89 protein-coding genes are annotated in these 90,982 nt (G+C 68.6%); 61 read left to right on the plus strand and 28 right to left on the minus strand.

Features of this window, described 5'->3' with window-relative positions; genetic code table 11:
* On the minus strand, nt 1-1,569 hold a 1,569-nt coding region (locus ACTHNC_RS12380), incomplete at its 3' end, for a histidine kinase (protein WP_440294910.1).
* A 147-nt stretch (nt 1,570-1,716) separates the two neighbouring features.
* On the opposite strand from ACTHNC_RS12380, the gene ACTHNC_RS12385 reads away from it, so the two are divergent.
* The gene (locus ACTHNC_RS12385; protein ID WP_440294911.1) at nt 1,717-2,445 is read left to right on the plus strand and encodes a hypothetical protein; all 729 of its coding nucleotides are present in this window, start codon (nt 1,717-1,719) and stop codon (nt 2,443-2,445) included.
* 50 nt (nt 2,446-2,495) lie between these two features.
* On the opposite strand, the gene ACTHNC_RS12390 is transcribed toward ACTHNC_RS12385, so the two are convergent.
* On the minus strand, nt 2,496-3,395 hold the full coding sequence (locus ACTHNC_RS12390; protein WP_440294912.1) for a DUF1206 domain-containing protein: 900 nt from the start codon (nt 3,393-3,395) through the stop codon (nt 2,496-2,498).
* A gap of 196 nt (nt 3,396-3,591) precedes the next feature.
* On the opposite strand from ACTHNC_RS12390, the gene nusA reads away from it, so the two are divergent.
* From nusA to rbfA, 4 genes are all read left to right on the plus strand, one after another.
* Nucleotides 3,592-4,596 carry a transcription termination factor NusA gene (gene nusA / locus ACTHNC_RS12395; RefSeq protein WP_440294913.1) on the plus strand — a complete coding sequence of 335 codons (1,005 nt, stop codon included), beginning with the start codon at nt 3,592-3,594 and terminating at the stop codon, nt 4,594-4,596.
* Between the two features lie 211 nt (nt 4,597-4,807).
* The gene (locus ACTHNC_RS12400; protein ID WP_440294914.1) at nt 4,808-5,053 is read left to right on the plus strand and encodes a YlxR family protein; all 246 of its coding nucleotides are present in this window, start codon (nt 4,808-4,810) and stop codon (nt 5,051-5,053) included.
* 84 nt (nt 5,054-5,137) lie between these two features.
* Entirely contained in the window at nt 5,138-7,846 is a 2,709-nt protein-coding gene (gene infB, locus ACTHNC_RS12405; protein ID WP_440294915.1) for a translation initiation factor IF-2, read from the plus strand.
* Nucleotides 7,847-7,982: 136 nt separating this feature from the next.
* Nucleotides 7,983-8,420, plus strand: a complete 438-nt coding sequence (rbfA, locus tag ACTHNC_RS12410; RefSeq protein ID WP_440294916.1) for a 30S ribosome-binding factor RbfA — start codon at nt 7,983-7,985, stop codon at nt 8,418-8,420.
* A gap of 5 nt (nt 8,421-8,425) precedes the next feature.
* Here rbfA and ACTHNC_RS12415 read toward each other — a convergent pair whose 3' ends face one another.
* Both ACTHNC_RS12415 and ACTHNC_RS12420 read right to left on the minus strand, forming a co-directional pair.
* The gene (locus ACTHNC_RS12415) at nt 8,426-9,370 is read right to left on the minus strand and encodes a J domain-containing protein (protein WP_440294917.1); all 945 of its coding nucleotides are present in this window, start codon (nt 9,368-9,370) and stop codon (nt 8,426-8,428) included.
* 25 nt (nt 9,371-9,395) lie between these two features.
* Nucleotides 9,396-10,430, minus strand: coding sequence for a helix-turn-helix domain-containing protein (locus ACTHNC_RS12420; RefSeq protein WP_440294918.1), 1,035 nt, complete (start codon nt 10,428-10,430; stop codon nt 9,396-9,398).
* A gap of 85 nt (nt 10,431-10,515) precedes the next feature.
* Here ACTHNC_RS12420 and ACTHNC_RS12425 point away from each other — a divergent pair, with 85 nt between their 5' ends.
* Both ACTHNC_RS12425 and ACTHNC_RS12430 read left to right on the plus strand, forming a co-directional pair.
* The gene (locus ACTHNC_RS12425; protein ID WP_440294919.1) at nt 10,516-10,746 is read left to right on the plus strand and encodes a hypothetical protein; all 231 of its coding nucleotides are present in this window, start codon (nt 10,516-10,518) and stop codon (nt 10,744-10,746) included.
* On the plus strand, nt 10,743-11,699 hold the full coding sequence (locus ACTHNC_RS12430) for a DMT family transporter (protein WP_440294920.1): 957 nt from the start codon (nt 10,743-10,745) through the stop codon (nt 11,697-11,699). Before ACTHNC_RS12425 ends, ACTHNC_RS12430 begins: the two co-directional genes overlap by 4 nt.
* On the opposite strand, the gene ACTHNC_RS12435 is transcribed toward ACTHNC_RS12430, so the two are convergent.
* A complete protein-coding gene (locus ACTHNC_RS12435; protein ID WP_440294995.1) occupies nt 11,681-12,529 on the minus strand; it encodes an A/G-specific adenine glycosylase in 849 nt (282 codons plus the stop codon). The two genes, ACTHNC_RS12430 and ACTHNC_RS12435, sit on opposite strands and share 19 nt — an antisense overlap.
* A gap of 138 nt (nt 12,530-12,667) precedes the next feature.
* Nucleotides 12,668-13,090 (minus strand): NAD(+)--rifampin ADP-ribosyltransferase, encoded by a 423-nt coding sequence (arr, locus tag ACTHNC_RS12440; RefSeq protein ID WP_440294921.1) that lies wholly within the window; start codon nt 13,088-13,090, stop codon nt 12,668-12,670.
* Nucleotides 13,091-13,359: 269 nt separating this feature from the next.
* Between arr and ACTHNC_RS12445 the strand changes: the two genes are divergently transcribed.
* A complete protein-coding gene (locus ACTHNC_RS12445; RefSeq protein ID WP_440294922.1) occupies nt 13,360-14,046 on the plus strand; it encodes a uridine kinase in 687 nt (228 codons plus the stop codon).
* Between the two features lies 1 nt (nt 14,047).
* Here the strand turns inward: ACTHNC_RS12445 and ACTHNC_RS12450 are convergent, their stop codons facing one another.
* Both ACTHNC_RS12450 and ACTHNC_RS12455 read right to left on the minus strand, forming a co-directional pair.
* Nucleotides 14,048-15,043, minus strand: coding sequence for a ketopantoate reductase family protein (locus ACTHNC_RS12450; RefSeq protein WP_440294923.1), 996 nt, complete (start codon nt 15,041-15,043; stop codon nt 14,048-14,050).
* Nucleotides 15,044-15,060: 17 nt separating this feature from the next.
* On the minus strand, nt 15,061-16,533 hold the full coding sequence (locus ACTHNC_RS12455; protein ID WP_440294924.1) for a DHA2 family efflux MFS transporter permease subunit: 1,473 nt from the start codon (nt 16,531-16,533) through the stop codon (nt 15,061-15,063).
* A 104-nt stretch (nt 16,534-16,637) separates the two neighbouring features.
* Here ACTHNC_RS12455 and ACTHNC_RS12460 point away from each other — a divergent pair, with 104 nt between their 5' ends.
* Genes ACTHNC_RS12460 through ACTHNC_RS12480 form a run of 5 tightly spaced genes read left to right on the plus strand, consistent with a single transcriptional unit; the run spans nt 16,638 to nt 20,154 of the window.
* On the plus strand, nt 16,638-17,357 hold the full coding sequence (locus ACTHNC_RS12460; protein WP_440294925.1) for a TetR/AcrR family transcriptional regulator: 720 nt from the start codon (nt 16,638-16,640) through the stop codon (nt 17,355-17,357).
* A complete protein-coding gene (gene truB / locus ACTHNC_RS12465; protein ID WP_440294926.1) occupies nt 17,354-18,289 on the plus strand; it encodes a tRNA pseudouridine(55) synthase TruB in 936 nt (311 codons plus the stop codon). The genes ACTHNC_RS12460 and truB overlap by 4 nt, the downstream gene beginning before the upstream one ends.
* Nucleotides 18,286-18,657 (plus strand): hypothetical protein, encoded by a 372-nt coding sequence (locus tag ACTHNC_RS12470; protein ID WP_440294927.1) that lies wholly within the window; start codon nt 18,286-18,288, stop codon nt 18,655-18,657. The genes truB and ACTHNC_RS12470 overlap by 4 nt, the downstream gene beginning before the upstream one ends.
* Nucleotides 18,658-18,679: 22 nt before the next feature.
* On the plus strand, nt 18,680-19,192 hold the full coding sequence (locus tag ACTHNC_RS12475; RefSeq protein ID WP_440294928.1) for a hypothetical protein: 513 nt from the start codon (nt 18,680-18,682) through the stop codon (nt 19,190-19,192).
* Between the two features lie 29 nt (nt 19,193-19,221).
* The gene (locus ACTHNC_RS12480; RefSeq protein WP_440294996.1) at nt 19,222-20,154 is read left to right on the plus strand and encodes a bifunctional riboflavin kinase/FAD synthetase; all 933 of its coding nucleotides are present in this window, start codon (nt 19,222-19,224) and stop codon (nt 20,152-20,154) included.
* Here ACTHNC_RS12480 and ACTHNC_RS12485 read toward each other — a convergent pair whose 3' ends face one another.
* Nucleotides 20,155-20,772, minus strand: a complete 618-nt coding sequence (locus tag ACTHNC_RS12485; RefSeq protein ID WP_440294929.1) for a maleylpyruvate isomerase family mycothiol-dependent enzyme — start codon at nt 20,770-20,772, stop codon at nt 20,155-20,157. It abuts the gene before it with no gap.
* Between the two features lie 176 nt (nt 20,773-20,948).
* On the opposite strand from ACTHNC_RS12485, the gene ACTHNC_RS12490 reads away from it, so the two are divergent.
* Nucleotides 20,949-22,010 (plus strand): class I mannose-6-phosphate isomerase, encoded by a 1,062-nt coding sequence (locus ACTHNC_RS12490; RefSeq protein WP_440294930.1) that lies wholly within the window; start codon nt 20,949-20,951, stop codon nt 22,008-22,010.
* Nucleotides 22,011-22,110: 100 nt separating this feature from the next.
* Nucleotides 22,111-23,289, plus strand: a complete 1,179-nt coding sequence (locus ACTHNC_RS12495) for a CynX/NimT family MFS transporter (protein WP_440294931.1) — start codon at nt 22,111-22,113, stop codon at nt 23,287-23,289.
* A 13-nt stretch (nt 23,290-23,302) separates the two neighbouring features.
* Here the strand turns inward: ACTHNC_RS12495 and ACTHNC_RS12500 are convergent, their stop codons facing one another.
* Nucleotides 23,303-24,247 carry an ROK family protein gene (locus tag ACTHNC_RS12500; RefSeq protein ID WP_440294932.1) on the minus strand — a complete coding sequence of 315 codons (945 nt, stop codon included), beginning with the start codon at nt 24,245-24,247 and terminating at the stop codon, nt 23,303-23,305.
* A 40-nt stretch (nt 24,248-24,287) separates the two neighbouring features.
* Nucleotides 24,288-25,628 (minus strand): MFS transporter, encoded by a 1,341-nt coding sequence (locus ACTHNC_RS12505; RefSeq protein WP_440294933.1) that lies wholly within the window; start codon nt 25,626-25,628, stop codon nt 24,288-24,290.
* A gap of 120 nt (nt 25,629-25,748) precedes the next feature.
* On the opposite strand from ACTHNC_RS12505, the gene ACTHNC_RS12510 reads away from it, so the two are divergent.
* From ACTHNC_RS12510 to ACTHNC_RS12535, 6 genes are all read left to right on the plus strand, one after another.
* On the plus strand, nt 25,749-26,594 hold the full coding sequence (locus ACTHNC_RS12510) for a LysR family transcriptional regulator (protein WP_440294934.1): 846 nt from the start codon (nt 25,749-25,751) through the stop codon (nt 26,592-26,594).
* 239 nt (nt 26,595-26,833) lie between these two features.
* Nucleotides 26,834-27,850 carry a sugar-binding transcriptional regulator gene (locus ACTHNC_RS12515; RefSeq protein ID WP_440294935.1) on the plus strand — a complete coding sequence of 339 codons (1,017 nt, stop codon included), beginning with the start codon at nt 26,834-26,836 and terminating at the stop codon, nt 27,848-27,850.
* Nucleotides 27,847-28,830, plus strand: coding sequence for a deoxyribose-phosphate aldolase (deoC, locus tag ACTHNC_RS12520; protein ID WP_440294936.1), 984 nt, complete (start codon nt 27,847-27,849; stop codon nt 28,828-28,830). The genes ACTHNC_RS12515 and deoC overlap by 4 nt, the downstream gene beginning before the upstream one ends.
* Nucleotides 28,831-28,860: 30 nt before the next feature.
* Complete coding sequence (locus ACTHNC_RS12525; protein ID WP_440294937.1) at nt 28,861-30,357, plus strand: aldehyde dehydrogenase family protein; 1,497 nt, start codon at nt 28,861-28,863, stop codon at nt 30,355-30,357.
* Nucleotides 30,354-31,214, plus strand: coding sequence for an aldehyde dehydrogenase family protein (locus ACTHNC_RS12530; RefSeq protein WP_440294938.1), 861 nt, complete (start codon nt 30,354-30,356; stop codon nt 31,212-31,214). Before ACTHNC_RS12525 ends, ACTHNC_RS12530 begins: the two co-directional genes overlap by 4 nt.
* Before the next feature lie 104 nt (nt 31,215-31,318).
* Nucleotides 31,319-31,903: a GDSL-type esterase/lipase family protein gene (locus tag ACTHNC_RS12535; RefSeq protein ID WP_440294939.1), complete on the plus strand. Its 585-nt coding sequence runs from the start codon at nt 31,319-31,321 to the stop codon at nt 31,901-31,903.
* Nucleotides 31,904-31,924: 21 nt separating this feature from the next.
* Here the strand turns inward: ACTHNC_RS12535 and ACTHNC_RS12540 are convergent, their stop codons facing one another.
* Together ACTHNC_RS12540 and ACTHNC_RS12545 are read right to left on the minus strand one after the other, a co-directional pair.
* Nucleotides 31,925-32,500, minus strand: a complete 576-nt coding sequence (locus ACTHNC_RS12540) for an O-acetyl-ADP-ribose deacetylase (RefSeq protein ID WP_440294940.1) — start codon at nt 32,498-32,500, stop codon at nt 31,925-31,927.
* On the minus strand, nt 32,497-32,775 hold the full coding sequence (locus ACTHNC_RS12545) for a metal-sensitive transcriptional regulator (protein ID WP_440294941.1): 279 nt from the start codon (nt 32,773-32,775) through the stop codon (nt 32,497-32,499). The genes ACTHNC_RS12540 and ACTHNC_RS12545 overlap by 4 nt, the downstream gene beginning before the upstream one ends.
* Nucleotides 32,776-32,970: 195 nt before the next feature.
* Here ACTHNC_RS12545 and ACTHNC_RS12550 point away from each other — a divergent pair, with 195 nt between their 5' ends.
* The 3 genes from ACTHNC_RS12550 to ACTHNC_RS12560 all read left to right on the plus strand — a co-directional run bounded on the left by ACTHNC_RS12550 (nt 32,971) and on the right by ACTHNC_RS12560 (nt 36,391).
* Nucleotides 32,971-33,363 (plus strand): RbsD/FucU domain-containing protein, encoded by a 393-nt coding sequence (locus tag ACTHNC_RS12550; RefSeq protein WP_440294942.1) that lies wholly within the window; start codon nt 32,971-32,973, stop codon nt 33,361-33,363.
* Nucleotides 33,364-33,555: 192 nt separating this feature from the next.
* Entirely contained in the window at nt 33,556-33,966 is a 411-nt protein-coding gene (locus ACTHNC_RS12555; RefSeq protein WP_440294943.1) for a DUF6804 family protein, read from the plus strand.
* 265 nt (nt 33,967-34,231) lie between these two features.
* The gene (locus ACTHNC_RS12560; RefSeq protein WP_440294944.1) at nt 34,232-36,391 is read left to right on the plus strand and encodes a DEAD/DEAH box helicase; all 2,160 of its coding nucleotides are present in this window, start codon (nt 34,232-34,234) and stop codon (nt 36,389-36,391) included.
* Nucleotides 36,392-36,394: 3 nt separating this feature from the next.
* Here ACTHNC_RS12560 and ACTHNC_RS12565 read toward each other — a convergent pair whose 3' ends face one another.
* Nucleotides 36,395-36,607, minus strand: coding sequence for a hypothetical protein (locus tag ACTHNC_RS12565; RefSeq protein ID WP_440294945.1), 213 nt, complete (start codon nt 36,605-36,607; stop codon nt 36,395-36,397).
* 101 nt (nt 36,608-36,708) lie between these two features.
* On the opposite strand from ACTHNC_RS12565, the gene ACTHNC_RS12570 reads away from it, so the two are divergent.
* The 3 genes from ACTHNC_RS12570 (at nt 36,709) to ACTHNC_RS12580 (ending at nt 40,464) form a co-directional block, all read left to right on the plus strand.
* Complete coding sequence (locus ACTHNC_RS12570) at nt 36,709-37,386, plus strand: CYTH domain-containing protein (protein WP_440294946.1); 678 nt, start codon at nt 36,709-36,711, stop codon at nt 37,384-37,386.
* 137 nt (nt 37,387-37,523) lie between these two features.
* The gene (locus ACTHNC_RS12575; protein ID WP_440294947.1) at nt 37,524-38,555 is read left to right on the plus strand and encodes a 6-phosphofructokinase; all 1,032 of its coding nucleotides are present in this window, start codon (nt 37,524-37,526) and stop codon (nt 38,553-38,555) included.
* 220 nt (nt 38,556-38,775) lie between these two features.
* The gene (locus ACTHNC_RS12580; protein WP_440294948.1) at nt 38,776-40,464 is read left to right on the plus strand and encodes a VWA domain-containing protein; all 1,689 of its coding nucleotides are present in this window, start codon (nt 38,776-38,778) and stop codon (nt 40,462-40,464) included.
* Here the strand turns inward: ACTHNC_RS12580 and ACTHNC_RS12585 are convergent.
* Nucleotides 40,452-42,599 carry a S9 family peptidase gene (locus tag ACTHNC_RS12585; protein WP_440294949.1) on the minus strand — a complete coding sequence of 716 codons (2,148 nt, stop codon included), beginning with the start codon at nt 42,597-42,599 and terminating at the stop codon, nt 40,452-40,454. The genes ACTHNC_RS12580 and ACTHNC_RS12585 overlap by 13 nt on opposite strands.
* 94 nt (nt 42,600-42,693) lie before the next feature.
* Here ACTHNC_RS12585 and ACTHNC_RS12590 point away from each other — a divergent pair, with 94 nt between their 5' ends.
* Complete coding sequence (locus tag ACTHNC_RS12590) at nt 42,694-43,530, plus strand: aldo/keto reductase (protein WP_440294950.1); 837 nt, start codon at nt 42,694-42,696, stop codon at nt 43,528-43,530.
* Between the two features lie 90 nt (nt 43,531-43,620).
* Here the strand turns inward: ACTHNC_RS12590 and ACTHNC_RS12595 are convergent, their stop codons facing one another.
* Nucleotides 43,621-44,082 carry an Hsp20/alpha crystallin family protein gene (locus tag ACTHNC_RS12595; protein WP_440294951.1) on the minus strand — a complete coding sequence of 154 codons (462 nt, stop codon included), beginning with the start codon at nt 44,080-44,082 and terminating at the stop codon, nt 43,621-43,623.
* Between the two features lie 165 nt (nt 44,083-44,247).
* Here ACTHNC_RS12595 and ACTHNC_RS12600 point away from each other — a divergent pair, with 165 nt between their 5' ends.
* Together ACTHNC_RS12600 and ACTHNC_RS12605 are read left to right on the plus strand one after the other, a co-directional pair.
* Nucleotides 44,248-44,901: a class I SAM-dependent methyltransferase gene (locus tag ACTHNC_RS12600; protein ID WP_440294952.1), complete on the plus strand. Its 654-nt coding sequence runs from the start codon at nt 44,248-44,250 to the stop codon at nt 44,899-44,901.
* Nucleotides 44,902-44,929: 28 nt separating this feature from the next.
* Nucleotides 44,930-45,352: a hypothetical protein gene (locus ACTHNC_RS12605; protein WP_440294953.1), complete on the plus strand. Its 423-nt coding sequence runs from the start codon at nt 44,930-44,932 to the stop codon at nt 45,350-45,352.
* 8 nt (nt 45,353-45,360) lie between these two features.
* On the opposite strand, the gene ACTHNC_RS12610 is transcribed toward ACTHNC_RS12605, so the two are convergent.
* Nucleotides 45,361-46,656, minus strand: a complete 1,296-nt coding sequence (locus tag ACTHNC_RS12610; RefSeq protein ID WP_440294954.1) for an alpha-hydroxy-acid oxidizing protein — start codon at nt 46,654-46,656, stop codon at nt 45,361-45,363.
* A gap of 197 nt (nt 46,657-46,853) precedes the next feature.
* Between ACTHNC_RS12610 and ACTHNC_RS12615 the strand changes: the two genes are divergently transcribed.
* Nucleotides 46,854-48,044 carry an anion permease gene (locus tag ACTHNC_RS12615; protein WP_440294955.1) on the plus strand — a complete coding sequence of 397 codons (1,191 nt, stop codon included), beginning with the start codon at nt 46,854-46,856 and terminating at the stop codon, nt 48,042-48,044.
* A complete protein-coding gene (locus tag ACTHNC_RS12620) occupies nt 48,041-48,373 on the plus strand; it encodes a peptidase (protein ID WP_440294956.1) in 333 nt (110 codons plus the stop codon). The genes ACTHNC_RS12615 and ACTHNC_RS12620 overlap by 4 nt, the downstream gene beginning before the upstream one ends.
* A 12-nt stretch (nt 48,374-48,385) precedes the next feature.
* Here the strand turns inward: ACTHNC_RS12620 and ACTHNC_RS12625 are convergent, their stop codons facing one another.
* Nucleotides 48,386-49,672, minus strand: coding sequence for a uracil-xanthine permease family protein (locus tag ACTHNC_RS12625; protein ID WP_440294957.1), 1,287 nt, complete (start codon nt 49,670-49,672; stop codon nt 48,386-48,388).
* Between the two features lie 271 nt (nt 49,673-49,943).
* Between ACTHNC_RS12625 and ACTHNC_RS12630 the strand changes: the two genes are divergently transcribed.
* The 4 genes from ACTHNC_RS12630 (at nt 49,944) to ACTHNC_RS12645 (ending at nt 55,469) form a co-directional block, all read left to right on the plus strand.
* Nucleotides 49,944-51,380: an NCS2 family permease gene (locus ACTHNC_RS12630; RefSeq protein WP_440294958.1), complete on the plus strand. Its 1,437-nt coding sequence runs from the start codon at nt 49,944-49,946 to the stop codon at nt 51,378-51,380.
* Between the two features lie 40 nt (nt 51,381-51,420).
* Nucleotides 51,421-52,812 (plus strand): aldehyde dehydrogenase family protein, encoded by a 1,392-nt coding sequence (locus ACTHNC_RS12635; RefSeq protein ID WP_440294959.1) that lies wholly within the window; start codon nt 51,421-51,423, stop codon nt 52,810-52,812.
* A gap of 215 nt (nt 52,813-53,027) precedes the next feature.
* Entirely contained in the window at nt 53,028-54,512 is a 1,485-nt protein-coding gene (locus ACTHNC_RS12640; RefSeq protein ID WP_440294997.1) for an aspartate ammonia-lyase, read from the plus strand.
* Between the two features lie 36 nt (nt 54,513-54,548).
* Nucleotides 54,549-55,469 carry an alpha/beta fold hydrolase gene (locus tag ACTHNC_RS12645; protein WP_440294960.1) on the plus strand — a complete coding sequence of 307 codons (921 nt, stop codon included), beginning with the start codon at nt 54,549-54,551 and terminating at the stop codon, nt 55,467-55,469.
* A 12-nt stretch (nt 55,470-55,481) separates the two neighbouring features.
* Here the strand turns inward: ACTHNC_RS12645 and ACTHNC_RS12650 are convergent, their stop codons facing one another.
* Nucleotides 55,482-56,264 (minus strand): glycosyltransferase family 2 protein, encoded by a 783-nt coding sequence (locus tag ACTHNC_RS12650; protein ID WP_440294961.1) that lies wholly within the window; start codon nt 56,262-56,264, stop codon nt 55,482-55,484.
* Nucleotides 56,265-56,515: 251 nt separating this feature from the next.
* Between ACTHNC_RS12650 and ACTHNC_RS12655 the strand changes: the two genes are divergently transcribed.
* Complete coding sequence (locus ACTHNC_RS12655; RefSeq protein WP_440294962.1) at nt 56,516-57,568, plus strand: PrsW family intramembrane metalloprotease; 1,053 nt, start codon at nt 56,516-56,518, stop codon at nt 57,566-57,568.
* Between the two features lie 228 nt (nt 57,569-57,796).
* On the plus strand, nt 57,797-58,171 hold the full coding sequence (locus ACTHNC_RS12660; RefSeq protein ID WP_440294963.1) for an FKBP-type peptidyl-prolyl cis-trans isomerase: 375 nt from the start codon (nt 57,797-57,799) through the stop codon (nt 58,169-58,171).
* 33 nt (nt 58,172-58,204) lie between these two features.
* Here ACTHNC_RS12660 and ACTHNC_RS12665 read toward each other — a convergent pair whose 3' ends face one another.
* Nucleotides 58,205-59,560, minus strand: a complete 1,356-nt coding sequence (locus ACTHNC_RS12665; RefSeq protein WP_440294964.1) for an MFS transporter — start codon at nt 59,558-59,560, stop codon at nt 58,205-58,207.
* A gap of 167 nt (nt 59,561-59,727) precedes the next feature.
* Here ACTHNC_RS12665 and ACTHNC_RS12670 point away from each other — a divergent pair, with 167 nt between their 5' ends.
* Nucleotides 59,728-60,252 (plus strand): adenine phosphoribosyltransferase, encoded by a 525-nt coding sequence (locus ACTHNC_RS12670; protein WP_440294965.1) that lies wholly within the window; start codon nt 59,728-59,730, stop codon nt 60,250-60,252.
* Between the two features lie 65 nt (nt 60,253-60,317).
* Nucleotides 60,318-61,853: a carboxylesterase/lipase family protein gene (locus ACTHNC_RS12675; RefSeq protein ID WP_440294966.1), complete on the plus strand. Its 1,536-nt coding sequence runs from the start codon at nt 60,318-60,320 to the stop codon at nt 61,851-61,853.
* A 47-nt stretch (nt 61,854-61,900) separates the two neighbouring features.
* Here the strand turns inward: ACTHNC_RS12675 and ACTHNC_RS12680 are convergent, their stop codons facing one another.
* Nucleotides 61,901-62,629 carry an esterase/lipase family protein gene (locus ACTHNC_RS12680; RefSeq protein WP_440294967.1) on the minus strand — a complete coding sequence of 243 codons (729 nt, stop codon included), beginning with the start codon at nt 62,627-62,629 and terminating at the stop codon, nt 61,901-61,903.
* 157 nt (nt 62,630-62,786) lie between these two features.
* On the opposite strand from ACTHNC_RS12680, the gene ACTHNC_RS12685 reads away from it, so the two are divergent.
* Complete coding sequence (locus ACTHNC_RS12685) at nt 62,787-63,716, plus strand: hypothetical protein (protein WP_440294968.1); 930 nt, start codon at nt 62,787-62,789, stop codon at nt 63,714-63,716.
* Between the two features lie 261 nt (nt 63,717-63,977).
* Nucleotides 63,978-64,247 (plus strand): 30S ribosomal protein S15, encoded by a 270-nt coding sequence (gene rpsO / locus ACTHNC_RS12690; protein ID WP_146317451.1) that lies wholly within the window; start codon nt 63,978-63,980, stop codon nt 64,245-64,247.
* A gap of 126 nt (nt 64,248-64,373) precedes the next feature.
* On the opposite strand, the gene ACTHNC_RS12695 is transcribed toward rpsO, so the two are convergent.
* Complete coding sequence (locus ACTHNC_RS12695) at nt 64,374-65,090, minus strand: MBL fold metallo-hydrolase (RefSeq protein WP_440294969.1); 717 nt, start codon at nt 65,088-65,090, stop codon at nt 64,374-64,376.
* A 128-nt stretch (nt 65,091-65,218) separates the two neighbouring features.
* Between ACTHNC_RS12695 and ACTHNC_RS12700 the strand changes: the two genes are divergently transcribed.
* From ACTHNC_RS12700 to ACTHNC_RS12715, 4 genes are all read left to right on the plus strand, one after another.
* Nucleotides 65,219-65,806, plus strand: a complete 588-nt coding sequence (locus ACTHNC_RS12700) for a TetR/AcrR family transcriptional regulator (protein WP_440294970.1) — start codon at nt 65,219-65,221, stop codon at nt 65,804-65,806.
* A 117-nt stretch (nt 65,807-65,923) separates the two neighbouring features.
* Nucleotides 65,924-67,060 carry a pyruvate dehydrogenase (acetyl-transferring) E1 component subunit alpha gene (gene pdhA, locus ACTHNC_RS12705; RefSeq protein WP_440294971.1) on the plus strand — a complete coding sequence of 379 codons (1,137 nt, stop codon included), beginning with the start codon at nt 65,924-65,926 and terminating at the stop codon, nt 67,058-67,060.
* Nucleotides 67,057-68,040 carry an alpha-ketoacid dehydrogenase subunit beta gene (locus tag ACTHNC_RS12710; RefSeq protein WP_440294972.1) on the plus strand — a complete coding sequence of 328 codons (984 nt, stop codon included), beginning with the start codon at nt 67,057-67,059 and terminating at the stop codon, nt 68,038-68,040. Before pdhA ends, ACTHNC_RS12710 begins: the two co-directional genes overlap by 4 nt.
* Nucleotides 68,037-69,467, plus strand: a complete 1,431-nt coding sequence (locus ACTHNC_RS12715) for a dihydrolipoamide acetyltransferase family protein (RefSeq protein WP_440294973.1) — start codon at nt 68,037-68,039, stop codon at nt 69,465-69,467. The genes ACTHNC_RS12710 and ACTHNC_RS12715 overlap by 4 nt, the downstream gene beginning before the upstream one ends.
* Nucleotides 69,468-69,629: 162 nt before the next feature.
* Here the strand turns inward: ACTHNC_RS12715 and ACTHNC_RS12720 are convergent, their stop codons facing one another.
* Nucleotides 69,630-70,751, minus strand: coding sequence for an epoxide hydrolase family protein (locus tag ACTHNC_RS12720; RefSeq protein ID WP_440294974.1), 1,122 nt, complete (start codon nt 70,749-70,751; stop codon nt 69,630-69,632).
* A gap of 111 nt (nt 70,752-70,862) precedes the next feature.
* Here ACTHNC_RS12720 and ACTHNC_RS12725 point away from each other — a divergent pair, with 111 nt between their 5' ends.
* The 6 genes from ACTHNC_RS12725 to ACTHNC_RS12750 all read left to right on the plus strand — a co-directional run bounded on the left by ACTHNC_RS12725 (nt 70,863) and on the right by ACTHNC_RS12750 (nt 77,852).
* Nucleotides 70,863-71,873 (plus strand): helix-turn-helix transcriptional regulator, encoded by a 1,011-nt coding sequence (locus ACTHNC_RS12725; RefSeq protein ID WP_440294975.1) that lies wholly within the window; start codon nt 70,863-70,865, stop codon nt 71,871-71,873.
* Between the two features lie 50 nt (nt 71,874-71,923).
* A complete protein-coding gene (locus tag ACTHNC_RS12730) occupies nt 71,924-72,562 on the plus strand; it encodes a hypothetical protein (protein WP_440294976.1) in 639 nt (212 codons plus the stop codon).
* A gap of 51 nt (nt 72,563-72,613) precedes the next feature.
* A complete protein-coding gene (locus ACTHNC_RS12735) occupies nt 72,614-73,096 on the plus strand; it encodes a VanZ family protein (RefSeq protein WP_440294977.1) in 483 nt (160 codons plus the stop codon).
* A gap of 25 nt (nt 73,097-73,121) precedes the next feature.
* Nucleotides 73,122-73,895, plus strand: coding sequence for a fructosamine kinase family protein (locus tag ACTHNC_RS12740; protein WP_440294978.1), 774 nt, complete (start codon nt 73,122-73,124; stop codon nt 73,893-73,895).
* A 290-nt stretch (nt 73,896-74,185) separates the two neighbouring features.
* On the plus strand, nt 74,186-76,501 hold the full coding sequence (locus ACTHNC_RS12745; RefSeq protein WP_440294979.1) for a polyribonucleotide nucleotidyltransferase: 2,316 nt from the start codon (nt 74,186-74,188) through the stop codon (nt 76,499-76,501).
* Nucleotides 76,502-76,805: 304 nt separating this feature from the next.
* Nucleotides 76,806-77,852: an aldo/keto reductase gene (locus tag ACTHNC_RS12750; RefSeq protein WP_440294980.1), complete on the plus strand. Its 1,047-nt coding sequence runs from the start codon at nt 76,806-76,808 to the stop codon at nt 77,850-77,852.
* Nucleotides 77,853-77,919: 67 nt separating this feature from the next.
* Here the strand turns inward: ACTHNC_RS12750 and ACTHNC_RS12755 are convergent, their stop codons facing one another.
* The gene (locus ACTHNC_RS12755; RefSeq protein ID WP_440294981.1) at nt 77,920-78,498 is read right to left on the minus strand and encodes a TetR/AcrR family transcriptional regulator; all 579 of its coding nucleotides are present in this window, start codon (nt 78,496-78,498) and stop codon (nt 77,920-77,922) included.
* 180 nt (nt 78,499-78,678) lie between these two features.
* Between ACTHNC_RS12755 and ACTHNC_RS12760 the strand changes: the two genes are divergently transcribed.
* Together ACTHNC_RS12760 and ACTHNC_RS12765 are read left to right on the plus strand one after the other, a co-directional pair.
* The gene (locus ACTHNC_RS12760; protein ID WP_440294982.1) at nt 78,679-80,043 is read left to right on the plus strand and encodes a M16 family metallopeptidase; all 1,365 of its coding nucleotides are present in this window, start codon (nt 78,679-78,681) and stop codon (nt 80,041-80,043) included.
* Nucleotides 80,044-80,072: 29 nt separating this feature from the next.
* A complete protein-coding gene (locus ACTHNC_RS12765; protein ID WP_440294983.1) occupies nt 80,073-80,675 on the plus strand; it encodes a histidine phosphatase family protein in 603 nt (200 codons plus the stop codon).
* A 14-nt stretch (nt 80,676-80,689) separates the two neighbouring features.
* Here ACTHNC_RS12765 and ACTHNC_RS12770 read toward each other — a convergent pair whose 3' ends face one another.
* Complete coding sequence (locus ACTHNC_RS12770) at nt 80,690-81,187, minus strand: GNAT family N-acetyltransferase (protein ID WP_440294984.1); 498 nt, start codon at nt 81,185-81,187, stop codon at nt 80,690-80,692.
* 24 nt (nt 81,188-81,211) lie between these two features.
* On the opposite strand from ACTHNC_RS12770, the gene dapB reads away from it, so the two are divergent.
* Together dapB and ACTHNC_RS12780 are read left to right on the plus strand one after the other, a co-directional pair.
* Nucleotides 81,212-81,955, plus strand: coding sequence for a 4-hydroxy-tetrahydrodipicolinate reductase (gene dapB / locus ACTHNC_RS12775; RefSeq protein ID WP_440294985.1), 744 nt, complete (start codon nt 81,212-81,214; stop codon nt 81,953-81,955).
* Nucleotides 81,956-81,965: 10 nt separating this feature from the next.
* Complete coding sequence (locus ACTHNC_RS12780; RefSeq protein ID WP_440294986.1) at nt 81,966-82,421, plus strand: hypothetical protein; 456 nt, start codon at nt 81,966-81,968, stop codon at nt 82,419-82,421.
* Between the two features lie 55 nt (nt 82,422-82,476).
* Here ACTHNC_RS12780 and ACTHNC_RS12785 read toward each other — a convergent pair whose 3' ends face one another.
* The 3 genes from ACTHNC_RS12785 to ACTHNC_RS12795 form a co-directional block, all read right to left on the minus strand.
* The gene (locus tag ACTHNC_RS12785; RefSeq protein WP_440294987.1) at nt 82,477-82,905 is read right to left on the minus strand and encodes an OsmC family peroxiredoxin; all 429 of its coding nucleotides are present in this window, start codon (nt 82,903-82,905) and stop codon (nt 82,477-82,479) included.
* A gap of 89 nt (nt 82,906-82,994) precedes the next feature.
* The gene (locus ACTHNC_RS12790; protein WP_440294988.1) at nt 82,995-83,483 is read right to left on the minus strand and encodes a DUF4395 domain-containing protein; all 489 of its coding nucleotides are present in this window, start codon (nt 83,481-83,483) and stop codon (nt 82,995-82,997) included.
* Nucleotides 83,467-83,910 (minus strand): TlpA family protein disulfide reductase, encoded by a 444-nt coding sequence (locus ACTHNC_RS12795; RefSeq protein ID WP_440294989.1) that lies wholly within the window; start codon nt 83,908-83,910, stop codon nt 83,467-83,469. The genes ACTHNC_RS12790 and ACTHNC_RS12795 overlap by 17 nt, the downstream gene beginning before the upstream one ends.
* Before the next feature lie 97 nt (nt 83,911-84,007).
* Between ACTHNC_RS12795 and dapA the strand changes: the two genes are divergently transcribed.
* The 5 genes from dapA to ACTHNC_RS12820 form a co-directional block, all read left to right on the plus strand.
* Nucleotides 84,008-84,985, plus strand: a complete 978-nt coding sequence (dapA, locus tag ACTHNC_RS12800) for a 4-hydroxy-tetrahydrodipicolinate synthase (protein ID WP_440294990.1) — start codon at nt 84,008-84,010, stop codon at nt 84,983-84,985.
* A 92-nt stretch (nt 84,986-85,077) separates the two neighbouring features.
* On the plus strand, nt 85,078-86,754 hold the full coding sequence (locus tag ACTHNC_RS12805; RefSeq protein WP_440294991.1) for a ribonuclease J: 1,677 nt from the start codon (nt 85,078-85,080) through the stop codon (nt 86,752-86,754).
* A 156-nt stretch (nt 86,755-86,910) separates the two neighbouring features.
* Nucleotides 86,911-89,565 (plus strand): DNA translocase FtsK 4TM domain-containing protein, encoded by a 2,655-nt coding sequence (locus tag ACTHNC_RS12810; protein ID WP_440294992.1) that lies wholly within the window; start codon nt 86,911-86,913, stop codon nt 89,563-89,565.
* 128 nt (nt 89,566-89,693) lie between these two features.
* Nucleotides 89,694-90,428 carry a FadR/GntR family transcriptional regulator gene (locus ACTHNC_RS12815; RefSeq protein ID WP_440294993.1) on the plus strand — a complete coding sequence of 245 codons (735 nt, stop codon included), beginning with the start codon at nt 89,694-89,696 and terminating at the stop codon, nt 90,426-90,428.
* 68 nt (nt 90,429-90,496) lie between these two features.
* Nucleotides 90,497-90,982: sterol desaturase family protein (locus ACTHNC_RS12820; RefSeq protein ID WP_440294994.1), on the plus strand; the 486-nt coding region annotated here is incomplete at its 3' end.

Here is a 90,982-nt window from a genome sequence, read left to right on the forward strand (position 1 = left end):
CGCGAGCCGGTAGTCGAGCGCGATGGTTCTAACGCTGTGCGCCTTTTTTCGCTGTTCGGATAGGGGGGTGCCGTGCTGCGCGACGGCCTCGTCGAGGGATGCCGCGATCGGGTCGTCAGCACCGGCGCCGCGCTGCAGCACCCGCAGCTGCATTCCGAGTGCGACAAGACGTTGCTGCGCGCCGTCGTGCAGGTCGCGCTCCAGCCGGCGGCGTTCCTCGTACCCCGCGCGGAGCATCCGCTCCCTGGATGCCTCCACCTCGGCGGCCGCGACCGTCAGCTCCGACCGCAGCCGCACCGCATCGAGCAGCGGGGCCGTCGCACGGGCGATCGCCGCGGCGGGCCGCTTGGCCCGCGCGGCGGACGGCACGATCGCCCCGATCTCCTCACCACGGGAACGCACGGTCGTGGCCGTGGCATCGGCGGTCACACGCTTCCCATCGAGTCCGACGAGGGCGCGATCGGCGAACCGTCGGTAGGCGACGACGAGTCCTGGGTCGCGCAGGCTCTCGCGTAGCGCGCGCTGAACATCCTCGGGTTGTTCCAGCCCTGCGTCGACGCGCGAGGACAGCCGCCGCAGCAAGGCGACACTGCGTGCTCGCTCCGGGTACAACAGGCGGTCGAATCCTCGCCGCGCGAACGGGAAGGCGATCACGCCAGCGAGCGCCGCCGACGCCGATACCGTCGCGGCGACCACGGCCGGCCACTCGTCCATGCCGGTGCCTGCCGCAGCGCTCGCGATGCTCAGCCCGAGAAGTGCGGCCGCGATCAGCGCCAGCGCCGTGACGGTGGAGACGGCCGCTCTGTCGACGTCGAAAAGCTGCGGTCGGGTGAGCGCGATCGTCGCCCCGGTCGGGATCGCGATGAACATGACCAGCAGACCGGCTCCGACGAGATCGGGCGTACCGAACGCGAGATAGCTCGCCCAGCACAGCAGCAGGGTGAGCGGAAGCGAGAGGCCGGCGACGAGCACCCAGCGCAGTCGGATCCGCTCCAGTTCCCCAGCACGTCGATAGCGGGCGAACGGTGCGACCGTGCACGCGACGAGGAGCACGAAGAACAGTGCGAGGAGCACGAAGCCCACGACGGTCAGCTCGTCCGACTCCGGGGCGACCGTCGACCGAACGGCGTTTCCGACGACGAACGCTCCGACGACGCCGGAGAGCACGGAGGCGACCGCTCGCCAGGCAGCGGATGCCGGCCGCCCGGCAGGCACGACCAGCAGAACCAGAGCGAGCGGCAGGTAGAGCAGCATCCAGGCGCCCTCGAACAGGCCGAACGCATCGGTGCGCACGCAGTTCGTGAGCACCAAGACGAGTGCAAGCGAAGCCAGCAGGGGAGCCGTCACATCGCTCGGCGCTCCCTTCGCGACGATGCCTGCGAGCGCCAGCTGCAGCGCTGCCACGACGATCACCACCGCCACCTGGCCGGGCGACTCAAGCCAGGGCCCGGCGTAAGCGATGAGCAGCACCGCTGAGACGAGTGCGGCCGCACCCAGGAGTGCCACCGCGACCGTCGTCCACGGCACGCGCGTCCGCTGCGCAGCGGGCAACCCCGGTGCCTGCCCCATGACAGAACCATAGGACCGGCCGGTGGCCAGAGGCATCCGTGCCAGCACGTAGCCGGTCCCGGTGCCTGCACCGATCCGAAGCGTGCGGCGCCCGGCGAGAGTGGGAGCGAGCGGATGCACCGGCATCCGAGACACAAGGAGGTAGTCATGACCGCGGTGACCTCGCGTCCTGCGACGAACGTCGGCGTCGACCCGACCATCGGCTTCCGGCGGGTGGCAGGCGCCGTGGCGCTGCCCGTCGCCTTCGCCTGCCAGTTGGTCTGCAATGCGACGTACGCACTGGCATCCACCGGCAACGCCGGAGACGGCGGAACGGGTGAGCAATCGCTCGAGTTCTACGCCTCGCACACGTCGGCGATGGTGTTCGCCACGGTGTTCGCGCTGGTCGGATGCCTGCTGGCAGTCCCGGGAATCCTCGCGGCACTGCGCGTGCTGCGGCCGTCGAAGCCGAGGCTCGGGCTGTGGGCGGCCGTGCTCATGGTCGCCGGGTACATCGCGTACTTCGGCCTCAACGTCACGAACTTCGACTCCCTAGCGCTGGCCCAGTCCAACCTGCCGAGGGCAGGTGCAGGAGCGGTGCTGGACGCCGCACAGGGGAGCCCCGCGGCGATGCCCGTGTTCCTCCTGTTCGTCGTCGGCAACCTGGTCGGCACCCTGCTGCTGGGCCTCGCCATCGTGCTCGGCGGCCGGCGCGTCGGAGTGCCATGGTGGGCGGGCCTTCTCGTGCTGGGGTGGACCGTCGGGCACGTCATCAACATCCTCGGCGGCGGAGAGTGGTTCGCCGTGGCGGGCGGCGCTCTGGAGGTGATCGGCCTGGTCATCCTCGCCGCAGCGGCGGTGCGCACGTCGAACGCCGAGTGGTCGGTGCGGGGCTGAGTCGAAGCGTCAGCGGTTGCCCGCGCCGGGGTCATCCGGCGCGGGCTACGTCACAGCTTGGCGAGGAGGGCTCGGATGCCGCAGTAGAGGCCGTAGACGATGAGGCCGAGCCCCACCACCCAGAGCAGAACCTCGCCGAAAGTGAGCCCGCGCAGCAGCTTCAGCGCGGCGTCCAGTCCGCCGGCGTCCCGGGCATCCCCGGTGACCGCCGCCACTGCGAAGAAGACGCCCACGATGCCGAGTGCGACGCCCTTCGCCACGTAGCCGACCAGACCGACCGACGTCACCGCGACCGCCCAGCCCGTTGCGGGCATCCTCAGCTGCTTGCGAAAGGTGCGCCTCGCGCCGATGACCGCGAAGCCGATGCCGATGCCGAATATCGTGGCGCCGGCGAGCACGACCACCAGGCCGCCGGCGGGAGTCTGAAGCAGCCCGGCGCTCAGCGTCTCGACCGTGTGGTGCGAGTTCGCCCGGCCACCGAGCGCGAAGATCAGCGCAGAAACACCGATTACGGCGTACGCGACCCCTTTGGCAGCCTCCGAGCCCCGTTTGCCCCATCGTTTCGCGGCTCCGTCCCTCCAGACGAGCACGGTCTGGGCCACCTGCCACAGAGTGAGTGATCCGAGGCCGGCGACCATCATCCAGAGCAGCACCGCCCCGCCCGACGTGTGAGCGATCTGCGACATCGCACCGGACTGGTCCGCCACACCGCCGGACCCGACGGCGAGCGAGATGGCGCTCGCTCCGACCAGGATGTGCACCACGCCGAGCACTGCGAAGCCCGCACGCGTGAGAAGACGGAGGACCGTGGAGTCCTCGGCGGTGGCCGCAGCCGTCTTGACGCCCTCTTCGGCTGCTTCGGCCGCGTCGGCCGCATCTGAGCGACCGCCCTGCTCACCTGCGTTGTCACCATCGGACGAATCGAAAGCGTGCGATTCGCCGTGGACCATGCGGTCACAGTAGCGGGCTCACACGGGCGTCGAACAACCGCGCTCGCGAGGAGGCATCGACCGTGACGCGAGGGGCATCGATCCGGTAGTCTGAATGGTCAGCCCTTGCGAGGGTGACGGTGTGATGCCCGCAGGTCCTACGGACTGCGGGCGTTCAAGTGAAAACGGACGACGAACTGAATAAAGGGGGCCGAAGGTGGACATCGACCTCAGCGTCTTGCGCCTGATGGAGCGCGAACGGGAGATCCCGTTCGACGAGCTCGTGGAGATCATCGAGCAGGCGATCTTGACGGCGTACCTGAAGCACACCGATCAGGCGTCCCACCGGCACAGCCAGGGACACAGCGAGGAGTCGCCGGCGGCCCGCGTCCACCTCGACCGAAAGACCGGCCACGTCACGGTCTACGTGCCCGAGTTCGACGATGAGGGCAACGTGATCGGGGAGTCCGAGGACAGCCCGAGCGATTTCGGTCGCATCGCGGCGTTCGCAGCGAAACAGGTGATCAACCAGCGGTTGCGTGACATCCAGGATGACGCGGTGCTCGGCGAGTTCAAAGGCCGCGAGGGCGACGTCGTCGCCGGGGTCATCCAGCAGGGGCCGAATCCGCGGATGATCCACGTCGACCTGGGTGCGGTCGAGGCGATCCTGCCTCCTGAAGAGCAGGTGCCGGGCGAGGAGTACTCACACGGGTCACGCATCCGCGTGTACGTGACGAGCGTGTCGAAGGGGCCGAAGGGACCGTCGATCACCGTGTCGCGCACGCATCCGGCGCTCGTGCGCAAGCTGTTCGCGCTCGAGGTGCCCGAGATCGCGCACGGCGTCGTGGAGATCGTGTCGCTCGCCCGCGAGGCAGGTCACCGCACGAAGATCGCGGTTCGGGCCAACCAGCCCGGCGTGAACGCGAAGGGTGCGTGCATCGGCGAGCTGGGGCAGCGGGTGCGCGCCGTCACTGCTGAGCTGAACAACGAGAAGATCGACATCGTCGACTACTCGCCCGACCTGGCCACATTCGTGGCCAGCGCGCTATCGCCCGCGAAGGTGACCAAGGCGTTCGTCGTGGACGAGTCGCTGAAGGCCGTTCGCGCACTCGTGCCGGACTACCAGCTGTCGCTCGCGATCGGCAAGGAGGGCCAGAACGCCCGCCTGGCCGCAAAGCTGACGGGCGCGAAGATCGATATCCAGCCGGACACGGCTGGATAGCGATCTTCGCGAAAGGCGGCAGCCAGGCGATGCCGGTGGCATCGCCGATCCGGCAGACCGCGAAGCCGGCGCGGCAGCGTCACCCGCAACGCCGCCAACATGACAGATCGCGCTCTCCTGCCCAGAACAGGCCGATCTGGCATGGTTCCGGCCGGATGTCATGTTGAACGGTGCACGGCTCGGTCCGAGCCGCGCCGACCAAGGGGGTAGAATGGAATCCGTGAGAACGTGCGTCGGATGCCGTTCTCGCGCTTCTCGATCCTCTCTTCTGAGGGTTGTCGCCCGGAATTCGCAGCTTGTGGCGGACGAGTCCGCCCGGATGCCCGGCAGGGGCGCGTGGCTGCATCCGACTTCCGAGTGTCTCGACAAAGCGATCCGGCGACGCGCCTTCGGGCGTGCGCTCCGGGTCGAAGGACCTCTGGACACCCGGCCACTAGAGAACAGGCTGAACGGCTAATGGACAACTGATGAGCGGCTCGAAATGAGACCCGTCCACCACTAAGGCTTGCCCCTGCTCGGGCAAGTCCCGAACAGGAGAATTGTGGCTGCAAAACCACGCGTACATGAGATCGCGAGCGAGCTCGGTGTCGACAGCAAAGTCGCGCTCGCGAAGCTCAAGGAGCTCGGCGAATTCGTCAAGGGACCGTCGTCGAGCATCGAACCCCCGGTCGCCCGCAAGCTGAGGGCGGCGCTGGAGGCGGACGGCGCTAAGCCGTCGACGCCCGCGCCGTCGAAGCCGGTCGCGACCCCCGCATCCAAGCAGGCGGGTACCCCGGCGACCGTTCCGGCCGGCGCCGCGCCCAAGCCGGGCGCTCCGAGGCCGGCACCGACTCCGAAGGCCGAGCCGAAGCCCGCAGAGGCCAAGGCGCCGGAGGCGAAGCCCGCCGACACCAAGCCGGCGTCCAAGCCGGGCGACGGATCCGCTGCCCGCCCGGGTGCGCCGCGTCCGAGCGGCCCGCGGCCCGGCAACAACCCGTTCGCGAGCTCGCAGGGCATGGGCCAGCGCCCGGCCGGCACCCCGCGTCCCGGCAACAACCCGTTCGCCAGCTCCCAGGGCATGGGCCAGCGGCCCACGCCTGGGAACATCCCGCGGCCGCAGGCTCCGCGTCCCGGTTCGCCGCGTCCCGGCGGCCCGCGTCCGGCAGGTGCCGGTCGTCCAGGCGGCGGTCGCCCAGGTGGCGGCGGTGGTCGTCCGGGCGGATTCCAGCGCCCAGGCGCCGCCGGTGCAGGCGCTGGCGGCTTCAACCGTCCGGGCGGCGGTTTCGGCGGTCCACGTCCCGCCGGCGGTGGCGGTCGCGGTCGCGGCCCGGGCGGCGGCACCGCTGGTGCATTCGGTCGTGGCGGCGGCAAGAGCAAGGCCCGCAAGTCGAAGCGCACGAAGCGGCAGGAATTCGAGATGCGGGAGGCTCCGTCGCTCGGCGGCGTGAGCGTTCCCCGCGGCGACGGCAACACCGTCATCCGTCTGCGCCGTGGCGCATCCATCAGCGACTTCGCCGACAAGATCGACGCCAGCCCGGGCAACCTCGTGACGGTGCTGTTCCACCTCGGTGAGATGGCCACCGCCACGGAGTCGCTCGACGAGGCGACGTTCGAGGTGCTCGGCGCCGAGCTGGGCTACAAGATCCAGGTCGTCTCGCCCGAAGACGAGGACAAGGAGCTCCTCGAGGGCTTCGACATCGACCTGGATGCCGAGCTCGAAGAGGAGTCCGAAGAGGACCTGGTGGCACGGCCGCCTGTGGTCACCGTCGTCGGCCACGTCGACCACGGTAAGACGCGTCTGCTCGATGCGATCCGTCAGAGCAACGTCATCGCCGGCGAGGCGGGCGGCATCACGCAGCACATCGGTGCTTATCAGGTGTGGACGGAGCACGAGAACTCCGAGCGTGCGATCACCTTCATCGACACCCCGGGTCACGAGGCGTTCACCGCCATGCGTGCCCGTGGTGCGCAGGTGTCCGACATCGCGATCCTCGTGGTCGCCGCTGACGACGGCATCATGCCGCAGACGATCGAGGCACTGAACCACATGCAGGCGGCCGACGTGCCGATCGTGGTCGCGGTGAACAAGATCGACAAGCCGGATGCCAACCCCGCCAAGGTGCGCCAGCAGCTGACCGAGTTCGGCCTGGTCGCCGAGGAGTACGGCGGCGACACCATGTTCGTGGATGTCTCCGCTCGCGAGAACATCGGCATCACCGACCTGCTCGACGCCGTGCTGCTCACCGCCGATGCGGGTCTCGACCTGCGCGCGAACCCCGACAAGGATGCTCGTGGCGTGGCCATCGAGGCCAAGCTGGACAAGGGCCGTGGCGCCGTGGCGACCGTGCTCATCCAGTCCGGAACGCTCCGCGTCGGCGACTCGATCGTCGCCGGCACGGCCTACGGACGCGTGCGTGCCATGCAGGACGAGAACGGCGACGCGGTCGAAGAGGCCTTCCCGTCGCGTCCCGTGCAGGTGCAGGGTCTCTCGAGCGTTCCGCGCGCAGGTGACACGTTCATCGTCACCGAGGAGGACCGCACGGCCCGCCAGATCGCCGAGAAGCGCGAGGCGGCCGAGCGCAACGCTCAGCTGGCGAAGGCGCGCAAGCGCATCAGCCTGGAGGACTTCACGCGAGCCCTCGAGGAGGGCAAGGTCGAGTCCCTCAACCTCATCATCAAGGGCGACGTCTCCGGTGCCGTCGAGGCGCTGGAGGAGTCCCTGATGAAGATCGAGGTGGACGAGAGCGTTCAGCTGCGCATCCTGCACCGCGGCGTCGGCGCGATCACCGAGAGCGACATCGACCTGGCAACGATCGACAACGCGATCGTCATCGGGTTCAACGTGCGCCCCGACGTCAAGGCCCGCGAGCGTGCTGCGCGCGAGGGCATCGACGTGCGGTTCTACTCGGTCATCTACAACGCCATCGACGACATCGAGAACTCGCTCAAGGGCATGCTCAAGCCCGAGTTCGAAGAGGTGCAGTCCGGTGTCGCCGAGATCCGCGAGGTGTTCCGCTCCTCCAAGTTCGGCAACATCGCCGGTGTCTACGTGCGAAGCGGAACCATCACCCGCAACGCCAAGGCCCGCGTCATCCGCGACGGCGTCGTGGTGGGGGACAACCTCGCCATCGAGTCGCTGCGTCGCTTCAAGGATGACGTCACCGAGGTTCGCACCGACTTCGAAGCCGGTATCGGCCTCGGCAGGTACAACGACATCCAGGTCGGCGACGAGATCGAGACGATCGAGATGCGAGAGAAGCCGCGGTCCTAGTCGGTAACGGGGTTCCCGCTCGACTTTCCCCTTCGGGGAAGAGAGCGGGGACCCCTACCCCGATTCCCCGAAGGGGAAAGTCGAGCGGCAACCCCTTCGGCAGCAACACGGCCGGGGGAGAGAAAGAGGTAGAGAGATGGCTGACGAAGCACGGGCCAGAAAGCTCGCTGACCGCATCAAGGAGATCGTCGCCAGGAGGCTCGACAAGGGTCTGCGCGACCCGAGACTCGGGTTCGTGACGATCACGGATGTGCGCGTCACCGGCGACCTTCAGCACGCCAGCATCTTCTACACCGTGTACGGCACCGACCAGGAGCGCGCCGATTCCGCGGCTGCACTGAAGGCGGCGACCGGGATGCTGCGCACCGAGGTGGGCAGGAACATCCAGGTGAGGCTCACACCGTCGCTGGAGTTCATCCCCGACGCGATCCCGGAGAACGCGGCCCACATCGAGGACCTGCTCCGCACCGCGCAGGAGCGCGATGCGGAGGTCGCCGGGCTGGCGGCATCCGCCCAGTACGCCGGCGACGAAGATCCCTACGTGAAGCCGCGCGAACTCGACGAGGACGAGTAGCGGCGTCAGACGAAGCGGATGCTCTGCTGCAGCCGCGTGCGAAGCTCGAAGAGCGTGGTGCCGTCGGGCCGCGGCGTATCGGCCACGCCGGTTCGCAGTAGGTGCGCGAGCACCGACGACTGTGCGGCGACGAGCGTGATCCCGCGTGAGCGGCCGACCACGGTCACCGACTGGTCGAGGTCGGCATCCGGCAGCACCACGACGGCGATCGTGAACTTCACGCCCGCCGCTCTGCCCAGAGTGCGGGCACGGGCGGCGAGTTCGTGCAGCGGCTGCCTCTCATAACCGGATGCCTCGCCCTCCGGCACGAGGTCCCCGCGTCGAACGAGCGCCCTTGTGGCCCAGTCCTCCGACTGCACGGCGAACAGTCCGGTCGGTCCGAGCACCACATGGTCGATCTTCTCGACCCGTCCGTCGGCGACGGCGGAGCGGCCGGTCGCATCCACGTCGTGCCACACCGTATAGCCGATACCGAGTGTCGTGAGCGCGCGGGCCGTGTTCTCCTCGGCGACGGCATCCGCGAGCGCATGGCGGATCTCGCGAGGCGCTGAGCGCACTAGAGCCGGGTCGTACGGGTCTGCGATCGGCTCGCCCAGTCCGACCCATTCGCGCATCATGGCGAGATAGCGCTCGCGGGAGAAACCGCCGGGATGCCCGTAAGCCCTGGTCTGCGGACGCGACTGCTGCCGCGGAGCCCTCGGCGGCTGGGGAGCCCAGGTGCGCGGCGCCTCGCGTGGTCCATTGCCCCGGTCATATGCGGCGCGCGCCTCTGGTGTGCCGATGACTGCCCACGCGTGCTGCACGGCGACGAAGAGGGCATCCGACCCGCCGGTGTCCGGATGCGCCTGCCGCAGCATCCTGCGATAGGCGACGCGCAGCTCGTCCTGACTGGCCGAAACGGGCACGCCGAGCACCTCGTAGGGCGAAGCGGAGAGCGGGCTGTCAGGCATCGAACACTCAGATTAGAGGTTCCGATCAGGCAAGTGCTGAGACGCGCTCGGGAGCGCGCTGAAGGAGCTCCGAGTCGAGCTTCGTCTCCATCGGCGCTGCATCGTCGCACGCGAACGACCGACGGTACGCGCTCGGCGCCACGCCCACCTCTCGGGTGAAGTGGTGGCGGAAGAGGGTCGCGCTGCCGAAACCGCAGGATGCCGCGATCTCGTCGATGGAGGCATCCGTCGTCTCCAGCAGCAGGCGGGCGTGCAGCACCCGCTGTGCGGTGAGCCACTGCATCGGCGTCACGCCGGTCTCGGCCACGAAGCGACGTGCGAATGTGCGCGTCGACATGTGTGCGAGCTTCGCCAGCGACGCCACCGAGTGCTGCCGGGCGAGATTGGCGTTCATGAATTCGAGCGCGTCGACGAGCGCGTCGCACTCCGCCTCCGGCACCGGCCGGCTGATGTACTGCCGCTGGCCGCCGTCGCGCTGTGGCGGCACCACCATGTTGCGGGCGATCACGGTCGCCACCGCGCTGCCCAGCTCACGCCGCACAAGATGCAGGCTCGCATCGATGCCCGCGGCCGTGCCGGCGCTCGTGATGATGTCCCCGTCGTCGACGAAGAGCACGTCCGCGTCCACGCGGGCGCTCGGATGCCTGCGCTGCAGCTCGTCCGCGTACCTCCAGTGCGTCGTGCACGGGCGTCCGTCGAGCAGTCCGGCCGCACCCAGCACGAACGCGCCGGAGCAGGCGCTGAGCATGATGGCACCCCGAGCGGATGCGCGGCGCAGCGCGTCCAGCAGCTCAGCCGGGTACTCGTCGTCGGGCCGGATGATGGCGGCAGGCACCGCGATGACGTCGGCATCCTCCATCGCCTCGAGGCCGAGCGGGGGAGTGATCGGCACACCCACCTGCGTCGTGACCGGGCGCCCCGGCTCGATCCCGCACACCCGGAAGTCGAGCCGTGGAACGTCGGAGTACACGCTCCGGTCGAGTCCGAACACCTCGGCGAGAAGGCCGAATTCGAACACCGCGAGATCGTCAATCACCGGCACTGCAACGCTGCGCAACATGCAGCCAGTGTAGTGGCGGAATCTTTATGAAGGTAGTCTCTCCGCCATCTGGTGGCAGTATTTAGGCGATCGTAATGTCAGTGACATGACTCAGCACATCGCATCCGGCCACTCGTTCACCGCTCCCGTACCCCGTCACGTGGCGCTGCAGGGCATCGACCACGGATACGTGGAGAAGCCCGCTGGGCGCAAGGAGTTCGCACTCTGGAAGTGGTTCCCGAAGGCGATTCTGCAGCACGGCGGCTCGGTCACGCGGGACGACGAGCGCGCCTACCGCGACCTGCAGGCAGTGCGTGACCGCAACGAATGGGCGTGATCGTGGCCGCGCTGAAGTCCAGGATGACGCTGTGGGCGTTCCTCGCGCTCTCCCTGGTGTGGGGCGCGAGCTTCCTCTTCATCAAGGTGGGACTGCAGGGACTCTCGCCGGCGCAAGTAGTGCTCGGGCGCATCCTTCTCGGTGCTGTCGCGCTCGCCGTCATCATGACGGTGACCCGGCGTCGCTGGCCGCGAGAGCTGCGGGTCTGGGGACACATGCTCGTCGTCGGGATCTTCTTCTGCGCTGTGCCGTTCACGCTGTTCGCGTGGGCCGAGCAGTACGTGCCGAGCAGCCTCGCGAGCATCTACAACGCCGCAACGCCGATCATGACCCTGCTTCTCACGCCGCTGATTCTGCGTTCCGAGCGTCTGGGGCCCGCGCGAACCGCGGGACTGGTGATCGGCATCCTTGGTGTCGTCGTGCTGACCGGGCCGTGGCAACTGATCGGATCGAGCGACCTGCGGTCGACGATTCCGGCCCAACTGGCGTGCCTCGGGGCGACGGCGAGCTACGGGTTCGCGGGCCTCTACCTGCGGCGGTTCGTGAGCGGTTTGCCGTACGACTCGGTGACCATCTCGTCGGTGCAGCTCGCCATGGCGAGCCTCGTGGTGCTGCTCGCAGCGCCGTTCGTCGCCCGGGGACCTGTGACGCTGAACGGTCCGGTCGTTCTCAGCATCGTCGTGCTCGGTGTCGTCGGCACCGGCGTCGCGTACGTCTGGTACACGCGGATCATGCGCGAGTGGGGTGCGGCGCGAGCCTCGACCGTCACTTACCTCACGCCCGTCGTCGGGGTGGTTCTCGGTGTGCTCCTGCTCGGTGAGAGCGTGCACTGGTACGAGCCGGTGGGCGGCGCCATCGTCGTGGCCGGCATCCTGGTGAGCCAGGGCGTTTCATCCGCGCGACTGGCGCGGACCCGGCGTCCCGCGGCATCCGGCTATTCCGGCAGCGCGTAGCCGTCGTCGACCGCGGCGGCGAGCCCGTCGGCGACCAGTCCGGCGAGCGCGCGGTCGCGCTGCTCGGCGTGCGGCCACAGAGCGCCCAATTCGTCGCCCGTGACGGGCCTGTGCGCCGAACGCAGCTCGCGCAGAAGGATGCCCCGCACCTGCCGGTCGCTTCCCTCGTACCTCTTCTGCACGGCACGCCGCGCACCGAGGTACGGCGGACGGCCGGCGACGCGCCAGGCGCAGGCATCCGCCACCGGGCAGGCGTCGCATCGCGGGGACCGCGCTGTGCAGACCACGGCCCCGAGCTCCATGGTCGCGGCGTTGAAGACACGGGCCTCCGCCTCGTCGGTCGGCAGCACGGACTCCATGGCGGCCAGGTCGCGGCGCACGTTCGGCGGCGCCGGCTCGCCCTGTCCGTCGAGGCACCTGGCCAGCACCCTTCGCACGTTCGTGTCGACGACCGGATGCCGCTTGCCGTACGCGAACGCGGCGACCGCTCGAGCCGTGTAGTCGCCGATGCCGGGCAGGGCGAGCAGTTCGTCGACGTCGCTCGGTACGACCCCGTCGTGCCGCTCGGTGATCGCGACCGCGCAGGCGTGCAGCCGAAGCGCCCGCCGCGGGTACCCGAGCCCTTGCCATGCCCTGATCGCCTCGGCCGGAGGCGATGAAGCGAGGTCGGCCGGCGTCGGCCAGCGGTCCAGCCACTCCTCCAGGCGGGGGATGACGCGCACGACGGGCGTCTGCTGCAGCATCACCTCGCTGACGAGGATTCCCCAGGCACCGAAGCCGGCACGCCGCCACGGCAGGTCCCTGGCTTCGCGACGGAACCAGCCGTTCAGCGCACGCGCGAGGTCGCCGGCGCGGGAGGGTGCGGCATCCGTCTCGACGTCGTTCACGGCACCCACCGCTCCAGCGTACGAGTTCGCAGGCAGTGGGAAGTGGCGAGGCGAGTCCGCCGGTTCACTTCGCTGCCTAGCTCAGTTGATGATCTCGGCGTTCTCGTTCGAGAGAAGCGCCGAGAGCCGCTCCCGCCAGGTCTGCAGCTGTTCCGGTGTCAGCCTGGTCCACTCGGTCACCTCGCCGATGATCCGCAGCGGCTCGGTACTTCGGTACGACTTCGTGGGGTTGCCGGGGAACTTCTTGTCGGTCACATTCGGGTCGTCTTCGAACGATCCGGTGGGCTCGACCACATACAGATGGGGAACCGCGCCGCCTCCCGCGAGTTCCGCCGCGACCTCCGCAGCCAGACCGGCTCCATCGACGAGCGCCGTGAAGTAGATGTGATTCATCACGATCTCGGGTCGGTAGTTCGAAGGATGACCGGCCGTGAGGAGGTCACCCACCTCGAGGTCTGCCACGGTGCCGTGGAAGAACGGACCATCATCGACCGGTTGCGACATCTGAACTCCTTCCCTCGTGAACCAAAGACCCAAGCGGCGACTCGTGTTCATAACTCAGGAAGACCTGCCGTACCTTGAGCCGGAAGCCGCACGATTCCGCGGTCGTGGTGAGGTCGCAAGACCATCCTGCCTGAGTTATGAACCGGGAAGCGGCCGCATCCGGCCTGTGCCCACGCCCTATCGCGGCTGCGCCGCTCAAAGGCTCCATCGGCTCGGCCCTGCGAGCAAGCTCGCAGCGCTCTCGCCTCAGTCGCCTCTATGCTGTCGGCATGCAGCTGGCGACGACACCGCGCACGGCCTTCCTGCGCGAGTTGAAGGCGGAGATCGCGCACAACTATCCCGCCGGACGCGTCATCATCGCCGTCGACGGCGCCGAGGGCTCCGGCACCGCGGAGTTCGCGGACGACCTCGCTGCCGTGTACCGCGAAGCGGGAACAGCCACGGCTCGCGCGTCGATGCGCGACTTCCACCTGCCGAGGGAGATCCGCCACCTGCACGGCAGAGCGGATGCCGGCGACTACTACCAACGCTCGTTCGACTACGAGACGCTGCGGAGGGTGCTGATCGACCCGTTCCGACTCGGCGGATCGACCGGATTCCAGACCCGCGCGTTCGATGTGCGTCGCAACGCTCCGGTCCTCTCGGAATGGCAGACCGGACCGGCCGACATGGCTCTCATCATCGACGGCCCGTTCCTGCTGCGGTCCGAGGTCCGTGGCGCATGGCACTTCTCGGTGCTTCTCGACGTTCCGCTCACCGAGGTGTACGCGCGGCTGGCCGCGTCCGATGGCAGGGATCCCGATCCGGATGCCCCGGCGAACGCTCGATACGTCGGCGGCTGGCGACGGTACGGCACTGAGGTCGAGCCGCAGTACCTCGCCTCCGCTGTGGTGGATGTCAGCGACCCTGAGCATCCTCGCCGCGAGTACCCCGACACCGGGTGCGCCTGCTTCTGAGTCAGCGCACCGGGAGCCGGCCCGCGTCGTCGCGCTCGAGGAACGTGCCGTTCTGCTCCAGCCGGTGCATCGCCTCGACGATCGCCGCGTTCACCGGCGCCTGCCGTCCGATCGCGGCTGCCGCCCGCACGACCGCACCGTTCAGGTAGTCGATCTCGGTGGTGCGTCCCCGCCGCCTGCTCTGCAGCGTCGAGCCGAGGTTCGGCACCGGCCCCATTCGCCGAGCCATCAGCCCAGGCAACGATCGTGCTGCCCACTGCGGCAGTACCGAGAACACACGCAGCATCGGATGGCTGAGACCCTGCACGTTCGCGAACGTCACGCCCGAGGCCAGTCCGATCCGCACCGTCTCCCGCATCGACGCCGTGACCACCCGCCCGAGCCGGGCATCCCGGATCGTCTCCTGCACGCTCAGTCCGGTCAGCGCAGGCATCGCGTTCACCATGTTGATCACGAGCTTCGACCACTGCGCGCCGACGAAGTTGCGGGTGGCGACGGCCGGCATCACGGAGCCGAGCAGTGCGGCCGCGCGGCGGGCGGCATCCGTCGGTTCCCCCGGCCCGTCGCCGAGGTACGTGCTGCCGTCAGCCGTCACGGTGACGTGTCCCGGCTCGACGTACTGCGAGGCGTACAGTGCGAGCCCGCCGACCAGCTCCGAATCGGGGAGGATGCCCGCCGCGATATCCAGTGCCTCCAGCCCGTTCTGCACGACCACCACGGTGATGCCGCGCAGCCGCTCAGCGTTCTCGCGCAGGGCGGATGCCGCATCCTGCGCCTTCGTACACACGAACGCAAGCTCTGGCCCGGCCTCGAGTCGTTCGGATGCCGGCACGCGAGCGACATGCTCGCCCCAAGCCCCGTCGAGATGCAGGCCGTGCTCGCGGATGGCTGCGAGGCCGTCGCCACGCGCGGTGACGGCGACCTCGTGGCCGGCTCGGTCCAGAAGCGCGGCGATCGTCCCGCCGACGGCCCCTGCCCCGATGATGCCGATGCGCACCCGGAAAGCTTAGGCGGTCAGCCGATCGCGGCGCCCGCGGTGACCTCGTCCGCCTCCAGGACCTCCGACGTCAGCTCCTCCGCCACATCCTTGGCCCGCGGCTCCCTACCGATCGGCAGGAACAGTGCGATCACGGCGGCTCCGGCCAACACCGATGCGCCGACGATCACGGCCGGGATCGCGGCGGAGACGTAACCGGTCGGCGTGAGCGTGCCGCCGGCACCGATGAACACGGCGGTGAGCACGGCCACGCCGAGCGCGACGCCGACCTCACGCAGCGTGGCGTTGGTGCCGGATGCCTTCGCGTGATCCTTCTCTCCGAACCCCGCCAGCACCGCTGTCGAGCTCGGTGCGAACACGAGCCCCATGCCGATCCCGGCAAGGAGGAACGGAGGAACCATCGCGGCGAACGCGGTGTCGGTCGCCAGAATCGAAGCCACCCAGAACATCGCGACGGACTGCAGCACGAGCCCGACGACGATCGGTAGACGGGTGCCGAACCGCGGCACGATGACGGCCCCGGTCAGCGGTGCGACGACCATCGGAGCGAGGGTCCATGGCATGGTCATGAGGCCGGCCTCGAGTGCCGTGTGGCCCTGAACGACCTGCAGGAACTGGATCAGGATGAACACGCTTCCGAAGATGCCGAAGCTGAAGGTGACGCCCACCAGGTTCGCCACGGAGAAGCTGCGATTGCGGAACAGGATCAGCGGAAGCAGTGGAGCACTCGCCCTGGTCTCCCAGACGATGAAGGCCAGCAGTAGCACGCCGCCGCCGATCAGCGCCGTGAGCACCTCGCCGCTGTCCCACCCGGCATCGTTGCCCCGCACGATGCCGTAGACCACGGCGAAGACACCGACGCCGACGAGCAGCACGCCGAGCACGTCGGCCCGCAGCTTCGCCCCGAATGAGTTCGGCAGCGCGAGCAGCAGGAGCGGAAGCGCGACCACGCCGACCGGAACGTTCAGCCAGAAGATCGCCTGCCAGTTCCAGCCCTGCACGATGGCGCCGCCGATGAGCGGGCCGAGGGCGACCCCCAGTCCGGAGACGCCGCCCCAGATGCCGATCGCGGCAGGCCGCATCCGTTCGTTCACCGAGCCGACGAGCAGCGTGAGCGACAGCGGCATGACGGCAGCGGCACCGGCGCCCTGGACCGCGCGGAACAGGATGAGTTCGGCGGGCGACGTGGCCAGCGCCGATGCGGCGCTCGCCAGCGTGAACACGCTCACCCCGATCGCGAACACCGTGCGACGGCCGAAACGGTCGCCGAGTGCGACGGACAGCAGGATAAACGTGGCGAAGGCCAGGCTGTACGCGTTCACGACCCACTGCAGCTCCTCGATCGAGGCCTTCAGGTCGATGCCGATGCGGGGGAGGGCGTTGGTCACGACGAGGTTGTCGAGCGTCGCCATGAACATGGGAACGGATGCCGCCACGATGGCGAGCCAGGTCGGAACGCGTCTGCGCGGCGTCGTGAGGAGTGCGGTCATGAGGGTCTCATCTCGCTGGAGGAATGTGTGAAGCGTCGGCCGGCGCAGATGTAATCGAATGATTACAAGATGGACTGTAGTAATCGACTGATAACATGTCAAGCATGAGCAGCGAATCCGATCGCGAGACCCTCGCGCAGGCGCGTGCCGGCGCTCCCGACGGGGCCGTCGAACAGCCGAAGCAGGAGCGCGTGTCGTCGGCGGTGCGCCGCGAGCAGATCCTCGCGGCGGCCAGCAGCGTGTTCGGTGAACGGGGTTACATCGGGGCGACGACCGACCAGGTGGCCAGGGCGGCCGGCATCAGCCAGCCGTACGTGGTGCGGATGTTCGGCAGCAAGGAGAACCTCTTCGTCGCCGTTCTCGACAGGGCGCTGGCGAAGCTGATCGACGCGTTCGAGGGTGCGATCGCGGATGCCCGCGAGCTCGGCGAGGACCACGACGCGACGGTGACGAGGCTCGGCCTGGCCTACGCCGACCTGATCAGGGACCGCGGCATCCTGCTCTCACTCATGCAGTCCTTCATCTCCGGGCACGAGCCGGTCATCGGTGAGAGGGCCAGGCAGGGGTTTCTCGCGATCTACCGGCTGCTGCGCAACGACGTGGGAATGCAGCCGGAGGAGATCGTCGGATTCCTCGCGCACGGCATGCTCTTCAACGTGCTGATCGCGATGCACATGGTGGATCAGCACGACTCCGACGACCCGTGCATCCCGGAGTTGCTCGAGCACACGTTCCGCACCAAGCTGGACATCGTGGTGAACACGGTCACGGGCACAGCTGCAGGCGCAGACGACGCGCAGCCGCCCGCGCGGGCGACCGCGTGAGCGGGCCGAACGGCATCCTGCTCGTCGACAAGCCAGCGGACTGGACCAGTCATGACGTCGTCGCACGAGTGCGCAGAATCGCCGGAACCCGCAAGGTCGGGCACGCCGGCACGCTCGATCCCATGGCGACGGGCGTGCTCGTGCTGGGGCTCGGGCCGTCGACGCGGCTGCTGACGTATGTCGTCGGCTCGGACAAGGAGTACCTCGCAACGATCCGGCTCGGGGTGTCGACGACGACCGATGACGCGGAAGGGGAGACGCTCGGCTGGGCACCGGCCGAGCGGGTGCGTGCCATAACGCCTGCGCGGCTGGCGGATGCCGTCACCCACCTCACCGGCGAGCTCGATCAGGTGCCCTCCAGCGTCTCCGCCGTGAAGGTGGACGGCAAGCGTTCCTACGCACGGGTGCGCGCGGGGGAGCAGGTGGAATTGAAGCCGCGCCACGTCACGGTCTCGACCTTCGACGTGCTCGACTCGCGGGAGACATCCGTCGGCGAGGCGATCGCGCTGGACGTCGATGTGCGCGTCGTCTGCTCCTCGGGCACCTATGTGCGTGCGCTCGCACGCGATCTGGGCGTTGCGCTGCTGACCGGCGGTCATCTGACCGCGCTGCGGCGCACCAGGGTCGGCCCGTTCGCCGCCACGGATGCGCGCCCGCTCGAGGGCCTCGACGTCGCGTCCGCGCTGCTGCGGCCCGCGTCCGCCGCGTCGGCGCTGTTCCCGGTGCTCCAGCTCACCGAGGGCCAGGCGACGGATCTCGGACACGGCAAGCGCATAGCCGTGGGCGCTGCGGACGCGGAGACGATGGCCGCGGTCGCACCCGACGGGCGGCTGGTCGGACTGGCATCCCTCAAGGGCGGTCGCGCACGCACGATCGTGAACTTCCCCGCAGAGCCGGAGCAGACCGGAACACCCGAAGAGGAGACGCGTTGATCGAGTGGTTCACGGCCGTGCAGGTGATCGTGGCCGTGCTGGCGGGCATCCTCTGCCTCGTCGTCGGCTTCATCGGACGACCCCCGAACGACCTGACCCTCGGTTCGATCGCGCTGATCGAGCTGTTGCTCATCGCGCAGCTCGTGGTCACGATCGTGGCGCCGATCGTCGGCAACGAACCGCGCGGTTCGCTCGGCGAGTTCTACATCTACCTCATCTCCGCACTGCTGCTTCCGATCGCCGGCGGCTTCTGGGCGCTCATCGAGCGCAGCAGGTGGAGCACCGTCGTGCTTGGCGTCGTCGGGCTCGCGATCGCCGTCATGACGTACCGCATGGGCCAGATCTGGTTCGTGCCCGGCACCCCGTGACATGACGCGATAATGGAGTGACATGTCCGAGAACCCCTCCGCGAAGCCCGCTGCCCCCGCGCCCGTTCGCACCACCCGCAGCATGACCGGAGCCGGTCGAGTGCTGGTCGCGGTGTACGGCATCCTGGCGCTCGCCGCCACGGGGCGCAGCGCATTCCAGATCGCCGATCACTTCTCCGTTGCGCCCGTCGCGTTCACCCTGTCGGCGTTCTCGGCCCTCGTCTACATCGTCGCCACGATCGCCCTCATCGCGCCGGGACGCATTTGGTACCGCGTCGCGTGGACCACGATCTCGATCGAGCTCGCGGGTGTTCTGGTGATCGGAACGCTCAGCACGTTCGCTCCGGATGCCATCGGCATGGGTGCCATCGATCCGTTCGGTCAGGACTCCACCGTGTGGTCCGTCTACGGCGCCGGATACCTGTTCATACCGCTCGTGCTGCCCGTGCTCGGGATGCTCTGGCTCGCGCGGCACAAGCCGGTTCCGGTCACCGGCGACACGGCTCGCGACGCGACCGCAACCGGACGAGCATGAGCCATCGCGTGAGCGACGACGGCGAAGCCATGCGGGTCTTCCGCTCGATCGACGACATCCCTGCCGACTTCGGCCCGAGCGCGGTCACCGTCGGCAAGTTCGACGGCGTGCACCTCGGGCACCGTGCCGTGATCGGCAGGCTGCTGTCCGTTGCCGGCCGAGAGGGACTCTCGTCGGTCGTGGTCACCTTCGACCGCAACCCGATGTCCGTCGTCGCGCCGGAGCGCTGCCCCGACGACCTGGTGAGCCTCGAGCAGAAGCTCGAACTGCTGGAGCAGACCGGCATCGACGCCGTTCTCGTGCTCACGTTCGACCTGGCGCTCTCGCGCGTTCCGGCGGAGGAGTTCGTCGAGCGCTACCTCGTGTCGAAGCTGCACGCCAAGACGCTGCTGGTCGGCAGCGACTTCCGCTACGGCGCCAAGGGAGCCGGCGACGTCGCTCTGCTGAGCGAGCTCGGCGCCCGCGACGGCTTCGGGGTGCAGTTGATCGACGACGTGCGTCCCGACGGTCACGACAGGGTCTCGTCGACCTGGGCGCGATCGCTGCTGGCCGAGGGGGACGTGGCGTACGCGGGCGTGCTGCTCGGGCATCCGCCTACCGTGCGAGGCGTCGTGGTGCACGGCGCTCAGCGGGGAAGGCAGCTGGGATTCCCGACCGCGAACCTGTCGCCGCAGTGCGAGGGCCTGATCCCGGCGGACGGCGTGTACGCCGGATGGCTGATCGACGGTGGAGTGCGGCATCCCGCTGCCATCTCAGTGGGGAACAACCCGACGTTCGAGGGCGTGCCGCAGCGTCAGGTCGAGGCGTACGTCATCGGTGAGGACATCGACCTGTACGACCACGTGGTCGACGTGGAGTTCGCCCAGCGCATCCGCGGCATGGTCGCCTTCGACGGCATCGACCCGCTCATCGCACAGATGAAGGCCGACGTCGAACAGGCCTCGGAGATCCTCGCCGAATAGCTACCCAGACGCCTTCAGCGGCCGCCGCCCGAACAGGTACAGCACGATGCCCTGCGCGCTGCCCTCGATGATGCGGCCCCTGCCTGCCCGTCCCGGCCCGATCGCCCAGCCTGCATCGGCCGCATAGAGGGTGTGTTTGGCCACGACCTCGCGCCGATCGGGAGAGGCGAGGATGAGTCCGCGCAGCGCCACCCGGCGGGTGGCATCCGGTTCCACCTCGATCGGAATCCCGAGCGGCTGAACGATGTCGTACGTGTGCACGACGGTCTCGACGAGATCGTTCATGCCGGTGCGTCCGAGTCCCGCAAGCCGGAGCGCCGCGATGCGCCGCAGCCGGCGCACGAGTTCGTCGGGGCTGGTCGCCTCCGCCTCCTGTCTGCTGACCGCTTCGGTGAGCGAGTCGAGGCTCATTCCCGACAGTGTCAGCATGGGCAGCACCGTGCGCAGCATCTCGGAGTAGGAGCTACCGACCCGCCACACGATGTGCCCGGCGACATCGCGCACCGTCCACCGGTCGCAGAGGCTCTGCGAGCCCCACTCGTCGGGTTCGAGCCCCTCGAGGATGTCCGCCAGCTGCACCAGCGTGCCCGCGATCTGCTCTCCGAAGTCCCGTTGCATGCTCAGCCCTTCGTCCGCGCAACATCTTGGCACGCGGCTCCGGCCACCGGGCGGCCGGCCTAGCCTTGAACGAGTCGCACGAGCCCACGTGAGACCGCCGTTCAAGTCGCGAAGTCTGCCCTTATGAGCGGCCGATAAGGGCAGATATCGCGACTTGAACCGAGGGGATGCGAGCGATGACGAGAGACGGAGTTGCGACGAGGACGGCCCCGGTGGTGCTCGGCCCCAATCGGCCCGCCGCCCGGCCGTATCGGGGCGGGGCTGGCATCCTCCGCTTCCGCGGGCTGCCCGCGAACCACGACGTGGTGGGCGAACGGATGCCGGAGGACTTCGTCGCCTCCGCGACCGAGGTCTTCGCGGGCGGCGGCGTCGGACTCACGATGCTGCCGGACGGCACGAGCCTGCGCGACGACTTCGCAGCGCACCCGCTCGACTACTTCGGCGAGGAGCACGTGGGCGCGTTCGGAGCGGACCCGATGCTGCTCGTCAAGCTGCTGGACACGAGGGAGCGGCTCTTCGTGCACTACCATCCGTCCGACGCGTTCGCCCGGGAGAGCCTCGCGCACGCCAGCGGCAAGACAGAGGCCTGGATCATCGTCGCGGTCGACGACGGGGTCGGGCATGTGTACCTCGGCTTCGACCGTGACGTGGGCCAGGACGAGCTGCTCGGCTGGTTCGAGCGGCAGGACGTGCCGGCGATGCTCGCCGCGATGAACCGCGTCGAGCTGCGCCCCGGCGACACGCTGCACGTGCCTGCCGGCATGCCGCACTCGATCGGGCCGGGCATCACGCTGGTCGAGCTCCAGCAGCCCGTCGATCTCTCGATCCTCGTCGAATACGACGGCTACCCGGATCTGGATCGCGAGGCGGCCCTGCTCGGGCTCGACGCGGGCACGGCGCTGTCCAACCTCAACGGTTCTGCCGTCTCCGACGACCGCCTGGTCGAGCTCCGGTCGTCACGCATCACGCGACTGCTGGGCGAGACGGAGGTCACCGACCTCTTCCCGGAGGAGGCGGACGCGGTCTTCCGGGCACAACGGGTGAGCATCCACGGGTCGTTCGACTTCGATGCGGCGTTCTGCGTGCTCGTCGTGCTCGAGGGCGAAGGCGTTCTGGAGTGGAACGACGGCGCGCTCGTGCTCTCGCACGGGCAGACCATTCTCGTGCCGTTCGCCGCGGGCCGCCTCACGCTGCGCGGAACGCTCACGGTGCTGCGTTGCATGCCACCTCGGCCATGAAGGTGCGGCAGACATGAAACACTGAAATGTGACCCACCCGAACACCTCAGCAGATCCGCGTGGGGCACGTCCCCTCTGGGCCGGGCGAACCCTCGCGTTCGTGGGCATTCTGCTCGTCGCCGCGAATCTGCGGGCGGCCGTCACAGCGCTCTCGCCGATCTTCGACGAGATCACGCACGATGTCCCGTTCGGCGCCGCCGGGATCGGTCTGCTCGGCGCGCTCCCGCCGATCTGCTTCGCCGTGTTCGGCATCGTGGCCCCGCTGTTCACGCGCAGGGCGAGCCTCGAGGTCGTCCTGCTGGTCTCGCTGGCGGCCATCGTGGTGGGCGACCTACTGCGCGGGCTGTCGGTCTCGTTCTGGATGCTCGTGGCCGGCAGTGTGCTCACCTTCGCCGGCATGGCGGTCGGCAACGTGCTGCTGCCGCCGCTGGTCAAGCGCTACTTCCCCGACCGCGTCGGCCTCATGACCTCCCTGTACGCCACGGTGCTCGCGGTCAGCACGCTGGTGCCGCCGCTGCTCGCCGTTCCCGTCGCCGACTCGGCGGGCTGGCGCTACTCGGTGGGCATGTGGGCCGTGCTCGGCGTGATCGCGGCGCTCCCGTGGCTCGCCGTGCTCGTACGCCGGCCGGACGCCCGCCGCGTGGACGCCGAGGTCGAGGAGCCGGGATCGACCGCCATGGGCCGCGTGTGGCACGCTCCGCTCGCGTGGGCGATGGCCGTGACGTTCGCCGCGTCGTCCCTCAACGCCTACGCGCTGTTCGCCTGGCTGCCGGAGCTGCTGCACGACACCGCTCACACAGATGCAGCCCAGTCCGGCGCACTGCTCTCGCTGTATGCCGGAATCGGCATACCCGCCAGCCTGCTGATCCCTGCGCTCGCCAGCCGGATGCGCAATGTCGGCCTGCTGGTCTATCTCGGGGCGGCGTTCTTCATCGTCGGCTACCTCGGACTCATCCTCTGGCCGGGTGTCGCGACGTGGTTGTGGGTGGTGCTCGCCGGTCTCGGCCCGCTGCTGTTCCCGCTGTGCCTCGTGCTCATCAATCTGCGCACCCGCACCCACGAAGGCGCTGTGGCACTGAGCGGATTCGTCCAGGGTCTCGGGTACGTGCTCGGCGCGCTGGGGCCGATCGTCGTCGGTGCACTGCACGACGTCTCAGGAGGCTGGCTCTGGCCTCTCGTCTTCCTGCTGGGGACAGCCGTGGCGGTCGTGTTCGCCGGCACGGTCGTCGCACGGCCTGGAATGCTCGAGGACCACGTGGCACACGCGCGCTCGCGCTGACGCGGGGATGCCCCTACCGGGCGGGCAGCAGCTCCGCCCGGTGCACGAGCGCTCCTGCCCCGATCAGCGGCCCCTCACCCGATAGCCCCGACGCCACGACTCGCACCTTGCGCACGAACCCGAAGTAGTGCTCGGCGATCGTCGCGTTGATCACCTCGAAGAGGTCGGGCGTCGCCTGCGAGAAGCCGCCGCCGATGGCGACGAGCTCGAGGTCGAGCAGCGCCGTTGCGCTCGCGATCGCCTGCCCGACGGCGCGTCCCGTGCGCTCGATCGCAGCACGCGCCACGGGGTCGCCCGCCGCATACGCCGCAGCGAGAGCTTCGCCGTTCGTGCCGGAGAAGCCCTGCCGTCGTGCCCAGGCGACCGTGTGCGGGCCGCTCGCGATCGCCTCGAGCGATGTCGCCTTGCCGAACGTATCCTCGCCCTCGTACCCGGCCACCTCGACGTGGCCGATGTGCCCGGCGTTGCCGGTCGGGCCCGTGATCACTCGGCCGCCCACGATGAGTCCGCCGCCGATGCCGGTGGAGACCACCATCCCCATCACGTTGTCGACGCCCTGCGCCGCGCCCACCCAGTGCTCCGCCATGGTGATGGCGACGCCGTCCATCTCGAGCGTCACGGGCAGCTCGAGGCCGCGCTCGGCGAGCACCGACTCCACGAATGAGCGCAGGTCGTAGTCCCGCCAGTTCGGCACGTTGAGCGGCGACACGAGCCCGCGAGCCCGGTCGATCGGCCCGGCGCATCCGATGCCGACGCCGACCAATTCCTCGCCGTCGGCGGCATCCAGCGCGCGCTCGACGACCTCGCGAACGGATGCTTGCAACAGCTCGCTCGTCGCCTCGCGTCCGGTGGGGGCGCGGTGCCGCGAGTCGGGCACCACCTCGCCGTCCGGAGTGACGAGGGCGGATTCGACTTTGGTGCCGCCGAAGTCGACGGCGAGAGCGAGGGGCGGGGTCATGAAACCAGGTTAGGGGAGCACAGGGCTCGTCCCGTACGCGCTACGAGGGGTCGCGGGAGACGATCGAGAGCCCGGGCATTCGCCCGCCCCGGCGCACGGCCAGCCTCAGGTGCGAGCGGCGCATGACGAGCAGCCCGATGACCACGGCGGTCAGCAGGGGGACGAGGCCGGAGACGGCGAGCCCCCAGTCGGGACCGAAGCGCTCGACGATCCAGCCCATCACCGGACCGCCGAGGGCCTGACCGCCCAGCTGAACCAGGATGTACAGCGCCATCACCCGGCCTCGGATGCCGAGGTTCGTCGACATCTGCACGAGCGAGTTCGCGCTCGTCAGGAACAGCAGGCTCGCCGCACCGCTCAGCGCCATGAGCAGGGCGAACACCACGATGTCGGGTGAGAGCGCAGCGGATGCCTGCACCACTCCCAGCACCACAGCCCCGCCGATCACGAGGCGCAGGCTGACGCCGACGCGGCGGGTGGACAGCACGGCACCGGTGAGCGCGCCGACGGCGACGAGCGCATTGAAGAACCCATAGCCGGCGGAGCCCACCTTGTAGACGTCGTTCGCGTACGCGGCCAGGAGCACGGGCATCGTGTAGGCGAACATCGCGACCGCGCCCAGCGTGATGATCGTGAACAGGATGGCCGGCTTGCGCGCCGCATAGTGCAGTCCCTCGGCGAGCTGCCCCTTGCCGCGCGGAGCGACCGGCGAGTGCAGCAGAGCCTTGGTGTTCATCATGCCGAGCGCGCCGACCACGACCAGGCACGCGCATCCATTGATCACGAAGGCCCAGCCGCTGCCCACGGCGCTGATCGCGATGCCGCCGACGGCCGGCCCGATGAGGGCGCCGAGCTGGAACGTGGACGAGTTCAGGCTGATCGCGTTGCTCAGCAGCTTCGGCCCCACGATCTCGTTCACGAACACCTGACGAGCCGGGTTGTCGACAACGGTGACGAATCCGCCGATGAACGCCAGTGCCCAGATGTGCCAGACCTGCACCGTTCCGGTGAGGATGAGCGTGGCGAGGATGCCCGCCAGCAGCGCCGCCGTCGACTGGGTGAGCATGAGGAGCACGCGCTTCGGATACCGGTCGGCGATGACGCCGCCGAGAAGACCGAAGATGAGCATCGGCGTGAACTGCATGGCGACCGTGACGCCCACCGCGGCGACACTGCCGGAGAGTTGGAGCACCAGCCAGTCTTGCGCCACCCGCTGCATGCCGAGCGCCGTCGTAGCGATCACCTGCGCGCCCGCATACAGCCGGTAGTTCGGAACGCGCAGCGACGAGAACGTGTCCCGCCACGGCGGGCGTCGCTCGAGCACGGGTACGGGCGCGGTGAGGAGGCTTTCGGCTGAGTGCGTCGGAGAGGTGGCTGTCACGAGTGCTTTTCGAATAAGAGGCTGATCGAACGTGTATTTCAACGCTAATCAAGCACTGCTCATTCCCCTAAGCAATCGGACCTATAACTCCTATTGGGTTTGTGAATGTATGCTTCGAGCATGTTCGATCCGGACCTGCTGGCCACCTTTCTCGCGGTGGCCGAGACGGGGAGCTTCACCAGGGCGGCGGAGCGGCTCGGGCTCAGCCAGCCGACCGTCAGCCAGCACGTCGCACGCCTCGAGAAGGCGGCGGGACGTGTGCTCGTCGACCGCGACACACGCCAGGTGCGCCTGACCGACAACGGGGATGCGATGGCCGGGTTCGCGCGCACCATCCTCGCCGCCCACGCCGCGGCGGACAGCTACTTCAGCGGCACCGCCATGCGTGGCCGTCTTCGCTTCGGAGCGGCGGACGACCTCGCGATCACGCAGTTGCCGAGCATCCTTCGCGACTTCCGGCAGGCGTATCCGCAGATCAACCTCGAGCTCACGGTGAGTCAGTCGACGCCGCTGCACCGCCGACTGAAGGCCGGTCAGCTCGACCTCATCTTCATCAAGCAGATGGCCGGCTCCCAGGAGGGTGACCGGGTGAGCACTGACGACCTCGTCTGGATGGGGCTCGACAAGACCGAACTCGGCCCTGACGATACGGTGCCGCTGATCGCGTACCAGGACCCGAGCATCAGCAGGCAGATGGCGATCGACGCACTCGAGGCCGCAGGCCGAGTGTGGCGCATCACGTGCAACACGCGCGAGGTGAACGGAGTGCTCGCCGCCGTGCGTGCCGGCCTAGGAGTCGCGCCTTTCCCGCGCACGATCATCCCCAACGACCTCGTCAAGGTGACGAACCGCCTCGGACTGCCTGAGCTCGGCCAGGTCGAGTTCAGCCTGCTGTCCAACCCCCGGGCCGCGGCCGAACCCGTCGCGGCGCTCACCCGAGCCATCATGGGTCGCACTCTGCACTGACCGCTGCGCCAGGCGAGTCGCGTCCCGTCGTCGCCGCATCGCGCGTTCGTAACTCCTGCAAATCCATTCGTCGAGGACTGCGGTGCCCGAGAAATGGCCGTCGCCGGTCTGAGTGGTTCTGGATTTGCAGGAGTTACGAACGAAGGGGCGAGCCAACGACACTGGGTGCCGCGCAGATGAGCAAGAGGATGCCGCCGCGTTGCTCATAAGTGGGAGCGCTTCGTAGTCTTGAAGACGCTATGAACTCCTCAGACGAACTGCTCGCCGTACGCGCGGCGGAGCTCTACTACGACGAGGGACGCACTCAGGACGAGATCGGCGCAGCGCTGCACATCACGCGCTGGAAGGTCGGCCGGCTGCTCGCCCAGGCGCGTTCTGCGGGCATCGTGCGCATCGAGATCGTGCATCCCAGAGCCAGGCGCGTGCTCGCCGAACAGGCCGTGAAGAAGCGATACGGGTTGAAGGACATCGTGGTCGCATCGTCTGCTGGTGTCTCCTCGCCGGAGGAGTTGCAGCGCCGGGTCGCACAGGCCGCGGCGGACTACCTCACCGCGATGCGCCCTGCACCGCAGACGCTCGGCGTCAGCTGGGGCCGCACCATGCACGACGTGGCAGCCTGCCTGCCCCGGGGATGGGCGCGCGGCGTCGGCGTCGTTCAGATCAACGGAGGACTGAGCCTCACGAAGTACGGCGACACCGCCTCGGCGACGGCGCTCGTCATCGCGCAGAAGGCGGCGGGTTCGGCGCACGTGCTGCCCATCCCGGCGATCCTCGAGCACACCGCGACGAAGCGAAGCATCGAGCACGACCGTGCCATCGCCGGTGTGCTCGATCGTGCGGCGCACGCCGAGGCGTACCTGTTCAGCGCAGGCGTCGCGGGTCCCGACTCGGCGCTCGTGCACAGCGGATACCTCACTGCGGATGAGGTGGAGAGCCTGGTCTGCAAGGGCGCGGTCGGAGACGTGATCGGCCGTTTCATCGGGGCGGACGGCAAGCCCGTCGACGCCGAGCTCGACTCGCGCACCGTCGGCTTGCCTCTCGAGCGGATCAAGGCATCCGAGACGGCTATCGCGGTCGTCGCGGGCGATGGGAAGCACGAGGTGGCGAGAGCGCTCGTCACCAACGGCCTGTGCACCGTGCTCATCACCGACGACCAGACGGCAGCCGCGCTGCTCGACGAGGCGTCGGATGAGCGGATGCCCGCGAGCCAGAGCGCGGCGCAGCAGGAGGCGACAGTGGGGGAGCGGGCATCATGACGCTGGATCTCGCACGCACGGTCGTCGGCTCCGAACTGAGCGAGCGGAGCCTCCGCGGCTTCGTGCTCGGCCTGCCGGGCGTGGATGCCGTCGGCCTCGAGCAGCGCGCTGCTGCGCTCGCGACACGCTCCATCAAGACGTCGTCGAAGGAGCGGGCGCTCGACACGATCGTCTCCCTGATCGACCTGACCACGCTCGAGGGCGCCGACACCGCAGGCAAGGTGCGATCGCTGGTGGCCAAGGCGATCCTCCCCGACCCGGCAGACCCGACCTGCCCGCAGGTGGCCGCCGTGTGCGTGTACGGCGACCTCGTGCCGGTGGCCGTCGAAGCTCTGGGAGCAGCTCATCGCCAAGCGGGAGGAACGATCGGTGTCGCCGCCGTGGCCACCGCGTTCCCGAGCGGCCGCGCGTCGCTGAACGTCAAGCTGGCCGACACCGCCGACGCTGTCGCCGCGGGTGCCGACGAGATCGACATGGTGATCGACCGCGGCGCGTTCCTCTCCGGCAGGTACGGCGAGGTGTTCGACGAGATCGTCGCGGTCAAGGAGGCGTGCCGCCGCGCAGACGGTTCCAGCGCGCACCTCAAGGTGATCCTCGAGACCGGCGAACTGGCCACCTACGACAACGTGTGCAGGGCATCCTGGCTGGCCATCCTGGCCGGTGCCGACTTCATCAAGACCTCCACCGGCAAGGTGTCGCCCGCCGCCACGCTCCCGGTGACGTTGCTGATGCTCGAGGTCGTGCGGGACTGGCACCGGCTGACCGGAGAGACCGTCGGCGTGAAGCCCGCGGGCGGCATCCGTTCGTCGAAGGACGCCGTTCGCTACCTCGTCACGGTCGCCGAGACGGCCGGTGAGCGCTGGCTCGACCCGCACCTGTTCCGGTTCGGCGCGTCCAGCCTGCTGAACGACGTGCTGCTGCAGCGCCAGAAGCTCACCACCGGACACTACTCCGGTGCCGACTACGTGACCATCGACTGAATCCCGGCCGAACGAGAGAGCTTTCAGACCATGACCTTCCTCGACTACGCGCCGGCGCCCGAGTCGCGCGCGATCCTCGACCTCAAGCCCTCGTACGGCCTCTTCATCGACGGCGAATTCGTCGACGGGCACGGCGACGCCTTCCGCACGATCTCGCCGGCGACCGAGGAGACGATCGCCGAGATCGCCTCGGGCGACGAGCACGACGTCGACCTCGCCGTGAGCGCTGCCAGACGCGCCTACGAGAAGGTGTGGTCGCGCATGAGCGGCGCGGACCGGGGCAAGTACCTGTTCCGCATCGCCCGCATCGTGCAGGAGCGCGCCCGCGAGCTCGCCGTGGCGGAGAGCCTCGACAACGGCAAGCCGATCAAGGAGAGCCGTGACGTCGACGTTCCGCTCGTCGCCGCCTGGTTCTTCTACTACGCGGGATGGGCCGACAAGCTCGATCATGCCGGCCTCGGTCCCGCTCCTCGCGCCCTCGGCGTCGCGGGTCAGATCATCCCGTGGAACTTCCCGCTGCTCATGCTCGCGTGGAAGATCGCGCCGGCGCTCGCCGCAGGAAACACCGTGGTGCTGAAGCCCGCGGAGACCACCCCGCTGACGGCTCTGCTGTTCGCCGAGATCGTGCAGCAGGCCGGCCTCCCCACCGGCGTGGTGAACATCGTGACCGGAGCGGGCGAGACCGGCAGGATGCTCGTGAATCACCCCGACGTCGACAAGGTGGCGTTCACGGGCTCGACGGCCGTCGGTCGCGAGATCGCTCGCGCCGTCGCCGGAACGGGCAAGAAGGTCACGCTGGAGCTCGGTGGCAAGGCCGCCAACATCGTGTTCGACGATGCTCCCATCGATCAGGCGATCGAGGGCATCGTGAACGGCATCTTCTTCAACCAGGGGCACGTGTGCTGCGCCGGCAGCCGTCTCCTGGTGCAGGAGAGCGTGCACGAGGAGGTCGTCGACCGGCTGAAGACTCGTCTCGGAACGCTGCGCCTCGGCGATCCGCTCGACAAGAACACCGACATCGGCGCGATCAACTCCGCCGAGCAGCTGGCGCGCATCCGCGAGCTCAGCGCCGTCGGCGAGACGGAGGGTGCCGAGCGATGGAGCGCCGAGTGCGCCATCCCCGAACGCGGATTCTGGTTCGCGCCGACCATCTTCGACAACGTCTCGACATCGAGCCGCATCGCCAGGGAGGAGATCTTCGGGCCGGTGCTGTCGGTGCTGACGTTCCGCACGCCCGACGAGGCGATCGCCAAGGCGAACAACACGCCGTACGGGCTCTCGGCGGGCATCTGGACCGACAAGGGCAGCCGCATCCTCGCCGTGGCCGACCGGCTCCGGGCCGGGGTGGTGTGGGCGAACACGTTCAACCGGTTCGACCCGACGTCGCCGTTCGGCGGATACAAGGAGTCCGGCTACGGCCGCGAGGGCGGCCGCCACGGGCTGGCCGGATATTTGGCCCCTGCCGCCCCGGCCCAGACGAAGCGCCTCACCGTGCGCACCTCCGCGAAGAAGGGATCCGCCCGATGACGCGCCTTGCCGTGCCGAAGACGTACAAGCTGTTCATCGGCGGGGCGTTCCCGCGCAGCGAGTCAGGTCGCAGCTACGAGGTGCTGGCCGCCGACGGTGCGTTCCTCGCCAACGCGGCGAAGGCATCCAGAAAGGACGCACGGGACGCCGTCGTCGCCGCCCGCAAGGCCGTGGCCGGCTGGTCGGGCGCGACCGCGTACAACCGCGGGCAGGTGCTCTACCGGGTGGCAGAGCTGCTGGAGGGGCGACGCGCCCAGTTCGCGGACGAGGTGCAGGCATCCGAGGGGCTCTCGAAGCAGGATGCCGCTGTGCAGGTCGAGGCGGCCATCGACACGTGGGTCTGGTACGCAGGCTGGGCGGACAAGTACGCGCAGGTCGTGGGCAACGCCAATCCGGTGGCCGGCCCGTTCTTCAACATCTCGGTGCCGGAGCCGACCGGGGTGGTCGCCGCGATCGCACCGCAGGGCTCGCTCTCGCTGCTCGGTCTCGTCGCCGTGGTCGCCCCGGCCATCGTGACGGGAAACGCGGTCGTCGTGGTAGCCGACGAGCGGCATCCGCTTTCGGCGATCTCGCTCGCGGAGGTGCTGGCCACCAGCGACGTTCCTGGCGGAGTGGTCAACGTGCTCACCGGATCGGCGGCGGAGATCGCACCGTGGCTCGCGTCGCACTCCGACGTGAACGCTCTTGATCTCACCGGTGCTGGCGACCTGGACTGGGTCGACCTGCAGATCTCGGCAGCCGAGACACTGAAGCGGGTGCTGCCGCCCACCGGCGGCGAGCCCGACGTGCGTTCGCTGGAGCGGATCACCGCTTTCGTGGAGACGAAGACCGTCTGGCACACCAAGAGCATGCGCTGACCGGCCAGGCATCGACGCAAGCAGGCCGTGCGCCCGTTCGTCAAGTGGTGGCGTGCGCTCAGGCTCCCGGGTGAAGATGGAGTTCCTTAGGCGTTGGGAGCGACATGTCCGACGAGGTGTCCACCGTGTTCGTGGGAGACAGCATCACGGCCGGCGGTCGGTGGGACGAGTGGTTCCCGGAGGAGCGCTCGCGCAACCTCGGCGTCGGCGGTGACACGACGGATGCCGTGCTGGCGCGCCTGGACGAGATCATCGCCCTCGATCCGGACACCGTCGTTCTCCTGATCGGCACGAACGACCTGGCGTGGCGGCGCTCCGCCGAGCACATCGTGCGCAACATCGAGACCATCCTGGTCTCCCTGCGCAAGGCGCTTCCGGGTGCTCAGCTGCTCGTGCAATCGGTCATGCCGCGCGAGGCCGCCTACACCGACACGATCAAAGACGTGAACCGGCACCTGTGGCAGTTCGCCTCGACGGTGCGAGCACAGTACCTCGACCTCTGGCCGGCACTGGCCGGCGACGACGGCGGAATCGACCCGCAGTACTCCGACGACTCGCTGCACCTGAACGAACGGGGCTACGAGGTCTGGGCGGGGGAGTTGCGCGGAGCCCTCGAGACGCTGCATCGGGTGCCGCCGTCGAGCCGCCCCATCCTCATTCCGCGCGAGCACGTGCGGCACCGCAGGTAGAGAATCCGCCTCGAGCGCCCTCTACACGGCGGCAGACGCCAGCTCGCGGTCGAACGCCGCGAGGGCATCAGGCGAGAACAGCACGAACCGCACGAGTTCGAGTCCCGCCACGTCGCGCGCGCCTTCGAAGCAGGTTGCGACGGCGACCCGGGCTGCGTCGTCCATCGGCCAGCCGTACACGCCGGCCGAAATAGCCGGGAACGCGATGGATGCCGCACCCACCTCGCCCGCAACCTCCAGCGACCTCGAGTACGCGCTCCGCAGCAGCGAAGTCCGGTCGTCGCGTCGCGACCACACCGGGCCGACGGTGTGGATGACATGGCCAGCGGGCAGGCGACCCGCCGTCGTCGCGACCGCGTCGCCCGTCGGTAGTCCATCCGGGAGCCGGGTCTCCCGGAGCACCCTGCAGGCGGCGAGGATGTCCGGACCTCCGGCGCGATGGATGGCACCATCCACGCCGCCTCCACCCATCAGCGACGAGTTGGCGGCGTTCACGATCGCGTCGACCCGCTGCTCGGTGATGTCGCCGAGCACGGTCTCGAAGCGCACCCCGTTCACCGAGCGCGACGTTCCGTTCTGCGAGCCGGCCACGGTCATCCTCGGTTGTTGGCGAGTTCGAAGACGCGCAGCAACTCCTCGATGGCGCGTTCGCGCTGGTCGCCCCCCGCCTCGAACTGCTCGGCGACGTGCGTTCGCAGGTGGTTCTCCACGAGCAGCTTGTTCAGCGAACCGAGCGACTTCTGGATAGCGAGCGACTGGGTGATGATGTCGACGCAGTAGTCCTCGTTCTCGATCATCTTCTCGAGTCCGCGCAACTGGCCGGACAGGATGCGCGTGCGGTGCAGTGCCCGCTTCTTGATGTCCTCGATCACGCTCTCAGGGTAGGCCGTGCCACCGCGCTCAGCGGTTCATCCGGCCTGTTCAGGAACGCCTACGAGGGGCAGCGGCCCCGAAGGGGGGACTGTGCCGGTCTCCTGCGGTCTTTCTAGACTGTCGACGGATCCTCATAAGACCCGAGACGCCACCCGAAGGCGTTGCGCCACCCGAAGGCGCGAGGAGGCACCCGCATGCTCAAAAATCTGTCACCGATCGTCTCCGGTGCGCTGCTGCACGCGCTCGATGCTGCCCCGAGTGGCGCGTGGATCGCGATCGTGAGCGCCGAACACGACGTTCCAGAAGGCATCCCGATCGGCCACGAAGGGGTCGAGGAGGTCGCGATGGCCGTGCTGGCCGTCACACCGCTCGACCCGGATGCCCCCATCGTCATCGAAGGCGACAACGAGCTCAGCGACATCTCGTTCGCCGTCGCGGGGTTGGCAGCGGATGCCGAAGGCCGTCGTTTCGAGACTCTCCCCGTCTCCGAGACGGCCTTCGGCGCGCTGCTCACCGCGAGCCGCGTCACGGTGGTGGTCGACACCGCCGACAGCTTCGGCTTCTTGCTCTGCAAGGGTCGCTGCTGAGAGGAACCGGCGCGGCCTCGGCCGCACCCGTTTCTCAGACGCATGGCTCGCGTCTACGCGGCCCTCGGCGCGCCCCGAGAGTGCGAGGCTCAGCCCGCACGCGCCGAGGGCCGCCTCGGCGTGCCCGCGGCATGTGCGCCACTGTCGTGACCGTCGAGCCTGAGCACACGACGCGCGGGTAAGCTTCAGGCGATGTCGCGCCCCCAGACCCCGCCAACCCGTGCCCGTCTCGCCCTCCTGCCCGGGCTGATCGGCGCGATCGTCCTGATCGCGGCGCTGGCGCTGATTCACGGCAGCTGGTACATCTGGGTGCTCTACGCGGTCGCGATCCTGGCGCTGATCATGTGCGTCTTCGCCGTGCAGGGCAAGAACTACTGGTGGCTCGCCGGTCTCATCCCGATCGCCATCGTGTTCAACCCGGTGTGGCCGTTGTCGATCCCCGATCTCTGGCTGCGACTTCTGCACCTGGCCGGCGCCATTGTGTTCATCGCCGCCGGGATCTCCATCAAAGTTCCCGTCGAGGAGGGCAAGCAGGGCCCCGCCGGTCGATACGACGGCAAGCGCGGTGGCGGTACTAGAGGTCGCAGCTCCGGACGCAAGTGACGTCTCGCTCCGACGCGCGAGCCGCAAGTGACGCAATGCGTCCGCGTGCCGTAAAATAATCCAGCGTCGGGGTTCTGGCCTTCGCTTCAAGTCTCGTCGGCTGCATCGCAGACGACACTCGGGCTTCACCCTCGCCTCCCGCATCGGTCTTGTCGTCACCGTCTTCTCATGGCACGAGAAGGACCCATGCGGGCGGATGCCGTCACCCCGTCGCCCCACCAGGAGCGGCCCGCGTCTCGACCGGGCCGTCACGCACAGGAGGATCATGCCGAACACCGGCGATCGCACCGCCCAGGCATCACGCCGTTCCGGCTCCCGTCATTCGAACAACGACGGTCTCATCCCCGTGCTCGCCAGACGCGTGCGCGAGGTCGAATCGAAGGCCACGACGGGCAAGAAGCTGGGGCCGACGAACCGCACCAAATTCCAGGTGATCGCGCTCCTCATGCGCGAGGAACGCGGCCGCGCCAAGTCCGACCCTGCGCTGAGCGACTCGGCGCGCGCCGAGCAGCTGAAGCGGCTCGACGGCATCGCCACCATCCTGGCGAAGACCGCTGCCCGCGACACGTCGCTGATCGCACTGCTCGAGTCGACGGCTCCGCCCAGTCCCGCCGCGCAGAAGATGCGCAGGGACTGGCTGCTGGAATCCGGCGCCGAACTGGAGCCCGACGATCTGATCATCACGACCGAAGCGCCGAAGCCCAAGCAGGAGGTACTGCTCTCACCGGAGCTCGCGCAGAAGCAGGTCATCCCGCAGTCCGTGCGCGCCAGGCAACTCTCCAACCCTTTCCTCGCCCCGGACTTCGCGCTCGCCGGCCACGCGGCGCCTGCGCCTCGCCGCCGGCTCGACTCCTGGGAGCTGCTCGGCCCGCTCTTCAAATCGTTCGAGTACGGATCGGGCGGTCAGGCGGCCAGCATGGAGCTGCCTCCCGCGCCGAGGATCGACAGGTATTCGCCGACCGGCATGGAGCTCATGAAGCACCAGGCGCGGTTCGTCGAGTCCGTGCGGCTGGGGCATCGCAGCTTCCTGCTGGCCGACGAGCCGGGGCTCGGCAAGACGGCGCAGTCCGTGCTGGCGGCGTCCGTCGCGGGCGCGTACCCCCTGCTGGCGGTCGTGCCCAACGTCGTGAAGATGAACTGGGCGCGCGAAGTCGCGCTGTGGACGCCGCACCGCAGGGCGACGGTCATCCATGGCGACGGCGAGGGGCTGGATGCCTTCGCCGACGTCGTCATCGTCAACTACGAGGTGCTGGACCGACACCTCGCCTGGCTGTCCGAGCTGGGCTTCCGAGGAATGGTGGTCGATGAGGCGCACTTCATCAAGAACCTGCACTCGCAACGATCCCGTTACGTGCTCTCCCTGGCGGATGCCATCAGGCACACCGTCGCGGACCCCCTGATGATAGCCCTCACCGGAACGCCGCTGATCAACGACATCGACGACTTCCGCGCGATCTGGCAGTTCCTCGGCTGGATCGACGGCGCGAAGCCGACGGCGGAGCTCATGGAGCGACTCGACGAGACCGGCCTCACGCCCGCCGACCCCGGGTTCTACACGGCGGCAAGGGAGTCCGTGATCGACATGGGCATCGTGCGCCGCAAGAAGATCGACGTCGCCGCCGATCTGCCTTCGCGTCGCGTCGTCGACCTGCCGGTCGAACTGGATGACGAGCTCGGCCGCTCCATCAAAGCGGCGGAGCGCGAACTGGCTGCCCGGCTCGTGCAGCGCTACCGGCGCGCGGAGACCGCCGGCGTCGGGGAGTCCGTTTCTGGCGACGCGGACGAGCGACGCGAGCACCTCATCCGCATGGTCGCGCACGCGGAGCTGGAGGAGTCGAAGGGCGCGAAGACCGGCGAGAACGTGTTCACCATGGTGCGCAAGATCGGCCAGGCGAAGGCCGCGCTCGCCGCGGACTACGCGGCGCAGCTGGCGCGATCGGTGGGCAAGGTGGTGTTCTTCGCCAAGCACATCGACGTGATGGACCAGGCGGAGGAGGCGTTCGCCTCGCTTCAGCTGCGCAGCGTCTCCATCCGCGGCGACCAGACCGCGCTCGCGCGCCAGCGGGAGATCGACGCGTTCAACAACGATCCAGGGGTGTCGGTCGCGGTGTGCTCGCTGACCGCCGCGGGCGTCGGGCTGAACCTGCAGGCGGCATCCAACGTCGTGCTCGCCGAGCTGAGCTGGACCGCGGCCGAGCAGACGCAGGCGATCGACCGCGTGCACCGCATCGGTCAGGAGGAGCCGGTGACGGCCTGGCGGATCATCGCGGCGCAGACGATCGACGCGAAGATCGCGGAGCTGATCGACTCGAAGCAGTCGCTGGCGCTGCGCGCGCTGGACGGCGTCGACGTCGAGCCGGGCTCGGCCGACTCGGTGCAGCTGGATGCGCTGATCTCGCTGCTGCGCGACGCCCTGAACGGATAGGGCTCAGGCGTCGTCGTCGGGTTCGTCGTCGAAGACCACGACCCGCTCATCATCGGGGAAGCCATCGTCGATGTCGTCGTCGATGGGGCGTTCGTCCTCGTCTGCCAGCGCTTCCGCCTCGTCGAACTCGGGCTCGTAGTCGCCCTCCTGAGCGGCGGCGAACTCGTCGTAGTCCGGGTCGGAATCCGCTGGCACAGCCTCGGCGTGCTCGGTCATGCAGTCAGGTTACGTCCGTGCCGGGTCGCCACGCACCCGCCGAGTGGCTCGGGCCGTCTCCTCGCACGGTCCACTCGTGACACCTGCGCAAGACTGGGGTGATGAGCAAGCGGCACGGCACCTCCACGATCGAGATCGAGCGCAAGTACGACGTGACCGAGACGGCGGGCGTTCCCGCGTTCGTCGGCGTCGGCCCGATCGCGGTGATCGAGGCGCCGGAGGTGCGCGAGCTGGATGCCGTCTACTACGACACGACCGACCTGAAGCTCGCTCACGCCCGGGTGGCCCTCCGCAGGCGCGAGGGAGGTCCCGATGCCGGCTGGCACATCAAGCGCGACGTCGAAGAGGGCCGCATGGAGCAGCACTGGTCGCTCGGCATCGAAGCGGATGATCGTGCCGGGGTAAGCGACAGCCGTGAGCGCGACGAGGGGCGGGCATCCGTGCCCCAGTTCCTGGTGGAGGAGCTGGCCGACCTGATCGGAGAGGCGGAGCTGGTACCGATCGCCCGAGTGCGCAACCACCGCATGGTCAGCCGGCTTCTGGATGCCGCTGGCTACCCGGTCGCCGAGTACTGCGACGACCACGTGACGGGCGAGAACCTCGTCACCGGCGGGCGCGAGACGTGGCGGGAGTGGGAGGTCGAGCTCTCTGCAGCCGCACCGGACAGCAGGCGGGCGCGAACGGAACTGCTCGACGGACTGGAGCAGGTCGTGATTTCCGCGGGTGGGCATCCCTCGCAGAGCTCATCGAAGCTGGAGCGGGCGCTGAGAGCGGGCTGAATCGCTCTCCTGCAGCCGCCGCTCCCGTTTTGGAGGGGACCGGCGGCATCCGGCATGATCATTGACGTATCGGCCGATACACCGGCGTATCGACGTGCAAACAGATGTGATCCCTGTGTGTGCGAAAGAGGCGCGTAATGAAGATCGGAATCCTCACCTCGGGCGGCGACTGTCCCGGCCTGAACGCGGTGATCCGCGGCGCCGTGCTGAAGGGCGATCGCGTCTATGGCGACGAGTTCGTGGGATTCCGGTACGGCTGGCGCGGCGTCGTCGACGCAGACATCGTGCCCCTCGACAGGCACAGCGTTCGCGGTCTCTCCCGCCAGGGCGGGACCATCCTCGGCTCCAGCCGCACCAATCCGTTCGAGGGCGACGGCGGCGGGCCGGAGAAGATCCAGCGGATGCTCGACGAGCACGGCATCGACGCGATCGTCGCCATCGGCGGTGAGGGCACACTGACGGCCGCGCGTCGCCTCGTCGACGAGGGCGGACTGAAGGTGATCGGCGTGCCGAAGACCATCGACAACGACCTGGCGGCGACCGACTACTCGTTCGGCTTCGACACCGCGGTGGAGATAGCGACCGAGGCCATCGACCGTCTGCGCACGACGGCCGAGTCGCACCAGCGCTGCATGATCGTGGAGGTCATGGGCAGACACGTCGGCTGGATCGCTCTGCACTCCGGCATGGCCGGCGGTGCTCACGCCATCCTGATCCCGGAGCAGCCGCAGTCGATCGAGCAGATCTGCGAATGGGTCGAGCATGTACGCGACCGTGGCCGTGCACCCGTCGTCGTGGTCTCCGAGGGCTTCCACCTGAACACCATGGAGGGCGCGCACTCGCACAAGGGACTCGACGCGTTCAATCGTCCTCGCCTAGGCGGCATCGGCGAGCTGCTCGCTCCGATGATCGAGGAGCGCACCGGGATCGAGTCCAGGGCAACGGTGATCGGCCACATCCAGCGCGGCGGCGTGCCGAGCGCCTACGACCGAGTGCTGGCAACGCGCCTCGGCATGGCGGCGGTGGATGCGGCGCAGACGGGCCAGTGGGGTTCGATGGTGTCGCTGAAGGGAACGGATGTCGAGATCGTCTCGATCGCGGACGCCACCGGCGGTCTGAACACCGTTCCCGACTACCGCTACGAGGAGGCGGCGCTGCTCTTCGGGTAAGCCCGGAAGGCGGAACCTCGCCACCTCGGTCGCGAGTTTGCGAGCGAGGCGAACTATTTCGCGCCCTCGATGGTCGATCCGCCTGGTGTTGGCTAGGCTGTCCGCGTACTGCAGCCCTGATGAGGGGGGTCGATTCGGGCTGGCTGGAACCCGACCAGGAGCGCCCGTGGGCCGACACAGCAGCAACGAACGACCCCAAAGGGGCTCCGCCAGGCGACCAGTGTCGCGGTCCACCGGACCAGTCCCCGTACAGCAGCAGCCGAAGCGCCGCAGCATCCGCGGAACGATGTGGTTCATCGCGGGCGGTGTAGTGCTCGTGCTCATCGTCACCGGCTGCGTCGCGTGGACCAAGAACGTGTTCAATCCGGTCCTGCCCGCCGCGGCGTGGGCGCAGACGTGCGATCCGGTCGACCTGCGAGTCGTCGCCGATCCGTCGATCGCCGACGCGCTCGCGAAGTCCGCGCAGGGCTTCGACGCGACGACTCCGTGCGTGCACACGACCGTGCGCTCCGAGAAGTCGGCCGACACGGCATCCACGCTCGCCGTCGGGGGCGACGCGAAGGCCGACGTGTGGATACCCGACTCGCCGGCGTGGGAGCCGCGCATGCAGGTGCTGTCGTGGTCGCTCATCCGCCGCGCCCCGCTCGCGGACTTCGGGCCGTCGATCGCCTCCAGTCCTCTCGTGTTCGCAACGCCGTCGGAGAACGCGGATGCCTTCAACGGGCAGAGCCTGCAGTGGAGCACCATCGCAGACGGAGATACTCCGGCGCTCCTTCCCGAGCCTGCGCAGAACGGTTCGAGCCTTGCAGCGCTCGCAGAGATCAAGGCGACGGCGAACCCGAACGACGACCTGGCCTTCTCGCGCGACATGATCGAACTCGGCAAGACCATCCCGCCGACAGTCGCCGATGCGTTCACCGATGCCGAGAACGCCTCGGCTCCCACCGTGGTCCTCACGACGGAGCAGTCGGTCGTCGCCCAGAACGAGTCATCGCCCGACCACCAGTTCTTCGCCCTCTACCCGAAGGACGGCACGGTCAGCGTGTCGTATCCGTTCGTTCGCGTGGCCGGGCCGACCACGGGTGACAAGAACAAGGACGAGCTGATCGACGCCCTCGAGCGTCAGTTCACGACGGATGCCAAGACGCTCGCGCAGGCCGGGTTCCGCACCGCGAACGCCGCGTCCGACTTCGCGGCGAAGGGTGTCGTGGCGAACGCGCCGAAGACCCGTCCAGCCCTCGACGGAGGCGCCCAGATCGGTCTGCTGCAGAGCTGGTCGGCCATCACTTTGCGCTCCCGCATGCTCGTGGTGGTCGACACGTCGGGCTCGATGGACGAGGACGCGGGCGGTCGAAGTCGCATCGCCGTGTTCCAGGACGCGGCGAACAGCATGCTCCAACTCCTGCCGCCGCAGACGGATATGGGCGTCTGGACGTTCTCCACGAACCAGTCCGGCACTCAGCCGTGGGCGCAGCAGACGCCCATTCTGCCGCTGAGCGATCCGGCGCACGCCGCCGATGTGTCACGCGTGTACGCGTCGCTGTCGGGCATGGTCAAGGGCGACACCGGACTGTACGACACCGTGCTCGCGGCGGTGAAGGCCGTGCAGAACGGCTACGACCCTCACATGGCCGACTACGTGCTCGTGGTCACCGACGGCAGGAACGACGACCCGGCCGGCGGCCTCAGCCTGCCCGACCTGCTCTCGCAGCTGAAGGCGCTGCGCAATCCTGCCAAGCCCGTTCCGGTGATCATGGTCGGAATGGGGCCGGACACCGATGTGTCGGCGATGTCGCAGATCGCGAATGCCACGGTGGGTGCCGTGTACACGGCGGAGCAGCCGCACGACATCACGAACGTGCTCGTCGAGGCGCTCGCGCAGCGCACCTGCCGCCCCTACTGCTCCTGACCGGCGCGCAGCACATCCAGCAGCCACGCCAGCTCGAAGGCGCGCTCACGCCACGAGTTGTACCGTCCGCTGACGCCGCCGTGACCTGCCGACATCTCCGTCTTCAGCAGTACTGGAGCACCGGCCTCGCGTAGCCTCGCGACCCACTTGGCCGGCTCCACGTACAGCACCCGGGTGTCGTTCAGGCTGGTGACGGCGAGGATGCGCGGGTAGGCACGGGCATCCTGCGGCACGTTCTCGTACGGCGTGTACGACTTCATGTACTCGTAGACCGACGGGTCGTGCAGCGGGTCGCCCCACTCGTCCCACTCGATCACGGTGAGCGGGAGATCGGGGTCGAGGATGCTCGTCAACGCGTCGACGAACGGCACGGCCGCCAGGATGCCGGCGAACAGCTGCGGTGCGAGGTTCGCCACCGCACCCATGAGCAGTCCGCCTGCGCTTCCGCCCTCAGCCACCATCCGGTCGGGAATGGTCCAGCCGCGCTCGACGAGGTGCTTGGCGCAGGCGACGAAGTCGGTGAACGTGTTCCGCTTGCGGGTGAGCTTGCCGTCTTCGTACCAGCGCCTGCCGAGCTCGCCGCCGCCGCGCACGTGCGCGATCGCGAACACCACGCCGCGGTCGAGCAGCGACAGTCGTGCGATGGACACGGACGGGTCGATGCTGTGCTCGTACGATCCGTAGCCGTACAGCTCGAGCGGTGCCGGCGTGCCGGGCTGGACGAGGTCCTTTCGGTAGACCAGCGAGATGGGCACGAGCGTGCCGTCGTCGGACCGCGCCCATTCGCGGCGCTGCTCGTAGGCATCCGGGTCGTAGCCGCCGAGGATCGGCTGTCGCTTCAGGAGGCGCAGCTCGCTCGAGACCGCGTCGGCGCCAGGGGTCCAGTCGTACACGGTCGACGGCGTGACCAGTGAACCGTAGCCGAGGCGCACGGTGGGCTGCTCCCACTCCGGGTTGCCGCTCGTGCCCACCGTGTACAGCGGTTCGTCGAACTCGAGCTCGCGCAGCTGTCCGTAGCCGTCCCCGGTCAGCGGTAACACCGCCACCCGGGTGAGCGCCTCCCTGCGGTACTCGACGATCACGCGCGAGGCGAACGCATCCGCCGACTCGAGGCGCACGCCGGGCCGGTGCGGAAGGATGATCCGCCGTGGTCCGGCGGGATCGGATGCCGCGACGTCCACCAGCTCGAAGTCCTCGGCGCCGTCGTTGTGCACGATGAGCAACCGGTCATCGCCGGCCACGATCGCGTGCTCCACCGAGTACTCGACGCCCTCGCGCCTCGGCCACACGACGGTCGGCGCGGCGGTCGGATCGTCCGCCGGGATGAGCCTGGACTCGCTCGTGATCGACGAGCCGATTCCCACCTCGAGGTAGCCGCGGCTGCGGCTGACGCCGATGCCGACCCAGAACCGCTCGTCCTTCTCGTGGTGCACGACCACGTCGGCGGAAGCGTCCGTTCCCAGCTCGTGCCGCCAGATCGTGTCGGGCCGCCACGCGTCGTCGACAGTGGCGTAGAACGCGTACCGACCGTCGGGGGAGAGCACGGCCCCGGCCGACGTGTTCGGCACCTCGTCACCGAGCTCGCCGCCGTTCACGAGGTCGCGCACGCGAAGCGTGTACCGCTCGTCGCCGATCGTGTCCACCGCGTACAGCAGCATCGTGCCGTCGGCGCTGACGTCGAAGGTGCCCAGCCGGAAGAACTCGTGCCCCTCCGCCTCCGCGTTGGCGTCGAAGAGCACCTGCTCGCCAGGGAGCGCTGGTGTGCCCGCGTCCACGTCGGCCACGGTCGGCGGGGTCCAGTCGTCGTCGGACGCGATCGGGGCGCGGCACTGCACGCCGTACTGCCTGCCCTCGAACGAGCGGGAGTAGTACCACCAGCGGCCCTCGCGCACCGGAACCGACAGGTCGGTCTCCTGGGTGCGTGAGCGGATCTCCTCGAAGATCCGCTCACGCAACTGTTCCAGGTGCGCGGTCTGCGCCTCGGTGTAAGCGTTCTCCGCCTCCAGGTGCGCGATCACCTCGGGGTCCTCCTTGTCGCGCAGCCACTCGTAGGGGTCCTGCACGGAGTCTCCGTGGTGTGTACGGGTGAACGGGACCCGCTTGGCGGCGGGCGCGGCGATGTCGAGACCGGGCATGCGATCCACGCTATCCGTAACATGCTCGCCACCGCGGACGACCGCCGCGACGTCGCCCGCCTCGCCGCGGTGCAGGGTCGGTAGCGTTACGTGCATGAGCATTCCGCAGCGCGTGTTGAACGATGGAACGAGCATCCCCGCGATCGGTTTCGGAACGTATCCGTTGCGCGGCGAGACGGGCGAGAGGGCCGTGGTGTCGGCGATCGAGGCCGGCTATCGGCTGCTGGACACGGCCGTCAACTACGAGAACGAGGATGCCGTCGGCCGCGGCATGCGGGCATCCGGACTCGAGCGCGCTCAGCTCATCGTGCAGACGAAGATCCCCGGACGACACCACGGGTACGACGAGACCATGGCCTCGTTCGAGCAGTCCAGGCGCGCTCTCGACGTCGAGATGATCGACGTGTACCTGATCCACTGGCCGAACCCGAGCGTCGACCGGTACGTGGAGACGTTCAAGGCGATGATCGATCTGCGCGATCGAGGGCTGGTGCGAACGATCGGCGTCTCCAACTTCACGGAGGAGTTCCTCACCAGGCTGCAGCGCGAGACCGGAGAGCTGCCTGCGGTGAACCAGGTGGAGCTGCACCCGTACTTCCCGCAGGAGCGCTTGCGCGCGTTCCACGACGAGCACGGCATCGTCACAGAGGCATGGAGCCCGCTCGGCAAGAACTCGCCGGTGCTGGAGGAGCAGGCGATCGTGGATGCCGCGGCGGCTCACGGCGTCACTCCGGCGCAGGTCATTCTGCGGTGGCACGTTCAGCTCGGATCCGTTCCTCTGCCGAAGTCGGGCAACGCCGAACGCCAGCACGAGAACTTCGACGTCTTCGGTTTCGAGCTGAGCGCCGAAGAGGTCGAGGCGATCACCGCGCTCGGCAAGTCAGACGGACGGTTGTTCGGGGGCGACCCGAACCATCACGAAGAGCAGTAGCGGGAGACGACCAAGGCGGGGGCCGGGACGATTCCCGGTCCCCGCCTTCGTCAGGAGGGCGTCAGTGAAGGCGCTCGGCGCGAACGACGTTCACGCGTCGATCGGCTTGTCGTGCTTCTCCTCGACAGTGACGGTCGGGTGCTCATCGGAGACCGCGCCGCTGGTCACCGCGATCTTGCGCGGCTTCGCCTTCTCACTGACCGGGATCGTCACGCTGAGCACGCCGTTCACGTAGTTGGCGGAGATGCGCTCGGTGTCGACTCCCTGGCCGAGGCTGAGCTGACGAAGGAATGAGCCGGACTGGCGCTCTCGCGTGATCCACTTCACGCCGTCGCCGCTCGACAGGGTCCGCTCGGCGCGGATCGTCAGCAGCTGGCCGTCGACGTCGATGTCCACCGAGCCGGGGTCGATTCCGGGCAGGTCGGCGTTCAGCACGTAGGTGTCGCCGTCGCGGTACAGATCCATCGGCATCAGCCGCGGTCCCTGCCCGCTACCGAACATGGCGCCGGCCAGCCGATCGAGTTCGCGGAACGGGTCGTAGTTGGTTGCCATCTCTCTACTCCTCCATGGTCGATCCACGATGATTCAAAGTTGAGCCGTACTGACTCAACTACGGTCAGATTAGCACTCGGCGATGGAGAGTGCCAACGATTTAGTGCCTCGGCCTCCGCTCTCGGCGAACGCGGGATGCACCCGATGCGGGATCAGAATGGAGCCATGCAGACAGCCGAGAGCCCCGACGAGATCGCACGCCGCTTCGACGAGCGTGCCGGCCAGTATGACGAGTCCGCGTTCCACCGAGAACTCGCGGAGGCCATCGTGCGATTCGCCGGCACCGGCAACGTGCGGAGCGTGCTCGATATGGCGACGGGCACCGGCCTCGTGCTCCGGGCACTACCGGAGAAGGGCATCCGCAAGGTGGGCGTCGACCTGTCTCCCGGCATGATCGCTGTCGCGCGCGGACACCTGCCAGAAGCACAGCTGATCGTGGGCGACGCCTCGATCGCACCCGAGCTCGAAGACGCCTCATTCGACCTCGTCACGTGCGTCACCGCACTGCACCTCCTGCCCAACCCGGCGGATGCCCTGCGATCCTGGCGAAGCGTGCTCGCGCCCGACGGACGCGTCGTGGTCGGCGTGTTCCGAACGGACGATGCGCGCGACGTGCCCGAGGTCGCCGAGGCGATGAGCCACGGCGAGCAGCGGCGCCCGCACGGCACGCACGACGAACTGCATGCGCGCGTCGGCACCGAGGAGGCGCTGCGAGCGCTGGCGGCGAAGTCGGGTTACCAGGTATCCAGAGTGAGCACCTGGGTGCTGCCCGAACCGCTGGAGGTGTGCTTGCTCGCGGAGCTCGTTCCCGCACCCTGAGTCGGTGCCCGCGACGCATAATGGCGGGATGATCACCACCGAGTTGGCGCGCGAGCTGCGAGACAACGGACTGGTGTGGCATCCGGCCTCCGGCGACGTCTTCGCCATCGACTCGGGCGAGTTCGACGGCGAGACGTTCACGGTGAGCGACATGACCATCGAGGCGCACGAGTTCGACACCGGCACGATCCTCGGCTTCAACGGCACGACCGAGTGGGCGCTCGACTCGGTTGCGGTCGAGAACGCAGTGTGGCTGCCGCGTGAGGACCAGCTTCGTGGCCTGCTAGGCGGCACGTTCGTCTCCCTGAGCCGTACGGATGCCGGCGACTACGTCGTCGAGACGGCCAGGGACGGCGTGCACGCCCGTTTCGACGCGACCGACGCCGAGACGGCGTACGCGCACGCCGTGCTCGCCCTGATCACGCAGGCGACGGCGGACGCCGCGACCTGACCCGGCGCTCAGCCGTCTGCGAGCGTCTCGCGGGTGATGCCTCCCACTGACGTGCACCCGGCCAGCGCCATCGTGATGTCGAACTCGGCGATCAGGTTCGTCAGCACCTCGCGCGCACCCGCCTCCCCGCCGGCTGCGAGCCCGTACACGTACGGTCTGCCGATTCCGACGGCGGAGGCTCCGAGTGCGAGTGCGACGAAGATGTCGGCGCCGCACCGCACGCCGCTGTCGAACAGCACGGGAACGCGACCGTCGACGGCGGCGACCACGCCGGGCAGGGCGTCGAGCGCGGCGATCGCGCCGTCCACCTGACGTCCGCCGTGGTTCGACACGACGACGGCGTCGGCACCCGCGTCGATCGCCGATAGTGCATCGTCAGGGTGCAGCACACCCTTGAGCACGATCGGCAGTCTGGTGATCGACCGGAGCCACGCCAGGTCGTGCCAGGTGAGCGTCGGATCGGCGAACACGTCGAGGAAGGTCTCGACCGCCGCCCGGGGGATCGCTGAGCGCAGGTTTCGAGCCAGCGACCCTGGTGCCCGCGACGACAGCTCGAGGAGCGTGCGCAGCGCGGCGGGCGTGACCTTCAGTAGCCCGCCGGTCCCTCGCCCGCCCGGCCGTCGCCCCGCAACGCGCTCCTCGACCAATCGCATGAACACCGGGTCGCTCGTGTATTGGGCGATGCCCCTGCCGCGGGCGAACGGCAGGTAGGCGAGGTCCAGGTCGCGTGGACGCCACCCGAGCAGGTGCGTGTCGAGCGTGACCATGAGGGCTTCGCACCCGGATGCCTCGGCTCGGTGCACGAGGCTCGCCGTGAGCTCTCGAGACGAGCTCCAGTAGAGCTGGAACCAGGCGGAGGTGGCAGGGGTCGCCGCCGTCACCTCCTCCATGGGCGTCGAGGCCTGGGTGGAGAGCGCCACCGGAATCCCGAGACCGGCTCCGGCTCGCGCTGCGCCGGTGTCGGCATCCGCATGCGCGAGGTCCAGCACGCCGATCGGCGCGAGGTAGAGCGGGGTCGGCCGGTGGCTGCCGAGCAGGTGGATGCCGAGGTCGCGTGCACCGACATCCCGCAGCACACGCGGCACGATGCGATGCCGGGTGAACGCCCTCCGATTCGCGGATGCCGTCGATTCCAGCCCGGCCGAGCCGGCCACATACGCGAATGCCTCCTTCGTCATCGCCCGCTTGGCGGCGCGCACGAGACGGGGGTACGACACGGGAACCGCGGGCATCCGCCCCACGACGCCGCCGAGGTAGACCTCGCTCTGCCTGACGCGCCCGACGGACGTGGAATGATCCGGCATGCCCTCAACATACGGCGAGGCGCCGCCGGAGCCGCGAAGGCCTCACCTCGTCGAGTTGACCGTGCCACCGCAGCATGTGACGATCGACGTGGTCTTAACGCACGGTGCACGACGGATGAACCTTGCCGCTGCGCCACCTCCGGCTCGCCGGGGACGTGGGAGGCCGCGCCCGTGCCCGCTATTCGAGAAAGACGTCGGTGGACCTCACCCTGATCGTCGTGCTGGTGATCGCGCTGGCGCTCTTCTTCGATTTCACCAACGGTTTCCACGACACGGCGAACGCCATGGCGACGCCGATCGCGACGGGCGCCATGCGTCCGAAGATCGCCGTCGCGCTCGCCGCCGTGCTCAACCTCGTGGGAGCCTTCCTGTCCACCGCCGTGGCGAAGACCATCTCGAGCGGGCTCATCAACGAGGGACACGGCGGCGTGCTGATCACGCCGACGATGATCTTCGCCGGGCTCGTCGGTGCCATCATCTGGAACCTCGTCACCTGGCTGTTCGGCCTTCCCTCCAGCTCCAGCCACGCCCTCTTCGGCGGCCTGATCGGTGCCGCGATCGTCGGCGCCGGCTTCGGATCGGTCGACTACGTCGTGCTGCTCGACAAGGTCATCCTCCCTGCCGTGCTGTCTCCGGTGATCGCGGGCTTGGTGGCATTCTGCGCGACCCGGCTGGCGTATGCGATCACGCGCCGGTACGACCGCCTGCCCGACGGCCGCGCCGGGTTCCGGTTCGGCCAGATCTTCTCGTCGTCGCTCGTGGCGCTCGCCCACGGCACCAACGACGCACAGAAGACGATGGGGGTCATCACGCTCGTGCTCATCTCGGCGGGCGCACTCGCGCCGGGGTCGAATCCTCCCGTGCTCGTCATCGCGGCCTGCGCGCTGGCCATCGGCATCGGCACCTACACCGGCGGATGGCGCATCATCCGCACACTGGGCAAGGGGCTCACGGATGTGAAGCCGGCACAGGGCTTCGCGGCGGAGACCAGCACAGCGGCGACCATCCTCGCCTCATCGCACCTCGGGTTCGCGCTCTCGACCACGCAGGTGGCATCCGGATCGGTGATCGGCTCCGGCCTCGGCAGACGGGGCTCCAGCGTGCGCTGGGGCACGGCCGGGCGCATCGGTCTCGGCTGGCTCATGACCCTGCCCGCCGCGGCCGTCGTCGGTGCGATCACCGCCCTCATCGGACTGCTCGGGTTCGTCGGAGTCGTGATCGATCTCATCATCGCGGTCGGCGTGATCGTGCTGATCTTCGCGATCTCCAAGCGCAACCAGGTGTCCGCGCGCAACGCGTTCGAGGGTGTCAACGAGGTGGCCGAGTCCGGCCGTGTGGTGAAGATCCGCAAGGTCAAGCCGAAGAAGCCGAAGCGGAGCGCAGCATGATCGACTGGATCTCGTTCCTGATCGTCGCGGCGGTCGCGCTGGTGTCCGCGTGCGCCGTCGTCTCGTTGTACGCGCTCGCGCTGCGGATGCTCTCCACAGCGGGCAAGGCACCTCACGTCACGCCCGCCGAGTTCACGGACGCGATCACGATCGTCACCCCCGCTGAGGCGGCGGCCGAGGCGAAGCGCATCAAGAAGGCCGCATCCCGCAGCCCGCTCACGCCCCTGCAGAAGCGTTTCGCGCTCATCGTCGCCTACACATGCTTCGTGCTGTGCGCCCTCGTCGTGCTGTTCGGCATCTACCTGATCATCCCCGCGCTACATGGGTGATTGAGGCACGCCTCAATCGGTGCCGCGCAGTCGCCCGATCGCGTTCATCAGGTGGTAGATCACGATCGCGGCGATCGTCCCGAGCACGATGCCGCTCAATTGGATGCCGCCCTTCGGGTTGCCGATCACCCACGTGAGGTTGCCGACGCCGATCACCAAAGCGACGGCCGCCGTGAACTGGTTCTTCGGCTTGGAGAAGTCCACCCGGTTGTCGAGCCAGATCTTGATGCCGACGACGCCGATCAAGCCGTACAGTGCGAGCGTTGCACCGCCGAGCACGCCAGAGGGGATCGTGTTGAGCACGGCGCCCACCTTCGGCGACAGCCCCAGCAGAATGGCGACAGCGCCTGCCACCCAGTACGCGGCCGTCGAGTACACCTTGGTCGCCGCCATCACGCCGATGTTCTCGCCGTAGGTCGTGGTTCCCGAGCCGCCGAAGAGTCCGGCCAGGGTGGTGGCGAGTCCGTCGGCGAACAGGGCGCGGCCGGTGAGCACATTGACGTCTCTTCCCGTCATCTGCGCAACGGCCCTGATGTGTCCCACGTTCTCCGCGATCAGCACGAGCACCACGGGAAGGAAGACCGGCAGCAGTCCCCAGAGCGAGGCATCCGCGAACGGGTTACCCGGCAGCGAGAACGTCGGCAGCCCGATCCAGGCGGCCTTCGCCACCGGTGCGAAGTCGACGACGCCGAGCAGCACCGCGGCGAGGTAGCCGATCACCACGCCGACGAAGATCGACATGCGGCCGAGCATCCCGCGGAACAGCACCGTGCACAGGATGATCGCGGCCAGCGTCACGATGGCCACCAGGGGCGACGTGCTGAAGTTCGAGACGGCAGTCGGTGCCAGGTTGAACCCGATCAGCGCGACGATCGCGCCGGCCACGACGGGCGGCATGAGGGCGTCGATCCAGCCGGTGCCGGTGAGCACGACGATGCCGCCGACGATGGCGAGCAGGATGCCCACCGCCAGGATCCCGAACAGCGCCCCTCCCATGCCGTGGCCGGCGGTGGCTGCGGTGATGGGCGCGATGAACGCGAACGACGAACCGAGATAGCTGGGCAGACGGTTGCGGGTGATGAGCAGGAACCCGATGGTGCCGATTCCCGAGAACAGAAGCGTCGTGGACGGTGGGAAGTGCGTGAGCAGCGGAACGAGGAACGTCGCACCGAACATGGCGACGACGTGCTGCGCCCCGATGCCGATGGTGCGCGGCCAGCTGAGCCGCTCATCCGGCGCCACGACCGTGTCGGGGCGGATCGTCTTGCCGTCGCCGTGCAGGGTCCACAGGGTCGCCATCTGGCCTCATCCCATCGCTATCGCGGCTTCGCCGCTCATTGACTCAATCGGGGAGGCCATGGAAGCGAGCTCCCACGTCCTCCGCGCAATCGCCTCTATCGCGGCTACGCCGCTCATTGACTCAATCGGGCCGGCCGTGCGAGCAAGCTCGCCCGTCCAACCCTCAATCGCCTCTAGTATTTGCTGGCAGTCGCCTGACGATATCGTCTCGACGCGTCTCGTACACACACCTCGTTCCACCCCTTCCTCTGCCCGATCGGAGAGAGCCTCCATGTCCGGAACCGCGACCAAGACCGAGCAGCAGGCTCCCGGTCGTCTCAATTCGTTCTTCGAGATCTCGAAGCGCGGATCGACCTGGTGGCAGGAGGTGCGCGGAGGCGTCGTCACGTTCGTGACGATGGCCTACATCATCGTGCTGAACCCGATCATCCTGTCGGGCAGCAAGGACGTGGCGCATCACTCGCTCGCGTTCCCGCAGGTGGCAGCGGTCACGGCGCTCACCGCCGGCGTCATGACCATCCTGTTCGGCCTGATCGCCCGGTTCCCCTTCGCATTCGCGGCCGGCCTCGGCATCAACTCGTTCCTCGCGGTCAGCGTCGTCGGCCAGGTGACATGGCCGGAGGCGATGGGTCTCGTCGTGATCGACGGCGTGATCATCGTCATCCTCTCGGCCACCGGGCTGCGGCGGCTCATCTTCGACGCCGTCCCGTACTCGCTGAAGATCGCGATCACCGTCGGAATCGGCCTCTTCATCGCGTTCATCGGGCTCGTGGATGCCGGCTTCGTCACCACCACCAAGCTCAGCTCCCCGCCCATCGGCCTCGGCGTCAACGGGTCGGTCGGCACCATTCCGACCCTCGTCTTCGTGCTCACGCTCCTGATCACCGGCATCCTCGTCGCCCGCAAGGTGAAGGGCGCCATCCTGATCGGACTCGTCTCGGGCACCATCCTCGCCGTCATCGCACAGCTGATCTGGCACCTCGGGGCTCAGCCGAAGGACGCGACGGGCTGGAATCTCAACATCCCCGAGGTGACGAACTGGGTCTCGCTGCCCGACTTCGGCCTGGTCGGACAGGTCAGCTTCGACTTCGGCAGGCTCGGTGTGCTCACCGCCGTGATGCTGGTCTTCACCCTCGTCTTCAGCAACTTCTTCGACGCCATGGGGACCATGACCGGCCTGTCCAAGGAGGCGGGGCTGGCCAACCCGGACGGCACATTCCCGCGCCTTCGCAGCGCGCTGATCGTCGAGGGTGTCGGGGCCGTCGCGGGCGGCCTCACCTCCAGCTCGTCGAACACGGTTTTCATAGAGTCAGGCGCCGGAATCGGCGAGGGTGCGCGCACCGGATTCGCCAACGTCATCACCGGCGGCCTGTTCCTGCTCGCCATGTTCTTCACCCCGATTGCGCAGATCGTGCCGTCCGAGGTCGCCGCGGCGGCGCTGGTGATCGTCGGTGCGCTCATGATGTCGCAGATCAAGAGCATCGATCTCACCGACTTCTCCGTGCTGTTACCGGTCTTCCTGACCGTGATCGTGATGCCGCTGACGTACTCGATCGCCAATGGAATCGGTGCAGGGTTCATCGCCTGGGTGGTCGTGCAGGCGTTCTCGGGCAAGGTGCGCTCGATCAGCCCGCTGTTGTGGGTGGTGGCCGCCGGCTTCGCCATCTACTTCGCCCGAGGCCCCATCGAATCCCTCTTCCCTCATTGAACCGCTGAACCTGGTCAGCTGACCAGCATTACGATGAGGCATGACTTCTGAGCAGATCGCAGGCATCGTGGCCGAGCGACGCGAGGCCTTCTCGGCCGGGATCACCAAACCCCTTGCCTGGCGCAGGGAGCAGCTGACGGGCATCCGTCGCATGCTCACCGAGCACGGGGCGGAGTTCGAAGCGGCGCTTGCCGCCGACCTGCACCGCAGCCCCACCGAGACCCAGCTGGCCGACATCAACGTCATCCTCGCGGAGGTGTCGCATGCGCTGAAGAATCTCAAATCGTGGACGACGCCGAAGCGAGTCTCGCTGCCGCTGGCTCTGCAGCCCGGGCGCGGGTGGGTGATCCGTGAACCGCTCGGAGTCGTCCTCGTCATCGCACCGTGGAACTACCCGATCCAGCTGCTGCTCGGTCCCGTCGTCGCCGCGCTCGCCGCGGGCAACGCCGTCGTGATGAAGCCCAGCGAACTCGCGCCCGCCACCTCGGCGGTGTTCGCCCGCCTCGTTCCGGACTACCTGGATGCCCGCGCCGTGTCGGTCGTTGAGGGCGCCGTCCCCGAGACCACCGCCCTGCTCGAGCAACGCTTTGACCACATCTTCTACACCGGTGGCGCCCGGGTGGGCCGCATCGTCGCGGCAGCCGCGGCCAAGCACCTCACGCCGGTCACACTCGAGCTCGGCGGCAAGTCGCCGGTGTACGTGGACGACAGCGTCGACCTGGAGGCGGCGGCCAAGCGGATCGCGTGGGGCAAGTTCCTCAACGCGGGTCAGACCTGCGTTGCTCCGGACTACCTGATGGCGACGCGGGAGGTGATCGACCGGGTCGTGCCGCTCATCGACGCTGCGGTGCACGAGCTGTACGGGAGCGACCCGCAGGCATCCGGCGACTACGCCCGCATCGTGAGCCCCGCAAGGTTCGAGGCACTCACCGCACTCCTGGGCGACGGCACCGTCGCGTCCGGAGGCCAGACGGATGCCGCAGACAAGTACATCGCGCCCACCGTGCTCACGGACGTCGCCGACGACTCCCGCATCATGGGCGAGGAGATCTTCGGACCGATCCTCCCGGTCATCGAGGTGACGGGCGCCGACGACGCGATCCGGCGCATCGCTGCGGGGGACAAGCCGCTTTCGCTGTACGTGTTCACGAACGACGATCGGGTGCGCAAGGCGTTCCTGCGCGGCACGTCGTCCGGCGCCGTCGGGTTCAACGCCGCGCTCATCCAACAGACCGTGATCGGGCTGCCGTTCGGCGGCGTGGGGGAGAGCGGCATGGGCCGCTACCGCGGGGAGGCCGGCTTCACGACGCTCAGCAACGAGAAGGCCGTTCTCAGCAAGCCGCTGAAACCGGAGTCGATGACCATGATCTTCCCGCCGTACACCAAGCGGGTCGACTCGTTCGCGCGCGGCCTGCTGCGCCGCCTCTCCTAGGCTGCGGACGCCGCGCCATCCTGCTCGTGAACCCGGCCGGCCGCGGCCGAACGTCCCGAATCCGGCCGCCCGGACACCGCTGCGTCCGGCGCCCAGGATGCCTTACGGCACGCCGCGTAAAGTCGAAATCGCGGGCGCGAAGATGCGTCGCGCGGAAAGGCCGATGAGTCGTGACAGCGACGCAAGAGATCCCCGTTCAGCAGCCCGATTCCGACATGTCGCCGCCCGAGGGCTGGGAGGCGCAGGAGGGCGACTACCGCATCGAGACCGATTCGCTCGGGCAGCGACGCATTCCTGCCGACGCATATTGGGGCATCCACACGTCGAGAGCCCTGGAGAACTTTCCGATCGCGCACAGACCCATCTCGGTGTACTCAACGTTCGTCGACGCGCTGGCCATGGTGAAGCTCGCGGCCGCGAGGGCGAACGCGGAGATCGGGGCGATCGAGCCGCACAAGGCCGAGCTCATCGAGGCAGCCTGCCTCGAGTTGCTCGACGGCAAGCTGCACGACCAGTTCGTGGTGGGCATCATCCAGGGCGGTGCGGGCACGTCCACCAACATGAACGCCAACGAGGTGATCGCCAACCGTGCGCTCGAGCTCGGCGGATGGAAGAAGGGCGACTACGCGCACATCCACCCGATCGACGACGTCAACCGCAGCCAGAGCACGAACGACACGTATCCGACGGCGCTGAAGATCGCCCTTTCGCTGCTGCTGCGTTCCCTGCTGGACGAGCTCTGGGCGCTGCGCGAGTCGTTCTCGCGCAAGGGCGTCGAGTTCAAGCATGTGCTCAAGGTGGGCAGAACACAGCTTCAGGATGCCGTGCCGATGACCCTCGGACAGGAGTTCCACGGGTTCGCGACCACCCTCGGCGAGGACTATCAGCGGCTCAAGGAGACCATCTGGCTGCTCTCCGAGGTCAACATCGGCGCGACGGCGATCGGCACGGGCATCACAGCGGACCCGCGCTATTCGGCCTCGGCGGTGCAGCACCTCGCCCGCATCTCGGGCCTCGACCTCGAGGCAGCGCCCGATCTCATCGAGTCCACCAGCGATGCCGGCGCCTTCATGTCGTTCAGCGGTGCGCTGAAGCGCAGCGCCGTCAAGCTCTCCAAGATCTGCAACGACCTCCGGCTGCTCTCCAGCGGCCCGCAGGCAGGCCTGGGCGAAATCAACCTGCCTCCGCGCGCCGCGGGCTCCAGCATCATGCCCGGCAAGGTGAACCCGGTGATCCCGGAGGTGGTCAACCAGGTCGCGTTCAGCATCATCGGAGCGGATGCCACGGTCACCGCGGCCGCCGAGGGCGGCCAGCTGCAGCTGAACGCCTTCGAGCCGGTCATCGCCAACTTCCTGCTGCAATCCATCACGTGGCTTCGCCAGGCGTGCCTCACCCTGCGCGTGAACTGCGTGGACGGCATCACCGCCAACGAAGAGCGGCTGGAGACGATGGTCGGGTCGAACATCGGCGTGATCACGGCGCTCACCCCGCACATCGGCTATGCCGCGGCGGCGGCGCTGGCGAAGACGGCCCTGCTGACCAACCGGAACGTCGCCGATCTCGTAGTGGAGGCCGGCCTCATGCCGCGCGAGCGCGTCACGAAGCTGCTCTCGCCGGCCAGGCTGAGCGGACTGGAGACCGTCACGACGTCGATCCCGGTCGTCTCCGACCATCACGGCAGTCCAGACGAAGGGCTCTGACCACAACCCGCTGCGGCTGGCCCCTATGGTGGACGAGTGTCCATCGACGAGGAGCGCGCCGACACTTCGCGGTCGTCAGGCGATCCCGACTCACGTCGTGCCGCGATCGCGGCCGACGCCGCGATCGGCGAGCTCGATTGGTCGGTGCCGCCGGAGGGCACGGTGGTGGGTCGATTCGACGCGCCGAGCGGCTCGTTGGCCACGTGGTCGATGGGCGACCCGGGCGATCCGCGTGTCGTGCTCGTCCCCGGCGTGACCGGGTCGAAGGAGGACTTCGTCCTGCTCGGCCCGATCCTGGTGGCCGCCGGCTACAGCGTTCTCAGCTACGACCTCGCCGGTCAGTACGAGTCGGCGGATGCCGGCCCCCCACCGGGCACGGCGTACACGTACGACCTCTTCGTCGACGACCTTCTCGCCGTGCTCGCCGCAAACGGCCCGTCGCACCTGCTCGGGTACTCGTTCGCCGGCACGGTGGCCCAGCTGGTCGCGGCGCGACGACCCGACCTCGTGCGCAGCCTCACCCTGCTCACCACCCCGCCGCTGCCGGGCGAGACGTTCCGCGGCGTGCGCATGATCGGCTGGCTGAGCCGGTTCACCACGGCCCACCAGGGCGCGGGCCTGATGATCTGGGGGATCGTCACCAACAAGAACAAGGTGGGCCCGAAGCGGCTCGAGTTCGTCCGGTCCCGGTTCGCGCTGACCAGCCGTGAGTCGATCGACGACATCATCGGGCTCATGCGCCGCACGCCAGACGTGGCGCTACAGCTGCGGGCAACGGGCATCCCGATGCTCGTTGCCACCGGGGAGCACGACCTGTGGCCGGTCGAGCTGCACGCCGGTTTCGCGGAGCGACTCGGGGCGAGGCTGGCCGTGTACCGCACCGGGCACAGCCCCTGCGAGACCGCACCGCACCAGCTCGCCCGCGACATGCTGGAGCTGTTCGCGCACGCGGGATGACCCGCCTCGCCCTCAGACCGCGCTGGTCGCGTCGCCCTGGCCGGCCTCGTCGTCCGCGCTGTGCTGCATCCGGTACCTCTCGCGCTCCTCACGGATGCGCCATGGCGACTTCTCCGGCCAGTTCAGCCGGAAGGTCAGGTAGGCCCAGCCCAGTCGCCTACCGAAGGCGCGCCACGACGAGAACGGCCTGGACGAGATGCCGACGCGCAGGGTGTCGTCGACCCGCACCACGACATCCGGTGGCAGGTGCAGGCTGAGGTCGAGATCGTCGTGCACGCGGCGCAGGTCACTGTGCACGTGGTCGCGTACCCGCAGCCACACCTCGCGCCGCATGGCGAAGTTCGAGCCGAAGATCGGGCCGTTGTCGAGCCAGAGTCCGCCGAACCAGAAGTAGCCGCCGATGTAGAGGTTCTCGCCGAGCCACGTGACGAGCGGGTTGCCGTCGTAGAACTCGCCGGGCCCGGTGAGCACGCCGACCTCCGGCGAGACGGTGAGCTCGGCCTCGATGTGCGCCAACCAGTCCGCCGGCGGGCGGGAGTCGGCATCCAGCCGGGCGATGATGTCACCGGATGCCGCGTCATAGCCCGCGGCGGCCGCGGGGAAGATGCCCCGCACCGGCTGGTGCACCACGACGGCGCCGAGCGATCGCGCGACCTCGGCCGTCTCGTCGGTGCTGGCGTTGTCGACGACGACGATCTCGTCCGCCGGCCGAAGCTGCTCGCGCACCCTGTGCAGACACTCCCGGAGCATCGCCGCGTCGTTGTACGAGGGGATCACCACGGAGATCGTCGACACGTCGCGCAGCACTCCCATCCGCGTGACGACCCGTGAACTGGGCGCCCGCCGACCACCGATCCTACGCGTAAGATTCCGATGCGTTCACCGGCGCCCGCGTGCCTCAGCGGGCCTGACACGACGAGGAGTCGCATGTTCGCTCTGGCTCGCCGCCGCGCCCCGAGAACGGCCGGGCCTTCGGCATGAGCGGGTATCCGTCGGCCCCGCTGCCTCCCGCGCCCGCGAAGCCGCGCACCCGTACGAGCACTGTCGTGTGGACGATCATCGGTCTGGTGCTGCTCACGCAGCTGCTCGTCGTCGTGTTCGCCTACCTCGTGCTCGCGTTCGGCGCGGGCCTCGTCGCGGTGAGCGCCCTACTCGCGCTGGTGCCGCTCGCGATCGTGGTGCTCACGGCCACCTGGATCGACGCGTGGGAACCGGAGCCGTGGGCGGCGAAGGTGTTCGCCTTCCTCTGGGGTGCGGCCGCAGCCATCACGATCGCCCTGCTCTTCGACGTCGGGCAGCGCTTCCTCACCGCCATCCCGGAGAGCTCGATCCTGTCCGCCACCGTTCGCGCGCCCATCGTGGAGGAGTCAGCGAAGGGCGCGGTGCTGCTCATCCTCGTCTTCGCCGCCCGGCGCACGTTCGATGGGCCCATCGACGGCATCGTGTACGCGGCGTTCACCGCGGGCGGGTTCGCGTTCGTGGAGAACATCCAATACTTCGGCACGGCGCTGCACAGCGGCGGACCGGGCGAGGCCGCCACCGTGTTCGTTCTGCGTGCGCTGTTCTCGCCGTTCGCACACGTGCTCTTCACCTCGTGCACCGGGCTAGCGGTGGGACTGGCGGCGCGTAGGAGAGGCGTCGGACGCATCGTGGGCGCGTTCGTGGCGGGGCTGGCGGTCGCGATCGTGCTGCACTCGGTGTGGAACGTGGCAGGCTATCTCGGCTTCTGGGGCGTCTACCTGTTCTTCGAGTTCCCGATCTTCGTCGCCGCCGTCGTCACCGTGGTGCTGCTGCGGGTGCGCGAGCAGCATCTGACCAGAGACCGACTGGATGAGTACGGCATGGCCGGATGGTTCGCGCCGGACGAGGTGGTGCTCTACGGCACGAGGGCCGGCCGCCGTCGCGTGCGCGCCTGGGCGCGTGCGCGGGGCGGCGAGGCGCCAGCGATCGTGCGATCCATGGTGCGGGACACCACCCGGCTCGCGATGGACCGGCAGCGTCTCGTGACCGGAGCGGCGGATGTGGACACCCCGGCAGAGGAGGCAGCCCTGCTCGCCGAGATCAGCGCTTCGCGGAGCCGGCTGTACGGCCTCGGCTGAGGCGGCGACAGCGCCTCAGCGGTACGGACGTGTCGCCTGACAAAACTCACCGCTCGGTGGTGCGGCACTGCCTGCAGCCGAATCCGAGCGGCGAGTTGGTCTGCACCCAGCGTGCATCGGCTCGCGCCGTATTGCAAGCATTTGAAGGCACTTCATCGGCCGAGGGCCGGCTTCGCACCCTCGCGGCCACGCTTTGACGCCGACGGCAGCGTGCCGTTGGATGGAGGGATGAGCGAAACGCAGAAGTCCAAACCCGAGATCGACGCGCCCCAGGGTCCGGCGCCTGAGGAGCTAGAGATCGTCGATCTGGTCGAGGGCGACGGCGCGGAGGCGATGCCCGGCGCGAACGTCGACGTGCACTACCTCGGCGTCGACTACGACTCGGGTGAGGAGTTCGACTCCTCGTGGAGCAGAGGGCAGTCCATCCAGTTCCCGCTCCGGGGTCTCATCCAGGGCTGGCAGGACGGCATCCCCGGCATGAAGGTCGGCGGTCGCCGCCAGCTCACCATTCCTCCGCAGCTGGCGTACGGACCGGCCGGAAGCGGACATCCGCTCGGCGGCAAGACGCTGATCTTCGTGATCGACTTGCTCGACGTGAAGTAGGAACAGCTTTCACCACGCGATGCGCCCGGAGCCTTACGGTTCCGGGCGCATCGCGTCGTAGCGACGGAACGTGGGCTGCAGGCGCAGCAGCAGGATGACCGCGACGATGATCACGAGGCCGCCGAACGCGGGCGGGAACCAGAGCGCGACGAGCGCCGCCGCCGCTCCCGCATAGAGGTCCCCGAGACGCGGGCCCCCGGTGACCACCACGGTGAAGACGCCCTGGATGCGTCCTCGCATCGTGCCGGGGATCGCCGTCTGCAGGATGGTCTGACGGAAGATCGCCGAAACGTTGTCCGCACCGCCAGCACCCGCGAACAGAACGCACGCGATCGCGATGGCAGGAACGTTCGGATGCGCGGCATCCGCGGCCCCGAACCATCCCGTGGACATCATGGACAGTTCTGCGCCGAGCGCCAGCACGAACGCACCGTAGACCACGATGGAGCGTCCCACCGCCAGGCCCTGAAGCCGAACGTGGCCGAGCGGGCCGGAGAACACGCTCGAGACGAGCGCGCCGATCGCGAACGCCGCGGTGAGGGCACCGACCGTGACAGCGCCGCCGCCGAGCAACAGAGCGCCGGCCGCTGGCAGGATGACGCGCGGCTGGCCGAACGTCATGGCGATGAGGTCGACGATGAACGACATCCGCACGTTCGGTGCCGTCTTCAGGAACCGCATGCCCTCGACGAGGGATGCCCATCCCGGCCTCGCTGCTTCGCCCTCCGGGACGATCGCGGGCAGGGTCACGATGCCGAGGAACGCGAACACGAAGAGCACGACGTCGACCGAGTACGTCCAGCCGAAGCCGACGGCGGCGACCAGCACGCCGGCCAGTGCCGGTCCTACGGTGACCATGACACCGGTGGAGATTCCGCCGAGTGCGGAGGCCGCTGGCAGCAGATCGCGGGGGAGCAGCCTGGGGTAGATCGCCATCCTGGTGCTGCTGATCACCGTTGCCGCCACCGAGTTCAGCGTGGCGAGCAGATACAGCAGCCACACGTTGTCCACGTGGAACCAGGCGAGCAGCGCGATGCACAGCGTCGAGCCCCACGCGACGATGGCCGACAGCAGCGCGAGGAGGCGGCGGTCGACGACGTCGGCGAGCATTCCACCGTAGATGCCGAAGAACACCATGGGCAGCAGAGCGAAGAGCGCGACTCCCGAGACGGCGAGTGTCGAACGGGTGAGGTCGTAAACCTGAAGGCCGATCGCGACGATCGTCATCTGCCCGCCGATACCGGAGATCGCGCCTCCCAGCCATAGCCGGGCGAAGGCAGGACTCTCGCGCAGCGGGCGCAGATCCACGAACAGCGACCTGCTTTGTGCAGCGGATGCCGCGGGCGGCGGGGGTGTCGCGTCGGAGTTCGGTTCCTCGTCATGCGGCACGGCATCCGACGCTAACACCCGGTGCACGGGCGTCTCGTTTCCCGTTCCGCAGTCGAAAATTGCGGGTCGTAGGCGCGGGCACCCGCAATCCGCGACAGCGGAATCGATCCGGCGGGGCCCGAGGGCCTGCACGCCGGACCGCGACCCCTACGCCCTAATGTGGACGGGTGACCCGTGCGCGTGACGAACTCGACCGGCTGCTGGTGAGCGTTCCGGACTTTCCCGAGCCGGGCATCCTCTTCCGCGATCTCGCCCCGGTGTTCGCCGATGGTGCCGCTTTCCGTGCCATCGTCGACGATCTGGCGCAGCACTTCGACGGCGAGTTCGACGCAGTCGCCGGCGTCGAGGCGCGCGGCTTCGTGCTTGCTGCGGCCGTCGCGTATGCAGCAGGTGTCGGTGTGCTCGTCGTACGCAAGGCGGGCAAGCTGCCTGGGGAGGTGCTCGCCGAGACGTACGACCTCGAGTACGGCAGTGCCGGCCTCGAGCTGGAACCCGACCGGCTACCGAGTGGATCCCGGGTGCTCGTCCTCGACGATGTGCTCGCAACGGGCGGCACCCTCGGTGCGACCGCCCGGCTCATCGGCAGAGCCGGCTACTCGATCGCGGGCTTCGGGGTGGTGCTCGAACTCGACGACCTCGGTGGCCGGGATCGCCTCTCCGGCTCGCCGGTCTACAGCATCGCCAGGCTCTGAGCGGCGCGTTCGCCAGCGTCGCGAATCGACATGGGCCCCGGTGCCGCGCGTCCTAATCTGAACTCGTGAGTGCGACGGAGACGGCGCTCAGGAGCGCCGCGGAAGAACAGCGACCCGTCGTCGCCACCGTGCCCGGTCGCGTTCGGGGCGTGCACGACGACGACGTCTACGTGTTCAGGGGCATCCCGTATGCCGCTCCGCCTGTCGGAGCGTTGCGCTTCCGCGGTCCTCGGCCGCCCGAACCCTGGGACGGGATCCGCGACGCCACGAGCTTCGGTCGGATCGCGCCGCAGCCCATCCAGGTGTTCCCGGGAGCGCAGCCGCGTCAGATGAGCGAGGACTGCCTCACGGTCAACGTCTACACGCCGGAGCTCGGCGCGGCAGACCTGCCGGTCATGGTGTGGATCCACGGCGGCGCCTACTACGTGGGCTCTTCGGCCGACCCGTTGTACGACGGTTCCCGGCTGGCGCGTCGCGGTGTGGTGGTGGTCACCTTCAACTACCGCATCGGACCGCTCGGCTACCTCGACCTGTCGTCGTTCTCGACGGCAGACGACGTGTTCGAGAGCAACGTCGGCCAGCGCGACCAGCTGGCGGCGCTCGCGTGGGTGCGGGAGAACATCCGTGAGTTCGGTGGATCGCCCGATCGCGTCACGCTGTTCGGCGAGTCCTCCGGAGCAGGAGCCGTCACCACGATGCTGGCCACTCCGAGCGCTGAGGGTCTGCTGCACGGAGCCATTGCTCAGAGCTCGCCGGTCGGCAGCGTGTATTCGCCCGAGACTGCGCGCATCGCGGCCGAGCGCTTCCTGGGCAGGCTCGACATCACCCAGGATGCCGTCCATCGCCTCCGCCTGCTTCCTGCGGGCTCGCTCATCGAAGCGTGCTCACGGCTCATCGTCGACACGAGCGCGCTCGAACCCGGCACGATCCCGGTGGCGCCCGTCGTCGACGGCGACCTCGTGCCGGAGTACCCGCTGACGGCGATGGCGCGCGGGGGTGCGCTCCACGTGCCGCTCGTGATCGGATCGAACCGCAACGAGGCGATGCTGTTCCGGCTGCTGCGATCGCCCATCGTCCCGAACAGTTCGAAGGCGGTTCAGCTCATGGTGGAGAGGCTCGGCACGCCAGAGGCGCTCGCGCTGCCGTCCGAGTATCGCGGCTATCCGCGGCTGCACCCGGCGCTCAGCCTGGCGACGGACGCCGCGTTCCGCATGCCGACGGTGTGGGCGGCGTCCGCGCACAGCAAGTACGCGCCCACCTGGGCGTACGAGTTCGATTTCGCGCCGCCGCTCATGAAAGCGGCCAGGTTGGGCGCGATGCACGGAGCGGAGCTGCCGCACGTGTTCGGCGCTCCCGTGCCGCGAGTGCTGTCGCTCGGCGCTCGGGCGTCGGGCCGTCGGCTGACGGATCGGATGCAGTCCCGCTGGGTCTCCTTCGCTGAGGTCGGCGACCCGAACCCGATCCGGATGTCCCCGGTCTGGCCGCGCTACGACACGCAGTCCCGCCTCACCTACGTCTTCGACACCAAGGACCGCGTCGTCTCGGACCCCCAAGGCGACCTCCGCCGGGCCTGGGGCGATGGCATCATCGCCTTCCGGTAGCGGAGTGCGATGGCATCATCGCCTTCCGGTAGCGGAGTGCGATGCAATCACCGCCTTCCGTTGATCTCGGGCGCCTCGCGCAGCGTCCGTCGCAGCAGGCGCCACAGCTCAGGATGCCCGAGCACGCGGAAGTGCCCGTCGACAGGCACGCGCACGTTGGCGCGGGCATCCGGAAGCACGCTGCCGGCCGGGATCTGCGGATCGAACCGTGGGAACGCCGACACGATGTCGCGGTTCGCCGCCCTGTTCGCTGAGAGTTCGAGCAGGGTGGAGTCGGCGGGGGAGAAGTCGCGCAATGAGCGCACCGGTGCGCGGGTGGCGAAGGCCGATCCGGAGAACGGCGTTGCGATGGCGACCATGGCGCCCACGCGTGACCGCGTCCGCTCCCAGGTCATCAGCTGCTTGCCGACGAGGCCGCCCTTGCTGTGTGCGATGACGAGCACGTCGTTCAGGTCGTGCCGCTCGAGGTAGGAGGCCGCGAGCTCCGCCGTGTCGAGCACGCGTTCCACGTTCCGTCCCAGCGCGGTCAGCACGTGCGGCCGCCGACCGCATGCCACGCAGAGCGCCGCGAACGGATCGAGGAACCGAGGCGACTCGTGCACGCCGGGCAGGAGCAGTACCGGAGGTCCGTCGAGCGGATGCGCGTGGTCACGCACGATCCACCTCCTCGCCCGCGCGCCGCGAGCGTGCCATCCGGGCAGGAACGCCGCATCCGCCAGGCCGACCGCGGCCGCCTTCGTCACGGCTTGTGGCGTCAGCGGGTCCTGCGTCGACATGCCTTCCACCTTCGCACCCACGGCAGAATCGGTTGGTCGGCGTCGCGGCTCGCGGAACTGGGGCGAGCCCGTCTCGGAGCCCGCGGGTAGTGTCGAACGGGTACTTGAAACGACCCGACGGGACGTTGTGCCGGCCCGGTGGAGAAGGAGACGACCTGTGACCCCGACGAGGAAGACGAGCCCGCGAACCCGGCCGACCGAGGCGGAGTCCGAGCGGTCGGCCGAGGTCGCATCCGGGGCACCGACGGTTCCCGTCGAGCCGGAGGCGACCGCGTCGGAGCAACCGACGGAAGCGGCCACCGAACCGCTCAGCGCCGCGGAAACGCTCAGCGCGACCGAACCGCTCAGCGCGACCGAATCGCCCAGCGTAACCGAACCGCTCAGCGCGACCGAACCGCTCAGCGCGACCGAATCGAAGCCGGACGATGCCGAGCCCCACGTCGTCGCGCACGAGGTACCCACGGATGAGGCGCCGCAGCCCGTCGCCGCGGAGGCTCACGCGGGACGCCCACAGGCCGCTGCCGCTCCGGCACAGCCGTACGTGCCGACCCCGCTGACCGCCACTCAGCTGCAGAACGATCCCCTGCTGGGCACCCACGACGAGATCATCGTCGACCTCGGCCTCAAGCTGAGGTGGGCAGCCGCAGGCTGGGCGCTGCTGGGCGTCGTCGCCTCGTGGCTCATCGCAGCGCAGGTCGGAATCGCCACGAAGAGCGGAATGCCCTTCGCCTGGGCGCTCGCGGCGACCATCCTGATCCTCGCCGGCGCCGTCTGGTACTTCGCGGATGTCTCCACCCGCTTCACCTCGGTCGCCTCCTATCGCAAGGCCAAGACCCCGCAGGCGATCGCACGTCTCGACCGTGGCGCCGTCGTCGGCCTCTACTCGGCGATCGGCGCGTGGATCGGCGTCGCGCTTGGAGCGCTCGTCGTAGTGAGCGGAACCGTCACGGCCGTGCTGACTCTGGCGTTCGGGGCAGCCGGCTGGGCTTGGTTCTTCGGCGCGGTCCCCGCCGTGCTGCTCTACCTGTACGGCTTCGCGCTTCTGCACTACCGACTGCTCGAGAAGACGCGCGACGCCGTCGCCTGACCCGTTCGAAAGCACGGCGTGCCGAAGACCGCGCGAGCACAGCACGCGCGGCACGGGGCCCCCATCGCCGGTTCCGGCGCGCCACGTCGTGGCGTGACGGCCGAGCGAAAGGGAGCGTCGCGGTGACGCTCCACTGGAGCGTCACTCTTAGCTCCAGCGTGCTGCTAAACTTTTCCGGTTGCCGTCAGAACGGCCGCGGAGAAAGAGCGCCCAGGCATCCGGCCTGTGGCACCGCGCAACGAGAGGAAGGGGATCGAATCTATGGCACTCGATGCAGATGTCAAGAAGGCGATCATCGAAGAGTACGCAACCCACCCCGGTGACACCGGATCCCCGGAGGTTCAGGTCGCGATCCTGACCAAGCGGATCAAGGACCTCACCGAGCACCTCAAGGAGCACAAGCACGACCACCACTCACGTCGTGGTCTGCTGCTGCTCGTGGGTCAGCGTCGTCGTCTGCTGGGTTACCTGCAGGAGATCGACATCAACCGGTATCGCTCGCTCATCGAGCGTCTCGGACTGCGCCGCTAGGCGAAGAACCGAGAACCGCGTCGATCGACAGCTCTTCGTTCGACAACGCGAACTTCTTGCGAACGGCCCGCCACCCCATCGGTGGCGGGCCGTTTCGTCGTCGAGCCTGCGGTGATCGGATGCCGGTCAGGCAGCGTCTGCGGCCGCCAGTTCCGCCGCGAGCTCCCGCGTTCCCCGGTTCCACGGTGTTCCATGCCCCGGCAGCACCCAGGTGGCGTCGATGGATGCCAGCTTCGCGTGCGACTGACGCGCGACATCCGGGTCGTCCGTGAACGGCGCGGGCTGCGGCCCCCGCTTGCCGGTGAGCACGTGCCGGGTCGTGAGCGCATCGCCGACGAAGACCGCGTCGAGCGAGGGCACGACGATCGCGATGCTTCCGGCGGAATGACCGGGAAGGGCAACGATCCGAGGGCTGCCAGGGAGGTCGAGCACCTCACCGTCGTGCACCGGCGTCACCTCCGTGAGGTAGGTCGTGCGCAGTCCACCCTTGCGCATCGTGTACCAGAGGAACCGCAGCGTGGCGCCGAAGCGCGTCTTGCCCCACGACGGATGCGTCGACTCCTCGCCTCGAGCGCGAGCCGCATCCGCCTCACCGATGTACACCGGGATGCCGTGGTCGCGCCTCAACCGCTCCGCGTAGCCGATGTGGTCCGAGTCGCCGTGGGTGAGGATGACGCCGCGGATGTCCGCCACCTCGCGCCCCATCTCCGCGAGTTCGTGAAGCAGGTCGGAGTACTGGCCGGAGATCCCGGCGTCGATGAGGGTAAGGCCGCCTTCGCCCTCGATGAGATAGGCGGCGACGAGATCATTGCCGACACGGTGCAGGCCGGGGGCGAGTTCCATGGCGATTCCTTCCGGGCGATGAGGGTAGTGTTGCGATGGCTACGATAATTAGCCATGATGGCTAATGTCAATAGCCAAGCGCCATCCGAGCCGCGAATCTTTTCACGGCGCTTCGAAGGGGGAGACGGATGCCTGCACCCACCCGCACAACGAACGAGGAGATCCTGGCCGTAGCCGTGCGTCTCGTGGAGGAGGGCGGTCCTGACGCGCTGACCATGAAGGCGGTGGCCGCGAGGGTCGGCGTGCAACCGCCGTCGTTGTACAAGCGGGTGCAGGGCAGGGAGCATCTGCTCGGGATGGTCGCGGAGCGTGCGGCCTCGGATGTCGCGGCTGTGCTCGACGAGGCCCAGGCCGCGGGAGAGGACCCGCTGGACGGCGTCATCGCCATGGCGAGGTCGCTTCGAGAATTCGCGCACGGGCATCCACGCCTGTTCGGCCTGCTCTTCGCTGCGCTGCCCGACGCGGCACGCCCTTCCAGAGACGTACTGGCGCGAGCGAGCGCCGCTGTGCTCACGGCCGGCGGCCGCCTCGCCGGTCCGGAACGTGCGCTCGACGCCGCACGCACGATCACCGCCTGGGCGTACGGCTTCCTCACGATGGAGTTGGCCGGTGCCTTCCAGCTGGGCGGCGAGCCGGGCGAGGCCTTCGAGTTCGGCGCGCACGCGATCGCACACTCGCTCGAGCAGCCGATGGATGAGCCGGGAAAGGCGCGCTGATTGGCCCACGGCCCGTCCGTCGTCGTAGTCTGGGAGAGACGCTCGGCAACGGTGCTGAGCGGACCGGCCACGCCACAAGCATCGGCCGGTCACGATCGATGAAGGCTGCGTACAACGATGCTCACCATCCGACCTGGTACGGACACGTCCACCCGTCAGGGCCAACTGGCCCGGCTGATCGCCCCGGACGGCGAACGGCTGCACGACCCCGATCTCGACCCGTGGGTCGCCGACGTCTTCGAGGAGCAGCTCCTCGGTCTGTATGAGGACATGGTGGTCGCGCGCCGCATCGACACCGAGGCGACTGCGCTGCAGCGCCAGGGTCAGCTCGTGCTCTGGCCTCCGCTGATCGGCCAGGAGGCCGCCCAGATCGGCTCGGCGCGTGCGCTGCGCCGCGGCGACTTCGTGTTCTCCAGCTACCGGGAGAACGCCGTCGCCTATGTGCGCGGCGTATCGATGACCGACATGCTGCGGGTCTGGCGCGGCTCGCAGTTCTCCGGCTGGAACCCATACGACGTGGGCATGGCGACTCCGACCGTGATCATTGGTGCGCAGACCCTGCACGCCGTCGGCTACGCCATGGGCGTGCAGCACGACGGCGCCGACGACATCGCCATCGCGTACTTCGGCGACGGTGCCACCAGCGAGGGCGACACGAATGAGGCGATGGTGTTCGCGGCGGCGTACGGCTCGCCGGTGGTGTTCTTCTGCCAGAACAACCAGTACGCCATCTCCGAGCCCGTCGGACTGCAGGCGCAGAAGCCGATCGCCGACCGCTCACCGGGGTTCGGCATCCCGAGCATCCGTGTCGACGGCAACGACGTGCTGGCCGTGCTGGCCGCCACCCGCATTGCGGCCGAGCATGCCCGCTCGGGCGAGGGCCCGATGTTCATCGAGGCGGTCACCTACCGGCTCGGACCGCACACCACCTCAGACGACCCCACGCGGTACCGCGAGTCGGCCGAGCTCGACACCTGGCGGGAGCTCGACCCGATCGAGCGCGCCCGTCTGCTGCTCGTCGACTCTGGCGCCCTCACCGAGGAGCGCGCCGCGGCGGTGAAGGCCAAGTCCGACGCGATCGCCAAGGAGTTGCGCGACGGATGCCTGTCGCTGCGTCCCAGGGACCCGCTCTCGATCTTCGACGACGTCTACGTGCAGGCGCCGTCGGCTCTGCAGCGCGAGCGCGACGCATACGCCGCCTATCTCGCGTCGTTCCAGAACGCGGATGACCAAGCGGGGGAGGCGTCACGATGACGGAGCTCACTCTGGCCAAGGCGATCACCACGGGTCTCGCCGATGCACTCGAGTCGGATGACAAGGTGCTGCTGCTCGGTGAGGACATCGGCAAGCTGGGCGGCGTGTTCCGCGTCACGGACGGTCTGCAGGAACGCTTCGGTGCCGACCGGGTGATCGACACGCCGCTGGCCGAAGCAGGCATCATCGGTACCGCCGTCGGCATGGCGATGCGCGGATACCGCCCGGTGTGCGAGCTGCAGTTCGACGGCTTCGTGTTCCCCGGCTTCGATCAGGTCGTCGCCCAGGTGGCGAAGATGCGGTACCGCACCATGGGTGCGGTGAGCATGCCGATCACCATCCGGGTCCCGTTCGGCGGCGGCATCGGCTCCGTTGAGCACCACTCCGAGTCCCCGGAGGCGTACTTCGCGCACACGCCAGGACTGCGCGTGGTGGCGTGCTCGAATCCGCAGGACGCCTACACGATGATCAGGCAGGCGATCGAGTGCGACGACCCCGTCGTGTTCTTCGAGCCGAAGCGCCGCTACTGGACGAAGGGCGACGTGTTGCCGGATGTCGCCGATGCACCCTCGCTCGACCGTGCGCGGGTCGTGGCCTCCGGAACCGACGTCACCCTCGTGACGTACGGGCCGCTCGTGCAGACCGCGAAGGATGCCGCGCTCGCCGCCGAAGACGAGGGTGTCGCTGTCGAGGTGATCGACCTGCGTTCCCTCGCTCCGCTCGACGAAGAGGCCATCGTCGACTCGGTGCGCAAGACCGGCAGACTCGTGATCGCGCACGAGGCGCAGCGATTCGGCGGCCTCGGCGCGGAGCTCGCGGCGATGGTCACCGAGCGTTGCTTCGACACACTGCTCGCGCCGCCGCTGCGGGTGACGGGGCACGACATCCCGTACCCGCCCTCCGAGCTAGAGGAGCACTACCTGCCCGACCTCGACCGCATGCTCGACGCGGTCGACCGTGTGATGGGAGTGCGGGTATGACCGTCAAGGAATTCGCTCTGCCCGACCTCGGCGAGGGACTGACCGAGTCGGAGGTCGTTGCATGGAAGGTCTCCGTCGGTGACACGGTCGAGCTGAACCAGATCATCGCCGAGGTCGAGACCGCGAAGGCGCTGGTCGAGGTGCCCTCGCCGTTCGCCGGCACCGTCAAGGAACTGCACGCCGAGCCCGGTGAGACGCTCGAGGTGGGCGCGCCCCTGATGTCCTTCGACGTCGAGGGCGAAGTGTTGGAAGGCGAGGATGCCTCGGCGCAGGAATCCGACGAGGCACGCGTCGCCGAACCGGTCGGCGTGGGCGCCGCGCAGGCCGGCGGGCGGCCGATCGTGACGAACGCGGGCGGGCGGCCGCGTGTCTCCGGAACCGTCGGACGCGAGCAGTCCGAGACGGTGGATGCCGGTGCATCCGCCGCCGCGGAGCCTGCCTCCGCCACCACTGCAGAGCCGGTCGAGGAGGAGCGCCACGCGGTACTCGTCGGGCGTGGTCCGCGTGCGCAGTCCGCGCGCCGGCCGCAGCGCAGGGCGCGCTCCGGGCGGCTCGCCGAGCCTATCGCCTGGGAGCGCCCCGACGGCGTCGCCCACCGCGAGGGGGTCGTGCCGCCCACACACGCGTCCGCATCGGTGGCCGAGCCTGGGCCTCCAGACGCCGGTTCTGGCGCGTCGCGAGGCGACGTGACGGCCGTGCGGCTAGGGACCGAAACCCCGACCGCATCGGTCGGCGAGACCCGGGCTGTCGCGACGGGCGTGAGGCGTCGCACCGCGGAGGCGATGGTGCGCAGCGCTGCCGTGCCGCAGGTGACGGAGTTCCTCACGGTCGACGTGACGCGAAGCATCCGTCTCATCGACCGGCTGGCCGCGTCGTCTCAGTTCCGCGGCAAGCGCGTCACGGTTCTCACGCTGGCGGCCAAGGCGCTCTGCCTCGCCCTGCAGGCGACTCCGGAGGCGAACACGCGATGGGACGACTCCACCGGCGAGATCGTGACACCCGCGGGCGTGAACCTCGGGATTGCAGTGGCGACCGAACGCGGTCTCGTCGTGCCGAACATCCGCGACGCCGCCGCACTGCGCATGCCGGAGCTCGCTGACGCGCTCTCGGCCCTCGTGGAACGCGCCAGGGCCGGTCGATCGACCCCGGCCGAGTTCACGGGCGGCACGGTGACGATCACGAACGTCGGAGTCTTCGGGGTGGATGCCGGCACGCCGCTGCTGAACCCGGGGGAGACCGCGATCCTCGCGCTCGGCGCCGTGAACCGGCGCCCATGGGAGCACAAGGGACGTGTGCGTCTGCGGCACGTCATGACGCTCAGCCTGACGTTCGACCACAGGGTCATCGACGGCGAGCAGGGTTCGAGGTTGCTCCGCGATCTCGGGCGCATCCTCTCCGATCCGGCCAGCACCATCGCCCTGGCGTAGGGCCTTCAGAACCACCGTTCCTGAGCGAGTAGAGCACGTCGAAGCGCACAACTCGCACCAAGCCGCACTTGCTCAGGAGCGTTGGAACGGTGGGAGCGCGGCGGCGATACGTCGATCGTCGCCGCGCTCTCCAGGTGCTCGTTCAGAAGCTCGCGTCCGCTCTCATCGCAGATCGGCGAAGAAGTCGCGCAGATCCGCCGCGAGGTCTGCCGGCGACTCCATGGCGGGGAAGTGCAGCCCGCGCTCGTGTTCGCGCCAGAACGCACCCGCCGGCGCGGGAACGAGCTTGCGCACGGTGGCGTCGCTGCCGAACACGGAGAACCCCTGAGGCACGGCCGGCGGCGCACCCCAGTCGGAAGAGTGCGCCTGGTCGTAGAGCGTGTGTGCTGCGGAGGCGCCGGCCTTGGTGAACCAGTACAGGCTGACCGTGGTGAGAAGCTGATCGCGGTCGACCGGCAGGTCGGTCCACGCATCGACCTTCTCCGCGATCCACGCCAGCTGGAATACAGGCGAATCGGTCAGGCCGTATCCGACGGTCTGCGGGCGGCTGTTCTGGATGGCCAGGTATCCGGATCCGTCGGTGCGGAACCGATTCATGCGCTCCAGGATCATCTGATCGACGGTATCGCCGGCATCCAGTGACTCGGCCATCCCCGGCATGAAGGTCGCCACGCTGGCCGCCGTGAGCGGATCGGTCACGACGTGCAGCCCGATGATGTGGTCGCTGTCAGTGCCCGCCATCGAACCGGCGATCCCGGCACCCACGTCGCCGCCGTGCACACCGTACCGGTCGTATCCGAGGCGGCGCATGAGTTCGGCGAACGCAACGGCCGAACGGCCCATGGTCCAGCCCGTGCCACTCAACGGCGTGGAGTACCCGTAGCCGGGCAGCGAGGGGATCACGAGGTGGAAGGCTCGGCCGTCCTCCGGAGCGACGAGCGGAGCGATCATCCCGTTGAACTCCGCGATCGAGCTCGGGAAGCCGTGCAGCAGAAGAAGCGGCACGGCGTCCTCCCGCTCGGACCGCACGTGCAGGAAGCCGATTCGCTGCCCATCGATCACGGTCGTGAAGAGATGCTCTCCGAGCTCGGTCTCTCGTGCGCGCCAGTCGAAGCCGTCGCGCCAGTACTCGGCGAGGCCCGCCAACTCCCGTTCGGCGATGCCTCTGCTCCCGTCCGACACCGGGGATGCGTTCGGCCATCGGATCGCCGCCAGACGGTGGTGCAGGTCGTCCAGCTCCGCCTCCGAAACCCGGATGTCCGCTGCTTCGATGCTCTCGTTCATCTCGCCACTTCCTTCTCGATCTCGCTGTCGCCGCCCCTTCGGCGCCTTCTCGAGTCGAGAGTATGAGGCAATGCGGAAGGGTTCGTTCCTCATGAGGAGCACAATCGAAGAGTGCTGCAAACCTCGGCTCGCCTGCTCCGGCTCCTCTCCCTGCTCCAGGTGCGGCCCGACTGGACGGGCCCCGAGCTGGCCCGGCGGCTCGGGGTCACGACGCGCACCGTACGCGCGGATGTCGACCGGCTGCGTGACCTCGGCTACCCGGTGGACTCGCGGCCCGGCGTCACCGGCGGGTATCGCCTCGGCGAGAGCGCGACGATGCCCCCGATGCTGCTGGAGGACGACGAGGCGGTCGCCCTCGCCGTCGGGCTGCGGGCCGCGACCTCCGCCGGACTGAACGGGATGGACGAGGCGGCGGTTCGTGCGCTCGTGAAGCTGCAACGGCTCCTTCCGCACCGGCTGCGTGCCAGGGTCGAGGCGATCGGCTCTGCGGCGATCGCGCCGGTTCGGTCAAACGCTGCTGGCCACGAAGCATCCCCCGATGCGCTGGCCGTCATCGCGAGCGCGTGCCGGGATCACGAGTGGCTCCGGTTCGATTACCCGGCGCGCACAGCGGGATCGGACGAGGCGCCCAGGAGGGCTGATGCCGACCACCCCGCACGTAGCGATCGGCTCGTCGAGCCGTATCGACTGCTGCTCCTCGGGCAGCGCTGGTATCTCTTCGCCTGGGACCTCCGCCGCGAGGACTGGCGCACGTTCCGGGTCGATCGCATGCAGCTGCGTTCGCGCACCGCACGTCGTTTCGCACCCCGGGAACTGCCGACGGACGACGAGATCACCGCCGGATTGCGGCGAGGAATCGGAGAGTCCACGTGGAAGTACCGGGCACGCGTCGTGGTGCACGCGTCTGAGGCCTACGTGAGGTCGAGGATGCCCATTCCCGTCGATATCACCGCTCTGGGAGACGAGCGGTGCAGCTTTCGTCCCGGCTCAGACGACGCGGAGTCGCTCGCCCTGTACCTCGGGATGCTCCGCGTGGACTTCGCGGTGGTCGACGCTCCTGAACTGTCCGCCGCGCTTCGCCGACTCGCCGAGCGCTACACGCGCGCCGCCGGCGGAGCCTGAAGGAGCGGCCTCGTGCGGCTTGCGTGTGGATCGCCTATAGCGTGGCTGGCATGAAAAGCACGCGCAAGCCGCTCTGGCGCTGGGACCCTGCGCCCTACGTGCTCCTTCTCATCCTGCTGATCGTCACCTCGTCGATCCCTCCCCGTAGCGCGCCCGTGCTCTACTGGGTGCTCGTCGTGATCACCGCGGTCGTCGCGCTCATCCTTCTCGTTCTGCTCGTGGTGCAACTGAATCGCGGCAGGCGCAACCCGGATGCCGCGGGCATCCTCTCGAGCCTGGACGGACTCGAACTCGTGCCCCTGGACCCCAGCTCAGCGCCCGCCACTCCCGTCATGGAGACGCGACGGCACCAGGGTGCGCTCGAAAGCGTGCTCGCCAGGACCGGCTCTAACCCGGACGCGGTGCTGGTGCCGGATGCCACCCGCTGGCTCGGAGTGCGCATCCGTATCGCCGTGCACCTCATCGCGGACGACCGCGTGTACCACGTGGGATTCCTGCCCGAGCGTGCCACCACGCGATACAACGCCGGCCTTCGTGCCTTGGCGGCGCAGCGCCGGTATGTGCGCGCTCCGGCAGAGCTCATCGCGTCGAAGGTCACCAGATCGACCCCGAGCGGAACCTCGCCCGTCCTCGACCTGCAACTGGATCTCGGTTCTCTCCCCGACATCGCTGACGAGACGTCGATCTGAAGCACAGCGAGTCGACAGCGGCCGTCCAGCGAGCTCCGGCAGGCTGGGCAGATGTTCCGGCGGCATCCCATCCTCAGCGTTCTCACGCTGCTCTACCTGGCCGGTGTCGCGTGGATCACGCTCGGACCGCAGCCGCAGGTGGCGAGCAAAGGCAGCATCGTCATGCAGGTGCTCCGCATCCTGTGGGAGCATCCGGCCACCGATTGGATCACCTACAGCGGCGTCGAGTTCACGGCGAACATCGCGATGTTCGTTCCGATCGGCCTCTTCTTCCTCCTGCTCTTCGGACGCAACAGGTGGTGGGTCGCGATGGGCGTACCGTTCCTCATGACGCTGAGCATCGAGACGGCGCAGATCTGGATCCCTGGCCGCGTCTCCGACATCCGCGACGTCATCTCCAACACCCTCGGCGCCGTCGTCGGAGTGCTCCTCGGCCTCGCGATCACCGCACCCCGTGCACGACGGGACCGCGAGGCGGCCCGCATCGCATCAGCCAGGGCCACGGCGCATCGCGCCTCGCTCAGCGAACGCTGACGAGCGAAGGCTAGCCTCGAAGGCGATGCCCGACACGCTGGTCAAGTCGAATCCGGATGCCCCTCCGCTGTTCTTCGAGGCGGAGGCGGCCGGCCTGGAGTGGCTCGCCTCGGCAGGCGGAGCGCGCGTTGTGCGGGTTGTGAGCGTCGCGCCGGGCAGCATCGAGCTCGAGCGCGTGCCGACCGTCCGGCCGGATGCCGATGCGGCGCGGGCCTTCGGCGCAGCGCTCGCCGTCACCCACGACGCGGGTGCCGCAGCGTTCGGTGCTCCCCCTGACGGCTGGGACGGCCCGCTGTTCATCGGCCGGCGTCCGCTTCCTGAGGCGCACGAGGCCACCTGGGGCGAGTTCTACGCGCGCGACCGCGTGCTTCCGTACCTGGAACTCGCCATCGAAGCTGGCGGCATCGGCCGCGGCCAGGCACCCATCGTGCGACAGGCGTGCGACGAGATCGCCGCAGGCGTGTTCGACGACGACGAGCCGCCGTCGCGCATCCACGGCGACCTGTGGAACGGCAACGTGCTGTGGTCGCCGCAGGGTGTCGTGCTCATCGATCCGGCGGCGCACGGCGGACACCGCGAGACCGACCTGGCGATGCTCGCCCTGTTCGGATGCCCCTACCTGGACGAGATCGTCGACGGCTACCAGGGCGTCCGCAGGCTGCGTACCGGGTGGCGTGAGCGCATCCCGCTGCATCAGCTGCATCCGCTCGCGGTGCACGCCGCGAGCTACGGCCGAGGCTACGGAGACGCCCTCGCGGATGCCGCCGCTCGGGTGATCGCGCTCGCCGATACCCGCTGAACCGCAGGAAGGGCCCGGAACGACCCGCTCTGCTAGGATCGTCACGGTTCAAGTACCACATGAAACTCGCCCTACGGATCAGGCAGGCTGCTGGTCCTCGGTGGTGGAATCCCAACCGCACCCCGCGCGACACACGAATCTCGCCGCGGAATCTCGGCTGCGGGTGGTGCTCTTCTACTGATGGCCGGCGCGGAGCATCTCGCTTTTCGTTACGCCTGTTCTCCCGCATGTTCGGGCGAGTGCGCCATGTCCACACGGGACGGCGCACGAACAAAGGAGAAGAGACCTCAATGGAAGGTCCAGAAATCAAATTCGCCGAGGCCGTTCTCGACAACGGCCGCTTCGGCACCCGAACGGTCCGTTTCGAGACCGGGCGGCTCGCGCAGCAGGCGCAGGGCGCCGTCGCCGCGTACCTCGACGAGGAGACCATGCTGCTGAGCGCCACGAGCGCCAGCAAGCACCCGAAAGACAACTTCGACTTCTTCCCGCTGACGGTCGACGTCGAGGAGCGGTCGTACGCTGCCGGCAAGATCCCCGGCTCGTTCTTCCGTCGCGAGGGACGTCCGTCGACGGAGGCCATTCTGGTGTGCCGTCTGATCGACCGCCCGCTGCGTCCGTCGTTCGTCGACGGCCTGCGCAACGAGGTTCAGATCGTCATCACCGTGCTCTCGATCGCGCCCGACGAGTTCTATGACGCGCTCGCCATCAACGCGGCATCCGCGTCGACTCAGATCTCGGGTCTGCCGTTCTCCGGTCCGATCGCGGGCGTCCGCCTCGCCTTCATCCCCGGCAACGGCGAGCACGAGGACCAGTGGGTCGCGTTCCCGAAGGCCTCGCAGCTGGAGAGCGCGGTGTTCGACCTCGTCGTCGCGGGCCGCGTGCTCACGAACGACGACGGCTCAGAGGGCGACGTCGCGATCATGATGGTCGAGGCCGAGGCCACCGAGCACAGCTGGAACCTCATCCAGGCCGGCGCCACGAAGCCGAGCGAGGATGTCGTCGCGCAGGGTCTCGAGGTGGCCAAGCCGTTCATCCGTCAGCTGGTGGGTGCGCAGAACGTGCTCGCCCAGCAAGCGGCGAAGGACATCGCCGAGTACCCGGTGTTCCTGCCCTACTCGCAACTGAGCTACGACAATGTCGCGGGCCTCGCCTACGACGACCTGGTGAACGTGTACCAGATCGCCGACAAGATCGAGCGGCAGAACGCCGACGACGCGCTCAAGGAGCGGGTCAAGGCCGCCGTCGCCGAGAAGGTCGAGGCTGGCGCCCTGCCGGCCGAGGTGCTCGAGCAGTTCTCGGCGGCGTACAAGGCGGTGTCGAAGGTGGTCATGCGCGGGCGTGTGCTCCGCGAAGGCATCCGCATCGACGGCCGCGGGCTGCGCGACATCCGTCCGCTCGACGCCGAGGTGCAGGTCATCCCGCGCGTGCACGGTTCCGCGATCTTCCAGCGCGGCGAGACCCAGATCCTGGGTGTGACGACTCTGAACATGCTCAAGATGGAGCAGCAGATCGACTCGCTCTCGCCGGTGACGAAGAAGCGCTACCTGCACCACTACAACTTCCCGCCGTACTCGACCGGTGAGACCGGCCGTGTCGGCAGCCCCAAGCGGCGTGAGATCGGCCACGGCTTCCTGGCCGAGCGCGCGCTCGTGCCGGTGCTGCCCAGCCGCGAGGAGTTCCCGTACGCGATCCGTCAGGTCTCCGAGGCGCTGGGCTCGAACGGCTCGACGTCCATGGGTTCCGTCTGCGCGTCCACCCTGTCGCTGCTGAACGCCGGTGTGCCGCTGCGCGCCCCGGTCGCCGGCATCGCCATGGGACTGATCTCCGACACGGTCGACGGTGAGACGCGTTATGCAGCACTCACCGACATCCTGGGAGCCGAGGACGCCCTCGGTGACATGGACTTCAAGGTCGCCGGAACGAGCGAGTTCGTCACCGCCATCCAGCTCGACACCAAGCTCGACGGCATCCCGTCGTCGGTGCTCGCCGGTGCCCTGCAGCAGGCGAAGGATGCCCGCACCACGATCCTGTCCGTGCTGAACGCGGCGATCGACCGCCCGGACGAGATGGCGCCGACCGCGCCGCGCGTCATCAGTGTGCAGATCCCGGTCGACAAGATCGGCGAGTTGATCGGCCCGAAGGGCAAGACGATCAACGCGATCCAGGACGAGACCGGCGCCGAGATCTCCATCGAGGAGGACGGCACCGTCTACATCGGCGCGACCGACGGTCCGAGCGCCGAGGCGGCACGCGCCCAGGTGAACGCGATCGCGAACCCCACCAACCCGGAGGTCGGAGACCAGTTCCTCGGCACCGTGGTGAAGATCGCGACGTTCGGCGCGTTCGTGTCGCTCCTGCCCGGCCGTGACGGTCTGCTGCACATCTCCGAGGTGCGCAAGCTCGCCGGCGGCAAGCGGGTCGAGAACGTCGAGGACGTGCTCTCGGTCGGTCAGAAGATCCTGGTGCAGATCACCAAGGTCGACGACCGCGGCAAGCTGTCGCTGCAGCCGGTCATCGCCGAGGAGGCGGACACCGACGGTCGCGGCGCGACGACGGAGAGCTCGACGGAGCCCGCAGAGGGTCCCGCGGAGACCGTCGAGGCCTGATCGGCCCAGCCCGACACAACGAACACACGCCCGTCCGGCTTCGGCCGCGACGGGCGTGTTTCGTTCGGGAGGCAGCACGCCCCGGCGTGTCGCGGGCACGCCCGCGCGGCCCATGTTGCAGCCGAAAACCACCGAATGCGGGTCGCCGGGCGCGGGATCCCAAGCATTATCCAAAGATTTGGTAACGGTTCAATCGTTTCGACCGGGCTGCCGCGCGGTCGTCAATTACGCTCGCTGGCATAGATGTGACGTGGCATCCCGCGTCGCATGGGCTCGTGGGGGGCTTGGAGAGCTGGAGGGGTACATGGCGCAGTCGTATCCCGTGCGCGCACGGGAGCACGCGAACCGCGGTGTCACCGGGATCGGACCGGTGTTCGACGCGCCGGTGGCGCCTGCCGACTACGACGGCGTGGCCACCGCGCCGCTCTCCATCATCGCGCCCCGCCGTCTTGGTGAGACCGAGACGGCGGTGTACCCGCTCGGACTCGGCACCGCAGCGCTCGCCCGCGCCGCCGACGTCGACGCAGCACAGGCCGTGCTCGATCGCTACGTGCACCTCGGGGGCAATCTCGTGGTCACCTCCGACGCACACCAACGCGGCCTCGGCAACGCGATCGTTGGCGGTTGGATGCATCGTCGCGACATCCGCGACAGCATCGTGCTCGACCTTCGCGTTGGCGCGGGGGAGGAGAGCCCGGGGCTCGGCCAGGTGAACCTGGTGCGCGCGGTGGAGTCGGCGCTGCGCCGGCTCGCGACCGACCGGGTGGACATCCTCACGCTCGATGGCCCGGATGCCGGCACTGCACTCTCCGACACGCTCGCCACCGTCGAGTGGCTGATCGACACCGGCAAGGTGAGATTCGTGGCGTTCTCCGGGTTCTCCGCGGAGAGTCTCATGGAGGCACGCGTGCTCTCATCGTTCGGCCTGCCGAAGGTGGCCGCGATCGAAGTTCCGTACAACCTGATGAACCGGGGCACGTTCGAGGGCGATCTGCGCATCGTCTCGGCAGCGCAGTCGCTCGGGGTGCTCCCGGTGCGTCCGCTCGCGCACGGCTACCTCGCCGGCGCCTACCGCTCGCGCTCCGATCTCAATGCCGAAGCCCGGGGTGCCGGAGTGGCCGGCTATCTGGGTCGGCGGGGACACCGAGTGCGTCAGGTGCTCGACCGGGTCGCAGCCGAGCACGACAGCAGCATGGCCACGATCGCCATTGCCTGGCTCCTCGCCAAGCGCGGAGTGGTCGCGCCTGTCGTGAACGTGGCATCGGCCGTCGAGGTGGACGACCTGATGGCGGCATGCAGCGTGAGCCTGAGCCGCACCGACATGCTCGAACTCGACCGCGTCTCCGAGTAGCCGCCTCCGCGCGGGTGCAGGTCCTTCTCCCCGAGAGGACGGCGTCTTCCGCGAAGGCGGGTGGCAGCTACGACAGCAGTCGCGCCAGGGCGCGGTTCAGTGAGCCCTCGGTGGCGGCCGGGTCGGCGATCGGTGCGCCACCGAAAGCGCCGTCCCTGGCCAGCAGCAGATCATCGGCGGCATCCTCGGGAGCGGATGCCTGCGCCTCGCCGAACAGATCGACGAGCGTCGAGCGCAACCACGTTCGCCACGCCACCACGGCCGGCGTGACGGGCCCCGCCGCATCCAGCTGCGAGGTGGCCGCGTTGATGAACGGACAACCGTGGTAACCCGGGCGCCGTGATTCGGCAGCGAACCGCTCGACCATCGCGCGAAGCACCTCGGAGGCGTCCTTGAGCCGCTCCCGATCAGCTTCGACGGCCTCGCGAGCCTGGTCGGCGCGCGTCTGAACGTACGCCGCGATGAGCACGTCCTTGGAGCGGTAGTGCTTGTAGAACGTGGCCTTCGTCACGTGCGACTGAGCGATGATCCGATCGACTCCGACGGTGTGCACGCCCTCCTCGTAGAAGAGGCGGTCCGCCGTGGCGAGGATCCTGAGTTTGGCGGGAGCGGGCGGGCGCGTGGCGGCGGCTTTCTGATCGGGCATCCGTTGCTCCTCAACTCGGTGGGTTCCGCTGCTCCACGACGAGTCCCGTCGGAGATCGTATGCAAGTATAGAGGGGTAGACAGCATTGTTTGTCCTCAAGAATGCGGACATATTCGCTCGTCTCGGAATCGGCTGTCATGTCTGCCTCGCCCACCGACTCGATCGCCTATCCTGGAGGGGATGAACGGCGCCGTTGACCTCCCACTCGACCGCGCCGATCTGACGTTCGCCGCGTCCGGCGACGCGCTCGTCTCCCGCACCGTGCTGCCCAGCGGGGTGCGCGTTCTGAGCGAGCACGTGCCCGGCGTGCGGAGCGCGACGATCGGGTTCTGGTTCGGCGTCGGATCGCGCGACGAGACCGGATCCCTTCTCGGCCGTACCGGCCACTCGGCCAGTTTCGGCTCGACCCACTTCCTCGAGCACCTGCTGTTCAAGGGCACCGGACGGCGCACGGCTTTCGACATCGCCATCGCATTCGACGCCGTGGGCGGCGAGCACAATGCACTGACAGCGAAGGAGCAGACCTGCTACTACGCCAAGGTGCAGGACCGCGACCTGGGCATGGCGACCGAAGTGCTCGCCGACATGGTGACCTCGTCGGTGCTCGACGCGACGGACTTCGAGAACGAGCGCGGCGTCATCCTCGAAGAGCTGGCCATGGCGGAGGACGACCCGGCCGACGCCGTCAACGAGCGTTTCTTCTCCGCCGTGCTTGGCGAACATCCGATCGCCAGACCCATCGGGGGAAACCCCGCCACGATCAACGGAGCGACGCGGGATGCCGTGTGGCAGCACTACCGCGCGAACTATCGCCCGCAAGACCTCGTGGTCGCAGCGGCCGGTGCGGTCGACCACGCCAGGCTCGTCGCCGACGTAGAGCGCGCCCTCACGGCCGGCGGTTGGCCGATGGCGGAGCCGGCCGCGCCGATCGAGCGGCGGAGCACGCAGGTCGCGGAACTGACCGGGTCCGTCCCGATCGTCACAGCACGCCGGCCCATCGAGCAGACGCACCTCGTGATCGGCACGCCGGGGCTGCGGGCCACCGACGACGCGCGCATCACCATGGGCGTGCTCAACTCGGTTCTTGGCGGCGGCATGTCCAGCAGGCTGTTCCAGGAGGTGCGCGAGAAGCGGGGCCTGGCCTACTCGGTCTATTCGTTCGCCGCCGGCTACTCCGACACCGGCGTGTTCGGCATGTACGCCGCGTGCGCTCCGCAGAAGTCGCGCTCGGTTGCCGGCATCATGCTCGACGAGCTGCGCAGGCTGGCCGCGGAGGGGATCAGCCACGACGAGCTGGCCAGAGCCGTCGGCCAGCTCTCCGGCGGATCGGCGCTCGCCCTCGAGGATTCCGACACGCGCATGACGCGGCTCGGCCGGTCCGAGCTGAGCACCGGCGAGTTCGTCGACCTCGATGAGACCCTGCGCCGGCTCGCGCTCGTGACGGCGGACGACGTGCGGGAGCTCGCGGCCGCGCTGGCGTCCCGACCCCTCACCATTGCCGCGGTCGGAGCCGTCGACGACGACGTGTTCTCCGGCCTCAACTGAACAGCCTCGAATCGAAGGAACCCCAGGTCTTGCCTCACTATCTCTACCTTGTGCGCCACGGCGAGCAGCAGGATGCCGAACACGGCATGCCGGACGGCCCGCTCTCCGCGCGCGGCAAGCGCCAGGCCACGCTCATCGCCGAGCGTCTCGGCGGAGTGCCTTTCACCTCCGCGTACCACTCTCCGTTGCGCCGTGCGGAGGAGACGGCGAAGATCATGGCCGAACGCCTGCCGGCGCTGCAGCCCGAGCCGTCCAGCCTGCTTTTCGACTGCATCCCCTCCGGTCCCACACCCGACATGCCGAAGGCGTTCGAGTCGTTCTTCGGCGGCATCACCGAGGCCGAGATCGAGGCGGGCAGCGCCCAGATGGCGGATGCCGTCAGCGAGTTCCTCACGCCTGCCCGCGCCGACCGGCACGACCTGCTCATCACGCACAACTTCGTGATCGGATGGTTCGTGCGGCACGTCTTCGACGCTCCCGACTGGCGGTGGCTGGGTCTGAACCAGGCCAACTGCGGGCTCACGATCATCCGGGTGCGCTCGGCGAAACCGCCGGTGCTCGTCGTGCACAACGACCTCGGGCACCTTCCCGTCGAGCTCCGCACCGGGATGCCGGAGCTGCAGCCGGTCTGAGTCCCGCTCCGGATTCACGCGGGCGCGTCGACGGCCTTCGCGTACCAGTGGGTCGCGTTCGGGTTGTCGTTGTACGGCTCGATCGACACGTACCCGGAGGTGCGATAGAGGTTTCCCGCGGCCTCGAGGCTCTCGTTCGTGTCGAGCACGAGCCGACGGGCGCCGAATTCGAGTGCACGACGCTCCAGCTCGGCCAGCAGCGCTCGACCCGCGCCCTTTCCGCGCGCGCTCGGGGTGAGCCAGAGGTGCTTGACCTCGAAGCAGGGGAGGGTCGCGCCGGAGCCGTCGCGAGCATCCGCGATCCTGCGTACACCGCCGCAGCCGGCGGGCTCGCCGTCGATCATGGCAACGACGAAATCCCCGGCGGGTGGAACGAAGTGTTCAGGGTCTGGGAGCTTCACGCTGTAGCTGCCCTGCGCCTGCGGGAAGGTCTCGGCACGTTCGGCGAAGTACCTGGCGAGCAGATCGGAGGCGATCGGATCGTCGGTTCGCAGGCTGGTGAAGGTGAGCATCGTGGACAGCTTAAGCTGAAGGCCATGACCATTCGTGTGGCCGTCGTCGGGGCAACCGGAAAGCTCGGCAGCGTCGCCGTCGACCTCATCGAGAAGGCGGAGGATCTCGAGCTCGTCGCCGCTCTGGGCTCCAAGAGCGACCTGGCGGAGATGCTCGGTCCGGAGGATGCGCCGTCCGAGGTGGTGCTGGATGTCACGCTCCCCGCGGTGAGCCCGGGAATCGTGGACTACGCGCTGGATGCCGGTCGCAACGTGGTCGTCGGTACGTCCGGGTGGTCTGCGTCGCGGCTCGCACCGCTCGGCGCCCGGCTCCGCGACCTGCCGGAGCGCGGCGTCATCGTCGTGCCCAACTTCTCGCTCGGATCGGCCCTCGGCACGGCCTTCGCCGCGTCGGCCGCCAGGTACTTCGACTCGATCGAGATCGTCGAGTCGCACTCGGCGTCCAAGATCGATTCCCCGTCGGGAACGGCGGTTCGCACGGCCGAGCTCATCGCACAGGCGCGCGACGAGCAGGGCCCGGTGTCCGCCCCGCACACCGACCAGCGAGCGCGGGGCCAGCAGGTGGCCGGTGTTCCGGTGCACAGCCTGCGCATGGCCGGTGTCGTTGCCAAGCAGAGCGTCGTGCTCGGTGGCGCCGGTGAGACGCTCACGATCACCCACGACACGACGGATGCTCGCGCCTACGCGGCCGGCATCCTGCACGCCTTGCGCTCAGCACCGGAGGCACACGGACTCACCGTCGGCCTCGATCGACTGCTCGGGCTGTGAGGTCGAACGAGTGAGAGGACGCGTCGCGGCGGTCGTGATGGCCGCTCTGCTGCTGCTCTACGTCGTGATCGTGGTGCGCTATGGCATCATCCTGCTCGCTAGCGGATCGGGCATCGGAATCGCCATCGCGATCGCGCTTTTCGTGCTTGCGGTGATCGCCGCGTGGGCGCTGCTGCGCGAACTGTGGTTCGGGGTGCAGACGCAGCGACTCGTGCGCATCCTCGATGCCGAGGGCGGCCTGCCGGTGGACGACCTTCCGCACCGCGCCAGCGGGCGTCCGTTGCGCGATGCGGCCGACGAGGAGTTTCCCCGATACAAGGCGGAGGTGGAGGCGGAGCCGAGCAGCTGGCGCGCCTGGTTCCGGCTCGGCCTCGCCTACGACGCGTCGGGCGACCGCCGCAGGGCGCGCCGGGCCATGCACGAGGCGATCAGGCTGCACAGGGCCGATCCCGCAGCCGCCGCGTAGAACCCGACGACGGCTCTCGACCGCGGGGCGCCGGACGGCCGGCGCGCAAGAAGATTCAGGCCAGTTCGGCCTCGATCGTGATCGGTATGCCTGCCAACGCCTTCGACACGGGGCAGCCGCTCTTCGCCTCGGCCGCGAGCCGCTGGAAGTCGGCGTCCTCCAGCCCAGGAACTGTCGCATTCACCAGCAGGTGGCTTCCCGTGATTCCGGGAACGGACGGGTCGAACGTGACAGCGGCCGTCACCTGGATGCTCTCCGGCGGCGTGCCGTTGCTGGCAAGGATGTTCGAGAACGCCATGGCGAAGCACGCCGAGTGTGCGGCACCGATGAGCTCTTCCGGGTTGGTGGTGCCGGACTCGCCCTCGGACCTGGCCCGCCAGTTGACGGCGAAATGAGCCGCGTTCGAGGAGTCGAGGTTGACCTCGCCCGACCCGCTCGTCAGCTCTCCCCGCCAGACGGTGGTTGCTTCGCTAGTGATGGCCATGGTCGCTCCCTTGCATTCGGATGCTTGTCGTCTTCCCCAGCGTAGGTGCCGAGGAGCGTGACCGGGAAGGGGGCGGCTGTCTGCTCCGCTCAGATCTGGGGCTGGCTGCGGCGAACGAGGCCGAAGCGCACGAGCAGCAGGTAGATCTGGCACCCGAGGCAGTAACCGAACACGGCGTTGAGGAATGCCGCGATGAACGCGAGCGCCGCGGCGACCACCGCGGCGTACGGAACGCCGACGAGCTGCAGCACCACGCCGAGCGCGGTGATCACGAAGCCGACGCCCTGCGCGAACGTCGGCGGAGCGGCGTCCTCGAGCTCGGCCGGCGGCCTCAGCCGCGGCCTGACCAGAGCCCGGAAGATCAGGCCCCATGGATGCCGAGCGATGCCCGCTGCGGCGCCCCACAGGAAGAGCAGCGCGAGCGCTGCGAGGAGCACGGTCGCCGCGGCCGTGGCACCGACGAGCCCGAGGAACAGATCGACGAGCAGGAGCGCGGCCGTGATGCCCGCTCCGAACCGTGGTCCGCGCGGATCGATGCCGGGCTTCTTCACGCTGTGACCGTCAGCCGGTGACGACATGACTCTCCTTCTCGAGCTCGTCGAGTCGCGCCGCCACCTCGTCGGCGCGAGGAACCCCGCCGATGCGGGAACGGATGCCGCCGGCGGCATCCAGCAGCAGTATCGTCGGCGTCTGCACAACACCGAACTCCGAGGCGAGGTGCGGTCGCTGCCCGAGGTCCACGTCGACATAATGAACGCCGTCCCGCCCTGAGACGACCCGGTTCAGAAGGCGTTCCGCGATGCGGCAGGGGCCGCAGTACTCGGTGGAGAACTGCAGGATGGTCGCTGTCGTGCCGAAGGCGACGTCGGGTCCGAGGGACTGGGCGGTGACACGCTCTCCGCTGGCGTCTCGCACTCGACCGTTCCGTACACGCCAGAGAACGCCGGCGAGCGTCGCGATCAGGACGAGGCCGGCGATGACGGCGAGAGCGGCTGGGGCATTCATGGCTGATCGCCACGCTACGTGTCGGGCGCGCGGCGGCGACGGTGTGTGACGTACCGTGACGTGCTCGCGAAGGCCAAGCCACGATAGCCTGAACCTCGTGTCCACGTCACAGAATCCGTTCGGCCAGGTACTCGTCGCGCTGGTGACTCCGTTCACCGCCGACGGTGAGGTGGATTGGCCCGGCGTGGAGAAGCATCTCGACGACGTCATCGCCGACGGTGCTGACGGCATCGTCATCTCCGGCACCACCGGCGAGACCTCGACGTTGACCGACCGTGAGAAGCTCCGCCTCATCGAGGTCGGACTCGACGTCGCGGCGGGTCGCGCCAAGATCATCCAGGGCGGCGGGTCGAACGAGACCGCGCACGCCATCCAGCTCTACAAGGCCAGCGAGAAGGCCGGCGCCGACGGCGTCATGATCGTCACGCCCTACTACAACAAGCCGACGCAGGCGGGCATCCTCACCCATTTCCGTCTGATCGCCGATGCCACCGACCTGCCGGTCATCCTCTACGACATCCCCGGGCGCACCGGCGTGCCCATCAAGTACGACACGATCCTGCGCGCGGCCAAGCATCCGAACATCGTGGCCATCAAGGATGCCAAGGGTGACTTCGCCGAGGTCTCGCGCGTGCTCAACAACACCGACCTGATGTACTTCTCCGGCGCTGACGAGAACGTGCTGCCGCACTTGGCGATCGGTGCCACCGGACTCGTCGGTGTGACGGCGAACATCGCGGCACGTCCGTACCGGCAGATCATCGACGCGGTCAACCGGGGTGACCTGAAGACCGCGACCGAGCACCACAAGCAACTGGAGCCTCTCGTGCGTGCGGTCATGACGCACGTGCCTGGCACGGTCGCAGCCAAGTACGTGCTTCACGGGCTCGGCCGCATCCAGAGCCCCCGGGTACGGCTCCCGCTCGTGGGGCCCGAGGACTTCGAGGCGGCGCAGATCGAGGCGGATCTCGACCTCGTGCACGAGGTCGAGGGTCTCGATCTGACCAACTTCAGGCCCGATCGCAACGCGGCCGCCGGAGGAGCGCTCCCTAAGGTGGCGGGCACGACGCGCTGACGGCACCGCACCGGTCGGCGGCGTCGACCGGCCGAGAGAACGCCACCCGGGATGACTTCGGGTCGGCACAGGAACAACGAAAGGCACGGCATATGCCCGCGTCGGTATACGACCCGCCAGCGCTTGAGCCGGGAACAGTGCGCATCATCCCCACGGGTGGCCTCGGCGAGGTCGGCCGCAACATGACGGTCTTCGAGATCGACGGCAAGATCCTCATCGTCGACTGCGGCGTGCTCTTCCCCGAGCAGGACCAGCCGGGCGTCGACCTGATCCTTCCCGACTTCGGGCCGGTGCGCGATCGTCTCGACGACGTCGTCGGCGTCGTGCTCACGCATGGTCACGAGGACCACATCGGAGCGGTGCCCTACCTGCTGCGACTCAAGCCGGACATCCCGCTGCTCGGGTCCAGCCTCACCCTGGCGCTCGTGGAGGCGAAGCTCAAGGAGCACCGCATCCAGCCGTACACGCTCACGGTGAAGGAGGGCGGGCGGGAGCGGCTCGGCCCGTTCGAGCTGGAGTTCGTGGCGGTGAACCACTCGATTCCGGATGCTCTCGCCGTCGCCATCCGCACCCGCGCCGGCCTCGTGCTCCACACGGGCGACTTCAAGATGGACCAGCTGCCGCTCGACGATCGACTCACCGACCTGCGCGCCTTCGCGCGGCTCGGGGAGGAGGGCGTCGACCTCTTCCTGGTGGACTCCACGAACGCGGACGTGCCGGGATTCACCGCTCTGGAGCGCTCGATCGGGCCTGTGCTCGACAACGTCATCGCCCGCGCACCGCGGCGGGTGATCGTCGCCAGCTTCTCCAGCCACGTGCACCGGGTGCAGCAGGTGCTGCACGCGGCGGCGGCCAACGGCAGGCGCGTCGCGCTCCTCGGCCGTTCGATGGTGCGCAACATGACCATCGCTGCGGACCTTGGCTATCTGCACGTCCCGGAGGGTGTGCTCATCGACTACAAGAAGGCCGCCGACCTGCCGGACGACAAGGTCGTGTACATGTCGACCGGATCCCAGGGCGAGCCGATGGCCGTTCTCGCGCGCATGGCCAACCTCGACCACCAGATCGAGATCGGGCGAGGCGACACGGTCATCCTCGCCTCCAGCCTCATCCCCGGCAACGAGAACGCCGTGTACCGCGTCATCGACGGGCTGACGAAGCTCGGCGCGACGGTCGTGCACAAGGGCAACGCGAAGGTCCACGTCTCCGGCCACGCCGCGGCCGGAGAGTTGCTGTACTGCTACAACATCCTGAAGCCGCGCAATGTCATGCCCGTGCACGGCGAGTACCGCCACCTGGTCGCCAACGCCCAGCTCGCGCAGGACACGGGCGTGCCGGAGGAGAACACGCTCCTGGCCGAAGACGGCAGCGTGATCGACCTGCGCGACGGCGTCGCCCGCATCGTCGGGCAGCTCGACCTCGGGTTCGTGTACGTGGACGGCTCCTCGGTCGGCGAGATCACGGATGCCGACCTCAAGGACCGCAGGATCCTCGGCGAGGAGGGCTTCATCTCGATCATCGTGGTCGTCGAGGCGGGCACGGGACGCGTCATCACCGGGCCGGAGGTGCACGCGAAGGGCTTCGCCGAAGACGATGCGGTGTTCGACGACGTCAAGCCGAAGATCGCCGCTGCGCTCGCGGATGCCGCGCACAACGGCGTGCGCGACGCCCACGCGCTGAGCCAGGTGGTGCGTCGCACCGTCGGACGCTGGGTGAACACGAGCTACCGCCGCCGACCGATGATCGTCCCGTTGGTCATCGAGGCGTAGCCACGGGCCGCCGGCGCAAGCGCGTTCGCAGCCACTTCGCGCAAGGGCAGCCACAACGGTTGGCTGCAATCGCGGAAAGTGGCTGCGGACGAGCCAGTCTGGAGACACCCGCAGGCGCTCACCGGCGATGACGGCCGCCGCCGCTACCGTTGTCCCATGGCCACGAGCACGAAGTCGACGTCGCGCGCCCGCGCGCGCGGCACGTCGGCCACGCGCACGCCGTCGCGTCAGACGGCGACCCAGAAGACCAAGGTGCTCCCCGCTGCTGAGCCGCAGCGCGGGATCCTGACGAAGGCGTGGCTGGGTCTCGCACACATGGTGGGTGGAGCGGCGCGCGCGTTCGGGCCGGAGATGCTCGCCAAGGAGGAGCGCCGAGACGGCCTCCCGTTCTTCATCGTGCTGCTCGCCGTGGCCGGTGCGATCGTCGAGTGGTTCCTGATCGACAACCAGGTGGCGCAGCAGCTGGATGCCTGGACCTTCGGCGGGCTCTTCGGCCGCGTGGCGTTCGGTCTGCCTGTCGTGATGCTGCTGCTGGCCGTGTGGTTGTTCCGCCACCCGGCTTCCGTGCACGACAACACGCGCATCGGCATCGGTCTCGCGCTGCTCCTGGTGACCGTGTCGGCCCTCTGCGAGATCTTCTCGTCCCGACCGCAGCCGAGCGACGGAATCGACGAGCTGGCGAAGGCCGGTGGCGTCATCGGCTGGATGGCAGGGGCACCGCTCGCGGCGGTGGCGACGCCGATCGGTGCGGCGGCGATCGTCATCGTGATTCTGGTGCTGAGCATCCTGATCATCACGAAGACGCCGCCGAACCGCGTCGGCAAGCGCCTCGGCGAGCTGTACTCGTACCTGTTCGGCGCGCAGACCGAAGAGGCAGCCGAATCCGCCGATGAGCAGGAGGAGCGCCCGGCGCGCAGGTCCCGCCGCGGCAAAGACGCTGCGGAAGACGAGGAAGCCGAGACCGACGAGAGCGTGCCGTGGTGGCGTCGCAACAAGAGCGGCCGCGAGGTGGATCCGGACTTCGAGCCGGGCGACACGTCGTTCACCGAGGTGCTCGGCGTCGCGTCCTCCGGCGCCGGCTTCGACACGGCGCTCGAGCAAGAGCCTCAGGACTACAAGACGGAGGTGCTGGCCGACCTGCAGGATGCCGAGAACGCGGTGAGCAGGTTCACCGGCGATGTGGCGCTCGCCGGCAAGCATCCCACCGGGCTGCGTCCGGACACCGCGACCGCGGTCCTCCCGGGCTTCGGCGCCCTGTCAGACGAGGACTTCGACGAGGCGGCCGCAGAGGCGGCCAGGCCGCTGGAGGCGGTGCCGGACGCGCCGTACGTGTTGCCGGCGGCATCCACGCTGTCCGCAGGAACGCCGGCGAAGGCGCGTTCTGCAGCGAATGACGAGGTCGTCGCGGCGATCACCTCGGTGCTCGACCAGTTCCAGGTGGATGCCCGCGTCACCGGCTTCTCGCGTGGCCCGACCGTCACGCAGTACGAGATCGAGCTCGGGCCCGGCGTCAAGGTCGAGCGCGTCACGGCGCTCAGCAAGAACCTCGCGTATGCGGTGGCGTCGAACGAGGTGCGCATCCTCTCGCCGATCCCCGGCAAGAGCGCGATCGGCGTCGAGATCCCGAACTCGGACCGCGAGATCGTGTCGCTCGGCGACGTGCTGCGCTCGGCAGCCGCGACGAATAGTCATCACCCGATGACCATCGGCGTCGGCAAGGACGTCGGCGGCGGATTCGTGGTCGCGAACCTGGCGAAGATGCCGCACCTCCTGGTTGCCGGCTCCACCGGCTCCGGCAAGTCGATCTTCGTGAACACGCTGATCACGAGCCTGCTGATGCGGGCGAAGCCGAGCGATGTGCGCATGGTGCTCGTCGACCCGAAACGGGTCGAGCTCTCGGTCTATGCGGGTGTTCCGCACCTCATCACGCCCATCATCACGAGCCCGAAGAAGGCGGCGGAGGCGCTGCAGTGGGTCGTCAAAGAGATGGACATGCGCTACGACGACCTCGCCAGCTTCGGCTTCCGTCACATCGACGACTTCAACAAGGCCGTGCGCAACGACGAGATCGTGCTGCCGGAGGGCAGCGAGCGCAAGCTGAAGCCGTATCCGTATCTGCTCGTCGTCGTCGACGAACTCGCCGACCTCATGATGGTGGCTCCTCGCGACGTCGAGGACTCGATCGTGCGCATCACGCAGCTGGCGCGCGCGTCGGGTATCCACCTCGTGCTCGCCACGCAGCGGCCGTCGGTGGATGTCGTCACCGGACTCATCAAGGCGAACGTGCCTTCGCGACTCGCGTTCGCCGTGGCGAGCGTCACCGACTCGCGAGTCATCCTCGACCAGCCTGGCGCCGACAAGCTGATCGGGCAGGGCGACGGGCTCTTCCTGCCGATGGGCGCATCCAAGCCCATTCGCGTGCAGGGCGCCTACGTGGCCGAGAGCGAGATCCAGCGCGTGGTCGACCATGTGACGAGCCAGGCGCGTCCCGAATACCGCCAGGATGTCGCTGCCGGACCGGAGAAGAAGCAGATCGACTCCGACATCGGCGACGACCTCGACCTGCTGCTGGCCGCCGCCGAGCTCGTCGTCTCGAGCCAGTTCGGCTCCACCTCGATGCTGCAGCGCAAGCTGCGCGTCGGGTTCGCCAAGGCCGGGCGGCTGATGGATTTGATGGAGACCCGAGGCATCGTCGGGCCGTCGGAGGGCTCCAAAGCGCGTGAGGTGCTGATCAAGCCCGACGAACTGGCCGGCACGCTGGCGTTGATCCGGGGCGGCAGCGACGCCGACGGCGGAGACCCCGACGACTAGCGCCGAGTATGAACTCAAGGCGAAATCGCCACCGGCGGGCCTACGGCCGAGCTCTGCTCACCCGATGAGGTGACCCGACAGTGGTCTGACCACTTGACGTCTGACCAATTTTCGGCCAGGTTGGTCCTATGGCGCTGCGGCCGGTGACTCGACGATCGATACCTGAAGACGTCTTCGAGCAGATCATGTCTGACGTGCTCAGCGGGGAAATGGCGCCCGGGGAGACGTTGCCCAATGAGCGCAGGCTCGCCGAAGTGCTCGGTGTGTCCAGACCGACGGTTCGTGAGGCGCTCAAACGTCTCGCGGCCGCGGGATTGGTCGAGGTTCGGCACGGGGACGCCACCACCGTCCGGGACTACCGCCGTCACGCGGGCCTGGACTTGCTGCCCCGCCTGTTGCTCCGCGGTGGCGATCGGGCTGACGGACTGGATCTGGCGGTCGTGCGCAGCATTTTGGAGACCCGGCTGCACAACGGGCCCAAAGTCGCCGAACTGGCTGCGGAACGCAGAGGCCCGCACGCGACCGGTCTGATAGAGGGCGCCGTGGATGCGTTGGCCGCCGAAGCGGATCCGGTGGAACGTCAGCGCGCCGCGCTGACATTCTGGGACCACGTCGTCGACGCCGCGGACTCCATTGTCTTCCGGCTGATGTTCAACACCTTGCGGGCTACCTACGAACCCGCACTCCCGGCCCTTGCCACCGTGATGACCGCCGAGCTCAGTCGCCCAGAGCTGTACCGGCGGGTGTCACAGGCGATCACCGCCGGCGATTCGCCGGCTGCCAAACGTGCTGCAACCGAGCTGCTCGAGCCGGCCAACCACAGCCTTCTCACCGCTTTGTCGAGCTTGGATGGACGGCGATGACAACGCACCTACGCAGAAACTTCACCCTGCCCGTGGCCGGCCGGGAGTTTTGGTGCCATCCGTCCCCCGTGGGAATCGCACTGACGTTCACTGCGGCGTTGACGGCCAGGATCGTCGTCGGCGACTGGCAGCTCACTGACGTGGTGCTGGCGGCACTCATGGTCGCCACTTTTCCGGTTTTCGAGTGGATCATCCATGTCGCGATCCTGCATTGGCGGCCGCGCAGTATCGGCCGGTTCGTCGTGGATCCTTTGCTGGCCCGCAAACATCGCGAGCACCACGGCGACCCGCGGAAAATCGAACTCGTCTTCATGCCGTGGCAGACGTTGTTCTGGGCGATCCCGACTGCCGTGGCCGTGGCGTTGGTGGCCTTCCCCCGACTCGGTCTCGGGCTGACGTACCTGGTTTCCTTGACTGCCCTCGGGCTGGCCTACGAGTGGACGCATTACCTCATCCACACCGACTACAAGGCAAAAACCAGTGTGTACCAGTCGATTTGGCGCAATCACCGACGGCATCACTTCAAGAACGAACACTACTGGTTCACCGTCACC

Source organism: Humibacter sp. (genome assembly GCF_051954055.1).
Taxonomy (GTDB): Bacteria; Actinomycetota; Actinomycetes; order Actinomycetales; family Microbacteriaceae; genus Humibacter.

What these genes read in the sequence shown, in the direction of transcription:
- ACTHNC_RS12385 (WP_440294911.1), top strand. Translation starts at nt 1,717, where the DNA reads ATGACCGCGGTGACCTCGCGTCCTGCGACGAACGTCGGCGTCGACCCG.
- ACTHNC_RS12390 (WP_440294912.1), bottom strand. Translation starts at nt 3,395, where the DNA reads ATGGTCCACGGCGAATCGCACGCTTTCGATTCGTCCGATGGTGACAAC.
- ACTHNC_RS12400 (WP_440294914.1), top strand. Translation starts at nt 4,808, where the DNA reads ATGGAATCCGTGAGAACGTGCGTCGGATGCCGTTCTCGCGCTTCTCGA.
- rbfA (WP_440294916.1), top strand. Translation starts at nt 7,983, where the DNA reads ATGGCTGACGAAGCACGGGCCAGAAAGCTCGCTGACCGCATCAAGGAG.
- ACTHNC_RS12415 (WP_440294917.1), bottom strand. Translation starts at nt 9,370, where the DNA reads ATGCCTGACAGCCCGCTCTCCGCTTCGCCCTACGAGGTGCTCGGCGTG.
- ACTHNC_RS12420 (WP_440294918.1), bottom strand. Translation starts at nt 10,430, where the DNA reads ATGTTGCGCAGCGTTGCAGTGCCGGTGATTGACGATCTCGCGGTGTTC.
- ACTHNC_RS12425 (WP_440294919.1), top strand. Translation starts at nt 10,516, where the DNA reads ATGACTCAGCACATCGCATCCGGCCACTCGTTCACCGCTCCCGTACCC.
- arr (WP_440294921.1), bottom strand. Translation starts at nt 13,090, where the DNA reads ATGTCGCAACCGGTCGATGATGGTCCGTTCTTCCACGGCACCGTGGCA.
- ACTHNC_RS12445 (WP_440294922.1), top strand. Translation starts at nt 13,360, where the DNA reads ATGCAGCTGGCGACGACACCGCGCACGGCCTTCCTGCGCGAGTTGAAG.
- ACTHNC_RS12455 (WP_440294924.1), bottom strand. Translation starts at nt 16,533, where the DNA reads ATGACCGCACTCCTCACGACGCCGCGCAGACGCGTTCCGACCTGGCTC.
- ACTHNC_RS12460 (WP_440294925.1), top strand. Translation starts at nt 16,638, where the DNA reads ATGAGCAGCGAATCCGATCGCGAGACCCTCGCGCAGGCGCGTGCCGGC.
- ACTHNC_RS12475 (WP_440294928.1), top strand. Translation starts at nt 18,680, where the DNA reads ATGTCCGAGAACCCCTCCGCGAAGCCCGCTGCCCCCGCGCCCGTTCGC.
- ACTHNC_RS12480 (WP_440294996.1), top strand. Translation starts at nt 19,222, where the DNA reads ATGCGGGTCTTCCGCTCGATCGACGACATCCCTGCCGACTTCGGCCCG.
- ACTHNC_RS12485 (WP_440294929.1), bottom strand. Translation starts at nt 20,772, where the DNA reads ATGCAACGGGACTTCGGAGAGCAGATCGCGGGCACGCTGGTGCAGCTG.
- ACTHNC_RS12490 (WP_440294930.1), top strand. Translation starts at nt 20,949, where the DNA reads ATGACGAGAGACGGAGTTGCGACGAGGACGGCCCCGGTGGTGCTCGGC.
- ACTHNC_RS12500 (WP_440294932.1), bottom strand. Translation starts at nt 24,247, where the DNA reads ATGACCCCGCCCCTCGCTCTCGCCGTCGACTTCGGCGGCACCAAAGTC.
- ACTHNC_RS12510 (WP_440294934.1), top strand. Translation starts at nt 25,749, where the DNA reads ATGTTCGATCCGGACCTGCTGGCCACCTTTCTCGCGGTGGCCGAGACG.
- ACTHNC_RS12515 (WP_440294935.1), top strand. Translation starts at nt 26,834, where the DNA reads ATGAACTCCTCAGACGAACTGCTCGCCGTACGCGCGGCGGAGCTCTAC.
- deoC (WP_440294936.1), top strand. Translation starts at nt 27,847, where the DNA reads ATGACGCTGGATCTCGCACGCACGGTCGTCGGCTCCGAACTGAGCGAG.
- ACTHNC_RS12525 (WP_440294937.1), top strand. Translation starts at nt 28,861, where the DNA reads ATGACCTTCCTCGACTACGCGCCGGCGCCCGAGTCGCGCGCGATCCTC.
- ACTHNC_RS12530 (WP_440294938.1), top strand. Translation starts at nt 30,354, where the DNA reads ATGACGCGCCTTGCCGTGCCGAAGACGTACAAGCTGTTCATCGGCGGG.
- ACTHNC_RS12535 (WP_440294939.1), top strand. Translation starts at nt 31,319, where the DNA reads ATGTCCGACGAGGTGTCCACCGTGTTCGTGGGAGACAGCATCACGGCC.
- ACTHNC_RS12540 (WP_440294940.1), bottom strand. Translation starts at nt 32,500, where the DNA reads ATGACCGTGGCCGGCTCGCAGAACGGAACGTCGCGCTCGGTGAACGGG.
- ACTHNC_RS12550 (WP_440294942.1), top strand. Translation starts at nt 32,971, where the DNA reads ATGCTCAAAAATCTGTCACCGATCGTCTCCGGTGCGCTGCTGCACGCG.
- ACTHNC_RS12555 (WP_440294943.1), top strand. Translation starts at nt 33,556, where the DNA reads ATGTCGCGCCCCCAGACCCCGCCAACCCGTGCCCGTCTCGCCCTCCTG.
- ACTHNC_RS12560 (WP_440294944.1), top strand. Translation starts at nt 34,232, where the DNA reads ATGCCGAACACCGGCGATCGCACCGCCCAGGCATCACGCCGTTCCGGC.
- ACTHNC_RS12565 (WP_440294945.1), bottom strand. Translation starts at nt 36,607, where the DNA reads ATGACCGAGCACGCCGAGGCTGTGCCAGCGGATTCCGACCCGGACTAC.
- ACTHNC_RS12570 (WP_440294946.1), top strand. Translation starts at nt 36,709, where the DNA reads ATGAGCAAGCGGCACGGCACCTCCACGATCGAGATCGAGCGCAAGTAC.
- ACTHNC_RS12575 (WP_440294947.1), top strand. Translation starts at nt 37,524, where the DNA reads ATGAAGATCGGAATCCTCACCTCGGGCGGCGACTGTCCCGGCCTGAAC.
- ACTHNC_RS12585 (WP_440294949.1), bottom strand. Translation starts at nt 42,599, where the DNA reads ATGCCCGGTCTCGACATCGCCGCGCCCGCCGCCAAGCGGGTCCCGTTC.
- ACTHNC_RS12590 (WP_440294950.1), top strand. Translation starts at nt 42,694, where the DNA reads ATGAGCATTCCGCAGCGCGTGTTGAACGATGGAACGAGCATCCCCGCG.
- ACTHNC_RS12595 (WP_440294951.1), bottom strand. Translation starts at nt 44,082, where the DNA reads ATGGCAACCAACTACGACCCGTTCCGCGAACTCGATCGGCTGGCCGGC.
- ACTHNC_RS12600 (WP_440294952.1), top strand. Translation starts at nt 44,248, where the DNA reads ATGCAGACAGCCGAGAGCCCCGACGAGATCGCACGCCGCTTCGACGAG.
- ACTHNC_RS12605 (WP_440294953.1), top strand. Translation starts at nt 44,930, where the DNA reads ATGATCACCACCGAGTTGGCGCGCGAGCTGCGAGACAACGGACTGGTG.
- ACTHNC_RS12610 (WP_440294954.1), bottom strand. Translation starts at nt 46,656, where the DNA reads ATGCCGGATCATTCCACGTCCGTCGGGCGCGTCAGGCAGAGCGAGGTC.
- ACTHNC_RS12620 (WP_440294956.1), top strand. Translation starts at nt 48,041, where the DNA reads ATGATCGACTGGATCTCGTTCCTGATCGTCGCGGCGGTCGCGCTGGTG.
- ACTHNC_RS12625 (WP_440294957.1), bottom strand. Translation starts at nt 49,672, where the DNA reads ATGGCGACCCTGTGGACCCTGCACGGCGACGGCAAGACGATCCGCCCC.
- ACTHNC_RS12630 (WP_440294958.1), top strand. Translation starts at nt 49,944, where the DNA reads ATGTCCGGAACCGCGACCAAGACCGAGCAGCAGGCTCCCGGTCGTCTC.
- ACTHNC_RS12635 (WP_440294959.1), top strand. Translation starts at nt 51,421, where the DNA reads ATGACTTCTGAGCAGATCGCAGGCATCGTGGCCGAGCGACGCGAGGCC.
- ACTHNC_RS12640 (WP_440294997.1), top strand. Translation starts at nt 53,028, where the DNA reads ATGTCGCCGCCCGAGGGCTGGGAGGCGCAGGAGGGCGACTACCGCATC.
- ACTHNC_RS12660 (WP_440294963.1), top strand. Translation starts at nt 57,797, where the DNA reads ATGAGCGAAACGCAGAAGTCCAAACCCGAGATCGACGCGCCCCAGGGT.
- ACTHNC_RS12680 (WP_440294967.1), bottom strand. Translation starts at nt 62,629, where the DNA reads ATGTCGACGCAGGACCCGCTGACGCCACAAGCCGTGACGAAGGCGGCC.
- rpsO (WP_146317451.1), top strand. Translation starts at nt 63,978, where the DNA reads ATGGCACTCGATGCAGATGTCAAGAAGGCGATCATCGAAGAGTACGCA.
- ACTHNC_RS12695 (WP_440294969.1), bottom strand. Translation starts at nt 65,090, where the DNA reads ATGGAACTCGCCCCCGGCCTGCACCGTGTCGGCAATGATCTCGTCGCC.
- ACTHNC_RS12700 (WP_440294970.1), top strand. Translation starts at nt 65,219, where the DNA reads ATGCCTGCACCCACCCGCACAACGAACGAGGAGATCCTGGCCGTAGCC.
- pdhA (WP_440294971.1), top strand. Translation starts at nt 65,924, where the DNA reads ATGCTCACCATCCGACCTGGTACGGACACGTCCACCCGTCAGGGCCAA.
- ACTHNC_RS12710 (WP_440294972.1), top strand. Translation starts at nt 67,057, where the DNA reads ATGACGGAGCTCACTCTGGCCAAGGCGATCACCACGGGTCTCGCCGAT.
- ACTHNC_RS12715 (WP_440294973.1), top strand. Translation starts at nt 68,037, where the DNA reads ATGACCGTCAAGGAATTCGCTCTGCCCGACCTCGGCGAGGGACTGACC.
- ACTHNC_RS12720 (WP_440294974.1), bottom strand. Translation starts at nt 70,751, where the DNA reads ATGAACGAGAGCATCGAAGCAGCGGACATCCGGGTTTCGGAGGCGGAG.
- ACTHNC_RS12730 (WP_440294976.1), top strand. Translation starts at nt 71,924, where the DNA reads ATGAAAAGCACGCGCAAGCCGCTCTGGCGCTGGGACCCTGCGCCCTAC.
- ACTHNC_RS12735 (WP_440294977.1), top strand. Translation starts at nt 72,614, where the DNA reads ATGTTCCGGCGGCATCCCATCCTCAGCGTTCTCACGCTGCTCTACCTG.
- ACTHNC_RS12740 (WP_440294978.1), top strand. Translation starts at nt 73,122, where the DNA reads ATGCCCGACACGCTGGTCAAGTCGAATCCGGATGCCCCTCCGCTGTTC.
- ACTHNC_RS12745 (WP_440294979.1), top strand. Translation starts at nt 74,186, where the DNA reads ATGGAAGGTCCAGAAATCAAATTCGCCGAGGCCGTTCTCGACAACGGC.
- ACTHNC_RS12750 (WP_440294980.1), top strand. Translation starts at nt 76,806, where the DNA reads ATGGCGCAGTCGTATCCCGTGCGCGCACGGGAGCACGCGAACCGCGGT.
- ACTHNC_RS12755 (WP_440294981.1), bottom strand. Translation starts at nt 78,498, where the DNA reads ATGCCCGATCAGAAAGCCGCCGCCACGCGCCCGCCCGCTCCCGCCAAA.
- ACTHNC_RS12760 (WP_440294982.1), top strand. Translation starts at nt 78,679, where the DNA reads ATGAACGGCGCCGTTGACCTCCCACTCGACCGCGCCGATCTGACGTTC.
- ACTHNC_RS12770 (WP_440294984.1), bottom strand. Translation starts at nt 81,187, where the DNA reads ATGCTCACCTTCACCAGCCTGCGAACCGACGATCCGATCGCCTCCGAT.
- dapB (WP_440294985.1), top strand. Translation starts at nt 81,212, where the DNA reads ATGACCATTCGTGTGGCCGTCGTCGGGGCAACCGGAAAGCTCGGCAGC.
- ACTHNC_RS12785 (WP_440294987.1), bottom strand. Translation starts at nt 82,905, where the DNA reads ATGGCCATCACTAGCGAAGCAACCACCGTCTGGCGGGGAGAGCTGACG.
- ACTHNC_RS12790 (WP_440294988.1), bottom strand. Translation starts at nt 83,483, where the DNA reads ATGTCGTCACCGGCTGACGGTCACAGCGTGAAGAAGCCCGGCATCGAT.
- ACTHNC_RS12795 (WP_440294989.1), bottom strand. Translation starts at nt 83,910, where the DNA reads ATGAATGCCCCAGCCGCTCTCGCCGTCATCGCCGGCCTCGTCCTGATC.
- ACTHNC_RS12805 (WP_440294991.1), top strand. Translation starts at nt 85,078, where the DNA reads ATGCCCGCGTCGGTATACGACCCGCCAGCGCTTGAGCCGGGAACAGTG.
- ACTHNC_RS12810 (WP_440294992.1), top strand. Translation starts at nt 86,911, where the DNA reads ATGGCCACGAGCACGAAGTCGACGTCGCGCGCCCGCGCGCGCGGCACG.
- ACTHNC_RS12815 (WP_440294993.1), top strand. Translation starts at nt 89,694, where the DNA reads ATGGCGCTGCGGCCGGTGACTCGACGATCGATACCTGAAGACGTCTTC.